The following is a 115343-nucleotide window of genomic DNA, read 5'->3' as shown; positions in this document are numbered from 1 at the left end:
TGTGCAGCCAGTCCGCTTGCCCCGTCCTTTTTCGTTGTGTCAGCAGGAGCTGCCGCAGCGGCAGGCTTGGATGTATTTTTCTGAATTTCAGCTTGGCGCGCCAGGTATTTTCCCAGACCGTCAAGGCCGGCAGCCAGTTCGTTGGTCAGGTATACTTCCGAAAATTCAAGCTTGGCAGCACCGGAAAGCAGGCGGCGTACACGCTCAGGGTTGTCAACACCCGGAAGTTCTACCAATACCCTGTTCTGGCCCGGCAGGCGCTGGATATTCGGGTTAGTAACCCCGAATTTATCAATACGTGCCTGTGTAATCTGGAACGCACGGTCGATAGAACCGTCGATTTCCGTGTTCAGCATTTTTACAACGTCTGCATCAGAAGAGTTGCTGCTGATTTTTCCGCGGTTGGCGCTGGTTGCAAATACGCTCGCCAGACTGGTATTAGGCGCCGCTTCCTTGTATGCCGATACAAACCGGGTGATGAATGTACGGTTGCTCGCCGACTTATCTTCTCCCGCCTTTTTCAATGCATTCTGGAATGCCACGCTGCGTGCATTACCGCCTGCCATTCCTTTCAGGATGTCGGCTGGTGATACTTCCAGTACTACGTGCATACCGCCCTGAAGGTCAAGGCCCAGGTTTAGCTCGCGCTCCATTACCTGCTGCAAAGTCTGTCCGAGATACACTTCCTCCCGCCAGAGCGAGTCGATATAATGCTGCTTTTTTGCTACGTCCACTTCGCCGTTCGCGCCGGTGGCATACGCCGCTGCCTTCGCCTTGATGTTTCTGGACACAAAGGTGAAAGACAGGTAATAGACACTAATCAGGGCCAGCACAATGGTAAGCCCTATGATCCCATTCTTATTGGTCATTTTTCAGTATAAAAAAGTAAGATGATTTTCTTGAAACTGGTTGATAATCCATTCTCTGTAAGGCTCATATGCAGCAAAACAGAAAATGACTGCATCAGAAATGCATGCACAGGAACGTTCAGGGAGCGTTGGTGACTATATACCTTCCAAAAATCCGGTGGAAGTACGTGAATAGGAAAAAGGTTTCCCGGTAGGACGTCTTCGCAATACCCAGCGCGACTACAAACTGCCAGGCTGGCTGCGGTGTGAAGTAAAAATAATGTGCAAAATCAAACGAAATGGCAGGCGTAATCACTGCATCCAGTGACTGTGCGCTGAACTTGGCCTGCTCATTGTCGCCGGCGGGAGCTTTTTGTGCATGTCCTGCAAGCGCTTTCTTCGCCTTGTAATCCGACGCATGCGGCTGCGCATAATCAGACCAGGTACGCGCACCCGCTGCCAGCACCAGTAAGGTGGCAAGCAGTAAGCTCATAGCCTGATGAATCAATTTCGCAGTCTTCACTTAGATTGGGTATTCCGTTTAAACCGCAAATTTTATTTTAAAAATTCACATTTACAAACATATTTTGGTTGGCAAATCCTGTACAACCTGCTGTTTGCTGCATTGTTAACCTCCTTATTGCATACTGAGTACGGAATAACCAAGGCGGGATGCTCCTGAGGCCGTATTTTCCAGTACCAGCTGTGCCTCGCCAGCTGGCAACGTATATTCTACATTAAAATCGTACTCCGCCGGAACAAACCAACCCAGGAGCCAGCGCGCGGTTTGTTCCCGGGCAGGCTCATGCAGCCATTCTTCCAGCGTAAGCACGTCGGGAAGGTGAACTGTAACGGATAACTGCGGCACGTCCGGCCGGACTTCGCCTCCCAGAAGCAGGTTTATACCCAGCAGAGCGTCAGCCAAAACAGCCGGAGAATCGGTGAAAACAGGCTCGTCCCACTTCTCTGTTATTTCCACTTCATGGCCAAGCACCAGCGTGAGGGTGCTGGCCGCTACCTGAACATTACCCCTGTGTACATGGATTCCGGCCAGCAGGGGCAGCAGGCTGACCAGCGTTTCTGTACTGATAGCTTCCGGCACCTCCCAGAATTTTCTTAAAACCGCTACCAGCCGCGTATCTCCCGCCAGCTCCATGGCACGCTGCTCGATCTGCTCCAGCATTGTACAGTGCCTGAAAAATTCCTGTTCGAAGGGCAGGAAAAACAAGCGGCTTTTTTCCTCCTTCGCCCTTTGCAGGCGTATTTCGTCTACTTTCTTTTTTAATGTATTGATCTCCCGCGATGACGGCAGGTGAAAAAGCTGCTCGGGCAGGTAGTCGTACAGCCCGCTCCGGTTGGCCCGGATGACCGGGCCGCTGAAATGCCCGATTTCGAGCTGCCGTACTCCCGCAACATCCGGGTGGCTCCTCCGGCGAAACGGTCCGAGTGCCTGCAACACAAATTTGTCCTGTGAAATCCCCTGGTCCAGCCAGCCCGCACCAATGAACTCCGCGGTGAGATCAGTCTGATCATTGCTTTCCATATCGTATCAGTTTCAGGCCGACAAAACCCGCACCGGGTACATGCCGGCCGAGCGTTCCGCTATTTTTAACTGCAACTTCCCGCACTGCTGCTGCCACAACTCCCCGTCAGCAAGCATGGAAGCAGCACGCAGGGCAATGTGCAGACATTTTATAAAACCCTGGCCGGGCAAATGCCCCGGCTCGTAGCCGGTACTCACCTCAACCGACACCAGCTGGTCGCCCAGTTCAGCCTGGCAAAATGCTTTAATATCTTCCCTGGTTACCAGTCTGTCACGCGTGACCATGTTGTTCCTGAGCTGATCGACATATTCCGTTTCTTCGGGTGCTGCTTTTCCGCCCGTAGTCCGGGTGACCAGATACATGCCGGCGGCATTCAGCCCGGAGGCGGCATATGCCTGCAACCGTGCACCGGCCGGTACGCCGTTCGCTGCCCCGCCCATGCTCGTCCAGTACGATACGGCCAGTACCCCGGGATCTTTGTCCCCGCGTATCACCAAAAACGGCTGTACCCCTGTTTCACTCGCTTTTTTCGGCCCAAGCTTCTGATCAATGCGGGCAAGTTGCTGACTGATGTCCCTCAGTATAGCGGCAAGGAAGTCGTCGCCCAGCGCACTGAAAGCAGTTACTTCATCTTTCAGCATCTCGGACAACTGGTAAAGCATTGCCCTGGCATCCCGGGCATCAAACCGGCCTACCCCCTGCTCCCGCAGCGTGTACACCAGCTCCTGGCTGTTCATTCCGCCGTAATCCCTCTGGTGGGATGGGGTGTACTGTTGATTTTTCTGGTTCAAAACCGCATGTACCCCTGCAAATGCGTCCGCAGAAGTCAGCGCAATGCCATTGAGGCCGGGTTGAAGGCGGTACGCAAGCCTGTGCAGCTGCTTGTTGTGCACAGGGAATGCATTGAGCACCACCTGCAGATGTTCAAAACCTTTGAGCGGAAATGCCTCCGGCCAGCTGATACGAAACCATACAAGTTCTTTTTTCATCATTTGCAAAGACTGCCGGTCATACAAAAGCTCAAATACCAGTGGATAAAAATGAGCTGCATGCTGGACTTTTTCCAACTTTGCCTGTCCGGTCATGTGCATAAAGCCGCTCTCGTACCAGGAAGTATCCCCCGTACTGTCCTGGCCCGATCCTGCCGACAGGTGTAGCGGAACATCGTTGCATGTCCAGCTTGTGAGCGGCAGAAAATCGCGGTAATGCCATTCTGCAGCATCATTGGACCAATCAAAATAAAAGCGGAAATTTTCCCAGGAAAGCACTTCCGGACCTATCTCGATCCCGAGCCAGACATCCTGCGCACCGGCATTTCTGCGAAGTGCGGGAGAAAGCAGGTTTCTGGCACCATTGTCTGCCTGGTACAGGCCGGCAGGTGTTGCCAGACAGGAGATTCCTGCATTGACTACGGGAAACCTCCCGGCAGGTGCGAAGTACATCTCGGGATTTTCGTTCTTCCGCACCGAGCTACGTCTGAAAACAAGCTGGTTCTCCGGATCAACCCAGCTAATGGCATCCAGGGACCGTGCAGTGGCGATTGCCGTGGCAGGCAGTACCCTCCGGGTTGTTTCGGGCGAAAGTATTTCCGCCAGTCGCGTCATCAGCCGCAGCTCCGTCTGCTGTATCTTTTGCCCTACTTTCTCAAACTCAACCGCACATGCCCCGATCAGCATTTTTACGAGCGGGTCAAACTGGTCGAGTTGCGTTTCGTCGTAGCCCCATAGCTCTGCCGAGCGTCTCAGCATGCGTAGGGCTGTATTTTCCTTGGTAAAATCCATGGTACGGGTTATCAATCCTGCCTCACTCAATGGACAGGGGTGAAATGTATATGCGTTCAAAAAATGTAAAAGGCTCATTGGTACGCCGGATGGTTGCTTTCACTTCCACACCAATGCGTTTACGGATGTAATTGCTGCTTTTCGTCATCATTTCCAGCTCCTCTACTTCCACACGGATCTTCGGGTTGGCAATACGCTTCTCATAGCTGGCGATGGATTCTTCCAGCGACTCGCGCACGAGGTCTTTCCATTTGATCTGGGACAAAACAGAAAAATCGTGTTCCCACAGCGCACAGCCATACCGGCTGTCAAACCGCTGCTCTTCAAACCGGGTGACCATAAGCAAATACACATGCTGGTGAATCGCCTCCTGCTCGGCGCAACGCGGATGCTGGTGACCGGCAACAATCCTGTCCAGACTTAGGGGCAGTGCATAGTTTGTATCCTCCATGGTTTTCAGTAAGTAAAATGGGGGTTGGATTAATGAAAGTGTATTCTATTTTTGCCTGAAAAACAGCAAGAAAGCTTCATGAAACTGTTCTCCCCGCAAGCTGCTCCTCAACGAATTCAGATTATCTATGCCATCGGAGTAATCATCCTGCTGACAGCCCTGGGCTGCACGGCATTCTGGATCCCGGAATACCGTGCAGCCTATCCTATGGCCATGACCTTCTTTTTTGTAACAGGTATCCTGCACGTGTACCTCCTTACCCAATGGTTTCCCGGTCTTTTTGAAAACCGCGCTGGTCTCGCTATTGGCTTTACATTGCTTATTGCACTGGGCGCTGCATTGGTGATCATTTTCCTGTACCACAAGCTGGCGAATGACCTGGTAAGGGGCGTAGGGATGGCAACCGCCCTCGTCGGGTTTCTTTTTCCTGTTTTTATAGCACGCGTGTACCAGAGTTATCTTGAAATTCCTGTAAAATCCTATAAAAAATGGTACTACCCGATGGGCAAGGCGCTGCCCGATATGGACCTGCTTGATCTTTCGAGGGTACTTGTGATTCAGTTTGAGTTTACCAAAAAAGCCCAGGAGCCTGTATTTACCAACTTCCGCGCCAAGGCACCCCACGCAATGCGCTTCGGGGAGCTGTTTTTTATCTTCCTCAACGATTACAACGATCGCAATCCGGGTAGTCCCATCGGGTACCTGGCCCCGGACGGTACACCCTACGGCTGGCTTTTTTACAGGAAAGCTCCCTGGTACCGCCGCCGGCAGTACATGGACCCGGATCTTACGTTCCAGGACAATGGCATTGTTGATAACGAAACCATTGTAGCCGTACGCGCCGCATAGCCGTACAATGCCGCAACCGTACCCTTTCTTTTAACCAATAAAAAAGCTGTGACAGGAGCCGAAACCAGCGTGATCCCCTCTCCTGCCACATCGTCGTTTACCAGCGGTTGGTATGCGGCGTGCCAAAAAGCTTGATCTCCCGGGCCGAGAGTGTAAGGCTTGTTGTCATGGGCATGGAGCCGGTTTCCACAAAGCTTTCGCTGTACTGTACGCAATATACGTCGGTGAGTTCGAGCTCTTTTTGCGTTTGTTCTTCGTCTACATTCTTGAAGGTAATTTTGGCGGAAGGCTTCTTCCCATCGGGGTCCACCATCCATTCCCACAGATTCTGACTGTCGCTCACGCCGGATGAGTCGACCTGTATGAACACGGTTCCGCCGTATACTTTGGATGATACCCGGCCTTTATCATCTATGGATTGTGACAGGGAGTAGTTGCAGGAAATAACTGCAATCCCGTCACCGGAAGGACCGCCGTCCCAGGTAAAATACGCGTCAAAACTTGAAGCTGGCATAATTGTGATTGTTTAAAAGTGAATAAAACAGGTATGGATATAGTTTTCAGTTTAACATGATAGGCAGCCCGCTGACCTTGACAGGTCCGCTGCTCTTTACTTCGGCCATGGCATCAGCTTCCATGCTGAGCCGGGCACCTTTGAGGGTTGCGCCCGCGGTACCTTCGGCAGTGAGCGTGGTACCTGCTTTCAGCGTTGCGGACAGGCTGGCCTCCATGTTCAGATCCCCGCTTGCATTAACGGAAATCGTATTTCCTTCCAGCCTGAGTTCCTTTCCGGCTTTCATTTCAATGTTTTCGGAGGCTTTTACATGCAGGTTTTTTGATACCATATTCACCAGGCCATTCTCTACAAAAAGCTCAATTTCACCCTCTTCCTTAAAACTGAATTGCAGGTAGGTATCCAGCTTTTCACTGTTGCTGATCTGGATTTTTGCATCGCCATCCTCATCAATAAAAACCATCATATTGCCCGAGCGCGTGGCCAACACTTTGACATCATTATTTTTGTGTGTATAGCTGGTTTGTTCTTTCGGTTTGGGATAAAGGGTAGTGAGTACAAAAGGATTTTCGGCCAGGTTACCCTCATATCCTACCATCACCATCGCGCCGATCTCAGGCACAAAGCAGGCACCCTTCCCGGCGGCATTGTGCATACTGCCCACCCGCATCCACACCGACTCCTGATCCTGCGGCCGCGGCTGCGTCCATGAGTAACGTACGCGTACTCTTCCCAGGTTGTCGGGATCATCATTGGCGATTACCTCGGCCTGCTCGGTCTCTCCCACCGGATTGGTTACATGCGGATTGTTGGGCGGATGCCGGGCCGACTCTGGTACAGCCTGGAAGTTGTTGTGGTAGCTTCCGGCGGTGTTTACTTCGTGACGAATGCGGGTAACGCGGTATTTACCAAAATTCTCCTCGTAAGGCTCGCCCCGCTCATTGATCCGCTGCCCTTTCACCGAAAGCACCGTCCCGATGCTGATATCGGGCAAGGCCCCATTGGCCCGGAAATCGACCATGGACGATACGCGTGCGGAACGTTCCATGCGTGTGAGCTCATCGATCTCGGCCTGGTCTTTGACGATTTCGGGTGCAGGCAGCAGGGCTGTTTGTGTAAAAAGATGATCTGACTCGTCCAGGGTAAACGAACTCAGCGTGGTAAGTCCGTCCACCTGCTGGGTTGACGAGCTTCCTCGGAAATGTTCCGGAACACTGTAATTGTATCCCTCAAAACTGAACCGGGAAGGCTGTAACTGCAGTGCTACGTCAAAGTTCTGCAAACCGTCAACCAGGAAATCCACTTCCGCGGCATCGTTACCGTGGCCCAGCACAAGCTCCCGCCCATTGTAGTAAAACCACTCGCAGCAGCGGTCGGCCACGCGGCTCAGGAAGCGGTAGTTGCTTTCATTGTATTGGATAAAGGGCACATTCCTTCCGCCGTTTTCGGGTTGAAGCTGTTTTTTCAGCAGGTTCTGGGGATAAGGTTGTAATACTGTGTTGAAAATATCCTGCACGGTACCTTCCAGAAATGACCGCCGCTGTACGGCATCTTCCAGCACGATGGTGGGACTATACCCTTTGATCACAAAAGCACTGCTCATGTCACTCAGGCTACGCAGGCGGATTTCCGTAACAATGCCCTGAAATGAAAAATCAAAGGACTCTTTACTCAACCGGGGGCTGAATGAAAAAGTGATCTTTTTGCCCATTACGGTACGGTGCGAGCGATTGAAAAAGTGCTCACCTTCTTTTTCAAGCTGGTCAAAGGGTACCACGAGCTCAAACCGGTGATGGTCAAACAAATCTTGTTCAATCGTGAGCCCCAGGTGCCGGGTGATCTGCGTACCACCTTCTATTTCAATGGAAGTATCTACTTGTCGTGCCATTCAGCTTTCTATTTCAACTTGTCCGATTTTCATCTTCTGCGGCAGCAGAACCAGTTCGTACATCGCGCCCGGGTCCGGATTTTGCGGAAAGTAAGGTGCGCCCCGGTGCTCCGGTTTATAGTTTTTGAGGTCAGGCACGTGGGCTGCATTGATCCCTGCGTCGCTATACACGAATGTTTCCCTGAACCCGACACAATACGCCTCCTCAAACTCGATTCTGCGGAGTACCTGCGAATTATTGCTGTACTTGAACTCGACCTGCCCGCTCAGTTTGCGATCATTTTTGAAGGCCCAGTCGTAGAGCAATGCAAAGTCATCACTCGCCTGAGGTACAAGCATCATCCTGATCAGCCTGGGTTTGGGCGCGTCCGTGGGAGCGCCGCGTTCGTCGGCATTGCGGTTGCAGCCGTAGGAGACTTTCCGCCCCAAAAACGCCTTTCCGTCCAGCGTAACATGTGCCTCAACACCAATGGTCGCATCCTGCTGTGCCATCGCTCAGAAGTTTTCAAGCTTTGCATCTTTTACCTCTACTTTGCCGGCCGTGATGGTGAGGCAGGTAACAAAATTCTGCAATCCACCCGGTGACCGCACTCCATCAGTTCCGTCGTCAAACATTTCCACCAGCTCCGTACACACTGCTTCTTTAAAATCCATCGTCTTTACTGGTCCGTTTTCACCCGCATGCTCCACCGTCAGGTCGTACTTCTGCGAAGCCTTACTCGCCCAGCCTGCCAGAAAATCATCCAGTACCATCGCCGCTTCCACGTACAGGTAGGCCCACTGCATTGGTGAAGCAATTCCCATCGAATCGTCCACTCCCTGATGCACCTCAAACCGCATAAGAAGGATTTCGTAGGTCTGATCGTGGTCGATGGTCAGTGTGAGCATGGAATGCATGAATGTTTAATGGAAGGACAAGGAGTGTGAGAATGCAGGCGATCAGAAAATCGGATTGCTTACTGCTGAGCATACTCCGCATTCCAGGCCGCGGCGTCAAGGTCGTCGCCTTTTTGGCCGGTGAGCGCGATCATGAAGTTTTTCGCAGGAAAATAGGGGATCATATGGATGTCGAGGTACACCTTATCCTTTTGATTTTTGTCTTGCTCAAACCGCATAATGCTGAACTTCTCGATCAGCTTGCCCGGGCCGGTAACGCTGTCCAGGAACTTGATGATCTGCTTTTTCAGGTCATTTTTGGTATTGTAGTCGAAATTTTCAAAAGCGCGCCGGTTCAGAAAATCGATCAGTACCTTAGTAATGTAGTCAAACACCCGCACTACCGAGTAGGTCTGCAGCCCTACATTATCCCCATTGAACAACGTCTTGGCCGAGAATGCCATTACCTTTCCAAATTCATTAACCATCGGGATCAAACCCATTTTTTCAAGGTCGGCGATCTCCGATTTTTTCAGTGGGAAGCGCACGCCGTCCACCTCGCTGAGGGTACCGTGCTTCTTGCCGGCTGCCACCTGCGACATCAGCGTTTTGTACACATTGCCTGCCAAAGCCGTGGAAGGCGGTATATAGAGGTCGTCCTCTTCACCCAGGTCGTCATGCCGGGCCCGGCCGGTAAGCCAGTTGCAGGTCATCATCACGTTAGACAGGTGGGCCGCTCCGCCTGTGAGGCTGGCTACCTCAAAAAGCTCCATGACGTCCTCCGGTGCATCCAGGTGCATGAAGTCCGTGAGCAGCATTACCTTGTTTTTGTGCGCCATTTTCGCCCACTTTTCCACCACCTTGCCCGAGCCCAGGTAGCCGGGTACATTGAGGATCGAGTAGTTTTCCCGGAGATCCAGGCGGTCGTATTTGGCGGCCAGCTCTTCTCCCACTGCATCAATGAATGTAGTTACATCCAGGTCTTGCAACTGCTCGGGATCGGCATTCAGGAAGGTGACATTTTTAACCTTTTCCTGATCGGTATTTTTGAAAAACATAGCCACCGACCGGTACGACTGTTCAAGGGGCCGTAGCTGCTCTACCGCCTTGCCCAGGTTTTCTTTCAGTAATGAGGATGCAGCATCAGCCTGCTTCTGCCCGGCTTCGATCATTTCGGCCACATTGTCGGAGCTGCTGAGTAGCTCACTCCAGAGTTCCAGCCGCTTTTTCAGCTGCTGCCGTTCATTCTTCTTGTCAGCCTCGGTCAGGAAGATTTTCCTGCGGGCTTTTTTCTCAGGATTCACGTTGGCAGCACCTTCTATGATGGTTTCTACCAAATCAAAGCTGCCATATCGGGCCAGCTGCGGAAGCCCGGTTTCCAGCGGCACAGCAATGCGCTCCGGAGCGGGGGAATTTTCGGGGGATGTCAATGAGGTTGGCATGGTGTGATTGGGGATGAATGGGTGAATGGATCAAGGGAGGAGGAAAGGAAGAAGGGGAGGAAGGAGGATGGAGGATTGGGAGAGGTTGATGGTTGAAGGATTGATTAGGATGGCAGTGATGAAGTAGGTAAAGTGGGTAGATCTAGGAATGCCTAACTGAACAATTCAACAGATATACAAACCCTAATAATCAGCTATACTGCCTCCCATCCTCCTTTCCTCCTTTCTTCCCTTCCTCCTTTCCTCCATCCTCCATTCCTCCTCCTTCCCTCCTTCAATCCCCCGAAAGCTCCTCGACCAACGTTTGGAAAATGCCCAGCAATGCGGCTTTTGCTTCGGGTTTTTCGAGGGCGGCTTTCAAGATTTTATTGACTTTAAGGTGCCGTACTACCTGCTGGTATGCGTCGGAGCGGGCGTCCAGATCCTGCAGGAATGCACTTTGGGCGATGATGCCTTTTTTGCTGAAATCTCCTAGGCTGCGCATACGCAGGTTTTCGTTTACAAAGCTGCCATCGGCTGTGATGAATTCCACTTCTGTTTCAGGCTGGTAATGCGCAAATACCTCTTCGGTAGTTTTAAGGTCGTACACCATTTCCGGGCGCGGTGCCGGGTCGCCGGTGAGGCGCGTGGCAAACAGTGTCCGGTTTTGCGGGATGTCTGCAATTCCTTCGGCAGCCTGGTCGATCTTGCGCTCGTTGCCGCCAATTCCGTAGTTAAACATAGTTGTAAATGGTTTAGAATATGCATTTGATAAATTCCTGGTAACATTTTACCCTCCGATGAGCACAGTAGGACAGCCACTTACAATGCTGCCGCCATGTACCGTCATATCACCCATCCGGGCAGCCGGCCTGCCGCCGATCAACACCGTAGCAGAGCCTATTGCAATCACATCCGGGGGTCCTACGCACACGCACATATCACCTGCTCCCGCCGCCGGCTGGCCGCCTATGAGCACCAGCGGGGTTCCCGGCGGCAGTACCGGCCCGCCCACGTGCGGAACAGGAGGCAGTCCCGGTGTTATCATGGGACATACATGCATATCTCCGATACGCGCTGCTGGTTTTGACATTACCTGGGATGTTTTGCATTCTTGAAATCAAAAAGTGAGGTCAGCGACACGCCTAAACCAACCGCCGCTGCACCTACCGAAATGTAGATCCCCGGCTTTGCATAGGAGGTAATGCCTTCGTGGCCGGCGATCCTGGCTTTGTAATCTTTATAATCCTTGCTGAGCATACTGTAAGTCACTCCTCCAAACGCCAGGGCTGCCACGCCTGCTCCGGCCTTGATAATCCCCAGCTTCCTGCGCCGTTGCGCATCGGCCACAGCCGCCTGGTCCAGTGCCTGAGTAACCCGCTGCACGTCCTGCGTCTGGCCGGTGGCTGCCACAGGCTTTTTATCTGCAGGACGGGCAAGTACCGGCTCTTTGTTCCTTTGCAGGGAATCGTAACTGGCAGAAGGCCTGGGCGTAACCGGAACCGATTTGACATTAGCAGGCGAACTGAATGCAAGACGTGTCAGAAACACCATCCAGTCACTGCCCGACTTGTCTGCACGCAGCTCTGCAACCCGGCTTACAGGCTCGTACGGGGTGCCGCCCCTGGTGCTTTTGAAATGTTCAGTGTAAAATACCTTGACGAAAGGATACTTGTCAACCTTCACATCCGACACCACGAGGTTGGTGAATTCAATGGTATTGGTTTCTGATTTGGTATAAAAAAGGTCAAAATTGCTCAGGTACTTTTCAATGGGTGTGTCCGGGCCGGGTGCCGCAGTCTTGTGCTTTGGGTCGGTATCATCCTCCACGATCACGCCGTCGTTGATAAAAATCTGGTCGGGACTGGGCATATAGCTGTTCATTATCAAATATTTGCGTTCGTAATTGCTCAGGTCTTCATTGGCAATTGCATTCAGCAGCTCGTTCAGGCCTCTTACTTTTTCGCGGGCCAGTACGCGTATTTCGTCGGCATCCTTCCGGCTGAGTGCCTGGGCCTGCAGCGGGGATGTGCCGATGACCAGCAGCAGGATACACAAGCCCATGCATCTGCCTAATTCCTTTTTGTTGATTACCTCTACCATATCAGTTGCTTGTCTGCTGTAAATCAATAACCTGTACTTCTACCCTGCGGTTTTTACGCTTGTTTTCTTCCGAATCGTTGGGCACGGCCGGATAACGGCTGCCCAGCCCTGCGGCAGAAATGAGATGCTCCGGTACACCCTTTGTGACGAGGTAGCGGGTCACGACGCGCACCCGGTACTCCGACAGCGTCATGTTCAGGTCCGGGTTACCCACATTGTCCGTATGCCCGGTAATACGCAACCCTTTGCCGCTATTGCTTTTTACAAATACCGCAACCGAATCAAGGTACCTGGCCGACTGTACAGGCAGCTTGTAATCGCTGCGGGGGAAATACAACGTTTTCTTTTCAGGACTTGCCGGCCCGGTAGCTTTTCCCGCAGATGCTGCCGCCGGCAGCCGCAATGATCGAAGCGTAAGTCCTTCATCCACAGGATCAATGCTCATACTCAGGTCCGAAGCATTGTTACTGTCACTAACATTCATCCGGTATGTCGCTCCGGGTGTTACTTCGGCATAGTAATGGCCGTCGTCAATGCGCTGCAATGGTTTCACGGTGTTATTTTTTTCCATAAGCCTGTGCTGCATTCCGGCTTTCGCATTCAGGATGTTGACAGACAGTATGGATTGCTGCCGCATGAGCCTGATCATGTAGGTGCGGGGTTCCTGGTCGGTTTTGTCGAGGATGAGGTTACCGTGGTAGGAGCGGTACCCTGCCGAGGTTACTTCCACAGCCACAATGTCTTTTTCCGTAAAAATCACCTCTGCTGCGGGCTTCCCGCCCGACAGGCTCAGGCAGTCTTTCTTTTGTTTTTGTGTATAAAAAAGGCATAACTCCGCAGGCAGCAGCTCGTTGGAGACTGCGTCGCGCACCTCTATCCGCCGGATTAGCGAAGTGGTTTTTACACTGTCCACGAGCTCAAAATGCTTCTGCCCCGACTGTTCATAAGGTGCATCGCTGGTTTGTCGCCCCAGTGGTATCAGCGTAAATACCACGAAATAGGTACCCTCGGGCTTGCTATCCTCATTCAGTGGCATGTGCAGCGACTGGTATCCAGCGCCTTCCACCGTGATCGCCGATACACGGCAGGGCATTTCCACGTTGAATGTGCCCGACGAATCAGTTTTGCCGAGCCGGACCTTTCCCTGCTCCGTGCGGGCCGAGAGGGATGCCTGTACCGGCAGGTTGCTGCTGAAATCCGTTACTTTTCCCGCCAGGAAACCGCATTGTGCCAGAGCCGCATTAGCAGCGAGCAGCACAAGCAGGATGATTTGGATTGTTTCCTTTTTCATTGTCCTTCGGTGGTTTCAATGCCTATGTTTCCCAGCAGTACTTCCCAGTTGACAGTATCTTTTCCGTCGATGGTTTTCTGGTATGATTCCAGCTTTACCCGGATGTTTTTCCGGGTAATATCCCCGTACGCGACTTTTCCATTGGCCGAAAACCCTTCAAAAACCTGTTGTGCGGAAATTGTCCCATAGTAGTTGCCATCGGACTCCTGTTTCAACCCGCTGATATATTTGACCTCATTCCAGGTGATGTTCACGGATGCATAAGGCAGTAATTTTAGTCTGTTCAGGTATTCCCGGACCGGGTATTTTCTTACGCCCCTCGCAGAGCTCACGGCTACGGTGGCCTGTGGCTCAAAAAGGCTCAGGGCCTGTTGTACAGCCTTGTTCTTCTCTTCCGAGCGCAGACTTTTATTCCCGATAATTTTCAGGTAGGAAGTAAATTCATCCACCCGCCGAATGCCTTTTTCGCTGTATTCCCTGTATTCCACCTCTGTCAGCACGGGCTTTGCAGGCTCTGTGGGCTTTGCCGGCTGCTCTTTCTTCGGATTAGCGGATGTTTTTGATGCAGGAGGCATTTCTTTTTCTTTCCGCTCAATATCCTTGTGAACCTCAGCCAGCAGCGGAGCTACATCCACTACATCGCGCAGGATCTCGTGCCGCCCGTCTTTATAGATCACAGCGGCTACCTCTTCCTTGCTGATTGAGGCCGGATTGCCATTGGCAGCCAGGTAGTTGATCACTTCATCGCTTTCGTAGGATATGCTGCCGGTAATTACCGTGAGCGGCACTGTTTTGACGATAATATCCTGACTTGCCTGCCGTGAGCCTGCCTTGTAAAACGTCTCGATCTGTGCCTGCGCCTTGCTGTTATTGTCATGCAGCTCCGAAATCACCAGATAATGCCCCGAGGTTGAAAAGACCACCAGAAACCTTTTGCGGCTGTACACCCGCGGGATGTTGTCGGACGCAATCCATTCCAGCTTTCCGTCCATAGCCTTGCTCAGCTTGGCCTGCACCGGATTTCCATTATCCAGCCAGATCCTGTCCTGGGCATGCGTGTGGTACTGCAGGAGCAGGAGCATCAGTACAACTGTTAATTTACGGATATGCATATACGTTACGGTTTTCTAGTCGTTGTTGTAGGTCACCACAGACACTTCCATATTGCCTGAGTACACGTCGGTATCGGTACGGTCGGTACCTTTAGAATTGATCCGCATCTTGCCGTAGTGGCCCACATTGGTGATATAAGCTACCACCGTCCCGTTTTTGAGCTTGTTGGTTTTGGCCGTATAACTGCCGTCCACAAAGTTGCCCGAGTAATTTTGTGAAAGCAGGTCGCTGTACCGGAGCTTATTGAAATCAGTACCATCGGGCAGGACAGCATACTTTGCGCCATTTTTAGGATAAATACCTGCCGGCTGCCCGTAGGGGTACCAGTAAAGGTCTTCCATTCCATTGCGCATCTGAATTTCGCCGGTTTCAAGATCGTAGGTATTGGAATAGTTCATGACAAAGGTGGTGTCCTTTAAAATGGCCGGCTGACCGGCTGTGAAGGTGACTACCCTCCCGTAGGATATGCCTCCCCCGGTAATTACATAAGGCCGTACGAAGTAGGTAGTTCCGTCCGAAAGCTTATCCAGGTTAAGCTTGAACGATCCCGTGCGTACGGCACCATCTACCTGTAACTTAGAATTATAGGGTGTCGGCAGCTGATTTTCATTGGAGTAGCAAACCCCGTAAGCCAGGATGGGGACCGTACCTGTATTTACAATGGTGAAGTTAACCACCGCAGCATTTGCGGTAATGCCGGTGATCTGATTGGTCGTCAGCAAAGGGAGCACGTAGTTGCCGGTGACAATGCTCACCGATGGCCCGTAGGCTATGCCGCCGCCCTCGTTTCTTGCATAAACCCGGATGTAGTAGGTTGTATTGACAGACAGGCCCGAAATCCACGCATCGAAGATCCTGGAACTTTCCGGAATGTCTACACCTACGCGCTGGGTTTTGTCATTTTCTATGACCGGATCAATTTTGGTACCGTATACAAAACCATAATCCACGATCTGCCCGCTTTTTTTCTCCTGCCGGCTGTTGCCCGCGGCGGGGTCAGCAATGTGCCCGCTTACATTGGCACCTGTGGCAATGACCTGCAGTACCAGTACCTCGGAAGTTACCGGGCTCAGCGCATCTACCGGGCCAAAAAGGTCGCAGGCCTGCATGACCGGCACGAGTGCCAGAACAAGGAAACTGACTAGCTTTTGCATGATTTATGTTGTTTTACAAAAAATAGAACATCAGGCCCAATCGGGCACGGTGGGATCTTTCGGGCAGGTTACCATCCTGAGCCTGCCGTTGCTTTTTCCAAAGCTTCCTGAAATACCGGCGCCTGTATCGGCCGACAGTACGAGGATAGGCGGAACAATTTCTGTTTCCCGGACTACGAATTGCTGGCTGTCGACCATTCGTCCAAAATCAATGTAAAATAGTCCCCTCACTGAAGTAGACCCTGCCGAAATGCCGGGTTCCTGCCCAACGCCCATCATCACATTATTAAAGTCATCGACGGTCAATGCAAAATGTGAGATGGTCGAAAAAGGCACCCAATCGCTGGATCCGCTAATGGAAACGGGCATGCCGGGCAAACCTACCGATACGGATGTTCCTCGGTACAGGAAGCATCTCACCGCACCCGAATCCACGTCTTTGATCTGAAACACATACTCATCGCGGCCCAGGAACTTAAACAACGACAGGGACTGCCCTCCCATCATTTTGAGCGCAAACCGCTGTGTCACGAGTCTGGAAACCGGGGGCTTGGGAGCAGGTAATGGCGGAGGCGGCGCGCCTTTGTGCACATATATCTTTACCGACCTCCAGTACCCGAAGTCGTCACCGGGATTATCGGGGCTTGCGTCGGAACCCCGGGCAACGGTTTTCCTGAACTCGGCCACATACAACCGGTTTTTACCCGTCACGATCTCCTTCTGCACTTCGGCACACCTTTGCAGCGAGAGGTTCATATTGTGTGAGCGGTTACCTATTTTACTGGCATACCCCACCAGGTTGATCCAGTAATCTGTTTGCGACCGCATCGGCATGTATATATGGTTGTAAATACCAACCTTATGATTGTCAATCAGCTGGGCCACATCGGTTTTGAAGTTGTACAGCCGCAATGCCCTGATCGGCAAGCCATTTTCTGAAAAGTACTTTTCATCCTCCGCATCCTGGTTTGCGAAAATATCTTCGTAATCAAACTGATAGTCGATCTTTGCCATGATTATTTTCCTCGATTGATAATGACTTTACGGTCTGCCGAACGCGTCAGCAGGTATGGACAGAGCCCCGCCAACATGGATCAGCCTGCCATGGTCCCAGTGGGTATCAAGCTGTGTCCTGCTCACCCGGGCTGTAAACCTCACTGACGGGTCCTGAGGTACGCGACGTACCAAATGCATTTCCAGCCGTTTCAGCCAGGGTTCTGCGTATTTACTGATCATCCGGGAGCCCATACCCATGATGGTGTCGGCATACGCAATGTCTTCGCTCCCGTAGTCTCCGGCGATATTTCCTGTACCCCGTACATGGGGTAACTCCAGTACGTGCCCAAACTCGTGCGCCAGCACGCTCCTGAAATAATCCACCGCATGCGGCTCACCATTGACTTTCGTCAGGTTGGGTTCCCTGCGGAAAATATGCGGCTCCCAATGCAGCACGTCCATGTCCACGTCGGTACGGTTGAGCAGCGCTATCTTGGGTACCAGGTCCACAGCGACGGCGCTGCGCATGGTTTTCGGCATAGCACGGGTGTTGAACACCTCACACTTCACGTGCGACTGCTGCGGGCTGGTTTTTACGATTTCTACGGCTATCCCGCAGTTGATTGTTGCGGCTGCCAGCCCGGTGCGGGTCGGTAACCAGGGCTGGTTGGGAACCAGCTCAAACTGTTTGTCCCAGAACGTAATCACTGTATTCCTGAATTTGCGCTCAAAATCCTCCCATTGACCCGGTGCCCATGGATCAATGTGGTACTTGTGCCAGGTTCCGATTTCCGTCACATGTCCCTGGCCATCACATACCAGGTCAAGGACAACCCTTTTTTCAGTTGGTTCTATTTTTTCCAAAAACACCCTGAACTGAAATGTAAGGTCCAGCTGATGATCGTCCAGGGGTAATAGTACCGAGTCCCAATTTCTTGATTTCAGAAAGATATGATAGGTCATGGCTGGTTAGTTTACCCCTTCCGGAACTACACTTTTAGGATTCCAGGTGATTGCGCCATTTTCGTCGGTATCAATGCACAGCACCGTATCCTTCCCGATTTCCCCTGCAATGATCATGCGGCTGATCGGCCGCCGCAGCAAATTCCGGATCACGCCTTTGAGCGGGCGTACGCCATACCTGGGTGTAAAACCCTGCATGGCAATCTGCCTTCGGGCCTCTGCCGAAATGTCCAGCGTAATGCCTTGTTTTTCGAGCATGTCCGTGAGTCCGCGCAGGTGCATGTCAAATATTCCAACCACATGGTCTTCACTTATAGGTGCAAACGGGATGATTTCGGTAAGCCTTGCCAGAAACTCAGGGCGGAAGTACCGGGCCATGATTTCCATGAGGTCCTGAGAAGCCGGCACATGACCTTGGCCAAACTCTTTTACAATGTGCTCCTGCCCGATATTGGAAGTAAAAAGGATGACTGCATTGGAAAAATCGCCTTCCTTACCCATCCGGTCATGCAGCTTGCCTTCGTCCAGTATTTGTAAAAAAAGGTCAAACACAGATGGATGCGCCTTTTCGATCTCATCAAATAAAACGACTGAATAAGGTTTTTGCCGGATCCTGTTCACCAGCAGGCCACCTTCTTCGTAGCCTACATAGCCCGGCGGCGCACCGTAGAGCAGCGCTGCCGAATGCTCCTCCTTGAACTCCGACATATCAAATCGGATCAGAAAGGACTCGTCATTGAACAGAAAATCGGCCAGTGCTTTTGCAATTTCTGTTTTGCCAGTACCCGTGGGCCCCAGCAGGAAAAAAGATCCGATAGGCTGTCCGGGCCTGATCAGCCCGGAGCGTGATTCGAGGATGGCCTCGCTTAATGCTTTCACGGCATGATCCTGACCCAGAACCCTTTTTTTCAGCACCTCTCCTATTTCCAGCAGCCGGTCGCGCTCGGAGCTTTGCAGTTTTCCCAGTGGGATGCCGGTTTTGGCCGAGATAATTGCAGCAATTTCATTTTTCCCAACCATACCCGTCCGCTCAGCCGCCAGCACACGCAGTGCATCAAGCTGACCAGCAATCTGATGATACAGATACTCAGGATCTTCGGGTACAGAATCCGGCTCTTTCTCCATTCTGCCTGTGAGTAGCGGGCTCAGCCGCTCGCCAAGCTGCCGGGCAAACCAGCGCAGCTCATGCAGTTGCTCTGCCTCATCCACAGCCGAAAGTGCTTCAAGCCCGGCTTGCAGTTCATTGATCTCATTTTCGGATACTTCATCCATGAGGCGCATGGCGGCCATCGTACGATCGAGCAGGTCGAGGGCCACGTCCGGTAAACGCCGGTCTTTGATATATCGCTTCGACAACTTTACAGCTTTCGCTGCTGTACCTGCTGCCACACGAAGGCCATGATGCTGCTCATACGCCGGCAGCAGGTGCTCGATCATGCGGGTAGCAGCAGCTTCATCGGGCTCGTCTACCTTCAGCACCTCAAACCTTCTTGAAAAAGCCTCGTCCTTTTCGATGTACCTGCGATACTCTTCGGTTGTGGTAGCGCCGATGATCGTAAGCTCACCCCGCGCCAGTTCCGGTTTCAGCAGCTGCGCCACGCCCGTCCCGATTGATCCTTTCGGGTCCAGCAAAACATGTATTTCGTCAATAAACAAAATAGCCTTGTCCAGCGTCCTCAATGCGGCCAGCACACCTTTTATACGCTCCTCGATCTCTCCTTTGTAGGAAGCACCTGCTACCAGCGCCCCGGTATCAAGTTCGATCAATCTTGCATTTTGCAGCAGCTGAGGCACTTTTTTATCCATAATCAGCATTGCAAAACCATCTACCAGCGCCGACTTTCCTACGCCCGGCTCACCGGTCAGGATTACATTGGGCTTGCTGCGCCGGCTAAGGATCTCGGCCATTTGCCTGATCTCCCGGTCACGTCCGATGATCGCATCCATTTTTCCGGCAGCAGCTTTCTGTGTTTTGTCTGTCGTAAATTTTTCAAGGTAGCCCTGCCCCTGACTTGCAGGTGCACTGCCGGGGTTCTGGCTCCTGACGGTTTCAGGTGCTGCTGCATTGCTCTGACCCAGCGCAAGCACTTCTTTTTGTGTCAATGGCAGTGATTTGAGCTGTGCAGCCGAAAATGCAATGCCTGGTTTCAGGAGTGCCGCAAGCGTACAGAGCGGGTCGGTATCACAGTTGAGCTGCATGGCCACCAGGTTTGCCAGTTCAAGGCAGGCGGCGGCAGCTTCATCAGCGCCGGGTACTTCGGGCACTTTTACCGACTTCGGACATTCTTCCAGCCGCACTTCGGCCCAGTCGCGCAGGTAACCTACATCTTTACCCGCAATCATCAGCTCGGAGGCCAGCCCTACATCCGCGTGCAGCAATGCCATGAGCAGGTGTGCGGGCCCAAAACGTTCCTGGCGGTACTCGCGTGCCAGCGATCGGGCGATGGTCAATGCATGTTTAAGTGCTTCGGTTTGCATCTTGGTTGTTGGTTTAGGCGTAAAAAGCGGCTTCGTCAGGGTTGATTTTTTTGTAAACCGGCGAGCCTTTCCGTGGCTTTTGTTTTCATTTCCCGATTGGCGGTAGAAAGCTGCAGACCGTCGAAAATCTGCTTGGCCTGCTCGTAGCACACTTTACGGTCGTTTTTGCGAAGGTTTCCCTGGGTCAGCAGCTGGTAGTATCCCTCCCCCTCCGAAAACCGGAGCCACTCGCGGTAAGTGACTGCCTTTCCTGCATTGGCGGCGATGCAATCGTCAAGTTGCTTTTGCAAACCTGCATCTCCGCCGGAGCGCCCGGAGCGGCAATTTTCCAGATCGCGCTGGGCTGTTGTGAGCTTTGCCTGCAAGTCTTTCGTATCACCGCCGCCACCGCCTCCACCACCGCCAGCTCCTGCCATAGCTCCGGCGAGCAGCTGTCTTTCCATACTTTTTATTTCCAGGTCTTTCAGGTTGATCTGGCTGCGCAGATCATTCATAACCTGTATGTCAATGCCTTTGCTGTCCAGCGTTTTCCTTAGTTCGCCAATGGTTTGGCGGTATGTGACCAGAGCCTCCGTCAACCGTGCCACCCCGGTACTCAGCCTCTTGTTCTGCTCATTCCTGGCCGATGCTGCCAGCACATTGAAGTGACTCATGATACCATTGATCCTGCTTTCGATATCCACCAGCTGCGTGCGGGCCGTGGCCCTGGCCATTTCGTCGGTAGCACTGCTGTATATGCCGTCCTGCTGGATCAGCTTGCGTGAAATCAGGCTGAGGGTATCGGTATCGGTCAGCAGCGGTTCCTGCTCTTCCACAATCTCCCGGTACCGGTCCGAGGCGGTGGACTCTACTGCGTCCGGTACCTTCAGCAGCAGCAGTACCGCGGCGATGGGGAATGTAAGCGAGAGCATGTACATGCCCACAAACCTCCCGATGGCAGACTTTCTTTGTTGCTTGTTTTCGGGCTCCATGTTGCTTTTTGTTTTGTGCAAAAACTAGATAGGGCTCCACCGCGGCCGCGGCTTGTCCTGCTGGGGCGGATCTTGCACAGGGCTTTCTATGATAAATACCTGCTGACCTTTGCGTTTTCCAATAAATTCGAGCTGACTGAGCTTGATGAACAAGGCTGCCCACACTTCCAGAAAATGACCGATGGTTTGCAGGCACGGCAAGGCTTCATTGTGCTCATAAGGTACCTGCAACACGGATAGTACCTGCTTTTCAAGGCTCCCGGGGGTATCATCTGCCCACTCTCCCAGGTATCCTAGGACTTCTTCTTTCTCTCTTTCGGTAAGACATTCCAGCACGGAGCGGATGCTGCCAGCCACCTGCACAAGCTGCACAACCATGCAGGCAGGAGGCTGGCTGGGACTCAGGCGCTGAAAGGTAATCTGATTCATGGCTAATACATTGACAAGCTTTTCAACAAGTACCTGAATGCTGTCCGACAAGGTACTTTTCTGATTTTTGGTCCTGATCTTCTGCAGAATGCGGAAGGATGCCGTTTCTATATCGCTGAGGAGCGTACCGGCTTTGTTATACCATTCGCGCAGGTTTTTATGGCTTTTTACAGTTGTGCAAGCAGGAATGAACTCGTGCACTACATGCAGCTCTGTATTGGCATAATCTATTTTCCCGATCAGCAGCCCGCTCCCGCTCCATTGACCTGCATTCACAAAGCCCGACGGTACCAGGCTTAGGGTACATGCGGGGATTGTATACGGATGTCTTACAGGCACTTCCGAGTCGAGCGGCTTGCCCGTGATCTGCCGCTTGAACGGATCCACTGCTATTACAATATAAAATGTATAAGGCTGACCATCAGGCAGATGATACTGTTCCAGGATGCCGGGCACGGCAGTATCCAGCCTTAATCCGTCCTCTTCCCGGATGTTCAGCAGCATACCATTGGGCATGATGGCCCTGCACGTATGCACCTCAATGCGCACCTGCCTGCTGGTATCGCCGAGTACCTGCATGCTGAGCGATTCAGACGTGTCCGGCGGCAGCAATCCATAGGTCAGGGTAGTGAGACCAGCCTGTAAGCCCAATCTGAGCTGATCGGTATGGTAATGATCAGTTTCGGTAAAATGCTGGCGCGAGATCTTCATCCCGTCAACCCAGTTTACTGCCAAATGCCGGACTTCTGCCATTGTATTTTATATTAAAAGCATGTATCCTGAATGTGTATTTTCATGGCTGTTTTTACGAGCCCTATCACCGTTTTGACACCGAACTTCCTGAAAAGACTTCTGCGGTAAACCTCCACGGTGGAAATGCTGATGTGCAGTCTTGAGGCGATTTCTTTCGAGCTCAGCTCGTCCATGATCAGGGCCAGGATTTCGGATTCGCGCTTTGTCAGTTCCATAATTGAAATACTTAGACAAAGTTGCCTGATCGCAGGCACGCATTCAATCGGCAGATACCCTGATTTTTGATTGGTAAAACCCTGAATTTTTCTCAGGGTATGATGTGAAAGTCCAGGGGTTTTCCCTGAATAGAATGTTACACTACGCCCATCCTGACGGCCGCCTTGGTGAGCCCGACCGCATTTTTTACACCCAGCTTCTGGAACAGGTTGCGCCGGTGCGTTTCAACCGTTTTATCGCTGATACAAAGCTCATTGGCAATTCGATTGGTGGAATATTCACTGGCTACCAGCCTCAGTATTTCAACTTCGCGCTTGCTGAGAAAGTCCTTTTTGCTGCGGTTTGGATCATTGCCCATATCATCGGGAGCGGTTTCCGCAAGTTTGAGCATGATTTCCTGCCCGTAGTAAACCTTACCTTCGGCCACTGCGCGCACGGAGCGCTCCCATTCGTCGAGCTCGGCTTCGGGCACGATGTAGCCACTTACCCCGGACCGTACCACTTCCCGGATGGACTCCGCCGAAGCGCCGGGAGCGAGCAGCAGGAACCGGATACGCGAATTCTGTTTACGGATTTTCAAGACCTGCTCCGCAACCTGGCCGGTATGGTGGGCGAATACCAGCACCATATCAATGTCCCTGAGGTAGGAAAGCAAGGCAAACTGTTCGAGGCTGGCACACTTACCAACCAGTTCGATGTAAGATTTTTTCCTTAGCCACTCCGCTACGGCTTCACATTCAAGGGGATGCGGATGCACGAGGCAGGCATGTGTTACAGCGTGTTCCATAATTTGAACCGGGGTATGTGAAATAATGATTCAAAGGTATGCCCCGAAACAATGGCTGGTCAATACGGTAAAGTACAGGAAAATTCAGGTAAGACTACCCGGTTTGCCCTATTCTGGCAAAAACGGGTATTTTCCCCTGATTCAGTACCCGTAATTGAAAACAACAGGTACTTTACAAGGAAAACCCCTACTGGATTCCGCTTACTTTTACCTGTATACGTTGATGATTTCTGATACTTACCTGCGACGGAATACGTAATGTTACCTATTCTTTGAGCCGGCCGTATTTTCGAAGAATTTCGGTGAGCTTGTCCTTGGGGAGCTCCTCTACCTGGTGCCCCTGGGTGCCGGTCATGGTGGTTGCGGCAATAAGCGAGTTGACAATAGCCTCCTCGGTAGCCTCTATGGCAGCCAGGAAAACGGGAGAAGTATAATCATTATGCAGGAAGTTGGAATTGTATGCCGGCTCCGGCGCATCGTGGAGTACGCGGTTTGCGGTGGAGAATGCGATTACATAGTCGCCGCTTCCATTGGCTGCAATTCCGCCTGTTTTTGCCATACCCAGCATGGCACGTTTGGCAAGTCTTTTCAGGTTGCGGGCATCGAGCGGCGCATCGGTGGCGACCACCATCATGCACGAGCCGTCGGAAGACTTGTCCAGCTGGTCCTTAAAAGCATATTTTCCCAGCTCCTTTCCCACAGGAACCCCATTGATTTGCAGTACACCTCCAAAGTTGGTTTGTACCAGAACACCCACGGTATAGCCACCCAGCTTTACCGGCAGCTTACGCGAGGCGGTACCCATGCCGCCTTTGAAACCAAAACACACGGTACCTGTACCTGCCCCCACATTCCCTTCTGCAACCGGCCCGGCTTCGGCTTGTGCCAGTGCATTGAGTACATGCTCCTTGCGGATATGCCGGCCACGGATGTCATTCAGGAAACCATCGTTGGTTTCGCCCACTACAGGATTCACAGACCGAACATTCTCATTGCCCTGCTGGCTGAGCACCCAGTCAATAATTGCCTCTGACGCCGTGGGTACGCTGAGGGTATTGGTGAGTACAACCGGGGTCTCGAGCGTGCCGAGCTCCTCCACCTGCGAGTAGCCGGCCAGCTTGCCGAAACCGTTTCCAATGTAGATGGCAGCCTGTACTTTTTGCTGGAAAATATTACCCTCATGCGGAAGTATGGCCGTAACGCCGGTACGAACATCCGCACCTTCACTCAAGGTAACCTGCCCTACTTTTACGCCTGCCACATCGGTGATTGCATTCAATGCGCCGGTTGGCAGTACACCGATGATGATACCTTTATCGCGTGCGCGCTGCGCATGGACAGACAGGGAGAGTACAATGCATGCAGCCAGTACAATGATTTTCATGACTATTGTTTTTAAAGAAATATAACAAAAAATCCACCTGCAAGCCATGCTGCCGGTGGATTATCATACTTGTAAAATGATTTTAATCGTCGTCGGGCCGGGCTTTTTCGGGGTCGATAACCGTTTCTTTACGCACTACGGCGGAGGCTGAAAAAAGGCCCAGTGCTTTCTCGCCGGATGAATTCTGATTCACTACATTGGAAGGAATGTTGGCAATGGGCGTGGCAAATAGACCACCATTGGAAGCCTGTTCACGAACAAGTTTAAGGTACTCGAAGGCCTTATTGGTAATACTGTGGATCTCCACCCCGACTGCCTGCCCTGCTGAATAAAGGGAGTCGGTAGTAATAGACTCGCGGAGAGGAAGAATGAAAATCAGCCCGTCCGAAGGAGCACCCGCACTAAATGCCGCATCGTAGGCAATGGAAATATTCACAGCCTTATTGACCACTGCTTTTCCATTGATGATGGGCTTGATCCAGTAAGTATCGCCGGCACCCGGAAAATCGCGGGCATAAAACTGGGCTACAAAGCCTTCGCGCGGACCATCGTCAGGCGTGAAAGGCAGCTTTTCATGACGGTAAACAAGAGAATCAATCGCCGGTACGCGTTTCAGCTCGGAAGTAGCCGTATAGGTATCATTCGCATTCTTAACTTCAAGCCGGTAAGTTCGCCCGATGTGACCTAGCGTGTCCAGCGGGGTACTTCCCCAGGTATAATTTCCAGTCTGGGCAGAGTCGGTGAATACAAATTGCTTTCCCAGATTGTCCGTTACAATGACGCTTGCGCCAAGTACCGGCTTGGGTGCACTGTTGTTGAAATACGCCGCCGACCAGGTAAGCCTGATGGTTTGCCTGCCGGGCAGGTTGTTGATCCACGCATCGACGACCAGCTGCTCCGGGCCGCTCTGGGTTTCGAGGTCGATCACATCTTCGCAACTGGTGAGCCCCGCAGTCAGGATCAGCAGCCCGGCCATGCTTCTTAGTACTGATAAATATTTCATTGTTTTCATGGTCAGAATTTAAAATTGTAAGTCAATGCCGGCACAAAACTGCCGATCACGGCATAACGTACTGCCTCGGCTTTCAACGGATTGTCTTCGTTGCCACGCGTATACACAGAAAACGGATTGCGTCGGTTATAAACATTATACACAGAAAACACCCACTCACCCTGACCAGATTTAAAAAGCTTGCGCCTGGATTGCAGCGTGGCAGCAAAGTCGAGGCGATGGTAGGCCGGGATGCGGTTGTTGTTGCGCCCGCCCGCGTAATTGTGGCCCACCAAAAGTCCTCCCACCTCGTAACGGTTGGTAGGAAATGTAGCAGGTGTACCGGATGCAAAGGTAAAGTTGGCCGACAATGAAAGTCTTTTTTTCAGATCATAAATGGCAACCAGTGTAAAATTATGCGGCTTGTCAAAACGGGCCGGAAACCAGTTGCTGTTATTAACAGTCTCTATAAGCCGCTCGGTGCGGGACAAAGTGTAGCTGGCCCAGCCGGTGAGCTTGCCCTTGTTCTTTTTCAGGTAGAATTCTGCCCCGTAGGCACGCCCCTCTCCAAACAGCAGATCACCCGCCACAAACTGGTTGAGCAGCAAATCCGAGCCCGGCACATAGTCGATCTGATTGTACATTTTTTTATAATACACCTCTACGGAAGCCTCATACGTATTGTTGCGCAGGTTCTGGAACCAGCCTAGTGCAACCTGATCAGCTTTTTCGGGACGAATGTTATAGGAGCTGAGCGTCCATACATCCAGGGGTGAACTTGCGGCAGTGTTGGACAACAGATGCAGGTACTGGGCCGTGCGGTTGTAGCTGGCCTTAATGGACGTATTGGCGCCAAGGCCTATGTTTACCGAAGCCCGGGGCTCCCAGTTGCCGTAACTTTTGATCACGTCGCCATCTTCGTAGGTAGTACCGGGAAATGCAGGAACTTTACGCAAGCCTTTTTTTAATGTTATATAATCATACTCGGTACCCGGCCCCAGGCTACGGAAATAAGAGTAGCGCAAGCCATACTGAAGCGAAATCCGGTCGGTAAGCTTCTGTTCGTTGCCAATGTACAGGGCGGATTCATCTGCATACCTGGGATCCAGGCTGATATCCGTATTTTCTCCTTCTGACACTGCAATGGCCTTGCCAGGGCGGGTATCATAGTAAATGTACTGTCCTCCGAAAGTGAGCTGGTTTTTGGGGGTGATGTAAAAAGTAAAATCAGGCTTGATACTGGTGCTGATGATCTTGGACTTCCAGTCAAACCGGTCTTTGGCGCCAGGATCGTTCTGGTTCTGGCCGAGCGAATAGTCGTAGTTGCTGTAATAGCCCGTCAGGTTCAAAAACAGCTTGTTTGAAAAAATATGGTTCCAGCGTGCAGTGGCAGTAGCATTCCCCCATCCGAAGCCGAAGTCCCCGCCTCCAAAGACGTCTTTCCCAAAGTAGCCCGATGCATAAAAGGTATTTTTATCGCCCAGCCGGTAGTTTACCTTGGCGGTAAGATCGTAAAAGTAAAAACGGGAATCTTTCAGATCGGAGTTCAGGAAAGGTTTGGCGAGTATATCTATGTACGATCTGCGTCCGGCCACGATAAACGATCCGTTTCCTTTTGCAAAAGGCTGCTCGTAGGTGAGGCGGGAAAAGATGGTACCCACGCCTCCGTTGACCTCCCGCTTTTTTGTATTTCCTTCCTTCATTCTCACATCGAGAATGGACGAGATGCGCCCGCCGTACTGGGCCGGAATGCCTCCTTTGATGAGCTTTACATCCTTGACCGCATCGGGATTGAAGACAGAGAAAAAGCCAAATAAATGTGAAGAGTTGTACACCGGCGCCTCGTCGAGGAGAACCAGGTTTTGTGAAATATCTCCTCCGCGCACGTTGAAACCCGATGCACCTTCACCCACGGTTGTTACACCCGGCAACAGCTGAATGCTCCGGATCAGGTCTACCTCACCCAGCAGGGCCGGCATTTTGCGGATGGTTTTCATTTCCACCTTATTTACTGACATTTCAATGCTCTTCACATTTTCGTCTTCCCGCTGGGTGGAAACGGTAACCTCTGCAAGTTCATTGGTAGCATCGGACATTTCAATACTGACCGTCCTGTCGGCATCGAGCTGAACTTCCCGTGATACTTTCTGGTAACCGATGTAGGTAAAAACCACCGTGTAGCTGCCGCTGGGCAGTGTAAGTGAGTAAAAACCGTAAGAGTTGGTTACTACGCCCGTTTGTGCTTCCCGGACATACACCGAGACGCCGATGAGCCCTTCTCCATTGGACTGGTCCCTGACGTACCCGCTGACGGTGTGATTGGTTTGCGCCAGTCCGGGCAGGGCAAAAAGGATTGTGAGCAGAATGATTGTACTTAATTTACCTTTCATGCGCTGATTGAATTTTTTCCTGAAACATGACAACTGAAATGCGGTATACCCTTCTTTACAGTGCTGTGAAATGCTGAAAATGTAGGAGGAGAAGCATGCAAAGCAAAGACGAAGATGCGGATTTTGACATAAAATAATGATGAACCTGCAAAAAACGGGAGTGAATGGACGCTACCTGAAAGCAGCAGCCTTAAAAATAAGATGTAATTTTTTCAAGAAAAAAGCACTACTACACTGTCGTCCGCACATGCTGAGAGCAGCTGGGCGGATGTTTGTTTTAAAAGGGGGTGAAGGAAAGCGGGTGCGATTTCGGCAAGTGGTACCAGCGTAAAGCGGCGCTCGTGAAGGCGGGGATGCGGCAGAGTAAGCGGGGCGCTATCTTTCACAATATCATCCAAGTAGAGCAGGTCAATGTCAATCAGGCGGGCTCCCCAGCGCTGCTCACGCACCCGGCCCAGCTCATGTTCAATTTCCAGTATGATGCGCAGTACATCCTCAGCTTCGCATGCAGTTTCAACTCGGAGTACCTGGTTCAGAAAAGCGGGCTGATCAAGCAGGCCCCAGGGTGCGGTTTCGTAAATGGAAGAAGTAACAGTAATCCTGCCTACCCTGCCGGCGATCAGCTCCCGGGCAGCATGCAGCACCTCCGCGCGGTCGCCAAGATTGGAGCCAAGCAGGAGAAAAGCATTGTGGACAGTGGTATTGATCATGCGGCGGCAAATAAAAAAAGGACTTCTGTATGCAAGAAGTCCTTTCCTAATAAATTCGTAATGTCTCTTATCTTAGAAGGTAAGTGTACCTTTTTCGTATGCCTTTTGTATAGTGGATTCGATACCGTTCTTGTTAATGGTACGAAGCGCGGAAGTTGCAACTTTCAACGTAACCCATTCTCCTGAAGAAGGAAGGAAGAAACGTTTCTTCTGCAAATTCGGATAGAATTTGCGTTTTGTTTTATTGTTAGCGTGAGAAACGTTATTTCCGACGCGAGTTCTTTTACCTGTTATTTGACAAACCTTAGCCATAACCTTACAATTTTTCCAAATGAGGGTGCAAATATGCTTAAATATTTTTCACAGAGCAAACCAAGTTCCAATATTTTTCCGATTTTTTAACTACCAGCGCATGCGGAAACCCACCCCATGCACATTGTCGATGCGGATGTCGGGGTCGCCCGAAAGGTACTTCCGGAGCCTCGAAATGAACACATCCAGGCTCCTGCCCATGAAGTAATCGTCGTCTCCCCAGATTGCCTTCAGCAGCTCGTCCCTACGTATAACCTGGTCGGCGCGCTCGGAAATGTATTTCAAAACTTCTGCTTCCCGGAAGGTCAGGTTTTGCGTTTGTCCGTCCAATGACAGGTTGAGTTTTTGAAAATCAAAAGCATATTTCCCGATCCTGGCGGTATCCGGCTTTGCACTTACAGCGATGTCCGACTTACTGCGCCTCAGAAAAACCTCAATCCGGAGTTTGAGCTCCTCAATGCTGAATGGCTTGGTGATATAATCATCAGCTCCGAGCTTTAAACCCTTGATCTTGTCCTCCTGCATGGAGCGGGCCGACAGGAAGAGGATAGGCACTTGGCTGTCGGCATTCCTTATTTTTTCAGCCAGCGTAAAACCGTCCATTTTGGGCATCATGATGTCGAGCACGCAGATATCAAAATGATCCTTCTCAAAGAAATCCAGCGCCTCAGCACCGTCGGCAGCATGTACTACCTCATAATCATACTCTTCCAGATTGTCTTTTGTGGCAAATGCGAGGTTAGGATCGTCTTCTGCGTACAGGATTTTCTTTTTCATTCGGTTGGTTTCTGCGGAATTGTAATTTTGAAAGTACTGCCTTTACCCAGCTCACTTTCGAGGTCGAGGTGCCAGCGATGCGCACGGACGATCTGCTTCACATAGCTGAGACCGATACCAAAGCCTTTTACATTGTGGACATCGCCGTAAGGTATACGGAAAAACTGGTTAAATATTTTCTTCTGGTACTCGGGCGCAATGCCCACACCTTTGTCGCACACGGCTATGACGAGGCATTTTCCTTTCGAGTAGGTTTCTACCAGGATGTCCGGGGTGTCGCCGGAATATTTCAGCGCATTGTCAACCAGGTTGTTGAGCATACACCTGAAATGGAAAGGGTCCGCTTCAATGATATGACTGGCCGCATTATCCTGGAACCTGATCTTACTTTCAAAAGGAAGCAGAACAGACCGGATCACAGCGGATGCATCCAGCTGCTCTTTTTGCAACGCCAATGCACCCCGCTCCGCTTTGGCCATAGACAGCACCATTTCTACCTGGCCCTGCAGGCGCATGATTTCATCCTGTACAATGCCCACATACCTTTTATAGCGGACAGGCTGGGTCACAATATTGTCATTATTAAGAACATCGGCGGCAATGCGGATGGTCGATATCGGGGTCTGGAGCTCGTGCGTCATATTATTGACAAAATCGCGCTGCACTTCCGACAGCTGTTTTTGGCGGAGAATAATGAAAAGTGCATATGCAAAGACACTGACTGCCACCAGCACCAGCACCGACGTCCAGATGGCCCCGTTGATAGAGCCCGACAGGTAAGTATCCTGCTCCGGAAAGCGCACACCAAAGTAATAAGGATATTTGTCGGTCATGATCCAGTTGGTCGTGACGGTAGGCGTCTTGCCACTGTTTTTGGTGCTGAGCGACATGCCGTAGCGGATACGGTTGGTGGTACAGTCATAAATGCCGACCTGAAAATCAGCAATCAGGTTATACTTCTGAAAACTGTCCTTAATGAAATGTTCCAGCAGCTCCGGCTGAGTCGTAGAGTTGGTATTGACCAGGAAATAGGCGGGTGAAAGCTGCTCCACGGGGTTGGTGGTTTGCATGACCCCATTTACATGTGCCAGCTTGGAAGCTACGTCCTGCAAGGCCACATGGGCATTCTGATTAAACTGGCGCTGCCTGATCTGCAATGCCTGCTTTACCCAGAAAATCTGCGTAATGACCACGCCTACAATAAGCGCAGCGGAAAAAACGGTCAGTAGCTGAATAGTTCGTCTGGACATCACAAGGGACTAGCTCACGTTCAATAAAGTTAATGGTTTTAAAAACACCTACCGGCGCTGCAAATGCATGCGGACAGGCCCTTTAACATTTCATTAACGCTTACACATGCCTGTCCCTCCCATAATATTGTACCAGGCCTTCCAGCGGCGAGCGCAGAATGTGGCCGCATTGGAGTGCATGGCTTTCGAGTACCTCCCTGAGTATATCCTGGTAGTAATATGCCACAGAACCCGTAAAATGAACCGGGTACGAGGCTGTATCCGGGTGCTTACAGATGTATTTTTTTACAAATAATGAAAAAGCCTCCTTTACCAGTCCGCGCATAAACGGGTGGGCTATGTGCCCCGCTATAAATGTTGAAAAAGCCGCGAAGTAGCGGTTGGGGTAGGGTTTCCGGTATGCATTTTCAAGTACCGAAAGCCGGTTGATCCCGGGATACGCTGCTGCGAAGGCCTCATGCAGTTCAGCCGGAAGCTCATTCTGAAGATAATGCACGACGAGCGTTTTGCCCAGGTATGACCCGCTGCCCTCATCGCCCAGCCAGAAGCCCAGCGAGCCAATGGAGCGGACGATCTGCCGGCCATCGTAAAATGCATTGTTAGCCCCCGTACCAAGGATACAGGCCAAGCCCGGCTCCCGCCCGCACAGTCCACGCGCCGCACCCAGCATATCGGAAGCAACTTCCAGTGTTTGCACCTTCGGAAAACAGGCCCGGAGTGCTGCGGTCACGGGCTGGCCTGAGCGATCATCTGCGCAGCCAGCTCCGAAAAAGTAAATGTGCTCCACGTGGTCCCCTGCATAGGGTACTACTTCATTTTCCAGTAGCGGGATAATTTCTTCCGCTGTCTGGTAAAAAGGATTGATTCCGGCGGATTGTATGCGCTGGTAGCCGGCAGGCGGGTGCACAATCACCCAGTCTGTTTTGGTAGAGCCTGCATCGGCAATCAGGTAGGAGCTTGAATGCATTGTCATTGAAAAAAGTAGTTTTACAGGAGTTTTCCCACAGCCTGAAAGCGGTCGAACACACGATCGGTATGCGGCGCATCACCGAGTTCCTTGGTGAGGTCCTGCCCGGCCCAATGCTCGTAATGGTGCCCGTTACGCCAGAGCCTGCTGGATGTTACATCGTAGATAACGCCCCGGTATGCACACCAGATTTCCTCCCGGTCCTGGCCGTTGCGCAGTGCAAGCTGTGCCTTTGTATACTCCTTCATAATCGTCAATGTTCCCGCAAGTTAGGGATATCATCCGTGCAGCGGAATTTAAAGTGATCTTCCCGGAATATTTTGACAATAAGACTAAAAAGTAGGAACTTGGCGTTTGAAAAGAAATCCGGAACTCAGAATATGAAGAGACATTACGCGCTGACCGGCGTTTTTATCCTGGTAATTACTTTAATAGCAGGAGGTTGTAAGGAAAAGGTTAAGCCTTTATCAGAGCGCATCGCCAAGGCCTGGACGGCGGAATCGGTAAAGCATGGAAGTTCGGCGGTATATACCCGGGGAGGATCCAGCAATACGGTGCCCGGCTATGCATCATTCAGGCTTACGCTGGCCAATAACTCGGGCGTACAGACTGCTACTTATACGGAGTTTGAAGGAAGTACCTTTACCGGCAACTGGGCGCTGGAAGGCGAAAGCAAGCTGATCCTCAGCGGCCTTAATCCTGCCCCTACTGGCAGCGGCGGTACACTGGAGTTTACCATTAATTCCATTGAAGACACCAAGCTGGTACTTACACGCATCACAGCCAGTCCGAAAACAGGAGGTACCATTAACGAATATACACTGACAAACCCGTAAACGTTTTTCAGTTCAGACATCCAAAGCCACTTCTCCCGGGAAGTGGCTTTGCTTTTTATGTATTTTTACAAAATGGAAACAAGAACAGAAATCAGCAGCCTGGGTGAATTCGGGCTTATAAAAAGGATTAATGAAGGCGTAAGTACCCAGCTTCCCGACACGGTGAAGGGCATTGGGGACGATGCGGCTGTGATTGATAACGGTGAAGATTTCGGCTTGCTGTCGTCGGACTTTTTTCTGGAAGGTGTTCATTTCGACCTTACATTTTTCCCCCTCAAACACCTCGGCTATAAAGTTATTGCCGCAGCGGTGTCCGACATTGCGGCCATGAATGGCATACCAAGGCAGGTGATCGTAAACGTGGCGCTCAGCAACCGCTTTTCAGTGGAGGCTGTAGATGAATTGTACCTGGGCATCAAAACCGCCTGCCGCGACTTCAATGTGGACCTGACAGGGGGCGACACAGCTTCGTCCCGGACGGGCCTGCTTATTTCCGTCAGTGTTTTGGGCAGGGTAAAAAAAGACCGGATCGCGTACCGCAATACTGCAAAACCCAATGATCTGCTATGCGTTTCAGGCGATCTGGGCGGTGCATACCTGGGTCTGCAGCTGCTGGAACGTGAGAAGCAGGTATTTCTTGTAAACCCGCAAATGCAGCCCGAGCTGGACGGTAAAGATTATGTGATCCAGCGTCAGCTACGGCCTGAGGCGCGCATGGATGTAGTGTATGAGCTGGAAGAGGCAGGTGTAATTCCTACCGCCATGATCGACGTATCCGACGGGCTGGCTTCGGATCTGCTGCATTTGTGTGCACAGTCCGGTGTAGGGGCGGTCATCTTTGAAGACCGGCTGCCGATTGACGATCAGTCATTCCTGGCTGCATCGGAGCTGAATATCGGGGCAATTACCGCTGCATTGAACGGAGGAGAAGATTATGAGCTTCTTTTTACGGTATCGCAGAGTGATTATGAAAAAATCCGTAACAATCCCAAGATCACGTTCATCGGCTACATGACCGACAATAAGGAAGAAGTGGTGCTTCATACCAAGTCCGACAACCGTGTACCAGTCACGGCACAGGGTTGGAGCAATGTTTAATATAAAGTGACGCAACCCTGAAAGATTTTTCATCGTACTCGCCAGAGAACAGCTCATCTCTAACATTAAATCTCGAGTACGATGAAAATTTTTGCATTCGCCCGCATGCTGTGGGCCCTGAGCCTGGTAGCGTTGTTTACCATTTCCTGCTCAGACAATGATGGTGATGGTACCACACCTGAACCGGCAGCCAATGTCAAGCTGCAATCAACAACCCTGGGCCAGGTACTGGCCGACCAAAACGGCCGTACGCTTTATTTCTTTTCCAAGGACCTTACGGGTGCTTCTACCTGCACGGGCAACTGCCTGCAAGCCTGGCCTGCATTCACAGTGACCGATCTCAACCTGGCTGACGGCCTTGATTCCACTGTTTTTTCAACCATAACCCGTCCGGACGGAGCCAAGCAGGTGACGTACAAAGGCTGGCCGCTCTACTATTACAAGGATGATGTTGCCGCAGGTGATGTAAAAGGTGAAAATGTAGGTGGTGTCTGGTTTGTGGCCAAAACAAACTATTCCGTTATGCTGGCCAATGGTCAGCTGGTAGGCAACGACGGCAAGTCGTACAAAGCCGATCAGACCGAAGGTACTGCCGAGACCCAGTTTTTTGTGGACGGAATGGGCAGAACGCTTTATGCATTTGCCAATGATAAAAACAAGAAGAACAACTACACCAAGGAAGATTTCAGCAACGATGGCGTGTGGCCGATTTACATTTCGGAAATCAATGACCTGCCATCTGTGATGGACAAATCTTTGTTCTCGGTGATCGATGTTTTCGGAAAAAAACAGTTGACCTACAAAGGCTGGCCGCTGTATTATTTCGGGCCTGATGCGAAGGTACGCGGTGCAACCAAGGGTGTAAGCGTACCAAGGCCCGGTGTCTGGCCGATCGTCCAGATTAATTCACCAAGTGCACCTAACTAAATTGGATTCATTGCTGGTAGTTCAGAAATCGGCGGCTATAAAGCCGCCGATTTTTTCATTTATCTCCCCCAGCTTTCCACATATTTTTCAAACAATCCCTGCAAAAACAATGTCTGCTTTCCGGCAGTACCATCGCCGATCTGCCGGTCGCCTACCTGCACAATGGGCATTACCCACTTGGTACTGCTGGTGGTAAAAACTTCATCTGCGTCCAGCAACTCCTGCAAAGTAAGCGTACGCTCCACTACCTGCATGTGTGGGGCCGCGAGCTCCATGACCACGCGCCGGGTGATACCATGCAGCACATTGCGGTCGGCGGTAATCAGCTGGTTACCGGATATGATGAATACATTACTCCGCGTGAGCTCGCTCACTTCCCCGTTTTTGTAAAATAAAAGATCAGAAGCCTGCTGACGCTCCATTTCGTCGGCCATGAGGATCATATGTACGTAGTTGGTACTCTTGATTTCGGGCAGGTCGCGGACATATTCGTAAGGTAGTACCTTGATCCCTTTCAGTTTCCCGGCCGGATTGTCGCGCGGGAGCGGCTCCGTGCGGATCAGAAAATTGGGCTGCACCACATGTACGCTGTCAGGTGCATAGCCACCCGTCAGTACAAACCGGAAAGTTACTTCCTGCTCTCCGGAGAGGGCATGCAGGTCGGCCAGAATCCGGGAAGTAGCTTCCTTGGTGAGCGGCAGGGAAAGTTTCAGCAACCGGGCAGAGTTCTCGAACCGCGCCCAGTAATCGTCCCACCGGAATGGCACCCCATTGTACGTCCGGAAAAAATCAAACAAGCCGTAACCACGCAGCAGGCCCAGGTCATTGGTCTTGAAGAGAGCGGTATCAACAGGAAAAATCTCCCCATTGAAATATTGATGAAAAGGCATATGCAGTACAATATGAGCGTTTTTTCCAAAGATATCGAAATGCCGGTCAGCAGGGCTGCTCAGCCATAAATAGAATTTAATAAAACTTTACGGCACTATTTGCCTACTTTGCAACAACACTGCATACACATAGCGATCCATTTATTTCCAGGGCCGGACTGGTCCAGCGCATACCGATGATTACGCCAGAACTATTGCTGCAAGAGCTGCAAACAGCATTTTCCAAACATAAATACGGTGCAGAACCCGGGGAGCTTTACGCACCCATTGGTTACATCATGTCACTTGGCGGCAAGCGCTTCCGTCCGCTGCTGACCCTGTTGTCGGCCTCCATTTATACAGACGAATGGCAAAGTGCCCTGCGGCCTGCCATGGCGGTGGAGGTTTTTCACAATTTTACACTCATGCACGACGACATCATGGACAATGCGCCACTGCGCCGCGGCGAGCCTACGGTGCATGAAAAGTGGAATGCCAATACGGCTATTTTGTCCGGAGATGTCATGCTGATCCGCGCTTACGACCTGCTGCTGGGCATCCGGCCCGAACTGATGGGAAAGGTGCTGGCAAGGTTTAATCAGACTGCGGCAGAAGTGTGTGAAGGACAGCAGCTTGATATGAATTTTGAGAAACGGTGGGATGTGACCGAGGCTGAGTACCTCAACATGATCCGGCTGAAAACGTCTGTTTTGCTGGGTTTTGCACTCGAACTCGGCGGACTGCTCACCGGGGCTGACGAGGCTTCTTTACAGCTATTATATGCAGCCGGAGAAAATATGGGTATGGGTTTTCAGTTAAAGGATGACCTGCTGGATGTATTCGGCGATCCGGCTAAGTTTGGCAAGCAGGTAGGCGGGGATATTATTTCAAATAAGAAAACATTCCTGCTGATTGAAGCCCTGAGCCGGGCTGAGGGCACATACCGGACTGACCTTGAATACTGGATCAATGCGGCGGATTTTGACAAAAACGAAAAGGTACAGGCCGTGACAAAGATTTACGAAGCCCTTGATATCCGTACTTTTACCGAGCAGAAGATCAGGGAATATTTTGAAAAAGGATTGAATGCACTGGAAGGTCTGCCGGCTCCGGACGGGCGAAAAATACCTTTGTGGCAGTTTGTTCACCAGTTGGTAGAAAGAGATAAATAATTCAGGTTTTTAGCAAAAATTACAATGTCAATTACCCTTATTTTAGTCATTATCACGTCAGGTATCAGCCTGTATGCGCTTAATAATTATGGTTTAATGGATAAGATGGTGCTCAATCCGCACCGTGTTACCAGCCGCAATGAGTACTATCGGTTTATTTCGTCAGGCTTTGTGCATGCCGATTTTGGACATTTGATCTTTAACATGCTGAGCTTGTGGTTTGTAGGCGAAGGTATTGAGCGCCTGTTTGCATTCCTGTTTGGCTCGGGAGGTACGTTTTACTACTTGCTTCTGTACATACTTGGTATTATTGTAGCCGACATTCCGACGTTTCTCAAACACCGCAAAAACCCGAACTACAATTCTCTGGGAGCCTCGGGAGGCGTAGCTGCGGTTTTGTTTGCTGCAATCCTTTTTTCTCCATTAATGCAGGTTTGCCTGTATTTCTTTATATGCATGCCGGGCTTTATTTTCGGATTGCTTTTCCTGGGTTACTCTTACATTGAGGGGCGCAGGGGTACGAGCTATGTCAATCATAGCGCACACATGTACGGGGCAATTTTCGGAATGGTATTTATGGCTGTGGTATATCCGAGTTCGGTACCTGGATTTTTTCAGCAGATACTGAGCTGGCGTCTATTTTAATTCTGCCAGTACGGTCACGCTGCCCACTGTTTTATCCTGAAGATTAACTTTTACTTCCGCATCAAGGGGAATAAAAATATCCACGCGGGAGCCGAATTTGATAAAGCCCATCTCGGTGCTTTGCTCCACTTGGTCGCCTTCCTTCACATACCAGCGGATGCGGCGGGCTGCTGCCCCTGCAATTTGCCGGAACAGTACTTCAATGCCTTCAATGGTACGGATCACCACCGTAGTACGCTCATTTTCAGTACTTGACTTGGGGTGCCAGGCTACCAGGTACAACCCCGGGTGGTAACGAAAGTACTTGATCACGCCGCTGATGGGGTTCCAGTTAATGTGAACGTTCAGGGGCGACATGAAAATGCTGATCTGCCGCTTGGGCTCCTTAAAATACTCCGATTCCACTACTTCTTCGATAACCACCACCCGCCCGTCGCACGGCGCTACAATCTGCCGGTCACTTTGATGAACAATGCGTTTGGGAACCCTGAAAAACTGTGTAACCAGCAAAAAGATGATGATACTCCCGATCAGGATCAGCCTGGGTATCCAGTAACCATCAGGAAGAAGGTAGTTGATGCCGACATTGATCAGTATTAAAACGATGGCCGTTACAGCCATAATCGTATATCCTTCTTTGTGCAGTTTCATTCAGGGGTCAATTTGGTTCAACTTGCTTTATGTCGCAAATATCGGATAATTCCTGATTTAAGAAATCAAAAGCCCCGGCAGTCTGTTCAGACGGACGGGGCTTTTTGTTGTATTTGACTGAGCAAGAACTATTCAATTACGACGCAATCGCCATTTTTAACTTCCTGCTCCACTTTCTTGAACTTCACATCCCGGAGAATGCGGCCATCGCGGTACTGCACGGAAACCTTCTGGTTCCTGTCCGCAATTTTGATCGTACGTACAGGCTGTGCCCTGGTAGCAGACTCAGACTGGCCGTCAAATAAATCCTCGGCATCGGCATAATCCTCTTCCCGGTTGGTATGCAGCTCGGGCACGGGTGCAGGACGGCGTACAGGCTGCTGCAGAACAGGCGCAGGCGCTGCTTCTTCCTGCGGGATATCGGCTTTCATCAGGAAGGATATCATATCAAAGTTTACCTTCGAAAGGAAGCGCTTGAACAGCTCAACCGATTCGAATTTATAGATCAGCAAAGGATCCTTCTGTTCAAAAACGGCATTTTGTACAGACTGTTTCAGGTCATCCATCTCGCGAAGGTGCTCCTTCCATTCCTGGTCGATCAGCGACAGAACGATCGCTTTCTCCATTTCATTGGTGATCTCGCGTCCATCATTGGTAATCGCCTTTTTGATGTTGACCACAACTCCGGCCTGGCGGATACCGTCACTGAACGGAATCATAATGTCGGATACCGCACCTGCCCGGTCCACCAGTATTGACGTCAGTACAGGAAGTGCCTTATTCGAAATCTCCTGATTCTTGCCCTGGTATTGTGCTTCTGCCGCATCGTACAATTTTTGGGAGCGATCGGCAGGTTTGAGCAATGCATATTCATTTTCGTTGAACGGCAGCTCCATAGCCAGCGTAGTTATCGCTGCCAGTTCCAGCTCGGCATACGTTCCGGCTGTATTAACCAGCTCGTCACATACATCATACAGGGTATTGGCAATATCCACCGCCAGACGGTCTCCGAACAATGCATTACGCCGACGTGTATAGATCGCTTCACGCTGGTAGTTCATGACATCGTCATATTCCAGCAGGCGTTTACGCATTCCGAAGTTATTTTCCTCTACCTTTTTCTGCGCACGTTCAATGGATTTGGTAATCATACCGCTCTGGATCACCTCTCCTTCTTCGAGGCCCATACGGTCCATCACCTTCGCCATCCGGTCTGAGCCGAAAAGGCGCATCAGGTTATCTTCCAGAGACACAAAAAACTGGGACGATCCGGGGTCACCCTGGCGACCAGACCGGCCACGCAGCTGCCTGTCAACACGCCGGCTCTCGTGGCGCTCGGTACCTATAATCGCCAACCCTCCCGAGTTTTTGGCTTCCGGAGTCAGCTTGATATCCGTACCACGACCCGCCATGTTGGTAGCGATTGTCACGGTTCCGGGCTTACCAGCCTCAGCCACTACTTCGGCCTCACGCTGGTGCTGCTTTGCATTCAGTACCTGGTGGGGGATCTTGCGCAGGGTCAGCATCCGGCTGATGATTTCGGAATTTTCAACCGACGTGGTACCTACAAGTACCGGTCTCCCGGCTTCCACCAGTTCCACAATCTCGTCGGTAACTGCATTGTACTTCTCACGCACCGACCGGTATACTTTATCTTCCTGATCTTTCCGGACAATACCCTTATTGGTCGGGATCGATACTACGTCCAGTTTATAAATTTCCCAGAATTCACCTGCTTCTGTTTCCGCAGTACCGGTCATACCGGCCAGCTTGTGGTACATCCTGAAGTAGTTCTGGAGCGTAACGGTAGCGTAGGTCTGGGTAGCATCCTCCACCCGCACGTTTTCCTTGGCTTCGATCGCCTGGTGGAGTCCGTCAGAGTAGCGGCGACCCTCCATGATACGGCCGGTCTGCTCGTCTACAATTTTGACCTTACCATCAATAATTACGTACTCCACATCTTTTTCAAAAAGCGTAAATGCTTTCAAAAGCTGATTGACCGTGTGGATACGCGCCGTTTTTACAGAATAATCACGTATTAATGCCTCTTTCCTGATCACACGCTCCTGCTCTGAAACAGAGGCGTCTTTTTCAATGGCATCCAGGTCTACTGCAATGTCGGGGAGGATAAAGAAGTTGGTTTCTTCGGATTCTCCTGTCAGGAAGTCAATTCCTTTCTCGGTAAGCTCAATGCTGTTATGGCGCTCGTCGATGGTGAAGTAAAGCGGTTCATCCGCCTGCGGCATCAGCTTCTGATTTTCAGCCAGGTAAATGGATTCCGACTCCTGCATGGTCGCTTTAATGCCCGGCTCACTCAGGTATTTGATCAGCGGCTTGTACTTGGGCATACCGCGGTGTGCCCGGAACAGTGCCAGTCCGCCTTCTTTTTTATCTCCTGCTGCAAGCTTTCTTTTGGCATCATTCAGGAACTCCATCGCCAGCCTTTTTTGTGCTTCCACAATCCTTGACACGCGGGGTTTCAGTTCCAGGTACTCCTGCTCATCACCTCTTGGTACCGGACCACTAATGATCAAAGGCGTACGCGCATCATCGATTAAAACGGAGTCAACCTCATCCACCATGGCGAAGTGGTGCTTGCGCTGAACGAGCTCCTCAGGCGTGCGTGACATATTGTCACGCAGGTAGTCAAACCCGAACTCATTGTTGGTACCGTAAGTAAGGTCTGCTTTGTACGCATTGCGCCTGGCTATGGTATTTGGCTGGTGACGGTCGATACAATCTACCGCCATACCATGGAACTCAAACAAAGGCGCATTCCACTCGGCATCCCGTTTGGCCAGGTAGTCATTTACTGTAACGATATGCACGCCCTGACCTGCCAGTGCGTTGAGGAATGCAGGCAGGGTAGCGACCAGGGTCTTACCTTCACCTGTCGCCATTTCGGCGATTTTACCCTGGTGCAATACCACGCCACCAATAAGCTGCACATCGTAATGTAACATGCTCCATTTGATGGGCTGGCCGATCACATCCCAGGTAGTGTTCCACACTGCTTTATCGCCTTCAATAGCTACGTGAGCCTTTCTGCCTGCTATTTCACGATCGAACTGGGAAGCTGTAACTTCAATTCTATCGTTATCTTTAAAACGGCGGGCTGTATCTTTAACAATAGCGAATGCCTTGGGAAGGATATCGAGCAGCACTTTTTCAAGTTCCTTGTCGCGGTCCTGTTCAAGGGTATCAATTCTTTTAAAAATTGCTTCTTTTTTATCAACATTCGGCTCGTCAGCGGCTTGCTGGCGAAGTGTGTCCAGCTGATTGTCGATGTCCTGGAGACTCGTTTTTATCTGCTGCTTCAGTCCTTCCGACTGCGCACGAAGTTCGTCATTGGTCAGCGAAGCCAGGAGGGCATACTCGGCATTGATCTTGTCAACATAAGGATTGAGCTCCTTGAGATCGCGCTCCGATTTAGTCCCAAATAGCTTTGAAAATATTTTAAACATGACTTTATATATGTTTTTGACGCAGTTTCAGTTCCGTTAAAAACATCAGGCCGATACCTGATGATTGCCACTTTGTCAGAGGCACCAAGGTTTTGAACCTCAAAGGTAGCTGATTGAAGATACTATTGCGCAACAACTTTTACAATCCTAATACAACTCTAATGCAGAAACAGATAGCTGAGTTGTGTGGTAAAAGCCGGAAAGTAATTTTTGAATGCTGCATTTGTAAAACATCAATAAAGAATATAAAAGTGCACACGACTGCAAACAAACCACCGGCATTGGTTGTTTTATGCCGGGTTATTATCTTTGGTATGCGCGCATACTACTTTATACAAACGTGTTTAAATACTAATTCTTATGAATGCATATATCATCGCCGGCTACCGGAGTGCAGTAGGGAAAGCGGGAAAAGGCGGGTTCAGGTTTACCCGTCCTGACGACCTCGGAGCAAGCGTGATCCGGCACCTGCTGGGTAAAGTGCCCGAGCTCGACCCTTCACGGGTGGACGATGTGATTGTAGGCAATGCGGTGCCCGAAGCTGAGCAGGGTATGCAGATGGGGCGTTTCGTAGCATTGCTGGCGCTTCCGCAACATGTTTCGGGGATTACCATCAACCGGTACTGCGGGTCGGGCGTGGAGGCCATTGCGATGGCAGCGGCCAAGATCCATGCCGGTATGGCCGAATGCATCATTGCGGGAGGTACAGAATCAATGTCTATGGTACCGACCATGGGCTGGAAAACGGCACTTAACTATGATATTGCCACACACCACCCCGATTATTACCTGAGCATGGGACTTACCGCCGAGCAGGTGGCCAAAGACTACGGGATCAGCCGGGATGACCAGGACGAATTTTCTTACCAGTCACATCAAAAGGCGCTGAGAGCCCAGCAGCAGGGCCTTTTTGATGCACAAATTGTGCCGGTTACCATTCAGGAAACCTACTTTGATGCAGCATCTGGTAAAAAGAAAACAAAAGAAGTGGTCGTAGCGCAGGACGAAGGCCCGCGCGCGGATACATCCCTGGAAGCTCTGGCCAGGCTCAAACCCGTATTTGCAGCAGGCGGATCGGTTACGGCCGGCAACTCTTCCCAAACTTCGGACGGGGCTGCATTTGTGATTGTAATGTCTGAAAAACTGATGAATGAGCTGCACCTTAACCCGGTAGCCAGGATGCTCTCCTATGCTACTGCCGGCGTGGATCCGCGCGTAATGGGCATCGGACCGGTACAGGCCGTGCCCCTGGCACTCAGGCAGGCAGGATTACAGCTGAACGATATTGAACAGATCGAGCTGAATGAAGCATTTGCCGCACAATCATTAGCCGTGATCCGGCAGCTCGGCATTGACCCTGAAATTGTAAACCCGAACGGAGGCGCAATCGCGCTGGGACATGCGCTGGGCTCCACCGGTGCGCGGCTGTCTGTACAGCTTTTTGACGAAATGAGGCGCCGCAATCAGAAATATGGTATGGTCACTGCCTGCGTAGGCGGAGGGCAGGGAGTAGCCGGAATATACGAGCGGTTAAATTAACCTGAGGATAACAAATCTGCCATAATCGTTGGTCTGCGCGGTCGGGATTCTTGTCTTCCGCGCAGATTTTTTATTTTTGCTCCAAACATGCACCCGCAATTACATGGATGTTTCCATTGTCATTATCAACTATCGCACACCTCAACTGATCATCAATTGCCTGAATTCCATTCATCAATTTACTTCGGGAGTAACTTTTGAAGTGATCATCGTGGATAATGATCCTGAGCATGGCGGCGGAGCCCTGATCCGCCAGGCTTACCCGGGAGTGCGCATGATCAACATGGCATCGAACGTGGGTTTTGGTATTGCCAACAATGCGGGTATGGCCGTGGCCCAGGGCCGGTACTTTCTTCTTCTGAATGCGGATACGCTTGTGACCGACAATGTGATCGGACGCTGTTATGAGCGGATGAACCGCCAGCCGGATGTCATTGCTGCGGGTGCACTGCAGCTCTATCCCGACGGCTCGCCCATGCCTTTTTACAAGAGCTTCAACGATTTCCGTAAAACGTTTTTCATACTTCCTCCGGGCAGGCTGGTCGACAAAATTGTGGCCAGGCTTTATCCCGAACCGACCTACTCCGACCCTGAACAGCACGACTGGCTGGTAGGTGCATTCATTTTTCTGAGGCGCGAAGGATTTGAAAAAACGGGTGGGTTCAGCAGCGATTTTTTTATGTACGGCGAGGATGTAGAATGGTCGGGCAGGCTGGGGAAACTGGGCAGGCTTTGTTATTTCAGGGATTGTACCTTCCTGCATCTTGAAAACGAAAATCCTTTCAGGCGCACCAATATTTCGTGGATCAACCGTTTCAGCACGCAAATGCAGGTATCTAACTTTTTATGGATCCGCAAGCAGTACGGATTGTTTAACTACCTGCTGCTGATCACGCATTACATCCTGATGATCCCGGTTATTTATATCTGGAAAATGGTACTGAACCTGAAAAAAGGCGGAAGCCCGTTTTCGGAGCTGCGCACCCAGCAGATATATGTAAGGAAAACAAGGGTTTTGCTCCGGTACTTCTGGAAAACACTTTTACTCAAAAAAGGACTCTACCGCATCAAGCCCAATGAAAATATAGATTTGTTAACCTCCTCACCATGAAAGCAAAAAAAAGAATCCTTTTTTTCACACCCTATGCCACACGGACAGGATCAGAAATGATGCTGCTGTACATCGTCAGAAAAATTGACCGGACTGCATTCGACATCGGGATCGTAAGCTTTGCAGACGGCGAGCTGCTGCAGGAGTTCCCGGATGATGTCCCGGTTTACATTGCCCCCAAAAAATTCAACGTTCTTCAGAAGATTTCCTACCACGTGGGTGTAAATCCCACGCTCAGGTACCTGCGCAAGCTTGCAAAGGATTTTAAGGCGGATTTCTGGTATGTAAATACGACCATGATCCCCGAGGCGATTATGGTGGCAAGAGAGTCTTCCATAAAAGTAATTACCCATTTCCACGAGCTGCCGCTCACTTATGCCTACCTCAGCGGCAACGATTTCAAAAGCATTATCGATTACTCGCACCTGCTGATCGGGTGCTCACAGGTAACCTGCAATGCGCTCAAAGCAGCAGGCGGCGCTCAGGTGGGCCTGCTGTATTCCTTTATCGACAGCAGCCTGGTTACCCGGGATACGGCGCGGGCCAAGGTACTGAGGCAGCAGCTTGGTATTGCCGAGTCCGATTTTGTATGGGTGCTTTCAGGGATGACTTCTGAGCGCAAGGGTTTCGATATGCTGCCGGATATTGCGCAAGAATTGAACGATCCCCGCGTTCACTTGATATGGGTAGGCGCCCGCATTGACGACGGGCTGGTGTATTACACCGAACAACGATGCCGCAACCAGGCCTCAGCCACCAGGGTGCATCTTGTAGGCAAGCAAAAGGAAGACTACTATCATTACCTGCACGCAGGAAATGGTTTTTTGCTGACGTCCCGACAGGATCCTTTTCCGCTGGTAATGATAGAGGCCGCGCTTTTGGGCAAACCGATTGTTTCATTTCCGTCGGGCGGCGTTTCGGAGTTTGTAGAGGATGGTATGGGCATTGTAACGGAGGAGATCAGCATAAAGCAGCTGGTACATGCGATGCGTGCCGTGATGACAGGAGAAGTACCTGCCGACAGCAACAAAAGCGTAGCAGTAGCCAGCAGATTTAATGTGGAGAACGGCTATAATAACTGGATCAGTTTAATCACCAAAAACACTTAGCATGCATTACTTTACTTCGGTTGCTTACTGCTTGTCCAGGTTTGCACTACTGCTTGTTTTCTGGCTTTTTGGCACAGTGGCCACTGCGCAGGGCACATCCGGAACAACCGAAGCAGATCACCAGCGGTACCTTGCATTGATGCTGCTGAACCTGACCGATGCTGCCAACCGCGGACCCGAGCCCGACCTCATACGCTCTGCGGCTTCCTACGGGCTTAATTCGGTTTACATTACCATTCCCTGGGATAAAATATACGCCACGCCCGACGGTGCCCCTCAATGGGCAAAGTATGACGAGCAGATCAAAATTGCGACCGATCTGGGCATGAAAGTAGCCCTGAGGATCCATATCGGACGGAATATCACACGCATCAATGGATTCTGGACCACCGAAGACAGCCAGTTCAGCCACTCACGGCTTCCGCTGCTGAGCGGGTACCAGGATACATTTTTCGGGTTCGACAATCAGTCCATTCTTAACAAGGCCGTCGCGTTTGTGAAAGCAGTAACTACGCGCTACAAATACCTGCGGACCGACAACAAGCTTCTTTTTGTATCCGTAACAAATACCAGTACCCAGGAAGGCGAATATCCATCAGGACTTATTGTAAACGGAGTGGAAACCTCGGCAGTTTATGATTACTCAAGAACCATGGAAAAGGGCTTTCAGGCCTTTCTGAAAGAACACTACAAAAAGATCGAGCGCCTGAACTTCCTTTGGGGTACCACCTATAAGTCTTTTGAGGAAGCCCCGGCGCCGTCTACGGGCTGGGAGCCGATCAACTCTTTCAAGCAGCGGGCCGGGAAAGACTGGTATCTCTACCGGCATATTATTTTCAGAAATTATACGGATCAGCTGATCTCGGCTGTCAAAGAGGTTGACCCTGCGATCCGGTTCGTGTCCGACTATGGTTCTGTGTTTGATGCACCTTCGGTCATGCGCGGCACGCTTGCATTCCGCGATCTCAACAAAAACACCGATGGTATCAAGATCAACGACAACCTTGCCACGCACGATCACCGCTGGTCGGTGGACATTCTGAAAAGTGATGCTCCCGCAGATTTCATTACAGCAAACGAACTGTTTGTCAGCTCCTACTTTGATGGCAGCGCGCATTTGAAGCAGATCAATGAAAACTTTGAGCATGGTGCCAATATCGTGGCGGTAGTAATTACAACTCCTCCGGAAATGGCCCGGTCGGAATCGTTCCTGCGTCCGGCTGCTGCCAACTGGCTTCCCAGGCCCATCCCGGTGATCCAGTATGCCGACTCGGTAGGCTACCGGCTGTCGGCTGCGGTGGAAAAGGGCGGACCTATCAACGTCATTTATAACGAATGGGCTAAACGCGCCTACGCCGACCCTGCCAATCCAAGACCGATCAAAATACATCTGGACGAGGACCTGCTTGCGCCTGCATACTGGGATGATGCCTCCAATTATCCGCCATACGTGTTCAGGCCGGTACCCATGCAGATTATCGCAGTCAACAAGGATTTCACCTACCGGTTGCCTACGGATACCTTTTCCGACGTGGACGGAACGATCGTCAGAATCGAAACCGGGACGCTTCCTGCATGGCTCACTTACCAGAGCGGACAACTGCGTGGCCGCCCGACTGCATTGGGCGACTTCCGCATTGCAGTACGCGGGATTGATGATGAAGGCGGCTCTGCGGAGGCATTTTTTACAATCCGGGTTGAAGCGCGCGACAATCTTAACAAACCGCCTACCGTCAATGCTAACTTCACCAATCAGCTCGCTGGTCTGAATGAGGCATTCAGCCTGCAGATTCCGGCTAATGCATTTGCAGACAGCGACGGCCGGATCACCCGCATTGAAGCCAGCGAGCTGCCGCCCTGGCTCACGTTTTCGGGCAATACCCTCAGCGGTACTCCCCGCACGCTGGGGCAGTCGCGCATTATCCTGAAAGCGTATGACAACCAGGACGCATTTGTCGAAACCTACTTTACAATCAGGGTGGTGGAGCCCCAGTACCTCAATGCACCACCCTACGCCAGCAGTACCCTGCCGGTAAAGTACGCACAGGTAAACATGCCGTTTTCGTACATTCTTCCAACCAATATTTTTGGTGACCCGGATGGCTATATTTCGGCGATTACCATTCAGAACAGACCTTCCTGGCTGGACTTTTCACTGAATGTTTTCTCCGGCACCCCTACCGAAGAAGGTGAATACCGGCTGATTGTGAGGGCGTATGACAATGGCGGCGCATATGTGGAGATCCCGTTTATCCTGAAGGTAGAGATTCCGGAAATACGGTTTGAGCTCGTACAGGGCGGCAGCCGGGTAGACCAGCAGGTGCTGCGTAAACTGTCGGGCAATGATGCGCTGCAATCTGCGGACCTTCCGCCACTCCTGAACATCTTTGCATACGGTAACTTTGAGTATGACCAGGTTACCTTTGATCTTACAGGACCTTACAAACGTCACTCGACAACCTCTACTTTCCCCTATGCCTTATTTGAAAATGGCTCGGGCTTTGCTCCATATGTCGGAAGGTACACGCTCACGGTTACGGCAGCAAAGGAGGATTCGGCGATTGTAACCAATTCCATTCAATTCAGTATTGCGTACTCCGACTCGCTGAACATCGCGGGGGATATGGAAGACTGGCGTTTTTACCCGAACCCGGTTGAAAATGTTTTTAATGTAAAACTCCCACAGGACCTTCAACCTGCTGACATTCAGTACACCATCGTCAACTCCTTGGGAAAAGTGGCGCACATCCCGCCAAGCCTGGTGAAGGTATCAGACTACCTGGCGAATATCGACCTTTCAAAAGCCGGCATTTCGTCGGGCATTTACTTTCTCAGGATAGAAAGCGGAGGTATGCTTTTGAAGCAATTCAGGGTTTTTAAGAGGTAGGGGATTGTTGGGGTGGTTGGGGATTGTCAGGTGTAGTCAGGGGTGGTCAGGGGTAGTCAGGTGTAGTCAGGGTGGTTGGGGATAAAACACGGGAGGGATACTTGCATCGTTCGGGCATTTGCATATTTTTGTAAAACACAGGATAGTATGCAAGCATACCTTTCCTGGTGATTTCTAAACAAAAAATGTGCGGAAAAAATGACAGTTGCAGAAGTAAGTACGACATCCATCCGCGGCGGTGAATTCCTGATCAGGGAAACTGCCGCCTCTCAGATATTCATTCCGGAAGAGTTTACCGAAGAACAAAAAATGATCGCCGAAACCTGCCGCGACTTCCTGAAAAGGGAAATATGGCCGCGCCTGGAAGAAATCGATCATGCCGACAGCCCTGCGCTGATCTCCTCCCTGATGGACAAGGCCGGGGAACTGGGACTGCTTGGTACGGCAGTACCGGAAGAGTATGGCGGATTTGGGATGGACTTCAATACCTCCATGCTGGTAGCCGAAGCTACCGGTGCCGGAAACTCCTTCTCGGTCGCGCTTTCGGCACATACAGGCATTGGTACCCTGCCTATTTTATACTACGGAAACGAAGAGCAGAAATCTAAATACCTGCCCAAACTGGCTACCGGTGAATGGAAAGCGGCCTATTGCCTTACTGAGCCCGACTCCGGGTCCGATGCCAACTCGGCCAAGACGAAGGCTACCCTTAGCACCGACGGCTCCCATTATGTAATTAACGGGCAGAAAATGTGGATTACCAACGGAGGCTTTGCCGACGTGCTGATTGTTTTTGCAAAAGTTGAGGAAAACGGGCAGACCGATAAAAACCTGACTGCCTTTATCATTGAAAAATCCTCCGGCGGCATTACGATGAATGAGCCGGAGCATAAAATGGGCATCAAAGGTTCAGATACCCGGCAGATCTTCTTCAATGACTGCGAAGTTCCGGCCGCAAATATGCTCTCGCAGCGGGGTAATGGATTTAAAATAGCGGTCAATATCCTGAATGTAGGGCGGATCAAGCTGGCTGCGGCAGCATTGGGCGGTGCCAAAAAAGTGGCCAGCCAGGTCATCGGCTATGCCAATGAACGCAACCAGTTCGGGGTGCCTATCGCCAGCTTTGGGGCAATCAGGCACAAGCTGGCCGAAATGGCCGTGCGGATGTATGCAACCGAATCGGCTTCGTACCGGGTGGGACAAAATATTGACGACCTCATAGGAAGTTTTCTGGCCAAAGGGATGAGTGAGGCAGATGCCAAGCTCAAAGCATTGGAAGAAATGGCGATTGAATGCGCGATTATGAAGGTACACGGCTCCGAGGTGCTGGATTTTGTGGTAGACGAAGGTGTGCAGATTTATGGCGGAATGGGCTTTTCGGCCGATGCGCCCATGGACCGTGCCTACCGCGACAGCCGGATCAACCGCATTTTTGAAGGTACCAATGAGATCAACCGTCTGCTGGTTATCGATATGCTGATCAAGCGTTCGATGAAGGGGCAAATTGACCTGATGACGCCGGCACTGGCGGTAGGGAAGGAAATCATGTCCATTCCTGATTTCAACATGGAGGAGGATGAAAGCCTTTTTGCCGCAGAAAAAAAAGTAATCAGGAACCTGAAGAAGGCAACCCTGATGGTAGCAGGCTCCGCTGTGCAGAAGTTTATGATGAAGCTTTCGGAGGAGCAGGAAATCATCATGAACCTGGCTGATATGGTGATTGAGGTATTTGTGGCAGAATCTGTACTGCTGAGGGTTGAAAAGCGGATTGGCCTGCTGGGAGCAGCATCCAGCCAGCTTCAGTGTGATATCGCACTGGTTTATCTGAACAATGCCGTTGAAAAAGTGAATGCCGCAGGGCGGTCTGCTATTACCAGCTTTGCGGAGGCTGATGAACTGCGGGTAATGCTGATGGGATTGAAGCGGTTTACGAAAATTGAGCCCGTAAACCTGAAAGATGCGCGCCGCCGCATTGCCGGTGAGCTGATTGCCCGGAATGATTACGTTTTTTAGACAACCGGAGAAACCAAAATCTGCGGCTTTCGCGTTAACTTCACGAATTGACCCGGGAAAACCGCAAACCTATTGAAGTTGGAATCTTTACCAGTTACTGAAAAACCACCTTTCATGACGCTGCATTCCGTGGACCTGCGCAGTACAGGACAGTTTCCGGCTTTGCTGCTGGACTATCTTGAACAGAAACCAGGTCTGGAAGCGTTTTACAGTATTTTTCCAACACTCGAAAATGCTGCGGAGGCGATTGCACAGCGCAGGAGTTTTGACCCTGAAAAAAGGAAAACCCTGGCAGCGGCCCTGAAAAAGCAGTATGCGAATCTGCCTCATCAGCCCGATTTTTCCATTCTTGAAGATCCCAATACATTTACGGTTACGACCGGTCACCAGCTTAATATTTTCAGCGGTCCGCTGTATATTATTTACAAGATCGTCACCATTATCAGGCTGGCCGAGGCATTAAAGGAAACTTACCCGGAGTACAACTTCGTGCCGGTGTACTGGATGGCTACGGAGGATCATGACTTTGCAGAAATCGCATCCTTTCACCTGTTTGATCAGACTCATATCTGGACAGGGGAGCACAAAGGGGCTGTGGGCCGCCTGAACCCGCACGAGCTGGAAAGTATCATCCGGCAGCTTCCGATCAAACCATTGCTGTTTACCAAGGCATACCTCGAAAATGACACCCTGGCCGACGCAGTACGATGTTACATGCACGAGTTATTCGGGCAAAAAGGACTTGTGTGCCTTGATGCCGATGATGCTTCTTTAAAAAGGCATTTCCTGCCTGTGATCCAGGATGAATTACTGCAGAACAGTTCCGGTAAGATCGTTTCCGAAATTACATCCCGCCTCAATACCCTTGGCTACCACACACCTCTGAATGCCCGCGAGATCAACCTGTTTTACTTAAAAGACAATCTTCGCGAACGTATTATAAAAGAGGAAGATACTTTCAAGGTTGTCAACTCGGACCTTACTTTTTCAGAAAAAGAAATTCTCAGTCTGACCGCTGCTCATCCCGAATATTTCAGTCCGAATGTCGTCCTGCGTCCTTTGTACGAAGAAATTATTCTTCCGAACCTGGCTTACATCGGAGGGCCATCGGAGGTGCCTTACTGGATGCAGCTGAAAGGTGTTTTTGATCATTTCGGAGTACCTTTCCCAATGCTTATTCCACGGAACTTTGCATTGTACCTCAACAACAAGCAACACCAGAAAGCCCGCAAGCTGGGCATTAAAACAGAAGAACTGTTTCTGGATGAAGTAGCCCTGCGTAAACTTTACATTGAGCGCCACTCAGAACACCAGCTCGACCTGGAAGACCAGAAGGATGCATTTGAACGTGTTTTCGAAGAAATCCTGGCAAAGGCGGTAGCGGTGGAGCCTACCATGCACGGAGCTGTAAAAGCCGAACAAACCCGGCTGATGCATTCACTCCGTCACCTCGAAAAGCGGATCAGCAAGGCAGAAGAGCATCATCACGAATCAGCGATTACACAGTTGCTGGCGCTTAAAAACAAGCTGTTCCCGAACGGTACCGCCCAGGAACGCTATGACAATCTGCTGAATTTCTATATTGACGATCCGCGTTTTATCGATAAGCTTTTCAATGCATTCGATCCGCTGGACTTCCGGTACAATGTGCTGCTTGAAGAGTAATTTCAGTCTTTCAGCTTTACATCACCAAACCGGGAAGTTACCGTAATTTTGGTTCCCGAGCCGGTGCCTACTTTGCCCTGGTACTGCTTCACCTTGTATGATTTTTCATCTTTGGAAGGTTGTACCGAGAAGTTTACATTCGTAGACGGATAGGTAAAGTTGCCGTACGACATCGTCACATTGAACTGGTTGGCGTCTGCCGGAAGGATGACCGACGAATATGCGGCCTGTATATCGACATTTTCCGAGTTGGTCAGCGCATCAATCATGAAGTTGCCGGAGTAATTGAGCTTGATCTTTCCTGATCCCCGGATCGTTCCGATTTTCGCCCCCGAGTAGTCAATATCTGCATCCAAATTGATTACATCCCCTATTTTCAGTTCTCCGAACTTGTTGCTCAGCATCACTTTCTTAGCCTGGTCGAGCGTGAGATTGGAGTATTGGAATTCGAGCTTACCGCCATCCATTTTACCGATTTTGGCACTTCCGTACCTTACATCGATCACATTTTCCATATTTTCAAGCAGGTTTGCCACAAAGTTGCCGTAGCGGGAATCCACCGTAAGCGGTGCGTGAAAGGATGGAATATCCGTATCGCCGAATTTGTTTCGTACTTCCAGTGCGTTTTCCTTGGGCATAAAGACCGTATAGTCGATCTGGATAAAGTTCTTCTCTCCTTTCCGGTTGTTCCAGCTGTTGTTACCCAGCTGGCCCCGATTAATATGAGTAGTAAGTGCGATCTGACCTTTTACACGTTTTTCGTCGATATTAACAGCCCCGAGGTACTCTGCCGCACGGGTATCAGACGGTGCATTGGCGGTGATCACAATTTCCACCTTGATTTCATCTTTGGCCCAGAGGTTTACTTTCACCTGCCCGAACTGATTGTCAACCACGAGCATATCATTGCTTTTTACATCGAAAACCTTCACGATATTCCGCTTTTTTTCGATCCATCCGGCTGGGCGGGGATCTTCGGGCAAGGCAAATGCTACCTGCGAAAGCACGACGAGCATGCTAAATAACAGGAGCGTCCTTAGATTCTTTATTGCTGTCATTTTTGACCTTGTTGATACGCTGAAGAATTTCAAGTTGTTGATTGAGCAAGTCTACCTGCCATTGAAGGTTCTGGATCATCGCTTCCAGCAGTGCCTCCTGGTTGGGAGCATTACTGAGGTTTGACCGCAGGTTCTGGTAGCTGGTTTCCAGCCCCTGTAAGTCGGCAGCAAAGTCCTTGTACACCTCGGGATTATTGCGGGCGAGCTTTATGATCTCTTCCCTTTTCTGGTCTATTGCAACCGTGTACTGGTTGAATTCGCGGGCATAAGCCGGCACTTTAAGTGCTACACGCGGATCACGGGTAATTCCGAACTCCTTGTTCAGATAAACCAGAAAACCAATGCCGATAGCAAGAAATACACCGGCAGCAATGCGCCAGTCAAAGTAGAAGCTGTTCAGCCTTCTAAGTTTTTTTTTGGAACTTTCGGGAACAACCGGGGCTTCATGATGCAGTTTGCCTTCAATCTGGCTCCATAAAGAATCCTGCGGTAAGAAAGTATCAAATCCATCCCTGTTATCCCTCACAAACCGCTCCAATCGATCCTTTTTATCAGAATTTTTCATAGAATCATAACTTGTAATACGTAGATAATGCTTTCAAATTTTTAGTTGTTTAAATGGAAGTGGTAGGTGTTGTCATTGGTGGTTATTTGTAGTCAGGTATTGTCAGGGGTGGTCAGGTATTGTCATTAGTTGTTATTGGTGGTCAGGTTTAGTCAAGTATGGTCAGGTGTGGTCAGATATTGTCATTAGTTGTTATTAGGTGTCATTAGTTGTTATTGGTGGTCAGGTTTAGTCAAGTATGGTCAGGTATTGTCATTAGTTGTCATTTAGTTGTTTTAAATATTTTTAAAATAATCATAAAATAACCTCTCCAATAAAACTCTTCCTTCCTCCCATCAACCCACCAAAAACAACAAATCACCACACCTGACAACCCCTAACTATAAATGACTATAAATGACTACAAATGACAACTCCTGACAATCCCTGACCACACCTGACAATACTTGACTAAACCTGACCATCCCTAACTACAAATGACAACACCTGACAACCCCTGACCATTCCTGACTAAAAATTACAACACCTGACTATAAATGACTACAAATGACCACTAATGACAATCCCTGACCACCCCTGACCACTAATGCCCACTCCCTCCCAACATCTCCACCAGCCTCCGCTTTGCCCGCATATACTGGGTGCGTGACGTGGTCTCACTGATGCCAAGTACCTCGCCGATCTCCTCGTGATCGTATCCTTCGAAAAGGTACAGGCTGAGCACGACGCGGTAACCGTCGGGTAGTTTCAGCATGGCATTCCGGACACGCTCTACCTCCATGGTCGTCTCGCTCTCGGACAGGGAAAAACTATCGGCAAGACTATCGCTTCCCTCTATGGTTTCCTGGAACTCCTCAATTTCGACCAGCTTGACCTTTCTTCCGCGAAGGTGGTTGATTGCTTTGTTTACCACGATCTGCTTCAGCCAGGCCCCGAACGTCGACTGCTGCCTGAACTGGTGAAGATTGGTAAATGCATCCACGAACGCCTCCTGCAAAGCATCTTCCGCTTCCCCCATATGATTCAGTATCCGCATGCATATGTTAAACATGGCCTTGGAGTACAACTTGTAGAGCTCATACTGCGCTTTGCGCTCTCCGAGCTTACAACGCTCCACCAGTTCGACGTGCCGGTCGGGGTACAGTTGTGTTTTCAAGCAGAAGGTTTAAGGTTGAACGTTCTGATACAAAGAGCAGGTTACTGCCAAACATGTTGCATCTGCCGCAAAGATTTTTTTCACATCAGCGCATCCCGAACAAAGCAAATCGCCTTGTTGTTGTAAGAAAAAGACAGCTTGTGCTTTGGCAGTTGCCTCTAATTTAGCCTATTTTGTTATTGGTAATCTACCCATTTAACTGATGAAAACGTTTAACATTCCTGATTTTTACCGGAGCCGTATCATCACGCCCATTAAGGAGTTCCGCCGTAAAAAGGACAAGCTTAAACGTGATTTCTCACCTACCCTGCTCGACTTTGGTACGGTGCAGTTCCTGATCGCACGCCATTTCGGGTTTTGCTACGGGGTCGAAAATGCGATTGATATCGCATACAGGGCTATTTCTGAAAACCCTGACCGCCGGATTTTTTTGCTGAGCGAGATGATTCATAATCCTGACGTAAACCGTGACCTGACCGATCGCGGCGTGCAGTTTATCATGGATACAAAGGGACAACAACTGATTCCCTGGGAAATGCTCACAAACCAGGACATCGTGATCGTGCCGGCATTTGGTACAACCATTGAAAACCAGGAAAAACTGAAGACGCTGGGTATTAATTCGTACGTGTATGATACAACCTGCCCGTTCGTAGAAAAAGTATGGAACCGCGCAGCTCAGATCGGCGAGAAGGACTATACCATTGTAGTGCACGGCAAACCCAACCATGAGGAAACCCGCGCTACCTTTTCCCATAGTAAGGAAAATGCTCCTACTGTGGTCGTAAAAAACCTTGAACAGGCGATTTTGCTTGGGCGGTACATTGCGGGTGAGCTGCCTGCAACACAGTTTTACGACGATTTTCAGGGACAGTTTTCAGAAGGGTTTAATCCTGCAAACGATTTGCAGCGCATTGGTGTGGTCAATCAGACTACCATGCTCGCGTCGGATACCCAGGGGATTGCTGACTACCTTAAAAGTGTGATGATTACGCATTACAATCTTGCTCCTGATCAGGTAGAGGCACATTTTGCAAATACCCGCGATACACTTTGCTACGCCACAAATGATAATCAGGACGCTACCTACGCCCTGCTTGAACATGAAGCGGACCTGGTGATTGTGGCAGGTGGCTACAACAGTTCCAATACCTCTCACCTGGTGGAGCTTTGTGAACAAAAGTTTCCGACCTACTTCATTGAGTCTGCCAATAAAATATTGGATGACAGGATCATACGCCATTTTGACCTGCATAAAAAAGAAGAGGTAATTACAGAAAATTACCTGACCAGCTCCCGGCCTGCAAAAATTATCCTGACCTGCGGCGCCTCCTGTCCGGATGCGGTAGTGGAGGCGATACTACTCAGGTTGCTGTCTTTTTACGGGCCTACCAGGTCGGTAGAAGAAGTAATGCAGGCCTTCTGATACCGGACAATAGTTCATCCCGGCAGTTTGCTCAATTAATGGTTACATTTCGATGGAATTAGCCTGCAAAGGTTAACTTGGGCGGAGATTTTTTCCTGTAAATTCATCAGATTACCCCTGCTGATCGTTTCCAGGCTGGCTCTTGCTCCTTAACTCCATTCCGAACGCCATGTATAAACGTTTGCCTGCATCCGGCTTTTTGCTCCTGCTTATTGCTGGCCTTTTCAGCGCCTGTTCCTCCCTCAATGAAATTCGTGTAGCCGGTACCAATTTTACCGACGAGATCGGGCAGACACAGAACCTGGTATTTACCTTCAACAAAGACCTCGTACCGGACAGCAGGCTCGAAGGGTGGGATTCCGTGCAGTACATTCGTTTTGAACCTGCGGTAAAAGGGCAGTTCCGCTGGACCGCACCCAATGAGCTCGTATTTTCTCCGGTAGCCGGATTTGGTGCTGCCACCGCCTACAAAGCACACCTGACCCCTGCATTGATAGGCCAGGTTGAAAAGGCTGAGAAGCTGACTGTAGACCAGAATCCAATCGAATTCCATACTCCCTACCTGCAACTCACCGGAACAGAAAGCTGGTGGACACTTTCACAGGAAACCAACCGGCAGGAGGCACGCATCAAGCTGATGTTCAACTACCCGGTTGCAGCTGCCCAGATTGCTGAAAAGCTCAAACTCACCATTGCCGGCAAAGCGGCCGGTTTCAGGATTGTGCCTCATGCTGACGAAAAGTTGGTCATTATTGCGCCTGAAAGTTCCATCAAAGCCGACCGCAATCCGCTGCCCGTCACCATCACGCTCGACAAAGGTGTGAAAGCACAAAAAACCAGCTTCTCCACCACCGGAATCCTGTCCATTGCAGCCAGTCTCCCCTCGCCGCTCCGGCTGGAAATTACCGGGGTCACGACCGGCTTTGAGAATAATGCCCCGTTTGTCCGCATTGTCACTACCCAGGAACTGCAGAAAGAAAGCATTTCCCAGGGTTTTTCACTGAACCCTGCTGCTGATGTTCATGCAGAGCCTACCGAAAATGGTTTCATACTGCGTGGTGCATTTAATGAAACAGACACATACAACCTGTTGATCACCAAAGCATTGAAAGGTATTCTGGGTACTTTTCCGGAAGAAGAAACCTCCAAGGGCCTGTTTTTCGGAAAAATGCCCGAGAGTATTTCTTTTGCCAATAAAAAAGCATTGTACCTCACCCCGAAAGGCTCTCGCAATGTGGGTGTGCAGATCGTCAATGTGCCGAAGGTAAATGTGCGCATTGCCAAGTTGTATGCCAATAATATTCTGACCTACATTTACCATAACCGCTGGGAGGACTACTCCTACGTGGGTGAGCAGTGGCAGCCCAATGGTGCATTTCAGTACAATGAAGACGGCAACAGCGATTTCAGTGATGTGATTGTGAACAAAACGATTGAAACGTCCGATCTGCCGAAAAGTAAAGGCATAGCTGCGCTCAACATTGCTATACCTGATGATAACAAGCGCCGCGGCGTCTATCTGGTTTCGGTCGCAGCCAAAGACATGGCCTATCTGAATGCGACCAAGCTGGTGTCGGTTTCGGATATTGGCTTGATTGTCAAGCAGGGGAAGGATGACGTATGGATTGTTGCCAATTCCATTAAAAACAATGAACCGCTTGCGGATGTGGAGATCTCGCTGGTCAGTTCCAACAACCAAACCATCAAAACGCTTACTACCGACGCACAAGGCATTGCGCATGGTGACAAAATCAGTGAAAAAGCCCCGGGCTTCAAACTGGCCATGGTGACTGCCGCTACCAAAGATGACTTCAACTTCCTGCTCCTCAAAGACACACAAACCGAAACTTCCCGGTTTGAAGTGGATGGACTGCGGGATAATACTTCTGGTTTTCAGGCTTTTATTTATGGAGGACGAGACATTTACCGTCCCGGAGAGACAGCCCACTTCAATACCGTCGTACGCTCCGACGCCTGGGCCAATACTGCCGATATTCCATTGAAGATCAGGTTGGTTGCGCCTAATGGTAAGGAGTTGAGAAAGTGGAGAAAGGTGACCGGCAAACAGGGTGCTGCAGAAACTGAAATCTCGCTGGAAGCAGCTTCGCTCACCGGCTCGTACATTTTAGAAGTGTACAATGCCAATGATGTGTGGCTTGCCTCGCGCACATTCAATGTGGAGGAATTCATGCCCGATCGCATAAAGGTCGACCTCAGCGGCGCAGCGCGTGCGTATGCGTCTGGCAGTACCGTGAGCATTACCGCTACTGCTACCAACCTTTTTGGCCCGCCTGCCGCCAATCGCACCTATGAAATGGAGTCTCAGCTCAAACGTAAAGGTTTCAGCCCGGCAGGATTTCCGGAGTACAATTTCGATATCCCTGCGGAAAGCAAGTTTGAAGTTGGGCGTAGACAAGGCACGACCAATGAAAACGGTCAGGCAACGGAGGAATTTGCATTGTTTGATGGATTTAAAGACCTCGGTGTACTGGAAGGCCGCATCTATGTTACGGTTTTTGATGAAAATGGCCGTCCTGTCAACCGCCTGCACCAGTTTGACGTATTTACCCAGCCTGTATTTTACGGCATCCGGCTGCCCGATACCTATGTGGGTACCAATGTGCCTGTACCTGTGGACGTTGTAGGGGTTAACAGCAAGGGTATTCTGGAAAAAAACATGACGGCCCAGGTGGAGGTAATCAAAATGGAATACCAGACTGTAGTTGAAAAGCAATATGAAACCCTTCGCTATACATCCCGAAAAAGCGAGAAAACGGTATACACGCAAAACCTGAACCTGGCTGCCGGAAAAGGAAGTTTCCGGTATGTGCCCACCGTGTCGGGAGAGTATGAGGTACGTGTCAGAAGGCCGGGAGCCTTGCATTATACCAGTACCGGATTTTACGCATACGGTTATGCCAATACTGAATATTCTTCCTTTGAAGTAAGCAGGGAAGGCCGCATACTGATGGAAACCGACAAGCCTGTATACCATACCGGCGAGTCGGCAAAAGTGCTTTTTAAAACGCCCTTCGATGGCAGGCTGCTGGTGACCGTTGAACGCAACAACGTGCTGGAACAGCATGTACTGACCACCCAGAAAAAGGCTGCCGAGCTTAAAATTGCTTTAAAGGACAGCTACTTACCCAATGTATTTGTCACCGCCACGCTCATTCGCCCGCTGGATAATTCAGATCTTCCGCTGACCGTAGCACATGGTTTTATACCCATTATGCTGGAAGAGCCCGACCGTAAGCTGCCCGTAACCATCACGGCAGCCGAAAAATCGCGCTCCAAAACCCGCCAGCACATTCAGATTAAAACACGGCCCAATGCACAGCTGACGGTAGCCGTGGTGGATGAGGGAATTTTGCAGATCAAAAGATTTAACACGCCGGATATTTACGGTCATTTTTATCAAAAAAGAGCCCTGGAAGTTACCAGCCACGACTTGTACGCACAGCTTTTCCCTGAACTGAAAATATCGGGCGCTTCCAGCTCCGGAGGTGATGGCTACGATCTGGAACGGAGGATTAATCCCCTGAGCAACGGACGTACCGAGCTTGTGGCGTTCTGGAGTGGCGTACTTACGGCTGACGGCAGCGGCAATGCCACTTTTGACGTGAATGTACCCCAGTTCAGCGGCGACCTCCGCATTATGGCAGTAGCCTACAAAGACAATGCTTTCGGGTCTGCTACAAGGAACATGAAAGTAGCTGATCCTATTGTGATCAGCACGGGCGCACCACGCTTCCTGAGTCCGGGCGATGAGCTTACGCTGCCCGTCAACATCAGCAATACCGAGAAGAAAACCGCCGACGCTACCATTTCGCTTCAAATGAATGGTGCTTTGGCGGCGGGTAAGCTGCCGGTTGTGCAAAAGATGTCCATCGCTCCCGGCAAAGAAGGACGGGCGGTTTTTGATGTTCGGGCTGCACAGGCGATCGGTACAGGGCAGCTGACCGTGAAGGTTACAGCGCATGGTGAAACATTTATCCACCAAACTGACCTGAATGTACGACCTGCATCTCCCCTGCTGAAAACAAGCAGCTCGGGATCGGTAGCCGCGGGGAAACAGGCTACGATTGATTTTAAATCTTCATTCATTCTCAGTACCAGCCGCGCCCGGCTCGTACTGGGCAGGTCGCCCCTTGTGCAGGGCGGCAAAGCACTGGCAACGTTGCTCGGCTACCCTTACGGCTGCCTGGAACAAACAGTTTCAAAGGCATTTCCGCAGCTGTACTTCGCCGACCTTACCAAAGCCATGGCCGCGCCGGTGTACCAGGCCAGAAGTGGGGCCAGCGACTTTAATCCCGTCACGAATGTGCAGCAGGCGATCAAAAAAGCCGAGTCGCTGCAACTGTTCAGCGGCGGAATGGGCATGTGGCCCGGAGCTACTTCGGAAGATTGGTGGGCCACGGCTTATGCATTGCATTTCCTGGAAGAGGCACGCCGCGCCGGGTTCGAAGTAAATGGTAAAACGGTAAGCCAGGCAATCGATTACCTGACACGAAAAACGGGCAGTCCGGCGAGCAAGGAGATCGTAGTGGCCACTACCGGTCACGGACTGGCTTACGGAAGCGAACCGTCCGGAGGATCTCAGATACGGAAAACAATGGCCCGGCGGGAAGCGATTTACTCCCTGTATGTACTGGCATTTACCGGGCATCCCAACCGGGCAGCAATGAATTACTACAAGCAAAATCAGCAGCTGCTCACCCTCGAATCGAGGTACATGCTGGCAGGCGCATTCCAGCTTTCGGGCGATCCGCGGAGCTTTGCTTCCCTTTTACCAAAACAATATATCCCTGAAAGACAGGACAGCCGCTGGGATGAAAGCTACTCTTCTCCTTTACGGAACATGGCGCTGGTACTCAACACCTTGCTGGAAAGTGATGCCGACAACCTCCAAATACCCGCACTGGCCCGGCAACTGTCAAAGGTTATACAATCAGCCGCTTACATCAACACGCAGGAGGCGGCATTTGCCGTGCTGGCGCTGGGGAAAGTAGCACGCAAAACCGCAGGCTCAACCGTGACGGCGGCTGTACATGTGAATGGAAAAAAACTGGCAGACTTTTCGGGTAGGGAACTAAGGCTGACCACCGGCATTCTCAACCAGAAAGTGCAGCTTCAAACCGCAGGCTCCGGCACATTGTACTGGTTTGCCGAAACGGAAGGAATGTCGGCCACAGGAAGCTATACCGAAGAAGACCAGGGCCTGGTGATCCGCCGGGAGTTCCTGGGACGCGATGGCTCGCCCGTGAAACAGATCAGGCAAAATGATCTTATTGTAGTCAGGCTGACCCTGTCGACCCTGAATGGATTGCCTGTTGATAACGTCGTGATTACGGACCTGCTGCCGGCTGGGTTTGAGATTGAAAACCCGCGCCTTACCGAGCCACGCGAAATGCCGTGGATTAAAAATGCAGCAATACCCCAATACTTTGACGTGCGCGACGACAGGCTGCATTTGTTTACCCATGCAGGGGCCCAAAAGACAATGTTTTACTACCAGGTAAGGGCGGTATCAAAGGGAACGTTCACCGTAGGACCTGCCGCCGCGGATGCCATGTACCAGGGCGAGTACCACAGCTACTCGGGCGGCGGCAGGATCAGGGTAGAGTAAGATCAGAAATTAAATGCGCGCAGGATCAGTCCGGCAATGGCGGCACCAGCCAAAGGCGCAATGACCGGAATCCAGCCATAGGCCCATTCAGAGCTGCCTTTACCCGAAACAGGCAGCATGGCATGTGCGATCCTTGGACCCAGGTCGCGCACGGGATTAATGGCATAGCCCGTAGTGCCGCCCAGCGAAAGTCCCAGGCTCCAAACCAGCATTCCTACCAGATAAGGCGTGATCCCGGAAGGGATCCCGCCTTTTTCGGGATCTGAAGTACCGGCGTAACCAATTGCCACCACGCCCACAATCAGCAGAAATGTGGCGATAAACTCGCTGATGAAGTTAGATCCCGATTGCCGGATAGCAGGACTTGTGGCAAAGCAGGCCAGCTTTGTGCCCTGGTTTTCTGTAACTGCCCAGTGCGGCAGGTATTGCAGCCACACCAGCACCGCCCCGAGAATAGCCCCGATCAGCTGAGCGGGCAGGAATGTCGATACAAGGCTGTAATCCCTTTTCAGGACGGCAAACCCGATGGTCACGGCAGGGTTGAGATGAGCAGCGGCGCTCCCGAATGCATTGGCAGTGAAAATCCCGATCATCACCGCAAAACCCCAGCCGGCCGTAATGACAATCCAGCCGGAGCTTTCTCCTTTTGTTTTATTTAAAATAACATTGGCCACCACGCCATTGCCCAGCAAAATGAGCACCATGGTACCTACGAGCTCACCAAGAAAAGGAGAAGGTTGCATTGGAAAACGGTTTAAGTGTACTGTATATGAAAAGTTTTACTTCATCTGTCTCAAATGCCAAAAAGAATTCTTCCGGCATTTTTTACCATTTTTTCGATGGTGTTTTGTAGTAACTTTGCCTGGTAATCAAGTTTCGTATTGAAAATCATGTCTTTAAATCAACTTACGGCGATCTCGCCTGTGGATGGCCGGTATTACAAACAAGTATCAGAACTCTCAGCTTATTTTTCGGAATATGCCCTAATATATTACCGGGTTTATGTAGAAATAGAGTACTTCATAGCCCTCTGCGAAATTCCTCTGCCTCAGCTTGCCGAGTTTGATAAAAAGAAGTACGCTTCGCTGCGCAAGATTTATGAGGACTTCAATGAAGAAAATGCATTGCACATCAAGGATATAGAAAAGGTAACTAACCACGATGTTAAGGCAGTAGAGTATTTTATCAAAGAAGAGTTTGAGAAACTGGGTATTGAGTCCTGCCAGGAATTTATCCACTTTGGACTTACTTCCCAGGATATCAATAACACGGCGATTCCGCTGATGCTCAAAGATGCCATGGAGCGGCAGATCAAGCCGCTTTTCCGGCAGGTGCTTTTTGTACTCAAAAGGATGACCATTGAATGGAAAAACGTACCGATGCTGGCATTCACACACGGTCAGCCGGCTTCCCCTACCCGCGTGGGCAAGGAGTTCAGGGTGTTTGTGGAAAGGCTGGAACGCCAGCTGGAAATGCTGGATAAGATCCCGCATTCGGCTAAGTTCGGCGGGGCTACGGGTAATTTCAATGCGCATCATGTGGCTTATCCCAAGCAGGACTGGATGGGATTTGCAAATCATTTTGTGGAGGGCCTGGGACTCAAACGCAGCCGCCATACCACGCAGATCGAACATTACGACAACCTTGCAGCAATTTTCGACTGTCTCAAAAGGCTCAACACGATCCTGACCGACCTGAACCGGGATATGTGGACCTATATTTCAATGGGGTATTTCAAACAGAAGATCAAGGCGGGTGAAGTTGGCTCCTCGGCCATGCCGCACAAGGTCAACCCCATCGACTTTGAAAATTCGGAGGGTAATCTCGGGCTGGCCACTGCACTTTTCGAGCACTTTGCAGCCAAGCTGCCCATATCGCGGTTGCAACGTGACCTCACAGACTCTACGGTACTGAGGAACATCGGCGTACCACTGGCCCACCTGGCCATCGCCCTCAACTCGCTCCTGAAAGGGCTTGGTAAAGTGGAGCTGAATGGCGAAATACTGAAAGCTGACCTGGAAGATAACTGGGCCGTGGTGGCCGAAGCGATCCAGACGATCCTGCGTCGCGAAAGCTATCCCAAGCCTTATGAGGCGCTGAAAGAACTCACGCGCACCAACGAAAAAATCACGCATGATTCTATTTCGCGCTTTATTGAAACCCTGGACGTATCTGAAAAAATCAGGGAAGAACTGCGTGCGCTGACGCCATACAACTACCTGGGAATCGTGGAAGACACGTACTAGGCAGAATTACAGACCGCGATGAAAGTTTTTCCGGTAACTCAGCGGACTGACTTTCATTCGTTTTCTGAAGAGTTTATAAAAATGTGACACATCATTAAAGCCGCTTTCCAACGCAATGTCGGAAACGGCTTTTTCTGTTGACAGCAGCTGCTGCACTGCAAAGTTGATCCGGTAGTCGATAACCGTTTCAAAAAAGGTTTTTCCGCTCGCCTTTTTGAAATACCTGCAGAAAGCATTCGGGGACATACTTACTACTGCAGCCACCTCTTTCAGCACAATATTGCTCCTGAAGTTTTCCACAATGTAGCCCATAGCCTTGTTGATGCGTTCCTTGTCGCTGCTGAGCTGGCGCGCTACCGTTTCACTATGGTCGAGCAGTACATATTCGTCAGACCTTGCGAGAAAGTCGAGGATATCGAGCAGCAGCATCATTTTTCTGAATGCGCCTTCTTCCCTGGCAAGTTGTGCCATTTTTTCAGCTGCTGTATCAGCCGTATTTTTTTGAAAACAAATCCCACAGCTGCTGGTCTTTAAGAGGTTATTAACCTGTGTCAGCTCGGGTTTATCAAAAAACGCTCTTCCCAGAAAATCCTTTTCGAACTGTACCACGATGGATTCTGCATGTGCGTCGGGCTCCTCCTCACCTTCCGATTTCCAGCAATGCGGCAGGTCGGCACCCAGCAGTACCAGGTCGCCAGGTCCGAAGTCCTGCATGTTTTTGCCCACATATCTCTTGCCTTTCCCTGCTATAATCAGCGTCAGTTCAAACTCAGGATGAAAGTGATAGGGTACGGTAAACTTTTCCAGGACAAAATTATTGACCAGGAAGGATGCGCCCGAGCTGTGATTCAGGCTTTCGAGTTGCGGCTTATTCATCGACTATATTATTCAATTAACAGGCGTCACTTCTAAAATTGGTAAAATACACCATAAACCAGCCATAATCCTCCTTATTAAATTTTATTGAATGGGCGAAATTTGAATACTGATTATTCCTGACCCTTAAATATTTTTTACCCTATGATGTCGCTCACCACACCCGACCTCGGTACGGCCCGCCAGGTTACTCTTGAACAGATTGCGAAATTCAGGGAAAACGGCCATGTGCTGATCCCGAACGTACTCGACAAAGCCGAGGTAAGTTACTACCGCGACATCATCAACCATGCAGCCGGCCGCTTCAATACGGAAAAGAGAAAGCTGGAAGAGCGTGATACCTACGGCAAGGCATTTCTGCAGATTATGAACCTCTGGGAGGTGGACGAAAATGTCAGGGCATTTACACTTGCCAAACGTTTTGCCGGCATTGCCGCAAGCCTCCTGGGAGTGGAAAACGTACGCATTTACCATGATCAGGCCTTGTACAAGGAACCTGGCGGCGGACTTACGCCCTGGCACCAGGACCAGTATTACTGGCCCGTAAATACCAGCAACACGGTAACCATGTGGATGCCGCTGATCGATATCACCGAGGATCTGGGCATGCTGACCTTCGCGTCCGGCTCGCACCGGCAAGGTTTTATTGAAAATATGCCCATTTCGGACGAGTCGGAAGCTGCACTGGAAAAGTTTATTGCAGAAAAAGGATATCCCGTACATCGCGCCAAGACCATGCAGGCCGGTGACGCAACCTGGCATTATGGCTGGACGCTCCACTCGGCACCCGGCAACCTTTCGGAAGCCACGATGCGCGAGGTCATGACAATTATTTACGTAGCCGACGGTGCACGCATTACAGAACCCAAAAACCAGCACCAGGAAGCCGACCGCCAGCGGTGGATATGCGGCATGCCCGCAGGCGAACCTGTTAGTTCGGCTCTGAATCCGGTGATCTTGTAGAATCCGCAAGGTACAATGGTGCGAAGGCGGGTGACTGATCAGTATGCACGCGAAATGCTATTCTTTTAACATCCGGGAAGTTTTGGGCAGGCGTTTGGTTCAAAGCGCCTGCCGACGTATTTTTAGTAGGGCACAATCAATCTGATCATCAATGAATAAAAGGATTTTCATAGGGTTGGGCATCGTTGCCATTCTGATATCTTCCTTTACATGGCCGGACTGGTTCGGACACCGGGTGGATTATAATGCCGAGGTAAAGCCGATCCTGAACAAGCATTGCATGGGCTGCCATGGAGGTGTCAAAAAGGCGGGTGATGTAAGCTTTCTTTTTGAGCACGAAATGCTTGAACCCGGCAAATCCGGAAAAATCCCCGTAGTACGCGGCAATGCAGACGCCAGTGAAATGATCCGCCGCATCGTATCCGAGGACCCGGATGAGAAAATGCCCAAAAACGGCACGCCGCTCAAAGAAAATGAAATCGAGATTTTAAAGCAATGGATCAATGAGGGCGCTCAGTGGGATACGCACTGGTCATACAAGCGTATCGAACGACCGGAAGTGCCCGCTACCCGCAGCATCCGGAACCTTTATGGCCTGCTCAACTGGGACGAATCGCATTGGCCTACTGGCGACATCGATCATTTTGTTCTTGAAAAACTAAAAGAAAACAACCTCACCTTCTCTCCCGAAGCCGATCGTGCAACCCTGATCCGGCGCGTCAGCCTCGACCTGACTGGCCTGCCGCCTACCGAGCAGGAGGTACGGAACTTTGTAAATGATCCCGCTCCTGACGCTTACGAAAAAGTGGTAGACCGGCTGCTGAAAAATCCGGCTTACGGCGAGCGCTGGACCTCTATGTGGATGGACCTGGCGAGGTATGCCGATACCAAGGGCTATGAAAGTGACGGCGGACGTACCATGTGGCGCTACCGGGATTATGTTCTTAAATCTTTCAATGCTGACAAACCCTTCGACCAGTTTACCATTGAACAGCTTGCCGGTGATTTACTGCCGGAGCAGAAAGACGGGCTTCCTTCCGACGACAACATCATTGCAACCGGTTTTCACCGCAATACCATGACCAACAATGAAGGCGGTACCGACGACGAGGAATTTCGTACTGCCGCTTTGATTGACCGTGTGAATACAACCTGGGAAGTTTGGCAGGGTACCACATTTGCATGCATTCAGTGCCATAGTCACCCGTATGATCCGATCAACCATGAAGATTATTACAAGTACATGGCATTTTTCAACAATGCGCGGGATGAGGATGTATGGGACGAGTGGCCCAAATTACGTTTTTACAAAGGGGAAGACTCCGCCAGGGTTGAAAAGGTAAAATCCTGGATCAAACAATACGAGCCCGGCCAGGCGGAGGAAGTAAGCCGCTTTATGCGGGTGATGGAGCCGAAGATCAACGCCCACAATTTTGTCAAAGGTGACCAGTCGACGGTGCTGCTGATTTCCTACTATGGAGTGAAAGGGCGGGGTAATGCACGCATTCCAAATGTAAACCTTACCGGTGCGGGCAGTATTGTCATGAATGTGTCAACCAAAGCTGAGGATGCAGTACTGACCCTGCACCTTGATAAACTGGACGGCCCGGTACTATCCACTATCAAAGTCCCCAAGAGGGATACTGTAATCATTTCACCCCTCAGTCCGGTGACCGGAAAACATGACGTTTTTCTTTCACTGAACAGTACGAAGTCGCCCGAAGAGTGGGTACGCATTACCTGGGCAGCTTTCCAGAAAACCCTGCCAGGTGCCAATAAGCCGGGATACAGTGAAATCATGCAGGATTATGCCACCATACTCACCCGGCCCGCGGAGAGTATGCCGGTGATCTGGGAAGGAAAAGACGATTTTGCCCGCAAAACAAATGTTTTTGTAAGAGGCAACTGGATGGTCAAAGGAGCGGAAGTACAGCCGGATGTTCCCAGGCTTCTCGCACCCATGCCCAAAGAATTTTCCCGCGACCGCCTCGGATTGGCCAGATGGATCGTGAGCCGGGAGAATGCATTGACTGCCCGCGTGATTGTAAACCGGTACTGGGAGCAGCTGTTTGGCCATGGCATTGTGGAAACCGTAGAGGACTTCGGGTCTCAAGGTGCTGAACCTACCCATCGAGAGCTGCTGGACTGGCTCGCAGTGGAGTTTATGGAAAAAGACCAGTGGCATGTCAAAAAGCTGCTGAAAAGGATTGTGATGTCGGCTACCTACCGCCAGAGCTCCCGTACCGACCGGCAGCGGCAGGAGGAAGACCCTTATAACCGCTGGCTGTCGCGCGGGCCGCGGGTAAGGCTAAGTGCGGAGCAGGTAAGGGATCAGGCGCTGGCGTGCAGCGGACTTATTTCCAAAAAAATGTACGGGCCGAGCGTCATGCCGCCCCAGCCTGACAAAATCTGGCAGTCGCCGTACAGCGGTGAAAGCTGGGTAGTAAGTGCGGGCGAGGACAAGTACCGGCGCGGCGTATATACCTATTGGAAACGCACGGCACCTTATCCTTCCATGACTACCTTCGATGCCCCGAGCAGGGAATTTTGCCAATCGAGGCGGATTCTGACGAACACGCCTTTACAGGCACTCGTCACCCTCAATGATCCTGTGTACCTGGAAGCTGCCGAGAAGCTGGCCGAAACCATGAAGAAGCGCGGGAAAACGCCTCAGGAGCAGCTGCGCGAAGGTTATCGCATGCTCACATTCCAGCCCATCGGAAATAAAAGTCTGGACGTACTCATGAAGATTTACAGGGAGGCATTAACCAATTATAAGAACAAGCCCGCCGAGGTGGACAGTATTCTGGTTTACGGAAAAAACAAAACCCCCGAGCTGGCCGCACTGACCATATCCGCGAACGTACTGCTGAACCTGGACAATGTTGTTACCAAAGAATAACCTGACTGCTCATGGATAAATTGCTGAAAGAGCTGCAGTACACGCATCTGCAAACACAAACCCGCCGGCACTTCCTGCAGTCGGCCGGGTTTGGGCTGGGTGCACTGGGCCTGGGCTCGCTGCTGGGCTCCTGCGGAGGCAACCCGGCGGTACCAGCCCCGGCAATGGAGGAAGCACTGACTAAAATTCCCCAGTTCGCCCCGAAAGCCAAGCGCGTGATTTACATTCACATGGCCGGCGCACCGTCGCAGCTTGAATTGTTCGACTACAAGCCGGAACTGGAAAAATACCACGGCCACGACTGTCCAGCAGCATTTCTGGAAGGAAAAAAATTCGCATTCATACAAGGTGTACCCAAAATGCTGGGGCCGCAGGGAAAGTTTGCCCAATACGGCCAATCGGGCGCGTGGCTCTCGGACTACCTGCCTTACCTGCAAACCGTGGCTGACGAAGTTACCTTCCTCAAAGCCATGCATACCGACCAGTTTAACCACGCTCCTGCGCAGCTGCTGATGCATACGGGGAGCGCCAGGCTGGGTCGCCCGAGCCTGGGTGCCTGGGCCGTGTACGGGCTCGGCTCTGAAAACCGCAACCTGCCGGGCTTCATCGTACTGGCTTCCGGCGGCAGGCAGCCCGATGCAGGCAAAAGCGTGTATGGCAGCGGCTTTTTGCCATCGGTGTACCAGGGCGTGCAATGCCGCACAGGCGGCGATCCGGTACTTTACGTAAGCGATCCTACGGGCATGAACCGCAACATGCGCAAGCAGACCATTGAAGCCATTAATGAAATCAACCGGCAAACGTATGAGGAAGTGCAGGACCCGGAAATTCTCACGCGCATCAGCCAGTATGAAATGGCTTTCCGCATGCAGATGTCGGTTCCGGAAGTCATGGATATTTCCAAAGAGCCGCAGTTTATCCTTGATATGTACGGTGTAAAGCCGGGAGAAGGCACTTTTGCCATGAACTGCCTCCTGGCCCGCAAGCTCGTCGAAAACGATGTGCGCTTTGTGCAGCTTTTTGACTGGGGCTGGGACGGGCACGGCACTTCGCAGTCCGACAATGTGGAAGGAGGGCTGAGGAACAAATGTCAGCTGTCGGACCGGCCGATTGCGGCTTTGATACAAGACCTCAAAATGCGCGGCTTGCTGGAAGAAACACTGGTGATCTTCGGGGCCGAATTTGGCAGAACCCCCATGCAGGAAAATAGAAACGGGCTCGTCATGCCTTATATGGGCAGGGACCACCATCTCGATGCATTCACCATGTGGATGGCAGGCGGCGGCACCAAAAAAGGATTCACTTTCGGTGAGACGGACGAGCTTGGATATTATGGCGTAAAAGACCGGGTACATGTGCATGATCTACAGGCAACGATCCTGCACCTGATGGGCTTTGACCATGAGAAGTTTACCTATCCGTTCCAAGGCCGCAATTTCAGGCTGACGGACACCGAGGGTAAGGTCGTGAAGCAGGTTATTGCATAGGCGCTATCATTTTTGTTTTTGTAAAAACGCGAATAATTCATGGAAAACGGCATCGTACAGGCATTCAGGATGCAGCTTAAAACTGGTTTTGAAGAAGAGTACAAAAAGCGGCACGACGAGATCTGGCCGGAACTCTCGGATTTGCTTGTACAGGCCGGCATCCGGGAGTACTATATTTTCCTCGATCCCGGTACCCTCGCATTGTTTGCATTTCAAAGATTAAGCACTGACCATCAAACCGGTGACCTGGCGACTCTCCCGATTATGAAAAGGTGGTGGGACTACATGGCTGACCTGATGGAAGTCAATCCTGACAACTCGCCACGCTCCGTAGCATGCCCGGAAGTTTTTCGCCTGCTTTAATTGAATTTGTTCATGCATTCTATACTACTTCAAGCTTCGGACTGGGCACTTTTTTTTGGAAGATTTCACCCTGCCATTGTACACCTTCCCATTGGATTCCTGCTGATCGCTGCACTTCTTGTATTAGGAAAACAGCTTGGCAAAATCGCCGTCAGTGAGTCGGCTGTAAGTTTTATCCTGCTCTGGTCGGCTGGAACAGCTACTATTTCGTGCGTGTTTGGTTACCTGCTATCGCTTGAAGGCGGGTATGAAGAAGATATTCTGACAAGCCATATGTACCAGGGCATTGGGGTGGCTGTTTTTTCATGGATTGCATGGGGCATGCAGTCCGGCAAGCTGAAAAAAATTCGTCCGGCCAACAGCCAGACTGCTACCTGGATGCTGGGCATTGCAACCATCCTCGTGTTTACAACCGGGCATTACGGAGGCTTCCTGACGCATGGTACCGGCTACCTCACACAATACACGCCGGAGCCCTTCCGATCACTGGTCGGCATGCCTCCCGCAGAGGAAAAAACCGTTGAAATAAAGCCGATTGCCAATATTAATGAGGCACTTGTGTACGCCGACATTGTGCACCCTATCCTGGAAACACGCTGCGTACAATGCCATAATAAAAGCAAAAGTAAGGGTGACCTGCAAATGGACAATTTGGCCCAACTCCTGAAAGGCGGCGAAAGCGGACCCGCACTGATTGTAGGCAAGGGAGCGGAAAGTGACCTGATCAAGCGCTGCCTGTTGCCTGAAAGTGACGACGACCACATGCCCCCCAAAGGCAAGCCCCAGCTCACTCCTGACCAGATCAGCATCCTGACGTGGTGGATTGACCAGGGTGCTCCCGCTGACAAGAAAGTAGCCCAGCTGACACAAACAGAAGCTGTAAAGCCGGCCCTGGCAAGTCTGGGCGAAGGAGCGGAGCCAGCTGCCGGCCATGCCCCTGACAATACATCCGCAGTACTTGGCCTTAAAGTCGCACCCGGCAACGAAAAAGCGATTGAAGCGCTGCGGAAAGCAGGTTTGATTGTGAACACGCTATCACAGGACCAAAACCTGCTGGAAGTAAGTGCCGTAAATGCGCCCGGCTTCAGCGATGCGCAGGCAGCACTGCTAACCGCGCTGGCCGAGCAGATCACCTGGCTGAAATTGGGTGATACCAAAATAACCGACCAGGGGCTTAAAGAAATCGCAAAACTGAAGAACCTGAGTAAGCTCCACCTCGAACATACCGGTGTCACGGATGCAGGCATGGCGAGCCTCCGAGACCTGCCCTATCTCGAATACATGAATGTGGTAGATACCAAAGTCGGGGACGAAGGACTGAAAAGTGCAGCCTCAATAAAAGCATTGCGGTCGATTTACGTGTGGCAGTCGGCGGTAACGGATACAGCAGTGCAGCAGCTTGCCGCTACCCGGCCGGGCCTGCTTATTGTAAACGGGCTCAGCGAGGCTGCCGTAGCGCAATTTCTGAAAGCGGGGGACACGACCCGTACGAAAGCTCCCTGATATTCTTTTTTCCATGAAACGCAGACATTTTATGAGTACAGCCATTGCTACCGCCGGGGTTATCAGCGGCATGGAAACCCTGGCCGGCGAAAACAGCGCGCCTGCCCGGTTTGAAAACAGGCTCTCGCTCAAAATCCTCGGAACCAACTGGGGATTCGCAGGCAGCACGGATCAGTTTTGCGCAGCCATTAAAAAAGAAGGCTACGACGGTACCGAAATGTGGTGGCCGGGCACAAAAGAAAAGCAGGCAGAGCTGCTGGCTGCATTGAAAAAGTACGGGCTTGAAGTAGGATTTCTGTGCGGCTCTGGCGAACAGGACTATGCGCGGCACCTGGATCAGTTTAAAAAACAGATTGACGAGGCTACAACCCGGTTTGAAATGAAGCCGCTATACATCAACTGCCACAGCGGCCGCGACCATTTTTCCTACGAACAAAATAAAGCATTCATCGATCATACGACGGCTGCTACCCGTAAAACGGGCATCCCCATTTATCACGAAACACACCGCGGCCGGATGCTCTTCGCGGCTCACATTACGCGCAACTTTATCGAAAAAAATCCTGAACTGCGGCTGACGCTGGACATTTCGCACTGGTGCAATGTGCATGAAAGCCTGCTGCATGACCAGCAGGAAACCGTGAGCCTGGCACTTTCGAGGGTGGGTCATATTCATTCCAGGATCGGGCATGAGGAAGGTCCGCAGGTGAATGATCCGCGGGCACCGGAATGGGAAGCTGCCGTGAAGGCGCACCTGGCCTGGTGGGATGCGGTAGTGGAACAAAAGGTTAAAAGCGGCGAAACACTGACAGTACTCACCGAATTTGGCCCGCCCGACTATCTGCCGACCCTGCCTTACACCCGCCAGCCACTGGCCGACCAGTGGGCTATTAACGTGTATATGATGCAGCTGTTCAGAAAGAGATATGTGAAGTAATTGCTAACAGGTTCTCTTTAAAAAGAGATTTACATAAATTGCGCTCATCACCAAACCACGAATGCAATGAAAAACACACACTTCCTGATCGCAGGAAACGAGTCCGAAATCAGTACGTCTTTTATCGGCGCATTTGTAGCAGATATTGATGGAAAAAAGTCCCTGACGATCAGGGATTTTCACGAGCAGCTGGCCAGTGCCCTGAACTTTCCCGAGTATGAAGGGCGCAGCCTGGAAGACCTGGACGAAATGCTGAACGACCTGCAGTGGATTGAAGAAAAAAAGATAATTATTTACATCAGCGATACGGCCGAGTGGCTTTCAAAAGAAAAGTCCGAAGACAAAATCCTGACCGTCATAGACATGTTTGATGCGACGGCGGAAGACTGGCGCTGGCTGGACGAGGACGAGCAGGATGGTTTCAAAAAGAAGGAGCTCCGGATTGTTTTTCAGGACTCGGCACGCATCCGCCGGCTGCTGGAAGAACAGGAAATTCCTTTCGGAACATTCGACTAAGCCAGCCGGAGATCACGCTTCCATTGTACATATCCCCAGCCTGCCAGTACAAGAAATACAATGTACAGAATGGCTGTGAGGTGCAGGCCTTTGTAATAGTACAATCCCACATAACAAGCGTCGGCTGCTATCCAGAGTATCCAGTTTTCGATGTACTTCCGGGCCATCATCCATTGTCCGATCAGGCTGGCGACGGTCAGGGCTGAGTCTGCGTAAGTAAGGCTGGCGTCGGTAAAGCGGCTGAGCATATATCCCCACAGCCAGGTGGCCACTACAAAAATGACCGCGAAGAGGGTATAAAGCCTGGCGGGCATCCGGGATACGGCTACCCCATCATGATTTTTACCCCCGAAAAGCCACAGCCACCAACCGTAAATGCTGGTGATAAAGTAGTAGGCCTGCAAACCCATATCCGCATATAACCGCACCTGCCAGAAAACCACGGCATATAAAACCGCATTGACGATCCCGAAAAACCAGCCCAGTACATTCTGCCTTGTATTCAGGTACACGCAAACAGCACCCGTAAGAAAGCCCAGGATTTCGAGCGGGGTGGATACGATACTACCCAGGGAAATACTTTGGTTCAGCCAGTCTGTCATCACGAATGCGTAAGATTTACACACGTAAAGCTATTAACAAAAGGGTAATTTGCCGTCTGCTGCATTTGGACGTATTTTTGTATATCATGCGTCTAACAAAATGAGGACGATTGTTGTTGTTCCTTGTTGCCGGCCGGATTTTTCCGTAAACGGCTTTTTGCGTTTAAAAATAACTGCTATACCATTTCACTTACTTGGAAGTTAAAGACCTATTGACCTTATACGGAGGGGACAGCTACCTTGACCTGATCCTTTCCCAGATATCCTCGAAGGAGCCGGAGTCAGCACATGTTCAGATCAAGGGTTTGGTGGGCAGCCTCGATGCCGTTCTTACAGCTGCTATCCAGCAGAAGAAAAAAGGCCCTGCCCTGTACATTCTGAGCGACCGGGAGGAAGCTGCTTATTTTCAGAATGATCTTCAGAACCTGCTGAAAGATGCTGAAGTACTCTTTTATCCCACATCCTACAAGCGGCCGTACCATTATGAGGAGGTGGACAATGCCAATGTACTCATGCGGGGAGAAATCCTCAACAAGCTGAATGTCAGCCGGTCAATCCCTCTTCAGGTTGTGACCTACCCGGAAGCATTGTTTGAGAAGGTGATCAACAAACGCTCGCTGAAAGCCAATACATTTGCCGTGAAGGTGGGAGAAAAGCTGGATAGTGCGTTTTTGACCGAGTTCCTGAACAATTACGGATTTGAGATGACCGACTTTGTTTTTGAAGCAGGTCAGTTTTCGGTCCGGGGCGGTATTATTGACGTATTTTCCTATGCCAGCGAGCATCCTTTCCGGATCGAGCTGTTCGGGGACGAAGTAGATAGTATCCGCTCGTTTGATCCGGATACGCAGCTTTCCATTGAGGTCGTCAAACAGATCAATATTGTACCCGATATTCAGCAGAAGCTTTCCCACGAAACACGCGAATCGTTCCTGAACTTCTTCCCGTCGGAAACGGTGCTCTGGTTCAAAGACGCAGAGCTTACCCTGGAAATCATTGAGAAATGCATGGAAAGAGCTGAAAAGGCCCTGGAAGAAGTGACCGGAGGCGGCGTGCAGATCGTGTCTAATCCGCAGGACCTTTTCGAAACACGGCGCGGGTTTTTAAATCATATCAAAAAATTCAAGACGGTTGAGTTTGGTAAAAAGTCTTACTTTAAGTCAGAAGCCAAGCTGCCGTACTCCTCCAAGCCGCAGCCATCCTTCAACAAGGATTTTAAACGCCTGATTGATGATCTTTCAGAAAACCAGTCCAAAGGATATACCAATGTGATTGTGGCGGAGCAGCCCAAGCAGCTCGATCGGCTTGAACGGATTTTTGAAGACCTTGATCCGTTTGTGAAATTTCGGCCGATCCACATTTCATTGCGGGAAGGTTTTGTTGACGATAACCTGAAACTTGCCTGCTACACAGATCACCAGATTTTTGCGCGTTTTTACAAATACCGCCTCAAAGAAAAATTCAGCAAATCCAAGGCGATTACCATGAAGGAACTGCGCTCTCTGCAGCCAGGCGACTTTGTAACACACGTAGACTATGGCATAGGCCGGTTTGCGGGTATGGAGCGGAAAGATGTAAACGGCAAGGAGCAGGAGGCGGTCAGGCTGATTTACCGGGATAATGACCTGCTGTATGTGAGTGTGCATAACCTGCATAAAATTGCTAAATATACCGGTCGCGAGGGTGTTCCCCCGGCTATGAGCAAGCTTGGGTCCGGCGAGTGGGAAGCTAAGAAATCGAAGGTTAAAAAGCAGCTTAAAGACATTGCGCACGAGCTGATTGCATTATACGCAAAACGCCGGCAGACCCCGGGCTTTCAGTTTTCACCCGACAATTACATGCAGGCTGAGCTGGAATCGTCGTTTTTGTACGAAGACACACCCGACCAGGCTACGGCTACGACCAGCGTGAAGGATGATATGGAAAAGCCTAACCCTATGGACAGGCTGGTGTGCGGGGATGTTGGTTTTGGTAAAACAGAAATTGCGATCCGTGCCGCATTCAAGGCCGTGTGCGACAGCAAGCAGGTGGCAATACTTGTACCTACTACAATCCTCGCAATGCAGCATTACAAAACATTCAGCGAGCGGCTTGCTGACTTTCCGGCGCGGGTAGGCTATATCAACCGTTTCAAGACAACCAAAGAAATCAAGGATACACTCAAAGAAGCTGCGGAGGGTAAAATTGATATTTTGATCGGTACCCACCGCATTCTCAATAAGGATGTAATTTTCAAGGACCTGGGCTTACTGGTAATTGACGAGGAGCAGAAGTTTGGTGTAAAAGCCAAGGACCGGCTTAAAGAAATGCGGATCAACGTAGACGTACTGACGTTGACAGCCACCCCGATCCCGCGTACGCTGCATTTTTCACTGATGGGCGCCCGCGACCTTTCGGTAATTGCCACACCTCCGCCCAACCGCCAGCCTGTTACCACCGAGGTACATACATTCAGTGAAGAATTTATCCGTGATGCAATCAGCTACGAAGTTCAGCGCGGCGGTCAGGTTTTCTTTGTGCATAACAGAGTCAATGACATTGAATCCATTGCCAATATCATCATGCGCCTCGTACCAGACGTGCGGATCGGAGTTGCTCATGGGCAGATGGATGGGGACAAGCTCGAAAAAGTAATGGTTAAATTCATTGAGGGTGAATTTGACATTCTGGTTTCGACCAACATCATCGAGTCCGGGATTGATATTGCAAATGCCAATACGATCATCATCAACTCTGCGCATATGTTCGGCCTCTCTGACCTTCACCAGATGCGTGGCCGTGTGGGACGTTCCAACCGGAAGGCATTCTGCTACCTGCTGACTCCCACGGCATCGACCCTGGCGAGTGATTCCCGCAAGCGCCTTCAGACGCTGGAAGAGTTTTCGGAGCTGGGCGATGGTTTTAAGGTGGCCATGCGTGACCTTGATATCCGGGGAGCAGGCAATCTGCTTGGTGCCGAGCAGAGCGGATTTGTAAATGACCTGGGCTATGAGCTTTACCATAAAATGCTGGACGAAGCTGTACAGGAACTGAAAAATAATGAGTTCAAGGACCTGTTTGCAACTGCCCTGGGCTTACCTAAAAACCTGGTATCGGAGTGCCAGATCGAGACCGATTTTGCAACATTGATCCCCGATAATTATGTTAAAAATATTTCAGAAAGGCTGTCGTTATATACCCGCCTTGACAATATTGAGACAGAAGAGGATCTGGGTAAATTTGAGCAGGAGATCCTGGACCGTTTCGGGCCTGTGCCGGTAGAGGTACAGGACTTGCTGAAAACGGTCCGTTTACGCTGGGAAGCAGAGACTTTGCACTTTGAAAAACTGACTTTGAAGAGCAATACCATGAAAGGCTACTTCGTTGTTTCGCAGAACGACGATTTCTTCCAGTCGGCTAAGTTCGGGCAGGTAATCGATTACATTAAAAAGCACCCGCGGGAAATTTCATTGAAAGATCAGAAAGGCAAGCTCATTTTGATTTGTGAAGATGTAAAAAGCATTGAGCAGGCCCGTAATATTTTGATGGAAATAACCCGGTAGCCGTTTTTTGATTAAATTAGTTTCGATTCATTTCAATACATTTGCGGTTTCGCATACTAGTAACTACGAAATACTTAAGTCACTTTAAAGCAATGATTTGCATGCAAAAGATAGGTACCCGGTCGATCGCGCTGATTATGATTGTGTTATTGGCGGCTACTTCGTGTAGTAAGAACAAGAAGCCTACGAGCCTTAAGCCGGGTAAAACAAGCTCTAAAACGGGCCTGGCTTATAATGGGAAGGACGGATTCGAGGTGAAGCAATACAAAGCATTGCCCGCAGGCCCTGACCTGGTTTATATCGAAGGCGGCCGGTTTACCATGGGCTCGCTGGAAGAAGAAGTAATGAGCCGCCGGGACAATCCGAAAAGAACCGTAAGTATACAGTCCTTTTATATGGACCAGACGGAAGTGGCCAACGTCCACTACCTGGAATACCTCAATGCGGTACAGCGTGACTCTTCGGAGGAGTTTTACAGTAAGGCCCTGCCTGATACCAATGTTTGGTTCAATGAGCTTTCTTTCAATGATTCTTATGTAACCATGTATTTGCGCCACCCGGGCTTCCGGTTATATCCGGTTGTAGGTGTATCATGGGTGCAGGCCAACGATTACTGTGCATGGCGTACTGCTGCGGTGAGTCAGGCAAATACGATTGCAGGTAATGCAGCAGGCAAGAAGAAAAAAGGTTTCTCTTTTGGCAAGAAGAAAAAAGGAGAGGCAGAAGCAGTTGCATCTGCTGAATCGGCACCTGCGCCACTTCGCATTGAAAGTGGATATGTGATGCCTCCGTACCGCCTTCCTACAGAAGCTGAGTTTGAGTATGCTGCCATCGCCATGATCGGTACCCAGTATTCTGACGAAAATCAGTCAAATCAGCGGATTTATCCTTGGGATGGGTCTACGATGCGTCAGCCGCGTGGCCGTAAACAAGGTACCATGCTTGCCAACTTCAAGCGCGGTCCTGGTGACTACGCCGGTATTGCCGGAAAGTCTAATGACGGCGCGATTATCACTCAGGAAATTCGCTCGTACCCTGCCAATGACAATGGGTTGTATGATATGGCCGGAAATGTAAGCGAGTGGGTGTATGACGTATATCGTCCATTGTCCAACAATGACGTAAACGACCTGAACTCATTCCGCCGTGATGGTTACCAGGATGATGCCAAGAACTACGATAACAAAAACAGCAACTCGCTGGTAAATGACAATCTGCGTGTGTATAAAGGTGGCTCCTGGGCTGATGTAGCTTACTGGCTTTCACCAGGCACCCGCCGCTATATGGACCAGGACTCTGCTACTGCCATGGTAGGTTTCCGCTGCGCAATGATTGCAACAGGAACTCATAAGGAGTAAAAGCATAAGAGCATTAAAAAGGAAGAGGTGCCAGGCTAGCCTGGCACCTCTTCCTTTTTAATGCTGCGCCAATGCGATAGTGAGTATATAAAACTGCTTGCAGCCCGCTTGTTTTAGGGTGTTAATGCATTCTTCCAGGGTGGCGCCGGTAGTAAGTACATCGTCTACGAGAATGATCGTTCCGGTATCAATTGGCTGTGTAACTTTGAAAACACCATTCACATTACTTCGCCGCTCCGACTTGCTTTTTCCTGTTTGTGTTTGCGTGTACTTGGTCCGGGCGAGGATAGTGCCCGACCAGGGAAGGCTGCATGCCAGCGAAATGCCCTCTGCAAGCAGATCACTCTGATTATACCCGCGTTTTTGTTTCTTCTTTGCATGCAGCGGAACACTCAGGATTAGGGCGCCGTCTGGTAATGCCCGTGCAGCCACCAGCTCCTGCCCGAACATTTGTCCCAGTGTTACTCCTACCTCCTTGTTCCCGCGGTATTTCAGCGCGTGCAGTAGCTGCTGAACCTTGCCTTTTTTTGTAAAAAGTAAAAAAGTATAGGTGGCTAGTACCTCCGGCAGATTTACAAACTTATAGCGGATCGTATCTGCATGCATACCGTCACTATGGGCACGTGGCAGTGAAATGCGGCAAAAAGTGCAGATTACTTCCTCATTCCCGAGCAAACCTATATTACAGGCCGCACAGGATCTCGGAAAAACAAGGTCAACAAAATCATTCAGGTAAGTGCGAAGGTTCATTTTTAGCATTGCTACCGATTATTTAAAAGACTGGATACCTTTGCACATCAAAAACCTAATGCACCTGTTATGTCCACGTTGATTGTCAATGCACGCGTAGTAAATGAGAATTCAGTTCAGGAATTAGACGTGCTGATTGAAAATGGTCACATCACGAAGATTGGCAGCGACCTGCAGTCCAATGCTGCGGATCGTGTGATTGATGCCCGCGGCAAGTACCTTATGCCCGGGGTGATTGACGATCAGGTGCATTTCAGAGAACCCGGATTAACGCACAAGGCAAACATTTACATGGAGGCACGCGCCGCAGTAGCCGGCGGAGTAACTTCGTTCATGGAAATGCCGAACACGGTGCCGAATACACTCACACAGCCGCTTTTACAAGACAAATATGACATTGCAGCAGCTACCTCCCTGGCCAACTACTCCTTTTTTATGGGTGCTTCCAACAGCAACTATGACGAGGTAATGAAGACAGACGTCACGGAGGTTTGCGGCATTAAAATCTTTATGGGCTCATCTACCGGGAATATGCTGGTGGATGCTCCGGAGGTACTTGAAAAGCTTTTTGCCAATGCACCATGCCTGATCGCCACCCATTGTGAAGATGAGCCCACCGTGCGGCAGCGAATGGAATTATACCGTGAAATGTATGGTGAAAATGTGCCTTATAATATCCATGCTTTGATCCGTAATGAAGAGGCATGCCTTAAATCTTCTTCCTTTGCAACCTCACTGGCGCACAAAAACAACACCCGCCTGCACATTCTGCATATTTCGACGGGTGACGAAGTCTTTCTTTTTGAGCCAGGCAATCGTTCAAATGGGCAGATCCTGCTGAGTAACGGCTTGCCGAAGCTGGTTACTGCGGAGGCTTGCGTACATCATCTCTGGTTTGATGCAGAGGATTATCACAATCTGGGAAATAAGATTAAATGCAATCCTGCAATCAAGGCACCGCACCACAAAGAGGCGATTCTCCAGGCAGTACTTGATAACCGCATTGACGTGATTGCAACGGATCATGCTCCCCATACGATGGAAGAAAAAAAACAGCATTACTGGCAGGCTCCTTCGGGACTTCCGCTTGTGCAGCATACGCTCAATGTCATGCTGGAACTCAGCAGGCAGGGCAAAATTTCTATCGAGCGGGTTGTAGAAAAAATGAGCCACGCCGTGGCCGACTGTTTCCAGATCCGTGAACGGGGCTATATACGAGAAGGCTACTGGGCCGACCTCATCCTTGTTGATACCGAGGCGACTACTACGGTTTCACCAGACAATATTGAATCCAAATGCGGCTGGTCACCGTTTGAAGGAACGACATTTCATTCGCAGGTAACACATACGTTTGTATCGGGCCACCTGGCGTTTGAAAACGGGAAATTTGATGAAAGTATAAAAGGAAAACGGCTAAATTTTAGCCGCTAGGTAGGTGAAGTAGTTCCGGATGATTTCCAGATCCGCCTCAGTCCAGTCCAGAGATGGCAAGTCCTCCGGGGTAAGCCATTGGATTTGTTCATGCTCGGTAAGCTGTATCTGCCGTGTTTTAAGGCTGCAAATAAAAGGTACCAGGATTATTTCGCGCCATCCCTGGTCCTTTATTGTAACCGGAAGCCGGTCGAAAATCTCAATCTCAACATCAAGCTCCTCCCGGATTTCCCGGATCAGGGTTTCTTCGTCTGTCTCGCCGTTTTCCTGCTTTCCACCCGGGAATTCCCATTGTAAGGGAAACGACATCTCCGCACTGCGCTGGCCTGCAAGTACCTTTCCTTCACATTCAATCACAGCACACGGCACTCTCACTACTAACTTTTCAGATACCAGTACTTCAGTCATAGAGGCGGCTTCTTAATTTTACCGCAAAAGTACGACATAATAAGTTAACGCAGATACATTTATTTAAAACCTGAAAGGCTGCAAATCAGAACAATTCGCCTGAGCGGTGTCTTGGCAAAATACCCAAATGCCTGAATGCTTTCTCGGTAACTTCCCTGCCACGGGACGTTCTTTTCAGGTAACCTTCCTGGATCAGAAAGGGCTCATACACTTCCTCAATGGTTTCCGCTTCTTCTCCACATGCGGTCGCAATGGTAGACAAGCCCACGGGTCCTCCCTTGAATTTTTCAACAATGGTACTGAGAATGCGGTTATCCATTTCATCGAGTCCATTCTGGTCCACATCCAGCGCCTGCAAAGCCATTTCGGCGATAGCAACCGTAATTTTTCCATTACCTTTTACCTGCGCAAAATCACGGGTTCTTCTGAGCAGATTATTGGAGATCCTGGGAGTTCCGCGGCTCCTGCGGGCTATTTCAAAAGCAGCATCCTCATCGAGCGGCGTACCCAGGATAGCGGCGGAACGTTTGAGGATCGTTGATAAAAGCTGTGCATCATAGTATTCCAGCCTCGCATTGATCCCGAACCTGGCCCGCAAAGGCGAAGTGAGCATTCCGGCACGGGTAGTGGCACCGATCAGCGTAAATGGATTCAGTCCAATCTGGATACTGCGCGCATTGGGCCCGCTGTCCAGCATAATATCAATTTTGTAGTCCTCCATAGCAGAATAGAGGTACTCTTCTACAATGGGGTTCAGACGATGAATTTCATCTATAAACAAAACGTCATGTTCCTGAAGATTGGTCAGCAAACCAGCCAGGTCGCTGGGCTTGTCCAGAACCGGGCCCGACGTAATCTTGATCCCCGAGCCAAGTTCATTGGCCACAATATGCGACAGGGTTGTTTTTCCTAAACCCGGAGGACCATGCAGCAGTACATGATCCAGCGCATCGCCGCGCATACGGGCAGCCTGGACGAAAATTTTAAGGTTTTCAAGAATCTTGTGCTGCCCTGTAAAATCACTGAAAGTCAGCGGCCGGAGTGCCCGCTCTATCTCCTTCTCTGCATTGGAAAGGTTTTCCTTCTCCCCGGACAAATAATCCTGCCGCATCTTCAATATAAATGTTACCTAATCAAAAATAGCGGTTTTAATCTGCAAAAAGAAGATCAGCGGATCACCATTACTGATCCTCTTTTTACAATAGGAGCACGCTCCGGATAGTACAGGCCTTCATAGGACAGTACGTACGGATAGCTGCCCGGCTGTACTTTAAGGCCCTTGTAAGTTCCGTCCCAGCGGTCTTCAATGTTGTTGGTAGCGTAAATGACTTCGCCCCAGCGATTGTAAATGCGCATGGAGAAATTGGTGTAGTAAGCCCCGAATATTTCCAATACCTCATTGTTACCCTCACCATCCGGCGTAAATGCATCCGGAATAAAAAACCGGGGCTCACAGCGGTCAACCACCTGCGTCGACTTCTCGGACACGCAGCCTTCTGCATTGGTCGCCACTACCGTATAAGTACCTTCTGTGTTGACGGTAATGGTACGTGTGGTATCGCCGGACGGCTCCCACTCATATTTTAGCAGCCCCTGACCATTGGCATCGAGGATCACCGACTGTCCGTCGGGAATACAGATCACATATTCGGGAATCAGGTTCAGAACCGGTGAGGGACGCTCGCCCACGGTAAGTGTATCTGCATTAAAACAATCGTTACGGTCCTTGACAGTTACCGAGTAAGTACCCGCCTGACCCACTGTGATATCCCGCGTCGTCTCGCCTGTACTCCAGTTGAATTCGATCCAGCGGTCACTGGATACGGTAAGTACAATGGAGCTGTCGCGGCACAGGGTAGTATCAGCGCCCAGGGTGAAGGCAGGCGGCTTACGCAAGGTAATTTCGATGGTATCCGCAGAGTAACATTCCCCTTTCGGTCCGTTGAACGCTACTGCAATGTACCGGCCGGTAGCCGTAGCCCGGTATGTACGCTGCCGACTTACAACCCTGCCCCGGTTGATCCATGCATACACATCGGCCTGCACTTTCATATCCAGCGGAACATAGGCACCACAGGTATCCTTATCAGCTCCGAGGTCGATTTGCGGCGGAGTTTCGTAAATGGTTATTTCCTGCACAATGGTCGTATCCTTGCACCGGTTGGTAGCGCGCATTGCTACCATGTATGTTCCGGGCTGGGTGTACGTGTAGGTAGCCTGCTGCTGCTTGGAGGGGGCTGTAAACGCTCCATTTCCCAGGAAATCCCAGGAGTAGGTATCTTCAATGGGATCGCAGATCGGGCTGGCCTGGAATGTAGTAGGTTCATTGGTACAAAAACCATCCGCCTCAAAGCCGGGCCCGGAAGATTCCTGCGTAAAATCCTGAACCATGTTCGGCAAACCCAGCTGGCTGTTTTTTCCGCCCAGACTTACTCCATCACGCTCATACTCGATCGCTGTAAGGGAATTACCCTCCGGCTCGCCGATAACAGCCAGGTACTCGCTTCCTTTAACCGCCATGTAAATGCGTCCGTCGGATGCGAACTGTAGTGCTCCATAAGTTTGTGTTGCAGAACTGTCGATCGTGATGGCAGTTTCGGTCAAAAGGCTGTCCGGCAGGGTCAGATCGTACTGTTTCAGGTAAGAACTGGTACCATTGCCCCCCTGAAAGGAAATGTACATTTTCTCCCCGGTCGGTGAAAATTCAATCCCGTATGCAGTAGGCGGCGCGGGACCAAGATCCATCGTTTTGTCATAGGTCAAAACTCCGGTAGAGTCGTTGAATTTGTAAAGCTCCACATAATTTTGAGGCGGGCCGGGCACTACAACAGCCAGCCTGCGCTCCCCGGTGGTACTGTCAGGAGAAGAAAACTTCATGTAGCCCTGTGCCTCGGCAGGAGTATCATGTGCCATCCCCAGTTCAGGAGTGCTGGTCTCTACCAGTCCGCCGTCCGTTGCATGAAATATGCGGAATTTATTGGTTCCGTAATCGTGGGTAATTACCCAGTAAGTACTGTCGCGGTCATTGCGGACAGAAGCCAGCCTTTCCGTGGTAGGCTGCTGTAGAGTCGTATTCTGCTCGATAATAGCTCCCAAACCATTATTACGGCGCATATCCACGACGCTGACCGTAAGCAGTTTTTCTCCATTGATGTCGGAGGTTGTAAATACATTGTACAAATACTCACAGCCTTTACAGGTAGGCTGCGGCACAATGAGCACGGACTGGGTGGAGTTGGGACTTCCTTTTAATGGCGCACAGTTGGTCAGCTCAAAACAGGGCATGACATCTCCGTTTTTATTCCAGATTGTTATACCATCAGAATAAAAGAGCAGCTGGCCTTTGGAATTGGCAATCGATGAGGTACCCTCGGGTGTGTTCAGCTTACCGTCGGTAATGGGCGTAGGCGGATTATTGGAAAAATCAAGACCAGCATTGCCCCCGAAGTACCACTTGGCTCCTTCCTGGTTTGCAGGCTCCATACATATTTTTACATTCACCCTGTCCTGGATCTTACATCCATTGGGCAGGATCACCTCTACAGAGTAACAACCTGAACTGTCAACTTTCAATGTTTGGGTAGTGTCTCCTTTCGGGTACCACACATAACGGGCACCATCGGGCGCTCCGGTGGGGTATGGATTGAGGATCAGGGTATCGCCCGGACAAATCGTAGTATCCGTTTTCCATTGCTGAAAAGAGGGTGGTAACTCACCAATCTGCACGACCCTTGAAACCGTCTGGCTGGTGCCGCCGGTAAGCGTACGCACCAAGGTTACATTGTAGGAGCCGGGAGCTGCATAGGAGTGCTGAGGATTACGGCGGGAATCAGTGCCGCCATCCCCGAAGCTCCACTGCCACGCTGTGGCCGTACTCAGCGTATCCCTGAATGAAGTAGAGTCTGCATCACAATCCGGATTCTGCATGCACTGCCCTTCAACCACAAACTGGGCACGGACCTGACCGTATGCAGAGAGCAGCAGGAGGAAAAAGACGGAATAAAATATTTGCCGGTAATTGTTATAAAATCGCCCCATGTTTCGTTACTTGTTCAAACACCCCTATCCGCCACCGTTTTCCCCGGATTTACCCGATAATAGTAACGAAAATAAAATCGTAAAATTTTGTATGCCCGGGTACCTGAAACCACTCTAAATTTGAGTATTAATACGTAAACAGCGGACATTTTGTGAATTATATTTAGTATTTTTTTTCTCCTGAACAAATCCGTCAACCACGGAAGGGCATCGACAGACTTTTATGATCAAGCGTTTACTTCCTCTATTGCTACTGACACTCGTAAGCCTGGATGGTTGGAGCCAGGATCCACAGTTTTCGCAGTTTTACGCAAATCCCTTATACCTTAACCCGGCTCTTGCAGGCGGTGCACTTGCGCCCCGCGCCACAGTCAATTACCGTAACCAGTGGCCGTCGCTTTCGGCCAACTTTGTGACTACTTCATTCGGTGCCGATGTTTTTCTGCCCAATTACAACTCGGGGCTGGGTGTGCTGGTGACCATGGACAGTCAGGGACTCGGCAATCTTAAATCAACCGATGTAGGACTTCAGTATTCTTACCAGATCCAGCTGAATGACCTTACTTCGCTGCGGCTGGGTATCCAGGGTGGTTTTGCTTCACGGACGCTGGATTATTTCGGACTTACCTTTGGCGACCAGTATGATAACGGCGGACTGACAGGCCAGCCTTCCAAGGATCCCTTTGCGACAGGAGGGCCCAATGTGTTTTATGCCGACTTTGCGTCGGGATTAATGCTTTACTCGGATTGGTACTGGGTAGGCGCCTCCGCTCATCACCTCAACCGGCCCAACCAGGCTTTTTCTTCCCTTACAGAGGCCCGGCTTCCGGTAAAAGCCAGCTTACAGGCGGGTTTGCGTATTCCTTTTGCAGGATATACTTTCCTGGGCGATGAAATTGATAAGGAAAAGAGCATTTCTCCTGCCATACTTTATAAAAAGCAGGGCAAATACGACCAGTTTGATGCAGGAATGTACGTAACCATTGAACCGCTCGTGCTGGGTGCCTGGTACCGGGGTATCCCGTTCAAAAAATATGCACAGAACATCAATAACCACGAGTCGCTGATTTTCCTGGCGGGTTTCCGGCAGGATAAGTTTTCCATCGGTTATAGCTACGATCTCACCATTTCTACCCTGGGTGCAAGCAGCGGCGGTGCACACGAAATATCGCTTTCTTACGTATTTGCTCCCCTGGATCCCAAACCCAAACGCAGCAAAAGCCGCAAGCGCCAGCTTAGCTGCCCGAAATTCTGATTGTTTAATCTATTTTATTAGTATTGGATTAGGGTAAACAAAGCTATGGCAGGTCTTTGTACTGCAATGCTTTTTTATCCTTTCCATTTTATTTTATGTCAAAACAGTACAGACTTCATCTGCTCCTATCGCTGTTCCTTTGTGTGCTGACCATAAGTACACAGGCTGTTGCCGCCAAAAGGGAATTTTATGAATTGAAAATCTACCACCTGAAAAGCAAAGACCAGGAAAGCCGCGTAGACAATTACCTGAAAGATGCCTACATTCCTGCCATGCATCGTGCCGGTATCAAGGATATCGGGGTTTTTAAGCCGGTAACTTCGGATACTGCTTCCGGAAAAAGAATCTACGTGCTCGTGCCGCTAAAATCACTGGACCAACTGGTTTCTCTTCCTGAAAAACTGCAAAAAGATGCTGCATACCAGGCGGCGGGCAAAGACTACATTGATGCCGAATACAAGAATCCGCCATATTCCCGCATTCAGTCTACGGTATTGCGCGCATTTGAAAAGAGCCCGGTAATGAAAAAGCCAAACCTGAGCTCACCTAAAAGCGACCGCATTTATGAACTCAGAAGCTACGAAGGCCATACTGAAAAGATTTACTGGAATAAGGTAAAGCAGTTCAATGCGGGTAATGAGATCGGGATTTTTGATCGTCTGGGATTCAATGCAGTATTTTACGGAGAGGTAGTGTCAGGCGCTACACAGCCCAACCTGATGTACCTGACCACGTTCTCCGACAAAGCTTCCCGTGACGCACACTGGAAATCATTTGGCGACGATGCTGAATGGGGAAAAGTAAAATCAATGCCGGAATATCAGAACAACGTTTCCAAAAACGTAACGCTGTTCCTCTTCCCTACTGATTACTCAGATTATTGAAAATACATGCTGAAAAGCGGAAAGGTCAGGAGCTGCGGCTGCCTGACCTTTTTTTATGCCTTTTTGACTGCGTTGATTGCGCCACGTACACTTCCATATTTTTTCAAAAGCGACTCAGCCTCATCGGGCGAAACTTCCAGCTCTTCGACGATCATCCGCAGGGCTCGGTCTACCAGCTTTTCGTTAGTAAGCTGCATATCGACCATTTTGTTACCTTTTACTTTTCCCAGCTGGATCATGACCGAGGTCGAGATCATATTCAAAACAAGCTTTTGCGCAGTTCCTGCCTTCATTCTGGTACTTCCCGTTAGGAACTCCGGCCCTGCTACCACCTCTACCGGGTACTCGGCAGCGGCAGCTACGGGCGATCCCGCATTGCAGACGACGCACCCTGTAAGCAATCCGGCCTTGCGTGCTTCATTCAAGCCGCCTATTACATAAGGTGTACGGCCCGAGGCAGCTATACCGATCAATGTGTCGTTTTCCTGAGGTGCAAATGATGCCAGATCCTTCCAGGCCTGCTCCCAATCGTCTTCCGCATTTTCGACGGCCTTCCTGATGGCGGTATCACCTCCTGCAATAATGCCCACAACCAGGTCAAACGGTACCCCGAAAGTAGGCGGACATTCGGACGCATCCACTACACCAAGCCTGCCGCTGGTACCCGCTCCAATGTAAAACAGCCTCCCGCCAGCCTTCATGCGCGGCACAATGCCGGCGACCAGGGCCTCTATCTGCGGCAATGATTTTTGAACAGCAGCAGGTACTGTATGATCTTCCTGGTTGATGGCAACCAGGATATCCCGAATGCTCATTTGCTCGAGATGGTTGTAATTAGATGCAGATTCAGTTGTCAGCATAAGATTTAATTGTTGTCTTCAAAAATAGATGTTTTCAGGAAGACCGGAGTTTCAAGATCAATATTTGGTATTTAAGACAGATTTATGCCAAAAAATAGCCTCTTTGTTTGGAAAATAAAAAGATTGACTTCTAATTTGTAGTACCAAGTCTAATCCAGCGAATTTTCGCTAATGTTAATGATTACGCTTATGAACTGCCGAATTTTCGTCCCGAGCCTGCTAGTGGTCGCGCTGATTGCGTGAGTGGGATAGCCTGATATAACCAGCACCTCACTCACCAGAGTGGGGTGTTTTTATTTAAATACAATGATCACCAATGGCGACAGAATTAAATAAGTTTTCTAAAATCCTGACCCAGGAAGTAACTAACCCCGCAGCGCAGGCCATGCTGTATGGCATCGGGCTAAAAGAGGAAGATTTTGTAAAGCCTCAGATCGGGATTGCAAGTACAGGCTATGAAGGCAACCCGTGCAACATGCACCTGAACGGTCTATCTGTATACGTAAAGCAGGGAGTTACGGCCAATGATATGATCGGACTGATCTTTAACACCATCGGTGTTTCGGATGGGATGACCAATGGAAATGATGGAATGCGCTATTCGCTTCCCAGCCGTGACATTATTGCGGACTCGATTGAAACCGTGGTGGCAGCCCAATGGTACGACGGCGTGATTGCAGTAGTAGGTTGTGATAAAAATATGCCCGGCGCCATCATGGCCATGGCTCGTCTTGACAGGCCTGCAATTATGGTTTATGGCGGTACGATCCGGTCCGGACATTATAAAGGACAGAAGCTGGATATCGTGTCGGCTTTTGAAGCTCTGGGTAAAAAGTTTGCAAACAACATTTCTGACGAAGACTTTAAAGGTGTCATCCAGAATTCCATTCCGGGACAAGGTGCTTGTGGCGGTATGTACACTGCCAATACCATGGCCTCTTCCATTGAGGCGATGGGACTGAGCCTTCCGTTCAGCAGCTCATACCCTGCTACCCACGAAGGCAAGCAGGAGGAGTGTAAAAAAATAGGCGCGGCTATGAAAAAGCTGCTTGAACTCAACATTACACCCCGCGATATCATTACCAAGAAGTCACTGGAAAATGCGCTTACGGTAGTTATGGCGCTGGGAGGCTCTACCAATGCAGCCCTGCATTACCTTGCTATCGCCCGTGCAGCTGATATTCCGCTGACACTGGATGACATTCAGGTGATTTCAGACCGTACGCCATTTATCGCGGACCTGAAACCCAGTGGTAAGTATTATATGGAAGATATCCTGGAAATTGGCGGTGTGCCGGCAGTTACCAAGTACCTGTATTCAAAAGGACTTATTCACGGGGACTGCATTACAGTAACAGGAAAAACAGTTGCTGAAAACCTCGCGGAAGCACCTGATCTGAACTTTGAAATGCAAAAAATGGTGTTCCCGATCGAGACACCTATCAAGTCTTCGGGACATATCCAGATCATGTATGGAAACCTTGCACCAGAAGGTGGGGTCGCAAAAATTACAGGCAAAGAGGGACTCACTTTCAGTGGCGAAGCCAAAGTTTGTGAACATGAATCGGAGATCATCGACATGCTGGCAAATGGTGAGATCAAGCCGGGCCACGTGGTAGTGATCCGCAATGCAGGTCCGAAAGGCGGACCAGGCATGTCGGAAATGCTGAAACCTACCTCGGCCGTTATGGGAGCAGGACTTGGCGACAAGATTGCATTGATCACGGACGGTCGCTTTTCGGGAGGTACGCATGGATTTGTAGTAGGCCACATTACCCCGGAAGCATTTGAGGGCGGACCTATTGCCTTGGTAAAAGATGGCGACCGCATCAGCATTGATGCCAATACGCGCGCACTCACGCTCCACATTTCTGATGAGGAGCTTACAGCCCGCAAGGCTGCATGGGTACAACCTGCTCCGAAGTTTACAAAAGGAATGCTCGGAAGGTACATCCGCACTGTAAAATCAGCCAGCGAAGGCTGTGTAACAGATGAAGTGTAAATACACTGCTTTCATTAGACTATAAAACACAGAGGTCATGGAATTTAATGAAAATCAAACAGCAGCCATTGCAGCGCCAAAACCTGCGGTGTCTGTCGAAAAACCGGAGTTGATCAACGGGTCACATGCTTTGATCCGTTCGCTGATTGCGGAAGGCATTGAAACCATCTTCGGTTATCCGGGCGGTGCCATTATGCCGGTATACGACGCCATTTATGATTACCAGACCGAAATTGAGCACATCCTGGTACGCCATGAACAAGGTGCCGCGCATGCTGCAGAAGGATATGCAAGGGTATCGGGCAAGACAGGCGTGTGCCTGGTAACATCCGGCCCGGGCGCTACCAATCTCGTCACAGGTATTGCTGATGCGATTATCGATTCTACGCCCATGGTGTGCATCGTAGGCCAGGTAGCGTCTCACCTGCTGGGTACAGATGCATTCCAGGAAACTGATGTGATTGGTATTACCGTGCCGATTACAAAATGGAACTACCAGGTCACCCGTGCAGACGAAATTCCTGAAATTATTGCCAAGGCATTTTATATAGCCGGCTCCGGCCGACCAGGTCCTGTGCTCATTGATATTACAAAAAATGCGCAGCAGGAACTGATGAGCAAAGCTTTTTCATATAAAAAATGTGAAACGCTGATCAGCTACCGTCCCCGGATTGCCCCCAAACAAGATCAGGTTGAGGCCGCTGCAAAGCTGATCAATGAGGCCAAACGCCCGTTTGTGTTCTTCGGGCATGGCGTGCAGATCGCAGGTGCAGAAAAAGAATTGCTTCAGTTTATCGAAAAAACGGATGTTCCTGCTGCCTCTACGCTGCTCGGCCTTTCATGTGTATCGGTAGACCATCCTAATTACGTAGGCTGGCTGGGAATGCACGGCAACTATGGCACCAATGTGCTTACCAACCAATGCGATGTTGTAATTGCAATAGGAATGCGCTTTGATGACCGGGTAACCGGGGATGTAAGCAGGTATGCCAAGCAGGCTAAAATTATTCATATCGAAATTGATCCGGCCGAGATCGACAAGATCATCAAGGCGGATGCGCCCGTGGTAGGTGATGCCAAAAGGGCACTGGAGATGCTTCTGCCGCTCGTGAAGGAAAACAATCACGAAGCCTGGCGGGCAGAGTTCAAGAAGTACGATGTTATTGAAGATGAAAAGATTACCCAGCCCGAACTTGCCCCTACGACCGAAAAGATCAAGATGGCGGAAGTAATCCGTCAGCTTTCGGACAAAACGAAAGGGGAAGCAGTAGTACTGGCCGATGTAGGTCAGCACCAGATGATGACCGCCCGTTATTACCAGTTTAAGAAACCGGGTTCTTTCATTACGTCCGGAGGTTTGGGAACGATGGGCTATGCGCTACCCGCTGCATTTGGAGCGAAAGTAGGCGCACCTGACCGCGAAGTAGTGGCATTCATAGGCGACGGATGTTTTCAGATGACCATCCAGGAGCTGGGTACCATTGCGCAGAAAGGTTTACCGGTGAAGATCATTATCCTGAACAACAACTTCCTGGGCATGGTACGGCAGTGGCAGCAACTTTTTCATCAAAAAAGGTACTCTTTCGTGGAGCTGCAAAATCCGGATTTCATTACCATCGCGAAAGGTTTCGGCATTGACGGACATACTTGCGCCAGCCGCGATAATCTGAATGAGTCACTTGATAAGCTGCTGGCTTCTGATAAGCCTTACCTGCTGGAAGTTTTGGTTGAAAAAGAAGAAAACGTGTTTCCGATGGTACCTACCGGCGCTTGCGTGGCCGACATCAGGTTAGCCTAAGACCCAGATCTCAGAACATTATGACAACATACACCATTTGCGTATTTACGGAAAATACGATCGGGATACTGAACAAAATAACCACGGTCCTGACACGCCGGCGCATTAATATCGAAAGTCTAACCGTATCCGAAACCGAGCGCAAAGGCATTTCCAGGTTCACGATCGTCATCCATCACGAGTCCCGCGAGGCGGTGGAAAAGCTGGTGCGGCAGATCAGGAAAGTGGTTGAAGTACTCGCGGTGTTCGGGTATCTGAACGATGACATTGCATATAATGAAATTGCATTGTTCAAAATATCAACACCGATCGGTGCTAAGCCCATTGATATTGAAACCATTAACAAGGTTTACAAAGCCTGGGTCGTGTACTGGCACCTGACCTATGTAATCATTCAGAAAACAGGTACCGAAGAGGAGATCTTTGAATTTTTTGATTACATCAAACCGCACGAAATCCTCGAATTTGTAAGGTCCGGCCGGGTTGCGGTGAGCAAATCGCCTCAAACGCTGGTGGATTACCTTCCGGAAGCTGAGTGGGAATATTACCAGTAATGGTGTGACTTTCCTTAATATTGTTTTTTAATCCGTAGTAAATCAATAATCCAATCTATAATCAATGGCAAAATTAAATTTCGGCGGGGTCGAAGAAGAAGTAGTAACCCGTGAAGAATTTCCTCTTGAAAAAGCACGTGAAGTACTCTCCAATGAGACCATCGCTGTAATTGGTTACGGTGTCCAGGGCCCGGGCCAAAGCCTGAACATGCGCGACAATGGTTTTAACGTAATCGTTGGTCAGCGCCAGGGTGGCAAGTCATGGGACAAAGCTGTGGCTGACGGCTGGGTACCAGGCGAGACTCTTTTTGACATCGAAGAAGCTCTTTCAAAAGGAACGATCATTTGCTACCTGCTTTCGGATGCTGCACAGATTGAGCTATGGCCGACTGTGAAAAAGCACCTTACTGCCGGAAAATCACTGTACTTCTCCCATGGTTTCGGCGTAACTTATAAAGACCAGACCGGCATTGTGCCTCCTGCGGATGTAGACGTGTACCTGGTAGCTCCCAAAGGATCAGGAACTTCACTGCGCCGTATGTTTGTAGAAGGAAAAGGTCTGAACTCATCATTTGCTGTATTCCAGGATGCTACCGGCAAAGGCCGTGAAAAATGCATCGCCATGGGAATAGGTGTTGGTTCAGGATATTTGTTTGAAACGGATTTTTACCGTGAAGTTACCTCCGACCTTACCGGTGAGCGTGGTACTTTGATGGGTGCTATCCAGGGAATCTTTGCAGCTCAGTACGAAGTGCTGCGTTCCAATGGACACACACCTTCCGAAGCATTCAATGAAACGGTTGAAGAACTGACCCAATCACTGATGCCGCTGGTAGCTGAAAATGGGATGGACTGGATGTATGCCAACTGCTCCACTACCGCTCAACGTGGTGCATTGGACTGGTGGAAACCTTTCCGTGATGCTACAAAACCTGTTTTCGAACAACTTTACAACTCAGTAAAATCAGGCGAGCAGGCTCAGATTTCTATCAGCCGCAACTCACAGTCTGACTACCGCGTAAAGCTGGAAGAAGAACTGGCAGAGCTGCGCGAATCAGAAATGTGGCAGGCAGGCGCGACAGTTCGGAGCCTTCGTCCTGAGCGCAACTAAATACCGCTTTTTTTGCAGAAAATACCGGGCTTTACGATTATCGTAAGGCTCTTTTTCTTTCCTTCCCATATGAACGATCCGCATTCCGTCCCGACACTGGACAACATTTTCCTGGCAGCCCAGCGGTTGAGAGGCGTCATCAACCACACTCCTATCCTGTACAATGCGCATTTGTCGGAGCAGTATGAAGCCAATATTTACCTGAAAAGGGAAGACCTGCAAACAGTACGTTCCTACAAAATCCGGGGAGCCTATAACAAAATGGCCAGCCTGACTGCCGGAGAACTGGCTAATGGTGTGGTTTGTGCCAGTGCGGGCAACCATGCCCAGGGAGTAGCTTATGCCTGCCGGAAAATGGAGGTAAAAGGCGCTATTTTCATGCCTACCACCACGCCTGCGCAAAAAGTAAAGCAGGTGCGGATGTTTGGGAAAGAGTGGATCGAAATACACCTGGTAGGTGATACCTACGATGATGCCTACTATGCCTCCAAGGAGTACCAGACCATCACAAATGCCGTTTTTGTTCATCCTTTCGATGATTTGCAGGTGATTGAAGGTCAGGGAACGGTTGGGTTGGAAATATTCAAGGACGCTGATTTCCAGATCGATTATTTGCTGATGGCTATCGGTGGTGGTGGACTGGCCTCTGGATTATCCACTGTGTTTCAACAGCTTTCTCCCAGAACAAAACTGATCGGTGTGGAACCGGAAGGCTCTCCTACCATGCAGAAGTCGATAGAGGAAGGGCAGGTTGTTACGTTAAAAAACATTGACAAATTTGTAGATGGCGCTGCGGTGGGTCGCGCAGGGGAAATTACTTACGAAATATGCAGCCGGAGCCTCAACAAGATATTGCTCGTACCCGAAGGTAAAGTGTGCTCTTCCATTTTACAGCTGTACAATGAAGAAGCGATTGTGGCAGAACCCGCAGGCGCATTGACTGTGGCCGCGCTCGATTTTATCAAAGATGAAATCAAAGGCAAGAATGTGGTGGCACTTATCAGCGGCGGTAACAATGACATTACCCGCACAGAGGAAATCAAGGAGCGTTCACTTTTGTACGAGGGGCTGAAACATTATTTTATCATTCGTTTTCCGCAGCGTTCGGGCGCGTTCCGGGAGTTTTTGAATGTACTTGGCCCAAATGATGACATTGCCCGTTTCGAATATGTTAAGAAAACCAACCGGGAACAAGGCCCCGCATTGGTAGGAATAGAACTTAAAAGCCGGGACGATTTTGCTCCGCTGATTGAAAGAATGAATGAAAACCGGATTGTTTACGAATACCTGAACAACCAGCCGGATTTATTTCAGTTTATGGTTTAAAGTTTGTAATTCATACCTTGAATCTTGATCAATGACCTAAGCATACACAAACTATGACTGTTCAAAACAAAGATGAAGTTCTGCAACTTATTGAAAAGCACAAACCAGCAATAAAGCGCCTGGGCGCCCAGCGGTTAGGTCTTTTCGGCTCTTTCGTTCGCGAAGAGCAAAAAGATGAAAGTGACGTGGATCTTGTCGTGGAATTTAGTGAAGGCAAAAAAACCTTTCGAAATTTTATGAATCTGGCTGACTATTTAGAGGCTTTGTTTAACAGGAAAGTTGAATTGGTAACGTGGCAATCTTTGGCCTTATTTATTCAACGAAATGTCAAAGAAGAAATCGAGTATGTCTCCATCACTGATTGAGTTTCTGCAACATATTGAGGCGGAGCTTACATTTATAGAGCAGCATACCTTATCTGTTAGTTTTGAGTCATTCGTAGACAATGATTTACTTAATAAAGCTATTGTAAGAAGTTTTGAAATTATTGGAGAAGCTTGTAAGAAGATTCCCGATGAGGTCAGGACTAAATATCCATTATTTGACTGGCGCGGATTTGCTGGTTTGCGCGACAGAATCATTCACCATTACTGGGGGATTGACTATGATCTGTTATGGGATGCGATTCAAACAGAAGTACCTTTCCATCGTGCCTGGATAAGCCTTATCATCGAAAAAGAAAGTTAAGCTAGTAACCTTGCTCCGCGTCCCTTCCGATATCAGCTCCTCAGAATTTGAATCCCTGAAAATTCAGGATATGACCTTTGTGGCTTACCGCAACGAGGTTTATCCTTCAAAATATGATGTTTTTTTTGAGGAGCATGCGGTAATTGTGGTATTGGAAGGAGAAAAGAAATTTACAAGTCCTACACAGGAGGTGCATGTTGAAAAGGGTGATATCCTTTTTATTCAGCGCGGGTTTTATTTGATGTCGGAGTCTATTAATGAATCCTATAAAAGTCTTGTTTTCTTTTTTGATGAAAAACTGTTGAAAGAATTCGTGGGTCTTCATCCTGAGCTTTTTAATCTGGAAGGAACAAAGACCGTTTACGAGAATCCGATTTTGCTTTTACAATCTGATGAAAACTTTGAGAAATTTATTCAGTCTGTATTTCCGTATTTTCGTTCAAGAACAAGCCTGAAAAACCATTTCCTAAGGTTGAAATTTCAGGAATTATTATTGCATCTGCTGGAACTGGATAATTCCAAACAGCTCAGGCATATTCTGTACAGCTTGTACAAGGGTGAAAAGGTGGATTTGTCTTTTTTGATGAACAGCTATTATCTGAAACCACTTACCCTGAATGAGCTTGCAAGATTATCCGGCCGGAGCCTGTCGGCCTTCAAGCGTGATTTTCAGGATGAGTTCAGCACTTCACCCGCGCTCTGGCTTAAAAACAAGCGCCTTGACTATGCCGATTTTCTTTTACGCAACAGCACCAAAAACGTATCGGAAATCAGTACCGACATTGGATACGAGAGCGTTTCTCATTTTATAAAGACGTACAAAGAGAAATACGGCACCACGCCGAAGCGCCAGGTATAATTTTGATTTGCTTCTGAATTCCGTAATTTAAGAGAGTATTTGTCTGGCGAAGTATGGAAAAACAAACGATTATAAGCAGGCTTACGCAATCTAAAAACTACCTGTTTACCAAGTATCCGGTAAAATCGCTGGGATTATTTGGCTCATATGCTCGAAACGAAGCAGAGGCTGACAGTGACATTGACATTATAGTGGAATTTATCCAACCTGTTGGCTTTGAGTTTGTTGACCTTGCAATTGACCTGGAAAATATTCTTGAACAACACGTAGATCTTGTAAGTAAGCGCGGTATCAAGCCCGTTTTGCTGCCTTTTATCGAAAAGGATATTATTTATGTCTGAAAGAAGCCCGTCCATCTTGCTTGCCGATATGCTTGATTCAGTCAATACTATTTTTGAATTTACCAGTGACCTCGACTACGAAGGATTTTTGAAGGACCGGAAAACCCGCGATGCTGTCATCAGGAATCTTCAGGTATTAGGTGAAGCTGCCAACAGGGTACCCAAAAGTGACCGGGAAAAATACCCAACAATTGAATGGATGAGAATAATCCGGTCGCGGCACATACTGGTACATGACTATGCAGGCATTGATTATGAAATTGTCTGGCGTATCGTCGAGGTTCACCTGCGCCCGCTACAAGCAGCTCTGAGCCAGATCCTTAATCAGCAGGATGAACAATCCTTATAAAGAATTCCGCTCAAACAACTACTTCAAACCAAAAACGCTACTTTTTGAACCTTTACCGTTATGCTGATTACTGCTGATTTGTGGTAATTTGTATATCCGCTTCCTGTCTGGTTTCCATTAAGATTCAGCCGGGCAGGTAGCACAATGGCGAAATTTTTAAAAATCAAAAGATGAGTAATCAAGCGAGTACCCTTTTCGACAAAGTGTGGGATGCACACGTTGTACGCAAGATTGAGGATGGTCCGGATGTATTTTTTATCGACCGCCACTTTATCCACGAAGTAACCAGCCCTGTGGCATTCCTCGGGCTCGAAAGCAGAAATATTGGTGTAATGTACCCTGAGCGCACATTTGCCACTGCAGACCACAATACACCGACCATCAACCAGCATCTTCCGGTAGAAGATCCGCTTTCGGCCAATCAGCTGAAAGCATTGGAAACCAATTCAGCCAAATACGGTATTTCGCACTGGGGACTGGGCCATGCACGCAATGGTATTGTCCACGTGGTAGGGCCCGAAAACGGCATTACCCTGCCTGGCATGACCATCGTTTGCGGCGATTCGCATACATCTACCCATGGCGCATTTGGCGCGATTGCATTTGGTATCGGTACTTCCGAAGTGGAAATGGTGCTTTCGTCCCAATGTATTATGCAACCCAAGCCTAAGAAAATGCGTGTGAACGTGAATGGAAAATTGGGCAAAGGCGTGACGCCGAAAGATGTAACGCTCTATATTATTTCAAGGCTGACCACTGCCGGTGCTACGGGCTATTTCGTGGAATATGCAGGTGATGTTTTTGAAAACATGAGCATGGAAGGTCGTATGACCGTTTGCAACATGAGCATTGAAATGGGTGCACGTGGTGGAATGATTGCACCGGATGAAACTACCTTCGCATACATCAATGGCCGTGACCAGGCCCCAAAAGGTGAAGCTTGGGATAAGGCGCTTGCTTACTGGAAAACATTGAAAACAGACGAAGGTGCTGTGTTTGACAAAGAATACACCTTCAATGCTGCTGACATTGAACCTATGATTACCTATGGTACCAACCCGGGAATGGGTCAGGGTATTTCCAAGGCAATCCCGACTGCAGACCAGGTGGAAGGTGGCAAAGCCACTTACGACAAGTCCCTGAACTATATGGGTTTCCATGAAAATGAATCAATGCTCGGAAAGAAAATTGATTATGTTTTTATCGGCAGCTGTACAAACGGCCGCATTGAAGATTTCCGGGCTTTTGCTTCAATTATCAAAGGACGCAAGAAGGCGGATAATGTGACAGCATGGGTTGTTCCGGGCTCCCATATTGTTGAAAGACAAATCAAAGAAGAAGGTATTCTGGATATTCTGACTGAGGCAGGTTTTGAGCTTCGTCAGCCTGGCTGCTCTGCTTGTCTTGCCATGAACGATGATAAGATCCCGGCCGGCAAGTACGCAGTAAGTACTTCCAACCGCAACTTTGAAGGCCGCCAGGGCCCGGGTGCACGCACCTTGCTCGCCAGCCCGCTGGTAGCAGCAGCAGCAGCCGTAACTGGGGTAGTGACAGATCCGAGGGAGTTGCTGTAAGTTACTTCGGCTGTCGGCTTCCGGCAGTCGGACTTACTTTATTTTACACAGAGACACACTGAGATTTAAAAGGAGGACCACGGAGAATGGAGTATTCTGATGTGACGGGAAGGATAATCGGATGTTGCATTGAAATTCATCGGAAACTGGGGCCAGGCCTGCTCGAATCAGCTTACGAGGAATGTTTGGCTTATGAGCTTTCTCAATCGGGACTATTCTTTGAAGGCAGAAACCTGTACCAGTTAATTACAAAGAAGTTAGACTCGAGTATGGGTATCGGATGGATTTCGTAGTTGAGAATGCAGTTTTCGTTGAATTAAAGGGCGTTGAAGCATTGAACCTGGTACACGAAGCACAGATTCTCACCTACATGAAGTTTGCTGAAAAGAAAATCGGACTCTTGATCAATTTCAATGTTTTAGTTCTAAAATACGGTCTGAAACGATTGATAAAGTAAACCTCCGTGGCTCTCAATTTTTCTCCTTTTCACTCTGTGTAAAAACTTAATTGATTCAAAACCTTAAATGCTGAAAGCCAAAAGCCGACAGCCAATATAAAGATGGCTTACGATAAATTCACCATACTAAAAAGCACCGCAGTACCCCTGCCCATTGAGAACGTCGATACCGACCAGATTATACCAGCCCGCTTTTTGAAAGCAACAAAGAGAGAGGGCTTCGGCGATAACCTTTTCCGCGACTGGCGGTATAATGGCGATGATACACCCAAGCAGGATTTTGTTTTGAACAATCCCATATATTCCGGGAAAATCCTCGTGGGCGGCCACAACTTCGGAAGCGGTTCGAGCCGCGAGCATGCTGCCTGGGCGATTTATGATTATGGCTTCCGCTGCGTAGTATCCAGCTTTTTTGCGGATATCTTCAAAGGCAACTCTCTGAACATAGGAATCCTGCCTGTACAGGTAAGCCCTGTTTTCTTGGACAAAATTTTCCAGGCCATTGAAGCAGACCCGAAAGCAGAGGTGGAAGTAAACCTGCCCGAACAAACCATTACGATACTAGCGACGGGAGAACAGGAATCTTTCGATATCAACGGTTATAAAAAACATAACATGACAAACGGTTTTGATGATATCGATTACCTGCAATCGATGAAAAGCGAAATCGCCACGTTTGAAAAAGAAAGAATTTACTAGGCAACTCCGGCAGTTGGCGATCGGCTTTCAAGTAGCTGGCTGCCGACTGTCAACAGCCGACAGCCAAATATGACCAGCCGCTACATTGAAATTATGGATACGACCCTCCGCGATGGTGAACAAACCAGCGGGGTATCGTTTTCTGCGTCTGAAAAGCTCACCATCGCACAGGTTCTTTTACAGGAAGTGAAAGTAGACCGCATCGAGGTCGCTTCTGCCAGAGTATCGGAGGGAGAATTTCAGGCAGTCAAAAAAATCACTTCCTGGGCCAGCGAAAACGGATTTCTGGACAAAATTGAAGTACTCACTTTTGTTGATGGTACTGCCTCCATTCAATGGATGCTCGACGCCGGGGCCAGGGTAATGAACCTGCTGACCAAGGGCTCGCTCAACCATCTAAAACACCAGCTGAAAAAAACGCCCGGCGAACACTTTGAAGATATCCGCAGCGTAATTGAACAGGCCGACGCTTCGGGCATTGCCTGTAATGTATACCTGGAAGACTGGAGTAACGGCATGCGCAACTCTCCCGAGTACGTGTACCAATCGCTTGATTTCCTGACAACATTGCCTGTAAAGAGGATTCTTTTACCGGATACCCTTGGCATTCTCACACCGTCGGAATCCTATGCATTTGTAAAATCAGTGGTAGAGAGGTACCCTCAGCATCACTTTGAGTTTCATGCGCACAATGATTATGACCTGAGCGTTGCCAATGTGATGGAAGCATTACGGGCCGGAGCGCACGGGCTGCACCTGACCGTTAACGGGATGGGCGAACGTACGGGCAATGCGCCTCTGGCAAGTACGATTGCTGTTTTGAATGATCTGATGCCTGAGTTCCGGACTTCCGTCAATGAACGTTCGCTGTATACGGTGAGTAAGCTGGTTGAGACATTTTCCGGAATCCGCATTCCTGCCAATAAACCCATTGTTGGCGAAAGTGTATTTACCCAAACGGCCGGGATCCATGCCGACGGCGACAAAAAGAACAATCTGTATTTCAGTAAGCTGATGCCGGAGCGCTTTGGCAGGCAGCGGTTGTATGCACTGGGAAAAACATCGGGCAAAGCGAATATTGAAAACAACCTGCGCGACCTGGGAATTACCCTGTCCGATGCCGACCTGAAAAAGGTTACACAGCGGATCATCGAGCTGGGCGACCGGAAAGAGGTGGTTACCCCGGATGATCTCCCATACATTATCTCCGACATTCTCGACAGTGATACGATTGAGGAGAAGGTAGTGATTGTGAATTATGTGCTGACTCACTCCAAAAATCTGAAACCGTCTGCCACGCTGCAAATTCAGTTTGGGGAAGAGGTTTTTGAGGAAAATGCGCAGGGAGACGGTCAGTATGATGCATTTATGAATGCATTGAAAAAGATCTACATAAAAAAAGGCATTAGTCTGCCTATGCTGACCGACTATACGGTACGGATTCCACCCGGCGGAAAGACGGACGCACTTTGCGAAACGATCATTACCTGGGAAATCAATGGAAAAGAAGTAAAAACGCGCGGGCTTGATTCTGACCAGACTTTTTCCGCCATTATGGCCACACAGAAGATGCTGAACCTGATCGGCGTGCCTGATCAGCCAAAACTTGCCCCTGAGATCCTTTTGTAAGGCCTCTGTCACATAAGAGGGCATTTACACCAACATTTATTGCTTACAAAATCATAAACCTTTTAATGAAAAAAAATATCCTGATCGTTCCGGGCGATGGTATCGGACAAGAAGTTACTGCGGTTGGTAAAGCTGTTCTTGAGAAAATAGCAGCAAAATTCGGCCACGATTTTACTTATGATGAAGCTTTGATGGGCCACGTGGCCATCGAAGCTACCGGTAACCCGCTCCCCAACGAAACGCTTGCAAAAATGCGTGCATCGGATGCTATACTTTTCGGGGCTGTCGGACATCCTAAATACGATAATGATCCCACCGCAAAAGTACGTCCGGAGCAGGGATTGCTGAAAATGCGCAAGGAACTTGGCCTGTATGCCAACCTGCGTCCGATCAAGCTTTTCGACGAGCTGCTTGGCGCCTCGTCCATTCGTCCTGAAATTCTCAAAGGATCTGATATCCTGTTTTTCCGTGAGCTCACAGGAGACATTTATTTTGGTGAAAAAGGGCGTAAAAATGATAACAATACCGCTTACGACATTGCCGAGTACAGCCGCTACGAAGTAGAGCGCATTGGCCGCAAAGCTTTTGAGGCAGCACGTACACGTGGCAAAAAACTTTGTTCTGTTGATAAGGCAAATGTACTGGAAACCAGCCGCCTGTGGCGGGAAGTAATCCAGGCTCTGGCTCCCGAGTATCCTGATGTAACTGTTGAGCATCAATTTGTTGATTCAGCAGCGATGATGCTCATCAAGGATCCCCGGCGTTTTGATGTGGTTGTGACTGCCAATTTGTTCGGTGACATCCTCACAGACGAAGCCAGCCAGATCGCCGGCTCGATGGGTATGCTTGCGTCCGCGTCGGTAGGCGACAGTACGGGTGTGTATGAGCCTATCCATGGATCTGCACATGATATTACAGGAAAAGGCATTGCCAATCCGCTCGCATCGGTACTTTCGGCTGCATTGCTCCTGGATATTTCTTTTGGACTGAAAGAAGAAGCGGATACAGTAATTGCTGCAGTTGAAAAGCTTTTGAAAGATGGTTTCCGTACAAGGGATATTGCGGATGCGAACACCCCCGCTGACAAAATCCTGAATACAAGTGCAGCAGGAGAAGCATTATTGAGCCGTATTTGATTTATCAGGTTTTTTGCCAAATAATATTTGCATAAAGCAAAAGATATCTTTTCTTTGCAGAACAATCAACTGTTAGCGAAATTTCGCAGTTTAATTATGATCATACTGGAAAAAAATACCACTCTTCTTATTTGCACGCTTTCTTAATGCGGGAAAGGTCGGTATTTCAATTCGTTGAACCCTTTCCTGCTTCGGGAGAGGGTTTTATATTGTTTAAAATTTGTTAAATTCGTATCCCTTAATTTAAATCCACAGATGAGTAACCGAGTCCAAATCTTCGACACAACTTTACGAGACGGTGAGCAGGTTCCAGGCAGCCAACTAACTACGGAGGAAAAGATCGTTGTAGCAAGTCAGCTCGAAAAACTTGGAGTCGATATCATTGAAGCCGGATTCCCTGTGTCGAGCCCGGGCGACTTCCGGTCGGTGGTGGAGATATCGAAAGCGGTGCGGGAGCCGGTTATCTGCGCACTGTCAAGGGCTGTTCAGGGGGATATTGATGCGGCGGCGGATGCACTCCAGTATGCCCGCAGAAAAAGGATTCATACAGGCATCGGATCTTCCGACATTCATATTGAGCACAAATTTGCCACAACCCGTGAGAAGATCCTTGAAAGGGCGATCGCTGCAACGCGCTATGCCAAAAGCAAGGTAGAGGATGTTGAGTTTTACTGCGAAGACGCCGGTCGCGCTGACCTCGTGTTTCTTGCACAGCTGGTTGAAGCTGTCATCGGCGCCGGTGCTACGGTTGTGAACATTCCCGATACTACCGGGTACTGCCTGCCTGAGGAGTACGGTGGAAAAATCAAGTATATTTTCGAAAACGTATCAAACATTCATAAAGCGACTATCTCCATTCACTGCCACAATGACCTCGGTCTTGCTACTGCCAATTCACTCGCAGGAATCAATGCAGGTGCACGTCAGGTAGAAGTGACGATTAACGGGATCGGTGAACGCGCCGGTAACACCTCGCTGGAAGAAGTGGTGATGGCATTAAAGGTACATTCGGAATTAGGCCTGGAAACAGGAATTAATACGCCTTATATTTTTCCGACAAGTCAGCTTGTTTCCAAAATGATGCGGATGCAGGTACAGGCCAACAAGGCAATCGTGGGCCGCAATGCATTTGCACATTCGTCGGGTATTCACCAGGACGGCCATTTGAAAAACAACCTGAACTACGAAATCATGAACCCGCAGGATGTGGGTGTTGACAAGTCGGATATCGTACTGACAGCCCGCAGCGGCCGCCATGCATTGAAGCACCGGCTTGAACTTCTGGGCTTTTCCTTTGACAAAACTGCGCTGGACGAACTCTATACCAGGTTCCTTGAAGTAGCCGATTTGAAGAAAGAAGTAAACGATGCCGATCTGGTTGACCTTGCCCGTACAGCTATTCCGGTTTGATTAGAATATCCTTAGAAATAGCTAACTGGCTGAATACGAATTTGATGTTTTAAAGAAATTTTTGTAAGATTACACATTCAATAACATCCATCAGATTGCAAAAAGCCCTCGGTGATTCTGACTAAGGGCTTTTTTCTTTTTACAGGATAATCGTCCGGTTATTATGTACAAAAACCCGGTCGTTAAATACCAGCTTCAAGGCTTTTGATAACACCGCCTTTTCAGTATCTCTTCCCAGTGTAGCCATATCCGTGGCGGTTTGCCGGTGATCTACCGATTTTACATCCTGCGCAATTATCGGTCCTTCGTCCAGATTGTCGTTCACGAAATGTGCTGTCGCCCCTATAATCTTTACACCCCGTTCATATGCTTGCCGGTACGGATTAGCACCAACAAATGCCGGTAAAAATGAATGGTGAATGTTGATAATCTTATCCGGAAAGTGACGGACAAACTCTGGCGTGATAATGCGCATATATTTGGCCAGTACCAGGTATTCGGGCCGGTAAATGTCCAGCGTGCGCAATACCGCCTCTTCGTGTTCTTCACGGGTTTTGTTTTCGTGAGAGATAAAATGAAAAGGAATTCCGAACTTTCCTACCAGGGGCTGTAATGTATTGTAGTTGCTGATCACGGCCAGTATGGTAGCATCAAGCTCATCAAATGCATACCAGATCAGCAACTCGCCCAGACAATGGTGCTCCTTGGTGACAAACAGCACAATATCCTTTTTCTTCTTCGGATTGATCCGCAGATTCAGGTCTGCGGGAAGCTCCGTCTGCAATACGTGCATCAATGCATGTACATCCGCATCACCTTCAAATTCCGTACGCATAAAGAAATAGTGTGACGGACTGACGTATTCGTCATTGCGGATGATATTTTGATTGTGCGCGAAGAGGATCTTGGTTACCTGGTAAATCAGGCCCTTGTGATCGGGTCCGTCCATCAGCAGAATATGGCGTTGCAGCATGGGATACTTGTTGTTTGGGATGGCTAAATTAAGGCCAGCCGCAACAAATAAGAAAGGTTTTCTGTTTCAATCAGGACAAAGCAAACCATTATGGCAGAAGAACTATTAATTCCCACAGGTGCAGACAGGAAGACCCTGTACGAAGCATTACTCCCGCAGGTAGCATCCCTGATCCAGGATGAAAGCGACCTGGTTGCCAACTTGTCCAATATTACAGCCGTACTGAAAGAAGCCTTTGGTTTTTTTTGGGTCGGATTTTACCTTGTCAAAGAAGGTCAACTGGTACTTGGCCCGTTTCAGGGACCTGTTGCCTGTACACGCATTCCGTTTCATAAAGGGGTTTGCGGTGCCTGCTACTCCCGGGCTCAAACCATTATTGTACCCGATGTAGACGAATTTCCGGGACATATTGCATGCAGCTCCGCTTCCAGGTCCGAGATCGTGCTTCCCGTATTTCACAGGAACGGGATGGTAGCTATGGTACTGGATGTGGATAGTGACAATCTGAATGATTTTGACGAAGAAGATCAGGAAGGACTTTCGGCCATACTCAGGCTGCTTGAAAGAAAGCTATAAAAAAAGGGCAATCTGTCGATTGCCCTCCGGTTAATTCAGTGAAAACATCGGGAGCCGCAGCGCGACCACATTGTTAAACATCAGCTTGGATATTTTCGGCTCCATATATTCAATTAGCGGAAACTCGGAAACTAAAGTCATCACTTCAAATTCACTCTCCGCACGTACCACACACCAAAGTCTTGAATAATCATCGGACAGTGCATAGGACATCATTCTGCCCTGCTCCATCATCTCGTTTATTTTCTTTCTCTGCGCAGGTATTTTAGCCGTAAAATCCTCCGACATTACGGCAGGAAGCTGTATTTCAACCATATATTGACTCATGTTCGATAGAAGTTAGGTGTACAGAAATACCTTCTTTTTCTCAAGGGTTCACAGAATATAAGGTTATCTCCTGCGGATTAGTTCCTTATACTGAATGTACGAAATCTTTCAAAGAAATGGATTTACGCGTTACAACCATTTTAAACAAACCCGTGTCCACTTTCCTACGGATAGTAAGGATAAGTTACTGCCGGCAACAGCAAAGCAGTATTCAACTATCTTTGAAGATAGCGGTGCTGAACCATTTTAAACCGAACGAAGCACCCCTACACTTCGGATGACCTTTGATGAACAGGAATTGGTAAAAGGCTGCAAGCAGCGCAACCGGCTTGCCCAAAAACAGCTGTACAAGCTGTTTGCGGGTAAATTGTTTGCGATATGCCTCCGATACACCAAGAACCGGGCTGATGCAGAGGACGTGCTGCAGGATGCATTTATTAAGATATACGAGAACATCGACTCTTTCCGTGCCGATAGCCCTCTGGAATACTGGCTGCGCTCAGTAGTTGTGAATACTGCGCTCAACCACCTCCGGCAGCAGAAGCATCTGAAAGATCTCGATGATGTGGAGATGCACCACAATGGCATTGCAGATAAGGAAGTAACACTGGCCGGATTTCAGATGCAGCAGCTGCTTGAACTCATTCACGAGTTGCCGCCCGGTTGTCAGACGATCTTCAACCTGTATGCCATTGAAGGTTATCAGCACAATGAAATTGCCCAAAAACTGGGTATCTCTGAGGGAACATCCAAGTCGCAGTATGCGCGCGCCAGGACATTACTTCAGCAAAAGTTGAACAAAGAAAATAAATTTGACGATGGACCCGTCCGGAATAAACAATTTTGAGGAGCAGTGGCGAAAGGCATTCCAGGAGGCTTCTGAAACACCACCTCCCGCATTGTGGGACAAGATAGAAGCACACCTGGATGAAGATGAAAAAGGCTCTGTTGTGCCACTTTGGTGGAAATCGGCCAAAGTATGGTATGCTGCGGCCTCAGTTGCCGCTTTGTTGGTAGCAGGAAGCCTTTTTTATTTTAATGCAGGACAAAAAGATAATGATGTAAAAATTGCCACTGCTAAAATTCCTGCCGCTTCTTCGGATCATCGCTCCACAGCGACCAGCGACTCTGTATCTCCTGTTGGCACCCCAGTGCCAGGTGAAGCGCTGATTGCTGAAAGAAAAGCAGCCATGGACGTGAGTAAAAAAGAACAAATGGCTGCGCTGCGTGTTTCCGGCAAACAACTGGCATCTGCAAAAGTTAAGCGTGAAAACAATACAAACAGATCAGGTACTGGCCTGGAAAGCAGCGTAGCAGCTTTGCCGGAAGCAGGTGCTAATCGTACCGATGCTACTATTACGGATCAGGCAGGTATTACTGCGGATGAGGATAACATTCCCGTAAATGCCTCCGGATTGCCGGAAAATGCTTCTGCCAATGCAAGCATTGCCATGCTGCACCCGGTCGGCTACAGTGAGCTGGATGTACTCATTCAGCAGCGTTACGTTTTTTTCAAACCCCAGGTACAGGAAGCAGCACCAGTACAGCCTGCTAAAAACAAGGAATACTGGGCGGCTGTGGGTGTTATGCCGGCAACTTTCAACCCTGACCTTAAAGTAAAAGAAGCTCCGACTGCATTTACTACGCAGTCTTTATCTTCTAAAAAGTCGACCTCGGGTACCAGCCAGGCAGGCGCATCTTATGCGCTGCAGACGCAGGGTGGGGTAAGGTTGTCCAAACACTGGAGCGTCGAGCTCGGATTAAGTTATCTTAAGGGTAATTCCAGATACGAGGGTGGCGGCTATGTACTGAGTGCAAATAACAGCCGATCGGCCAATGTGCTGGAAAATGCATTGGCCGACCTTGGTCCGAGCCCGAACATGATCGGGAAAAATGACAGCTTTGTCAACAATGGTGCATTGTATATTGATGTGGCTAAGACGGTGAGCAACAATTATCAGTACCTTCAGTTACCTGTTCAGGCCGGCTTTACACTACGACCGGATAAAAAGTTAAGCTATGCCGTACTGGCAGGTATGACAGCCAATTTCTTTTTGAGCAATGAACTTGAATCAGCTTCCGGTGAAATGATCACGACCAAAGCCAGCGACGAAGTGTATCGTACCACAAACTGGGCTGCCAGTACAGGCCTCCGGTTCAGCTACAGGTTGTCTTCCCAATGGAATGCTAATCTGACCGGTTCCTATCAGAAGGCCGTTTCCTCAGGTTTCCGCTCCAACCAAAGCCTGGATGCCCATCCCTACCTTTACGGGGTTTCGTGGGGAGTACGTTATACTTTTTAAAAAATAAGCCAGGTACTTCCAACCATTGAAGCACTTGTGGAATCTTTTATAGGCAGATCGGCAAAGCTGACAGGCACCCCGCTTGTTCCTGAACGTACTCTGACATCTATTAGCCATGAAATTTTTCTACATTTTACTCAGCTTCCCGGCATTAGCCTGTATGCTTGCAGGCTGTACAAACGATGGTCCTGCGCCTTCTGACCAGGTAAATCCTGTGGAGATCCCTGCTGAAATCTCCAATGCAACAACAGATTTCGCGTTCGACTTTTTCGGACAAGTAAGACAGGCTGAGGCCGGGAACCCCAACATCTTTGTGTCGCCGCTCAGCCTGCACATGGCATTGGGTATGTTGCTCAACGGAGCTGAAAATGAGACAGCTGCCCAGCTGGCAAGTACCCTTAAGGCTGATAGTGTATCCGTGGAGAAACTCAATGATGCATATAAAACATTAATCAGCAAGCTTCCTGCTGCCGACTCACGCGTAATACTTGGCCTGGCTAACTCCGCCTGGTACGACAAGAACCAGATTTCCGTTGCCCAACCCTATCAGCAGCTCCTGAAAGACCGGTTTGATGCCCAGATATCCGGAATCCCATTTGACGGCAATGCAGCAGATAAAATCAATCAGTGGGCAGATGACAAAACCCGCGGAAAAATCAAGAAAGTAATTAACGCCATTGATCCGGGCCAGGTCATGTTTCTTTTGAATGCATTGTATTTCAAAGGCGACTGGAGGTACAAGTTTGATCGTGACAAAACCATTGACACTCCTTTCAGGCTGGAAAATGGCACGACGAAGAACGTCAAAATGATGTACATCAGTAACGATTTCGCAGCCATGCCGGGCAGCCGCTACAGTGCGGTAAAGCTACCCTATGGAAACGGGCAGTTCAGCATGACACTGATCATTCCTAGAGGCTCCGTGACGATCGGCGATGTACTTTCTGAAATTACGGCCAATGATTGGAAAACACTGCAATCCACCGGAATGTACAAGCACAAAGCCCGTGTAGGCTTACCAAGATTTGCCCTGAACTACAATGTAAAACTGAATAGTACCCTGGAAAATATGGGTATGAAACGCATTTTCACACCACAAGCACAGTTTGGCAAAATTACCACCACCGCATCGCTTTTTGTTGATTTTATAAAACAAGATACTTACCTCGGCATTGATGAGCAGGGTACAGAAGCTGCTGCCGTAACCACTATCGGAATAAGTACTACGTCCATGGGGCCGGATGGGCTCGAATACATTTGCGACCGTCCGTTTGGATTGGTTATCAGTGAAGAGACCTCAAAAACAATCCTTTTTATGGGTCAGATCAAAAATCCTGAAAGTAAGTAAAACAGATCAGGAGATCAGGCCTGCGTGCATATTGGTCAAAAATATTCAAGATACAAGGTGCCGGCAATACCGGTATCTTCGGGGTGCGTTATCGTCCGAGGGCTTTGCTTCCGGACGATTTTGTTTTTTGAAGCTGGTAAGGACTTCTATTCAACAAAAAGCATCCTCAATATGGTATATCTCCGTCTGACCGTCGGGCAGCACCAGCACGGACACAATATCAAACCGCACATCCTGCTGCCAGTCCTTGTCATAGATGTAGTATTCGGCAGCTTTTTTCACAAGCCCTGCTTTACCGGCATTTACAAATTCTTCAGGCATTCCAAACGCCGTACCGCTTCTTGTTTTTACTTCCACAAAAATCAGCATATCACTAACCGTGACAATGAGATCAATTTCACTGTGCTTGTACCGGTAATTTTTTTCCAGAACAGCAAATCCCTTGCGGATCAGGTACTCCTCTGCTTTCCGCTCACCCCAGCTTCCCCGCTCATTGTTGATGCCCATCGAACATTTTAAGTGTTAATACGCGTTATCAGATATGACTGTCTCTGTACATTCAGACGCCGCGTACCGCGTAAGGTCACTGTTTTTTGTTAAAAGCCAGCGTATACCCTATTAATGAATACCCTAATAAATAAGAATGTAAGTTTCCGCGATCTTGGTTTGATAGATTACCAGGATGCGTGGACTTACCAGGAGCAGCTTTTTGCGGACACGCTGGCCGTGAAAACGCGAAACAGAAGCCTTGAAGTTGCCGACCAGCAAGTCACCCCTAATTACCTTTTGTTCTGCCAGCACCCGCATGTATATACGTTAGGTAAAAGCGGGAAAGAAAATCATTTGCTGCTTACAGCGGATGAGCTGGTTGAAAAGCAGGCAAAGTTCTACAAGATCAATCGCGGGGGCGACATTACTTACCACGGTCCCGGACAGCTGGTGGGTTATCCGATCCTGGACCTTGACAACTTTTTTACAGACATTCACCTGTACATGCGGACGCTTGAAGAGGCGATCATTCTCACCCTGGCTGAGTATGGCCTCAATGCAGGCCGCATTCCCGGACTTACGGGCGTTTGGCTTGATTTTGTAGCACAGAAAAATCCCCGGAAAATATGTGCCCTGGGTGTAAAAGCCAGCCGCTGGGTTACCATGCATGGTTTTGCATTGAATGTCAGCACGGACCTCTCGTATTTCGGAAACATTGTTCCGTGCGGGATCGACGACAAAGCGGTGACATCCATGGCAGCTGAGCTGGGCTATGCGCCTGACATGCAGGATGTTTCCAGGAAACTTAAACAACATTTAGCAGCATTGTTCCGAATGGAACTTAATTAAGCATATTTTGAAAAAGGACATTGAATTTCATCCGGTACGCGGCGTCAAGGTGGCGATTGTACGTACTGTAAATGCCATTGAAGAAGCAGACTGGAGTGTGATCCTGATCAATGGAAATGATCAGCCGATTTCCAATGTATTTGTAACATCCAAGGGTTACAGCAATGGGGAATCAGGACCCGCTTCGGACCAGCGAACATCAGTACTCCGCCATTTTTTTCCTGAAATTGATCCGCGTACCCATGTGGTCATTGAACCGATTATGCCGGAGGTTTTTCACCTCAATAATGAATTCTGGATCAGCTATTACATCGGCCGGCAGATTTATGATAAAAAGTTTATCTTCGTGCCAGACAGCATTGTAGAAAACAACCTGATCCTCATTGATCCGCCAGGACTGGAAGGTGTTCTGCATGAATAGTTTAACAAAATCTATACACATCCTATGTCAGAAGAATTTAGTAAAAAACTGAAGAACCTCCTTTTCCTGGATATTGAAACGGTAGCGGCCTACCCCTCCTACGATCAGCTACCGGACCGGATGCAAAAGCTCTGGAACAAAAAGGCAACCGGGCTGAAAAAAGGTGACGACACGCTTTCAGACGAAGCACTTTTTTATGAGCGGGGTGCTATTTATGCAGAATTTGGTAAAATCATTTGCATTGCCTTCGGTGGTTTTTACTGGAATGAACAAGGAGAAGCCTCTTTCAAAGTACGAAGCATTTCCGGAGATGACGAAGTGGCACTATTGTTGCAATTCAAGGAACTCGTCGAAAAGTACCGGCCTGATCAGCTGATGCTCTGTGCACATAATGGTAAGGAATTTGACTTTCCGTTTATCTGCCGTCGTATGCTGATCCACTGCATTGAAATTCCCAAAGCTTTACAGATTTCCGGCAAAAAGCCGTGGGAAATATTGCACCAGGACACCATGGACCTGTGGAAGTTTGGTGATTATAAAAACTATACATCGCTTGATCTGCTCGCAGCCGTTTTCGATATACCCGGCAGCAAGTCCGAGATGAGCGGCGATCAGGTGACGAGGGTGTATTATGAAGAAGGCGATCTTGAAAAGATCAGCAGGTATTGCAGGGAAGACGTGGTTGTGCTCAGCCAGCTTTACCTCAGGCTGCATTGCCAGAGCCCTGTGCCGGAAACACATATTTTAAGAACAGCATAACGCTACAAAGCAGCCGGCTTATAATCCGGGCAGCTTTTATCAAAATTTAGATGAGAAATAAAAAATCAGAAACCAAGAAGAACTCCGAAAAAGCCCAGGGCACTCGGACGCCTCATCATATCATATCATACATCGACAACCTGAAAGCCGAGATTGCGGTGTTTTTTGATCTTAACAGTACACATTCTTTCCGACCGTTTGATGTGCACGACCATTTTGGGGTGGAGGACAAAAAAGTAAGACAGCTCTTTAATGAGATCATCCATGAGCTGGAAGAATCCGGCAGGCTGGTGTATAATAATGATGGCTCGTACTCTGCCGGGCCTAATAAGCCGGCAAACCAGGAATTATCAGGCAGGGTCGACCGGGTTAACAAGTCCTTTGCATTCGTAATTGTTGAAGGCAGGGAAGATGATATTTACATTGATGCCGACCTGCTGGGTGGTGCCTGGGATGGCGATATTGTTACCATCCAGCCTCTTACCAAAAGCGCCCGCGGCTCACGGTCAGGCCGCGATGCCGGTAAAGGTCGTACTGAGGGCCGTGTTACGGGTATTGTAAAGGAAGCCAGCGCGGAAATTGTGGGTGTGATAGAAATAACACCGCGCTACGCAGTTGTCCAGCCGGATAACAAAAAGCTCTTTGACCCTATTTTCATAGATACTGAAGATACAAAAGGTGCTGAAAATGGAGATAAGGTCATTGTAAAAGTAACACAAAGACCTACCCGCAGAAGTCAGGCGGAAGGTACAATTACAGAGGTACTTGGCAAGGCAGGAAACAACGATGTGGAAATGCACGCGATTATGGCGGAGTTTGGCCTGCCGGTGCGCTTTCCCGAAGAAGTGGAGCGTGAAGCCAATAAGATTCCGGACAAAATTCTTAAAAAGGAAATCTCGAAAAGACGGGACCTCCGGGATACGCTTACCTTCACGATTGACCCGGTGGATGCGAAAGACTTTGACGACGCGCTTTCCGTGCGCTATCTGGATGAAGGCAATATGGAAGTAGGCGTTCATATTGCGGATGTGTCGCATTATGTATTGCCGGGTACCGAATTGGAAAAAGAGGCATTCAGGCGGGCTACGTCGGTGTATCTGGTAGACCGGACGGTACCGATGCTGCCTGAGAAACTATCTAACAATTTATGCTCACTGCGTCCGAATGAGGATAAACTGGCATTTTCGGCAATTTTCGAGCTGAGTCCGAAGGGTAAGATTTTGAAAGAATGGTTTGGACGAACTGTAATTCACTCGAAAAAGCGGTTCAGCTACGAAGAGGCGCAGGGGGTACTCGATGCCGGTGAAGGAGAACTCTATAACGAGCTCAATGCATTGAATGAGCTCGCAAAAATTTTCCGGAATGAAAGGTTTAAAAAAGGTGCAATCAACTTTGACACACCTGAAATCCGGTTTCGCCTGGATGAAAATGGCAAGCCGCTGGGTATTTACCAGAAAGAGAGGCACGACTCCAATAAGCTGATCGAGGAGTTTATGCTTCTGGCCAACAAGCGCGTGGCTGAGTTTGTGTACGCACTGTCCAAAGGCGAGCCCAAGAATACCATGGTGTACCGTGTTCACGAGGCTCCGGACATTGACCGGCTGCAAACTTTTGCAACCTTCGTCAGCAAAATGGGCTACAAGCTCAACGTGGACGAAGAAAACCAGATTGCGAAATCAATGAATGCCATGCTCTCCAAGGTGGAGGGCAGGCCCGAACAAAATCTTATCGAGTCGCTGGCGGTCCGGACTATGGCGAAAGCCAGGTATAGTACCTCCGACATCGGGCATTTCGGGCTGGCATTTGAAAGGTACTCGCACTTTACTTCTCCGATCCGCCGCTACCCCGACGTAATGGCACACAGGCTTTTGCAGCATTACCTTGATGGTGGCAACTCAGTTGATCCTGAACTTTACGAAGAATCCTGCCGACACTCTTCTGAGCGCGAGCGGCTTGCTGCCGAAGCAGAGCGGGCTTCCATCAAGTACAAGCAGGTGGAGTATATGAGTACAATGGATAAAGACGAGGAGTTTGACGGCATCATTACCGGCGCTACGGACTTCGGGATATTTGTTGAAATAACGTCCACGGCTTCCGAAGGTCTGGTAAGAATGACAGACCTTGGTGACGACTATTACGAGCTGGACAAGGAAAATTACCGGATCATCGGTCAGCGTACAAAGCGGATTTACGCTTTTGGTGATGCTGTAAAGGTAAAAGTGAAAGACACCAACATTGCACGCCGGAGCATGGACTTGTACCTGGCAGACAATATGTCTTCGAAAAAATCAGGGGGAAACTACGATAGCCGTGAACGTCGTCCGGGAAGTAGCCGGAGGGAAGAGCGGAAACCATCAGGCAGTTCAAGCCGCCACAAAGATGCCGGCAGCAAGCCTAAGTCACGGCGGAAGAGGTAGC

At 49.7% G+C, this 115343-nt stretch carries 99 protein-coding genes and 1 pseudogene (1 of these 100 running past the window's edge); 51 read left to right on the top strand and 49 right to left on the bottom strand.

The features are described from left to right. From secDF to HWI92_RS19960, 5 genes are all read right to left on the bottom strand, one after another. Window positions 1-869, bottom strand: partial view of a protein translocase subunit SecDF gene (gene secDF, locus HWI92_RS19980; protein WP_204658566.1) — the 5' end (the start) only. Its footprint begins 2101 nt before the window's first position; 869 of the gene's 2970 nt are visible here — the first part of the coding sequence; it begins with the start codon at window positions 867-869; its stop codon lies off the left edge, out of view. A gap of 118 nt (window positions 870-987) precedes the next feature. After that, window positions 988-1341, bottom strand: a complete 354-nt coding sequence (locus tag HWI92_RS19975; protein WP_229248366.1) for a hypothetical protein — start codon at window positions 1339-1341, stop codon at window positions 988-990. Window positions 1342-1485: 144 nt separating this feature from the next. Further along, window positions 1486-2391 carry a hypothetical protein gene (locus HWI92_RS19970; RefSeq protein WP_204658564.1) on the bottom strand — a complete coding sequence of 302 codons (906 nt, stop codon included), beginning with the start codon at window positions 2389-2391 and terminating at the stop codon, window positions 1486-1488. A 12-nt stretch (window positions 2392-2403) separates the two neighbouring features. Next, entirely contained in the window at window positions 2404-4173 is a 1770-nt protein-coding gene (locus HWI92_RS19965) for a hypothetical protein (protein WP_229248365.1), read from the bottom strand. A gap of 22 nt (window positions 4174-4195) precedes the next feature. Next, window positions 4196-4624 carry a GPW/gp25 family protein gene (locus HWI92_RS19960; protein ID WP_204658562.1) on the bottom strand — a complete coding sequence of 143 codons (429 nt, stop codon included), beginning with the start codon at window positions 4622-4624 and terminating at the stop codon, window positions 4196-4198. 78 nt (window positions 4625-4702) lie between these two features. On the opposite strand from HWI92_RS19960, the gene HWI92_RS19955 reads away from it, so the two are divergent. Beyond that, the gene (locus HWI92_RS19955) at window positions 4703-5473 is read left to right on the top strand and encodes a TssN family type VI secretion system protein (protein WP_204658560.1); all 771 of its coding nucleotides are present in this window, start codon (window positions 4703-4705) and stop codon (window positions 5471-5473) included. Window positions 5474-5570: 97 nt separating this feature from the next. Here the strand turns inward: HWI92_RS19955 and tssD (HWI92_RS19950) are convergent, their stop codons facing one another. From tssD (HWI92_RS19950) to HWI92_RS19820, 27 genes are all read right to left on the bottom strand, one after another. Next, window positions 5571-5987, bottom strand: a complete 417-nt coding sequence (gene tssD / locus HWI92_RS19950) for a type VI secretion system tube protein TssD (RefSeq protein ID WP_204658558.1) — start codon at window positions 5985-5987, stop codon at window positions 5571-5573. 46 nt (window positions 5988-6033) lie between these two features. Continuing rightward, window positions 6034-7875, bottom strand: coding sequence for a type VI secretion system Vgr family protein (locus tag HWI92_RS19945; protein ID WP_204658556.1), 1842 nt, complete (start codon window positions 7873-7875; stop codon window positions 6034-6036). Continuing rightward, entirely contained in the window at window positions 7876-8367 is a 492-nt protein-coding gene (gene tssD / locus HWI92_RS19940; RefSeq protein WP_204658554.1) for a type VI secretion system tube protein TssD, read from the bottom strand. A 3-nt stretch (window positions 8368-8370) separates the two neighbouring features. Next, a complete protein-coding gene (tssD, locus tag HWI92_RS19935; protein WP_204658552.1) occupies window positions 8371-8772 on the bottom strand; it encodes a type VI secretion system tube protein TssD in 402 nt (133 codons plus the stop codon). Window positions 8773-8831: 59 nt separating this feature from the next. After that, window positions 8832-10193 (bottom strand): DUF5458 family protein, encoded by a 1362-nt coding sequence (locus tag HWI92_RS19930; RefSeq protein ID WP_204658550.1) that lies wholly within the window; start codon window positions 10191-10193, stop codon window positions 8832-8834. A 274-nt stretch (window positions 10194-10467) separates the two neighbouring features. After that, window positions 10468-10914 (bottom strand): hypothetical protein, encoded by a 447-nt coding sequence (locus tag HWI92_RS19925; RefSeq protein ID WP_204658548.1) that lies wholly within the window; start codon window positions 10912-10914, stop codon window positions 10468-10470. 48 nt (window positions 10915-10962) lie between these two features. Then, complete coding sequence (locus tag HWI92_RS19920; protein WP_204658546.1) at window positions 10963-11265, bottom strand: PAAR domain-containing contractile injection system baseplate protein; 303 nt, start codon at window positions 11263-11265, stop codon at window positions 10963-10965. Then, window positions 11265-12275 (bottom strand): hypothetical protein, encoded by a 1011-nt coding sequence (locus HWI92_RS19915; RefSeq protein WP_229248363.1) that lies wholly within the window; start codon window positions 12273-12275, stop codon window positions 11265-11267. The genes HWI92_RS19920 and HWI92_RS19915 overlap by 1 nt, the downstream gene beginning before the upstream one ends. A 1-nt stretch (window position 12276) precedes the next feature. Then, window positions 12277-13566, bottom strand: a complete 1290-nt coding sequence (locus HWI92_RS25350) for an OmpA family protein (protein ID WP_229248361.1) — start codon at window positions 13564-13566, stop codon at window positions 12277-12279. Beyond that, window positions 13563-14678, bottom strand: coding sequence for a hypothetical protein (locus tag HWI92_RS19905; RefSeq protein WP_204658543.1), 1116 nt, complete (start codon window positions 14676-14678; stop codon window positions 13563-13565). Before HWI92_RS19905 ends, HWI92_RS25350 begins: the two co-directional genes overlap by 4 nt. Window positions 14679-14693: 15 nt before the next feature. Further along, window positions 14694-15833, bottom strand: a complete 1140-nt coding sequence (locus HWI92_RS19900) for a hypothetical protein (protein WP_204658541.1) — start codon at window positions 15831-15833, stop codon at window positions 14694-14696. Window positions 15834-15863: 30 nt separating this feature from the next. Continuing rightward, window positions 15864-16847: an OmpA family protein gene (locus tag HWI92_RS19895; protein WP_204658539.1), complete on the bottom strand. Its 984-nt coding sequence runs from the start codon at window positions 16845-16847 to the stop codon at window positions 15864-15866. Between the two features lie 27 nt (window positions 16848-16874). Continuing rightward, a complete protein-coding gene (locus HWI92_RS19890) occupies window positions 16875-17792 on the bottom strand; it encodes a hypothetical protein (protein ID WP_204658537.1) in 918 nt (305 codons plus the stop codon). Window positions 17793-17798: 6 nt separating this feature from the next. Continuing rightward, window positions 17799-20270 carry an ATP-dependent Clp protease ATP-binding subunit gene (locus tag HWI92_RS19885; protein ID WP_204658535.1) on the bottom strand — a complete coding sequence of 824 codons (2472 nt, stop codon included), beginning with the start codon at window positions 20268-20270 and terminating at the stop codon, window positions 17799-17801. A 35-nt stretch (window positions 20271-20305) separates the two neighbouring features. Beyond that, window positions 20306-21241 (bottom strand): hypothetical protein, encoded by a 936-nt coding sequence (locus HWI92_RS19880; RefSeq protein WP_204658533.1) that lies wholly within the window; start codon window positions 21239-21241, stop codon window positions 20306-20308. Between the two features lie 24 nt (window positions 21242-21265). Beyond that, complete coding sequence (locus tag HWI92_RS19875; protein WP_204658531.1) at window positions 21266-22423, bottom strand: hypothetical protein; 1158 nt, start codon at window positions 22421-22423, stop codon at window positions 21266-21268. Between the two features lie 11 nt (window positions 22424-22434). After that, complete coding sequence (locus tag HWI92_RS19870) at window positions 22435-22638, bottom strand: response regulator transcription factor (RefSeq protein ID WP_204658529.1); 204 nt, start codon at window positions 22636-22638, stop codon at window positions 22435-22437. A 137-nt stretch (window positions 22639-22775) separates the two neighbouring features. Next, on the bottom strand, window positions 22776-23426 hold the full coding sequence (locus HWI92_RS19865) for a response regulator transcription factor (RefSeq protein WP_204658527.1): 651 nt from the start codon (window positions 23424-23426) through the stop codon (window positions 22776-22778). Window positions 23427-23691: 265 nt separating this feature from the next. After that, complete coding sequence (locus tag HWI92_RS19860; protein ID WP_204658525.1) at window positions 23692-24810, bottom strand: DmpA family aminopeptidase; 1119 nt, start codon at window positions 24808-24810, stop codon at window positions 23692-23694. An 82-nt stretch (window positions 24811-24892) separates the two neighbouring features. Further along, window positions 24893-25813 (bottom strand): DUF4249 domain-containing protein, encoded by a 921-nt coding sequence (locus HWI92_RS19855; RefSeq protein ID WP_229248353.1) that lies wholly within the window; start codon window positions 25811-25813, stop codon window positions 24893-24895. A gap of 11 nt (window positions 25814-25824) precedes the next feature. Next, complete coding sequence (locus HWI92_RS19850) at window positions 25825-28191, bottom strand: TonB-dependent receptor (RefSeq protein ID WP_204658521.1); 2367 nt, start codon at window positions 28189-28191, stop codon at window positions 25825-25827. 212 nt (window positions 28192-28403) lie between these two features. Then, a complete protein-coding gene (gene folK / locus HWI92_RS19845) occupies window positions 28404-28901 on the bottom strand; it encodes a 2-amino-4-hydroxy-6-hydroxymethyldihydropteridine diphosphokinase (protein WP_204658519.1) in 498 nt (165 codons plus the stop codon). A 72-nt stretch (window positions 28902-28973) separates the two neighbouring features. Then, entirely contained in the window at window positions 28974-29213 is a 240-nt protein-coding gene (gene rpmB / locus HWI92_RS19840; RefSeq protein ID WP_204658517.1) for a 50S ribosomal protein L28, read from the bottom strand. A gap of 90 nt (window positions 29214-29303) precedes the next feature. Continuing rightward, on the bottom strand, window positions 29304-29990 hold the full coding sequence (locus tag HWI92_RS19835; protein WP_204658515.1) for a response regulator transcription factor: 687 nt from the start codon (window positions 29988-29990) through the stop codon (window positions 29304-29306). Then, window positions 29987-31240, bottom strand: coding sequence for a sensor histidine kinase (locus HWI92_RS19830; RefSeq protein ID WP_204658513.1), 1254 nt, complete (start codon window positions 31238-31240; stop codon window positions 29987-29989). Before HWI92_RS19830 ends, HWI92_RS19835 begins: the two co-directional genes overlap by 4 nt. A gap of 100 nt (window positions 31241-31340) precedes the next feature. Then, entirely contained in the window at window positions 31341-32213 is an 873-nt protein-coding gene (locus HWI92_RS19825) for an N-acetylglucosamine kinase (protein ID WP_229248350.1), read from the bottom strand. Between the two features lie 14 nt (window positions 32214-32227). Further along, the gene (locus HWI92_RS19820; RefSeq protein ID WP_204658511.1) at window positions 32228-32455 is read right to left on the bottom strand and encodes a cytochrome b5 domain-containing protein; all 228 of its coding nucleotides are present in this window, start codon (window positions 32453-32455) and stop codon (window positions 32228-32230) included. 132 nt (window positions 32456-32587) lie between these two features. Between HWI92_RS19820 and HWI92_RS19815 the strand changes: the two genes are divergently transcribed. The 3 genes from HWI92_RS19815 (at window position 32588) to HWI92_RS19805 (ending at window position 35068) form a co-directional block, all read left to right on the top strand. Continuing rightward, entirely contained in the window at window positions 32588-33043 is a 456-nt protein-coding gene (locus HWI92_RS19815) for a hypothetical protein (protein WP_204658509.1), read from the top strand. Window positions 33044-33115: 72 nt separating this feature from the next. After that, window positions 33116-34141, top strand: coding sequence for a thiamine-phosphate kinase (gene thiL / locus HWI92_RS19810; RefSeq protein WP_204658507.1), 1026 nt, complete (start codon window positions 33116-33118; stop codon window positions 34139-34141). Window positions 34142-34222: 81 nt separating this feature from the next. Then, window positions 34223-35068, top strand: coding sequence for a hypothetical protein (locus HWI92_RS19805; RefSeq protein WP_229248342.1), 846 nt, complete (start codon window positions 34223-34225; stop codon window positions 35066-35068). A gap of 59 nt (window positions 35069-35127) precedes the next feature. Here HWI92_RS19805 and HWI92_RS19800 read toward each other — a convergent pair whose 3' ends face one another. Beyond that, the gene (locus HWI92_RS19800) at window positions 35128-35958 is read right to left on the bottom strand and encodes an aminotransferase class IV (protein WP_204658505.1); all 831 of its coding nucleotides are present in this window, start codon (window positions 35956-35958) and stop codon (window positions 35128-35130) included. A 179-nt stretch (window positions 35959-36137) separates the two neighbouring features. Between HWI92_RS19800 and HWI92_RS19795 the strand changes: the two genes are divergently transcribed. Both HWI92_RS19795 and HWI92_RS19790 read left to right on the top strand, forming a co-directional pair. Then, the gene (locus HWI92_RS19795) at window positions 36138-37109 is read left to right on the top strand and encodes a polyprenyl synthetase family protein (RefSeq protein WP_374757907.1); all 972 of its coding nucleotides are present in this window, start codon (window positions 36138-36140) and stop codon (window positions 37107-37109) included. A 24-nt stretch (window positions 37110-37133) separates the two neighbouring features. Next, on the top strand, window positions 37134-37754 hold the full coding sequence (locus HWI92_RS19790) for a rhomboid family intramembrane serine protease (protein WP_204658501.1): 621 nt from the start codon (window positions 37134-37136) through the stop codon (window positions 37752-37754). Here HWI92_RS19790 and HWI92_RS19785 read toward each other — a convergent pair. Both HWI92_RS19785 and secA read right to left on the bottom strand, forming a co-directional pair. After that, window positions 37746-38405 carry a phosphatidylserine decarboxylase family protein gene (locus HWI92_RS19785; RefSeq protein WP_204658499.1) on the bottom strand — a complete coding sequence of 220 codons (660 nt, stop codon included), beginning with the start codon at window positions 38403-38405 and terminating at the stop codon, window positions 37746-37748. The two genes, HWI92_RS19790 and HWI92_RS19785, sit on opposite strands and share 9 nt — an antisense overlap. Window positions 38406-38533: 128 nt before the next feature. Beyond that, window positions 38534-41869, bottom strand: coding sequence for a preprotein translocase subunit SecA (gene secA / locus HWI92_RS19780; protein WP_204658497.1), 3336 nt, complete (start codon window positions 41867-41869; stop codon window positions 38534-38536). 360 nt (window positions 41870-42229) lie between these two features. On the opposite strand from secA, the gene HWI92_RS19775 reads away from it, so the two are divergent. The 6 genes from HWI92_RS19775 to bshC all read left to right on the top strand — a co-directional run bounded on the left by HWI92_RS19775 (window position 42230) and on the right by bshC (window position 52193). Next, a complete protein-coding gene (locus tag HWI92_RS19775) occupies window positions 42230-43408 on the top strand; it encodes an acetyl-CoA C-acyltransferase (RefSeq protein ID WP_204658495.1) in 1179 nt (392 codons plus the stop codon). Between the two features lie 103 nt (window positions 43409-43511). Further along, window positions 43512-44519, top strand: coding sequence for a glycosyltransferase family 2 protein (locus HWI92_RS19770; RefSeq protein WP_204658493.1), 1008 nt, complete (start codon window positions 43512-43514; stop codon window positions 44517-44519). Further along, entirely contained in the window at window positions 44516-45628 is a 1113-nt protein-coding gene (locus tag HWI92_RS19765) for a glycosyltransferase (protein WP_204658491.1), read from the top strand. Before HWI92_RS19770 ends, HWI92_RS19765 begins: the two co-directional genes overlap by 4 nt. Before the next feature lies 1 nt (window position 45629). Then, entirely contained in the window at window positions 45630-48515 is a 2886-nt protein-coding gene (locus HWI92_RS19760) for a putative Ig domain-containing protein (protein ID WP_204658489.1), read from the top strand. 198 nt (window positions 48516-48713) lie between these two features. Next, window positions 48714-50528: an acyl-CoA dehydrogenase FadE gene (locus HWI92_RS19755; protein WP_204658487.1), complete on the top strand. Its 1815-nt coding sequence runs from the start codon at window positions 48714-48716 to the stop codon at window positions 50526-50528. A 114-nt stretch (window positions 50529-50642) separates the two neighbouring features. Then, a complete protein-coding gene (gene bshC / locus HWI92_RS19750) occupies window positions 50643-52193 on the top strand; it encodes a bacillithiol biosynthesis cysteine-adding enzyme BshC (RefSeq protein WP_204658485.1) in 1551 nt (516 codons plus the stop codon). A 2-nt stretch (window positions 52194-52195) separates the two neighbouring features. Here the strand turns inward: bshC and HWI92_RS19745 are convergent, their stop codons facing one another. The 3 genes from HWI92_RS19745 to HWI92_RS19735 form a co-directional block, all read right to left on the bottom strand. After that, window positions 52196-53251: a hypothetical protein gene (locus HWI92_RS19745; RefSeq protein WP_229248340.1), complete on the bottom strand. Its 1056-nt coding sequence runs from the start codon at window positions 53249-53251 to the stop codon at window positions 52196-52198. Then, on the bottom strand, window positions 53211-53816 hold the full coding sequence (locus tag HWI92_RS19740; protein WP_204658483.1) for a restriction endonuclease subunit S domain-containing protein: 606 nt from the start codon (window positions 53814-53816) through the stop codon (window positions 53211-53213). Before HWI92_RS19740 ends, HWI92_RS19745 begins: the two co-directional genes overlap by 41 nt. Window positions 53817-54399: 583 nt before the next feature. Continuing rightward, a complete protein-coding gene (locus HWI92_RS19735; RefSeq protein WP_204658480.1) occupies window positions 54400-54972 on the bottom strand; it encodes an RNA polymerase sigma factor in 573 nt (190 codons plus the stop codon). 202 nt (window positions 54973-55174) lie between these two features. Here HWI92_RS19735 and HWI92_RS19730 point away from each other — a divergent pair, with 202 nt between their 5' ends. Then, window positions 55175-56398 (top strand): 4-hydroxy-3-methylbut-2-enyl diphosphate reductase, encoded by a 1224-nt coding sequence (locus HWI92_RS19730; protein WP_204658478.1) that lies wholly within the window; start codon window positions 55175-55177, stop codon window positions 56396-56398. Between the two features lie 169 nt (window positions 56399-56567). Further along, window positions 56568-62027 carry an alpha-2-macroglobulin family protein gene (locus HWI92_RS19725; protein WP_204658476.1) on the top strand — a complete coding sequence of 1820 codons (5460 nt, stop codon included), beginning with the start codon at window positions 56568-56570 and terminating at the stop codon, window positions 62025-62027. 2 nt (window positions 62028-62029) lie between these two features. Here the strand turns inward: HWI92_RS19725 and HWI92_RS19720 are convergent, their stop codons facing one another. Next, entirely contained in the window at window positions 62030-62770 is a 741-nt protein-coding gene (locus HWI92_RS19720) for an MIP/aquaporin family protein (protein WP_204658474.1), read from the bottom strand. A 147-nt stretch (window positions 62771-62917) separates the two neighbouring features. Between HWI92_RS19720 and purB the strand changes: the two genes are divergently transcribed. Then, window positions 62918-64273: an adenylosuccinate lyase gene (gene purB, locus HWI92_RS19715; protein ID WP_204658472.1), complete on the top strand. Its 1356-nt coding sequence runs from the start codon at window positions 62918-62920 to the stop codon at window positions 64271-64273. A gap of 6 nt (window positions 64274-64279) precedes the next feature. Here the strand turns inward: purB and HWI92_RS19710 are convergent, their stop codons facing one another. After that, window positions 64280-65149, bottom strand: coding sequence for an AraC family transcriptional regulator (locus HWI92_RS19710; RefSeq protein ID WP_204658470.1), 870 nt, complete (start codon window positions 65147-65149; stop codon window positions 64280-64282). 144 nt (window positions 65150-65293) lie between these two features. On the opposite strand from HWI92_RS19710, the gene HWI92_RS19705 reads away from it, so the two are divergent. From HWI92_RS19705 to HWI92_RS19675, 7 genes are all read left to right on the top strand, one after another. Then, complete coding sequence (locus HWI92_RS19705; protein ID WP_204658468.1) at window positions 65294-66112, top strand: phytanoyl-CoA dioxygenase family protein; 819 nt, start codon at window positions 65294-65296, stop codon at window positions 66110-66112. 151 nt (window positions 66113-66263) lie between these two features. Then, complete coding sequence (locus HWI92_RS19700) at window positions 66264-69014, top strand: DUF1553 domain-containing protein (protein ID WP_204658466.1); 2751 nt, start codon at window positions 66264-66266, stop codon at window positions 69012-69014. Window positions 69015-69025: 11 nt separating this feature from the next. Then, complete coding sequence (locus HWI92_RS19695; protein WP_204658464.1) at window positions 69026-70501, top strand: DUF1501 domain-containing protein; 1476 nt, start codon at window positions 69026-69028, stop codon at window positions 70499-70501. 39 nt (window positions 70502-70540) lie between these two features. Then, window positions 70541-70864: an L-rhamnose mutarotase gene (locus HWI92_RS19690; protein ID WP_204658462.1), complete on the top strand. Its 324-nt coding sequence runs from the start codon at window positions 70541-70543 to the stop codon at window positions 70862-70864. 12 nt (window positions 70865-70876) lie between these two features. Continuing rightward, window positions 70877-72367 (top strand): c-type cytochrome domain-containing protein, encoded by a 1491-nt coding sequence (locus HWI92_RS19685; RefSeq protein ID WP_204658460.1) that lies wholly within the window; start codon window positions 70877-70879, stop codon window positions 72365-72367. A 31-nt stretch (window positions 72368-72398) separates the two neighbouring features. Then, the gene (locus HWI92_RS19680) at window positions 72399-73304 is read left to right on the top strand and encodes a sugar phosphate isomerase/epimerase family protein (RefSeq protein WP_229248338.1); all 906 of its coding nucleotides are present in this window, start codon (window positions 72399-72401) and stop codon (window positions 73302-73304) included. Window positions 73305-73370: 66 nt separating this feature from the next. Next, window positions 73371-73820 carry a barstar family protein gene (locus tag HWI92_RS19675; protein ID WP_204658456.1) on the top strand — a complete coding sequence of 150 codons (450 nt, stop codon included), beginning with the start codon at window positions 73371-73373 and terminating at the stop codon, window positions 73818-73820. Here the strand turns inward: HWI92_RS19675 and pnuC are convergent. After that, the gene (gene pnuC / locus HWI92_RS19670; RefSeq protein WP_204664710.1) at window positions 73817-74422 is read right to left on the bottom strand and encodes a nicotinamide riboside transporter PnuC; all 606 of its coding nucleotides are present in this window, start codon (window positions 74420-74422) and stop codon (window positions 73817-73819) included. The genes HWI92_RS19675 and pnuC overlap by 4 nt on opposite strands. 194 nt (window positions 74423-74616) lie before the next feature. Between pnuC and mfd the strand changes: the two genes are divergently transcribed. Together mfd and gldJ are read left to right on the top strand one after the other, a co-directional pair. Continuing rightward, window positions 74617-77964 (top strand): transcription-repair coupling factor, encoded by a 3348-nt coding sequence (mfd, locus tag HWI92_RS19665; RefSeq protein WP_204658454.1) that lies wholly within the window; start codon window positions 74617-74619, stop codon window positions 77962-77964. Window positions 77965-78065: 101 nt separating this feature from the next. Next, complete coding sequence (gldJ, locus tag HWI92_RS19660) at window positions 78066-79322, top strand: gliding motility lipoprotein GldJ (protein WP_204658452.1); 1257 nt, start codon at window positions 78066-78068, stop codon at window positions 79320-79322. A gap of 57 nt (window positions 79323-79379) precedes the next feature. Here gldJ and HWI92_RS19655 read toward each other — a convergent pair whose 3' ends face one another. Beyond that, the gene (locus HWI92_RS19655) at window positions 79380-80072 is read right to left on the bottom strand and encodes a ComF family protein (RefSeq protein WP_204658450.1); all 693 of its coding nucleotides are present in this window, start codon (window positions 80070-80072) and stop codon (window positions 79380-79382) included. A gap of 69 nt (window positions 80073-80141) precedes the next feature. Here HWI92_RS19655 and HWI92_RS19650 point away from each other — a divergent pair, with 69 nt between their 5' ends. Then, on the top strand, window positions 80142-81503 hold the full coding sequence (locus HWI92_RS19650; protein WP_204658448.1) for a dihydroorotase: 1362 nt from the start codon (window positions 80142-80144) through the stop codon (window positions 81501-81503). On the opposite strand, the gene HWI92_RS19645 is transcribed toward HWI92_RS19650, so the two are convergent. The 3 genes from HWI92_RS19645 to HWI92_RS19635 form a co-directional block, all read right to left on the bottom strand. Next, complete coding sequence (locus HWI92_RS19645) at window positions 81486-81911, bottom strand: (deoxy)nucleoside triphosphate pyrophosphohydrolase (protein WP_204658446.1); 426 nt, start codon at window positions 81909-81911, stop codon at window positions 81486-81488. The two genes, HWI92_RS19650 and HWI92_RS19645, sit on opposite strands and share 18 nt — an antisense overlap. An 85-nt stretch (window positions 81912-81996) precedes the next feature. Then, a complete protein-coding gene (gene ruvB / locus HWI92_RS19640; RefSeq protein WP_204658444.1) occupies window positions 81997-83022 on the bottom strand; it encodes a Holliday junction branch migration DNA helicase RuvB in 1026 nt (341 codons plus the stop codon). 56 nt (window positions 83023-83078) lie between these two features. After that, the gene (locus HWI92_RS19635; protein ID WP_204658442.1) at window positions 83079-85949 is read right to left on the bottom strand and encodes a PKD domain-containing protein; all 2871 of its coding nucleotides are present in this window, start codon (window positions 85947-85949) and stop codon (window positions 83079-83081) included. 223 nt (window positions 85950-86172) lie between these two features. Here HWI92_RS19635 and HWI92_RS19630 point away from each other — a divergent pair, with 223 nt between their 5' ends. After that, window positions 86173-87204: a PorP/SprF family type IX secretion system membrane protein gene (locus HWI92_RS19630; protein ID WP_204658440.1), complete on the top strand. Its 1032-nt coding sequence runs from the start codon at window positions 86173-86175 to the stop codon at window positions 87202-87204. Between the two features lie 194 nt (window positions 87205-87398). Further along, complete coding sequence (locus HWI92_RS19625) at window positions 87399-88088, top strand: NIPSNAP family protein (protein ID WP_310589489.1); 690 nt, start codon at window positions 87399-87401, stop codon at window positions 88086-88088. A 53-nt stretch (window positions 88089-88141) separates the two neighbouring features. On the opposite strand, the gene murQ is transcribed toward HWI92_RS19625, so the two are convergent. Then, window positions 88142-88948 carry an N-acetylmuramic acid 6-phosphate etherase gene (gene murQ / locus HWI92_RS19620; RefSeq protein WP_204658436.1) on the bottom strand — a complete coding sequence of 269 codons (807 nt, stop codon included), beginning with the start codon at window positions 88946-88948 and terminating at the stop codon, window positions 88142-88144. Window positions 88949-89264: 316 nt separating this feature from the next. Here murQ and ilvD point away from each other — a divergent pair, with 316 nt between their 5' ends. From ilvD to HWI92_RS19540, 16 genes and pseudogenes are all read left to right on the top strand, one after another. Beyond that, window positions 89265-90950 carry a dihydroxy-acid dehydratase gene (gene ilvD, locus HWI92_RS19615; protein ID WP_204658434.1) on the top strand — a complete coding sequence of 562 codons (1686 nt, stop codon included), beginning with the start codon at window positions 89265-89267 and terminating at the stop codon, window positions 90948-90950. A 37-nt stretch (window positions 90951-90987) separates the two neighbouring features. Beyond that, on the top strand, window positions 90988-92748 hold the full coding sequence (gene ilvB / locus HWI92_RS19610; protein ID WP_204658431.1) for a biosynthetic-type acetolactate synthase large subunit: 1761 nt from the start codon (window positions 90988-90990) through the stop codon (window positions 92746-92748). 20 nt (window positions 92749-92768) lie between these two features. After that, window positions 92769-93302 (top strand): acetolactate synthase small subunit, encoded by a 534-nt coding sequence (gene ilvN, locus HWI92_RS19605; RefSeq protein WP_204658429.1) that lies wholly within the window; start codon window positions 92769-92771, stop codon window positions 93300-93302. 64 nt (window positions 93303-93366) lie between these two features. Then, a complete protein-coding gene (gene ilvC / locus HWI92_RS19600; protein ID WP_204658427.1) occupies window positions 93367-94413 on the top strand; it encodes a ketol-acid reductoisomerase in 1047 nt (348 codons plus the stop codon). A gap of 69 nt (window positions 94414-94482) precedes the next feature. Then, complete coding sequence (ilvA, locus tag HWI92_RS19595; RefSeq protein WP_204664708.1) at window positions 94483-95739, top strand: threonine ammonia-lyase IlvA; 1257 nt, start codon at window positions 94483-94485, stop codon at window positions 95737-95739. Window positions 95740-95792: 53 nt separating this feature from the next. Further along, the gene (locus tag HWI92_RS19590) at window positions 95793-96104 is read left to right on the top strand and encodes a nucleotidyltransferase family protein (protein WP_204658425.1); all 312 of its coding nucleotides are present in this window, start codon (window positions 95793-95795) and stop codon (window positions 96102-96104) included. Continuing rightward, a complete protein-coding gene (locus HWI92_RS19585; protein ID WP_204658423.1) occupies window positions 96085-96426 on the top strand; it encodes a HepT-like ribonuclease domain-containing protein in 342 nt (113 codons plus the stop codon). Before HWI92_RS19590 ends, HWI92_RS19585 begins: the two co-directional genes overlap by 20 nt. Window positions 96427-96436: 10 nt before the next feature. Further along, window positions 96437-97285: an AraC family transcriptional regulator gene (locus HWI92_RS19580; RefSeq protein WP_204658421.1), complete on the top strand. Its 849-nt coding sequence runs from the start codon at window positions 96437-96439 to the stop codon at window positions 97283-97285. Between the two features lie 53 nt (window positions 97286-97338). Further along, on the top strand, window positions 97339-97626 hold the full coding sequence (locus HWI92_RS19575) for a nucleotidyltransferase family protein (protein WP_204658419.1): 288 nt from the start codon (window positions 97339-97341) through the stop codon (window positions 97624-97626). After that, window positions 97619-97975, top strand: coding sequence for a HepT-like ribonuclease domain-containing protein (locus tag HWI92_RS19570; protein WP_204658417.1), 357 nt, complete (start codon window positions 97619-97621; stop codon window positions 97973-97975). Before HWI92_RS19575 ends, HWI92_RS19570 begins: the two co-directional genes overlap by 8 nt. A 170-nt stretch (window positions 97976-98145) precedes the next feature. Beyond that, window positions 98146-99549 (top strand): 3-isopropylmalate dehydratase large subunit, encoded by a 1404-nt coding sequence (gene leuC, locus HWI92_RS19565; RefSeq protein WP_204658415.1) that lies wholly within the window; start codon window positions 98146-98148, stop codon window positions 99547-99549. Window positions 99550-99635: 86 nt separating this feature from the next. After that, window positions 99636-100006, top strand: a pseudogene (locus HWI92_RS25655) (GxxExxY protein). A 102-nt stretch (window positions 100007-100108) separates the two neighbouring features. Continuing rightward, window positions 100109-100705, top strand: coding sequence for a 3-isopropylmalate dehydratase small subunit (gene leuD / locus HWI92_RS19555; protein WP_204658413.1), 597 nt, complete (start codon window positions 100109-100111; stop codon window positions 100703-100705). Window positions 100706-100774: 69 nt separating this feature from the next. Beyond that, window positions 100775-102334 carry a hydroxymethylglutaryl-CoA lyase-like TIM-barrel protein gene (locus HWI92_RS19550; RefSeq protein ID WP_204658411.1) on the top strand — a complete coding sequence of 520 codons (1560 nt, stop codon included), beginning with the start codon at window positions 100775-100777 and terminating at the stop codon, window positions 102332-102334. Window positions 102335-102399: 65 nt separating this feature from the next. Next, complete coding sequence (gene leuB / locus HWI92_RS19545; RefSeq protein WP_204658409.1) at window positions 102400-103470, top strand: 3-isopropylmalate dehydrogenase; 1071 nt, start codon at window positions 102400-102402, stop codon at window positions 103468-103470. A gap of 255 nt (window positions 103471-103725) precedes the next feature. After that, window positions 103726-104880, top strand: coding sequence for a 2-isopropylmalate synthase (locus HWI92_RS19540; protein WP_204658407.1), 1155 nt, complete (start codon window positions 103726-103728; stop codon window positions 104878-104880). Between the two features lie 139 nt (window positions 104881-105019). Here HWI92_RS19540 and purU read toward each other — a convergent pair whose 3' ends face one another. After that, window positions 105020-105829 carry a formyltetrahydrofolate deformylase gene (gene purU / locus HWI92_RS19535; RefSeq protein WP_229249410.1) on the bottom strand — a complete coding sequence of 270 codons (810 nt, stop codon included), beginning with the start codon at window positions 105827-105829 and terminating at the stop codon, window positions 105020-105022. A 114-nt stretch (window positions 105830-105943) separates the two neighbouring features. On the opposite strand from purU, the gene msrC reads away from it, so the two are divergent. Further along, a complete protein-coding gene (msrC, locus tag HWI92_RS19530) occupies window positions 105944-106429 on the top strand; it encodes a free L-methionine (R)-S-oxide reductase MsrC (protein WP_204658403.1) in 486 nt (161 codons plus the stop codon). 30 nt (window positions 106430-106459) lie between these two features. On the opposite strand, the gene HWI92_RS19525 is transcribed toward msrC, so the two are convergent. Next, window positions 106460-106756, bottom strand: coding sequence for a muconolactone Delta-isomerase family protein (locus HWI92_RS19525; RefSeq protein WP_204658400.1), 297 nt, complete (start codon window positions 106754-106756; stop codon window positions 106460-106462). Between the two features lie 277 nt (window positions 106757-107033). Here HWI92_RS19525 and HWI92_RS19520 point away from each other — a divergent pair, with 277 nt between their 5' ends. From HWI92_RS19520 to HWI92_RS19510, 3 genes are all read left to right on the top strand, one after another. Continuing rightward, a complete protein-coding gene (locus tag HWI92_RS19520) occupies window positions 107034-107603 on the top strand; it encodes an RNA polymerase sigma factor (RefSeq protein ID WP_204658398.1) in 570 nt (189 codons plus the stop codon). Then, window positions 107575-109059, top strand: coding sequence for an outer membrane beta-barrel protein (locus tag HWI92_RS19515; protein WP_204658396.1), 1485 nt, complete (start codon window positions 107575-107577; stop codon window positions 109057-109059). The genes HWI92_RS19520 and HWI92_RS19515 overlap by 29 nt, the downstream gene beginning before the upstream one ends. Window positions 109060-109174: 115 nt before the next feature. After that, on the top strand, window positions 109175-110407 hold the full coding sequence (locus HWI92_RS19510; RefSeq protein ID WP_229248330.1) for a serpin family protein: 1233 nt from the start codon (window positions 109175-109177) through the stop codon (window positions 110405-110407). A 150-nt stretch (window positions 110408-110557) separates the two neighbouring features. Here the strand turns inward: HWI92_RS19510 and HWI92_RS19505 are convergent, their stop codons facing one another. Continuing rightward, entirely contained in the window at window positions 110558-110914 is a 357-nt protein-coding gene (locus HWI92_RS19505; protein ID WP_204658394.1) for a YraN family protein, read from the bottom strand. 114 nt (window positions 110915-111028) lie between these two features. Here HWI92_RS19505 and lipB point away from each other — a divergent pair, with 114 nt between their 5' ends. Genes lipB through rnr form a run of 4 tightly spaced genes read left to right on the top strand, consistent with a single transcriptional unit; the run spans window position 111029 to window position 115342 of the window. Further along, complete coding sequence (gene lipB, locus HWI92_RS19500; protein ID WP_204658392.1) at window positions 111029-111745, top strand: lipoyl(octanoyl) transferase LipB; 717 nt, start codon at window positions 111029-111031, stop codon at window positions 111743-111745. 7 nt (window positions 111746-111752) lie between these two features. Continuing rightward, window positions 111753-112166: a hypothetical protein gene (locus HWI92_RS19495; protein WP_204658390.1), complete on the top strand. Its 414-nt coding sequence runs from the start codon at window positions 111753-111755 to the stop codon at window positions 112164-112166. Window positions 112167-112190: 24 nt separating this feature from the next. Continuing rightward, window positions 112191-112925 (top strand): 3'-5' exonuclease, encoded by a 735-nt coding sequence (locus HWI92_RS19490; RefSeq protein WP_204658388.1) that lies wholly within the window; start codon window positions 112191-112193, stop codon window positions 112923-112925. A gap of 50 nt (window positions 112926-112975) precedes the next feature. Then, entirely contained in the window at window positions 112976-115342 is a 2367-nt protein-coding gene (rnr, locus tag HWI92_RS19485; RefSeq protein ID WP_204658386.1) for a ribonuclease R, read from the top strand. Window position 115343 lies beyond the last annotated feature (1 nt).

Origin of the sequence: Dyadobacter sandarakinus, from assembly GCF_016894445.1 — a bacterium.
Classification (GTDB): domain Bacteria; phylum Bacteroidota; class Bacteroidia; order Cytophagales; family Spirosomataceae; genus Dyadobacter; species Dyadobacter sandarakinus.
Note: the sequence above shows the minus strand (reverse complement) of the source record. Positions and strands in the feature narration are given on the sequence as shown.

What these genes read in the sequence shown, in the direction of transcription:
- HWI92_RS19975 (WP_229248366.1), bottom strand. Translation starts at nt 1,341, where the DNA reads ATGAGCTTACTGCTTGCCACCTTACTGGTGCTGGCAGCGGGTGCGCGT.
- HWI92_RS19970 (WP_204658564.1), bottom strand. Translation starts at nt 2,391, where the DNA reads ATGGAAAGCAATGATCAGACTGATCTCACCGCGGAGTTCATTGGTGCG.
- HWI92_RS19965 (WP_229248365.1), bottom strand. Translation starts at nt 4,173, where the DNA reads ATGGATTTTACCAAGGAAAATACAGCCCTACGCATGCTGAGACGCTCG.
- HWI92_RS19960 (WP_204658562.1), bottom strand. Translation starts at nt 4,624, where the DNA reads ATGGAGGATACAAACTATGCACTGCCCCTAAGTCTGGACAGGATTGTT.
- HWI92_RS19955 (WP_204658560.1), top strand. Translation starts at nt 4,703, where the DNA reads ATGAAACTGTTCTCCCCGCAAGCTGCTCCTCAACGAATTCAGATTATC.
- tssD (WP_204658558.1), bottom strand. Translation starts at nt 5,987, where the DNA reads ATGCCAGCTTCAAGTTTTGACGCGTATTTTACCTGGGACGGCGGTCCT.
- HWI92_RS19945 (WP_204658556.1), bottom strand. Translation starts at nt 7,875, where the DNA reads ATGGCACGACAAGTAGATACTTCCATTGAAATAGAAGGTGGTACGCAG.
- tssD (WP_204658554.1), bottom strand. Translation starts at nt 8,367, where the DNA reads ATGGCACAGCAGGATGCGACCATTGGTGTTGAGGCACATGTTACGCTG.
- tssD (WP_204658552.1), bottom strand. Translation starts at nt 8,772, where the DNA reads ATGCATTCCATGCTCACACTGACCATCGACCACGATCAGACCTACGAA.
- HWI92_RS19930 (WP_204658550.1), bottom strand. Translation starts at nt 10,193, where the DNA reads ATGCCAACCTCATTGACATCCCCCGAAAATTCCCCCGCTCCGGAGCGC.
- HWI92_RS19925 (WP_204658548.1), bottom strand. Translation starts at nt 10,914, where the DNA reads ATGTTTAACTACGGAATTGGCGGCAACGAGCGCAAGATCGACCAGGCT.
- HWI92_RS19920 (WP_204658546.1), bottom strand. Translation starts at nt 11,265, where the DNA reads ATGTCAAAACCAGCAGCGCGTATCGGAGATATGCATGTATGTCCCATG.
- HWI92_RS19915 (WP_229248363.1), bottom strand. Translation starts at nt 12,275, where the DNA reads ATGGTAGAGGTAATCAACAAAAAGGAATTAGGCAGATGCATGGGCTTG.
- HWI92_RS25350 (WP_229248361.1), bottom strand. Translation starts at nt 13,566, where the DNA reads ATGAAAAAGGAAACAATCCAAATCATCCTGCTTGTGCTGCTCGCTGCT.
- HWI92_RS19905 (WP_204658543.1), bottom strand. Translation starts at nt 14,678, where the DNA reads ATGCATATCCGTAAATTAACAGTTGTACTGATGCTCCTGCTCCTGCAG.
- HWI92_RS19900 (WP_204658541.1), bottom strand. Translation starts at nt 15,833, where the DNA reads ATGCAAAAGCTAGTCAGTTTCCTTGTTCTGGCACTCGTGCCGGTCATG.
- HWI92_RS19895 (WP_204658539.1), bottom strand. Translation starts at nt 16,847, where the DNA reads ATGGCAAAGATCGACTATCAGTTTGATTACGAAGATATTTTCGCAAAC.
- HWI92_RS19890 (WP_204658537.1), bottom strand. Translation starts at nt 17,792, where the DNA reads ATGACCTATCATATCTTTCTGAAATCAAGAAATTGGGACTCGGTACTA.
- HWI92_RS19885 (WP_204658535.1), bottom strand. Translation starts at nt 20,270, where the DNA reads ATGCAAACCGAAGCACTTAAACATGCATTGACCATCGCCCGATCGCTG.
- HWI92_RS19880 (WP_204658533.1), bottom strand. Translation starts at nt 21,241, where the DNA reads ATGGAGCCCGAAAACAAGCAACAAAGAAAGTCTGCCATCGGGAGGTTT.
- HWI92_RS19875 (WP_204658531.1), bottom strand. Translation starts at nt 22,423, where the DNA reads ATGGCAGAAGTCCGGCATTTGGCAGTAAACTGGGTTGACGGGATGAAG.
- HWI92_RS19870 (WP_204658529.1), bottom strand. Translation starts at nt 22,638, where the DNA reads ATGGAACTGACAAAGCGCGAATCCGAAATCCTGGCCCTGATCATGGAC.
- HWI92_RS19865 (WP_204658527.1), bottom strand. Translation starts at nt 23,426, where the DNA reads ATGGAACACGCTGTAACACATGCCTGCCTCGTGCATCCGCATCCCCTT.
- HWI92_RS19860 (WP_204658525.1), bottom strand. Translation starts at nt 24,810, where the DNA reads ATGAAAATCATTGTACTGGCTGCATGCATTGTACTCTCCCTGTCTGTC.
- HWI92_RS19855 (WP_229248353.1), bottom strand. Translation starts at nt 25,813, where the DNA reads ATGAAATATTTATCAGTACTAAGAAGCATGGCCGGGCTGCTGATCCTG.
- HWI92_RS19850 (WP_204658521.1), bottom strand. Translation starts at nt 28,191, where the DNA reads ATGAAAGGTAAATTAAGTACAATCATTCTGCTCACAATCCTTTTTGCC.
- folK (WP_204658519.1), bottom strand. Translation starts at nt 28,901, where the DNA reads ATGATCAATACCACTGTCCACAATGCTTTTCTCCTGCTTGGCTCCAAT.
- rpmB (WP_204658517.1), bottom strand. Translation starts at nt 29,213, where the DNA reads ATGGCTAAGGTTTGTCAAATAACAGGTAAAAGAACTCGCGTCGGAAAT.
- HWI92_RS19835 (WP_204658515.1), bottom strand. Translation starts at nt 29,990, where the DNA reads ATGAAAAAGAAAATCCTGTACGCAGAAGACGATCCTAACCTCGCATTT.
- HWI92_RS19830 (WP_204658513.1), bottom strand. Translation starts at nt 31,240, where the DNA reads ATGTCCAGACGAACTATTCAGCTACTGACCGTTTTTTCCGCTGCGCTT.
- HWI92_RS19825 (WP_229248350.1), bottom strand. Translation starts at nt 32,213, where the DNA reads ATGACAATGCATTCAAGCTCCTACCTGATTGCCGATGCAGGCTCTACC.
- HWI92_RS19820 (WP_204658511.1), bottom strand. Translation starts at nt 32,455, where the DNA reads ATGAAGGAGTATACAAAGGCACAGCTTGCACTGCGCAACGGCCAGGAC.
- HWI92_RS19815 (WP_204658509.1), top strand. Translation starts at nt 32,588, where the DNA reads ATGAAGAGACATTACGCGCTGACCGGCGTTTTTATCCTGGTAATTACT.
- thiL (WP_204658507.1), top strand. Translation starts at nt 33,116, where the DNA reads ATGGAAACAAGAACAGAAATCAGCAGCCTGGGTGAATTCGGGCTTATA.
- HWI92_RS19805 (WP_229248342.1), top strand. Translation starts at nt 34,223, where the DNA reads ATGAAAATTTTTGCATTCGCCCGCATGCTGTGGGCCCTGAGCCTGGTA.
- HWI92_RS19800 (WP_204658505.1), bottom strand. Translation starts at nt 35,958, where the DNA reads ATGCCTTTTCATCAATATTTCAATGGGGAGATTTTTCCTGTTGATACC.
- HWI92_RS19790 (WP_204658501.1), top strand. Translation starts at nt 37,134, where the DNA reads ATGTCAATTACCCTTATTTTAGTCATTATCACGTCAGGTATCAGCCTG.
- HWI92_RS19785 (WP_204658499.1), bottom strand. Translation starts at nt 38,405, where the DNA reads ATGAAACTGCACAAAGAAGGATATACGATTATGGCTGTAACGGCCATC.
- secA (WP_204658497.1), bottom strand. Translation starts at nt 41,869, where the DNA reads ATGTTTAAAATATTTTCAAAGCTATTTGGGACTAAATCGGAGCGCGAT.
- HWI92_RS19775 (WP_204658495.1), top strand. Translation starts at nt 42,230, where the DNA reads ATGAATGCATATATCATCGCCGGCTACCGGAGTGCAGTAGGGAAAGCG.
- HWI92_RS19770 (WP_204658493.1), top strand. Translation starts at nt 43,512, where the DNA reads ATGGATGTTTCCATTGTCATTATCAACTATCGCACACCTCAACTGATC.
- HWI92_RS19765 (WP_204658491.1), top strand. Translation starts at nt 44,516, where the DNA reads ATGAAAGCAAAAAAAAGAATCCTTTTTTTCACACCCTATGCCACACGG.
- HWI92_RS19760 (WP_204658489.1), top strand. Translation starts at nt 45,630, where the DNA reads ATGCATTACTTTACTTCGGTTGCTTACTGCTTGTCCAGGTTTGCACTA.
- HWI92_RS19755 (WP_204658487.1), top strand. Translation starts at nt 48,714, where the DNA reads ATGACAGTTGCAGAAGTAAGTACGACATCCATCCGCGGCGGTGAATTC.
- bshC (WP_204658485.1), top strand. Translation starts at nt 50,643, where the DNA reads ATGACGCTGCATTCCGTGGACCTGCGCAGTACAGGACAGTTTCCGGCT.
- HWI92_RS19745 (WP_229248340.1), bottom strand. Translation starts at nt 53,251, where the DNA reads ATGACAGCAATAAAGAATCTAAGGACGCTCCTGTTATTTAGCATGCTC.
- HWI92_RS19740 (WP_204658483.1), bottom strand. Translation starts at nt 53,816, where the DNA reads ATGAAAAATTCTGATAAAAAGGATCGATTGGAGCGGTTTGTGAGGGAT.
- HWI92_RS19730 (WP_204658478.1), top strand. Translation starts at nt 55,175, where the DNA reads ATGAAAACGTTTAACATTCCTGATTTTTACCGGAGCCGTATCATCACG.
- HWI92_RS19725 (WP_204658476.1), top strand. Translation starts at nt 56,568, where the DNA reads ATGTATAAACGTTTGCCTGCATCCGGCTTTTTGCTCCTGCTTATTGCT.
- HWI92_RS19720 (WP_204658474.1), bottom strand. Translation starts at nt 62,770, where the DNA reads ATGCAACCTTCTCCTTTTCTTGGTGAGCTCGTAGGTACCATGGTGCTC.
- purB (WP_204658472.1), top strand. Translation starts at nt 62,918, where the DNA reads ATGTCTTTAAATCAACTTACGGCGATCTCGCCTGTGGATGGCCGGTAT.
- HWI92_RS19710 (WP_204658470.1), bottom strand. Translation starts at nt 65,149, where the DNA reads ATGAATAAGCCGCAACTCGAAAGCCTGAATCACAGCTCGGGCGCATCC.
- HWI92_RS19705 (WP_204658468.1), top strand. Translation starts at nt 65,294, where the DNA reads ATGATGTCGCTCACCACACCCGACCTCGGTACGGCCCGCCAGGTTACT.
- HWI92_RS19700 (WP_204658466.1), top strand. Translation starts at nt 66,264, where the DNA reads ATGAATAAAAGGATTTTCATAGGGTTGGGCATCGTTGCCATTCTGATA.
- HWI92_RS19695 (WP_204658464.1), top strand. Translation starts at nt 69,026, where the DNA reads ATGGATAAATTGCTGAAAGAGCTGCAGTACACGCATCTGCAAACACAA.
- HWI92_RS19690 (WP_204658462.1), top strand. Translation starts at nt 70,541, where the DNA reads ATGGAAAACGGCATCGTACAGGCATTCAGGATGCAGCTTAAAACTGGT.
- HWI92_RS19685 (WP_204658460.1), top strand. Translation starts at nt 70,877, where the DNA reads ATGCATTCTATACTACTTCAAGCTTCGGACTGGGCACTTTTTTTTGGA.
- HWI92_RS19680 (WP_229248338.1), top strand. Translation starts at nt 72,399, where the DNA reads ATGAGTACAGCCATTGCTACCGCCGGGGTTATCAGCGGCATGGAAACC.
- HWI92_RS19675 (WP_204658456.1), top strand. Translation starts at nt 73,371, where the DNA reads ATGAAAAACACACACTTCCTGATCGCAGGAAACGAGTCCGAAATCAGT.
- pnuC (WP_204664710.1), bottom strand. Translation starts at nt 74,422, where the DNA reads ATGACAGACTGGCTGAACCAAAGTATTTCCCTGGGTAGTATCGTATCC.
- gldJ (WP_204658452.1), top strand. Translation starts at nt 78,066, where the DNA reads ATGCAAAAGATAGGTACCCGGTCGATCGCGCTGATTATGATTGTGTTA.
- HWI92_RS19655 (WP_204658450.1), bottom strand. Translation starts at nt 80,072, where the DNA reads ATGAACCTTCGCACTTACCTGAATGATTTTGTTGACCTTGTTTTTCCG.
- HWI92_RS19650 (WP_204658448.1), top strand. Translation starts at nt 80,142, where the DNA reads ATGTCCACGTTGATTGTCAATGCACGCGTAGTAAATGAGAATTCAGTT.
- HWI92_RS19645 (WP_204658446.1), bottom strand. Translation starts at nt 81,911, where the DNA reads ATGACTGAAGTACTGGTATCTGAAAAGTTAGTAGTGAGAGTGCCGTGT.
- ruvB (WP_204658444.1), bottom strand. Translation starts at nt 83,022, where the DNA reads ATGCGGCAGGATTATTTGTCCGGGGAGAAGGAAAACCTTTCCAATGCA.
- HWI92_RS19635 (WP_204658442.1), bottom strand. Translation starts at nt 85,949, where the DNA reads ATGGGGCGATTTTATAACAATTACCGGCAAATATTTTATTCCGTCTTT.
- HWI92_RS19630 (WP_204658440.1), top strand. Translation starts at nt 86,173, where the DNA reads ATGATCAAGCGTTTACTTCCTCTATTGCTACTGACACTCGTAAGCCTG.
- murQ (WP_204658436.1), bottom strand. Translation starts at nt 88,948, where the DNA reads ATGCTGACAACTGAATCTGCATCTAATTACAACCATCTCGAGCAAATG.
- ilvD (WP_204658434.1), top strand. Translation starts at nt 89,265, where the DNA reads ATGGCGACAGAATTAAATAAGTTTTCTAAAATCCTGACCCAGGAAGTA.
- ilvB (WP_204658431.1), top strand. Translation starts at nt 90,988, where the DNA reads ATGGAATTTAATGAAAATCAAACAGCAGCCATTGCAGCGCCAAAACCT.
- ilvN (WP_204658429.1), top strand. Translation starts at nt 92,769, where the DNA reads ATGACAACATACACCATTTGCGTATTTACGGAAAATACGATCGGGATA.
- ilvC (WP_204658427.1), top strand. Translation starts at nt 93,367, where the DNA reads ATGGCAAAATTAAATTTCGGCGGGGTCGAAGAAGAAGTAGTAACCCGT.
- ilvA (WP_204664708.1), top strand. Translation starts at nt 94,483, where the DNA reads ATGAACGATCCGCATTCCGTCCCGACACTGGACAACATTTTCCTGGCA.
- HWI92_RS19590 (WP_204658425.1), top strand. Translation starts at nt 95,793, where the DNA reads ATGACTGTTCAAAACAAAGATGAAGTTCTGCAACTTATTGAAAAGCAC.
- HWI92_RS19585 (WP_204658423.1), top strand. Translation starts at nt 96,085, where the DNA reads ATGTCTCCATCACTGATTGAGTTTCTGCAACATATTGAGGCGGAGCTT.
- HWI92_RS19575 (WP_204658419.1), top strand. Translation starts at nt 97,339, where the DNA reads ATGGAAAAACAAACGATTATAAGCAGGCTTACGCAATCTAAAAACTAC.
- HWI92_RS19570 (WP_204658417.1), top strand. Translation starts at nt 97,619, where the DNA reads ATGTCTGAAAGAAGCCCGTCCATCTTGCTTGCCGATATGCTTGATTCA.
- leuC (WP_204658415.1), top strand. Translation starts at nt 98,146, where the DNA reads ATGAGTAATCAAGCGAGTACCCTTTTCGACAAAGTGTGGGATGCACAC.
- leuD (WP_204658413.1), top strand. Translation starts at nt 100,109, where the DNA reads ATGGCTTACGATAAATTCACCATACTAAAAAGCACCGCAGTACCCCTG.
- HWI92_RS19550 (WP_204658411.1), top strand. Translation starts at nt 100,775, where the DNA reads ATGACCAGCCGCTACATTGAAATTATGGATACGACCCTCCGCGATGGT.
- leuB (WP_204658409.1), top strand. Translation starts at nt 102,400, where the DNA reads ATGAAAAAAAATATCCTGATCGTTCCGGGCGATGGTATCGGACAAGAA.
- HWI92_RS19540 (WP_204658407.1), top strand. Translation starts at nt 103,726, where the DNA reads ATGAGTAACCGAGTCCAAATCTTCGACACAACTTTACGAGACGGTGAG.
- purU (WP_229249410.1), bottom strand. Translation starts at nt 105,829, where the DNA reads ATGGACGGACCCGATCACAAGGGCCTGATTTACCAGGTAACCAAGATC.
- msrC (WP_204658403.1), top strand. Translation starts at nt 105,944, where the DNA reads ATGGCAGAAGAACTATTAATTCCCACAGGTGCAGACAGGAAGACCCTG.
- HWI92_RS19525 (WP_204658400.1), bottom strand. Translation starts at nt 106,756, where the DNA reads ATGAGTCAATATATGGTTGAAATACAGCTTCCTGCCGTAATGTCGGAG.
- HWI92_RS19520 (WP_204658398.1), top strand. Translation starts at nt 107,034, where the DNA reads ATGACCTTTGATGAACAGGAATTGGTAAAAGGCTGCAAGCAGCGCAAC.
- HWI92_RS19515 (WP_204658396.1), top strand. Translation starts at nt 107,575, where the DNA reads ATGGACCCGTCCGGAATAAACAATTTTGAGGAGCAGTGGCGAAAGGCA.
- HWI92_RS19510 (WP_229248330.1), top strand. Translation starts at nt 109,175, where the DNA reads ATGAAATTTTTCTACATTTTACTCAGCTTCCCGGCATTAGCCTGTATG.
- HWI92_RS19505 (WP_204658394.1), bottom strand. Translation starts at nt 110,914, where the DNA reads ATGGGCATCAACAATGAGCGGGGAAGCTGGGGTGAGCGGAAAGCAGAG.
- lipB (WP_204658392.1), top strand. Translation starts at nt 111,029, where the DNA reads ATGAATACCCTAATAAATAAGAATGTAAGTTTCCGCGATCTTGGTTTG.
- HWI92_RS19490 (WP_204658388.1), top strand. Translation starts at nt 112,191, where the DNA reads ATGTCAGAAGAATTTAGTAAAAAACTGAAGAACCTCCTTTTCCTGGAT.
- rnr (WP_204658386.1), top strand. Translation starts at nt 112,976, where the DNA reads ATGAGAAATAAAAAATCAGAAACCAAGAAGAACTCCGAAAAAGCCCAG.